This window comes from Lentzea californiensis (assembly GCF_024648825.1).
In the GTDB taxonomy this organism is placed as follows: domain Bacteria; phylum Actinomycetota; class Actinomycetes; order Mycobacteriales; family Pseudonocardiaceae; genus Lentzea; species Lentzea californiensis.
In genome coordinates, this window is the sequence record NZ_JANBBE010000018.1 from 1 (window position 1) to 113,525 (window position 113,525).

Here is a 113,525-nt window from a genome sequence, read left to right on the forward strand (position 1 = left end):
ACTACGGCAAGGCCTTCGAACGCGACCTGGCCGAGGCAGGGATCGAGTTGCTGCGACCGGCTCGCAAGGGCGAGCCCGAGCGGCCTGGCGCACGGTTGTTCAAGCCACTGCGCCAGACCATCGAGTCGATCAACCAGACCTTCAAAGGACAGCTCGACCTGGAGCAGCACGGCGGACGCACTCCAGCCGGAGTCATAGTCCGTGTCCTGCAACGGGTTCTGGCGCTGACCACCGCGATCTGGCACAACGACAAGACCGGGCAGCCAGTCATGCGGTCATTGACCGCCTACGACCACTGACCCCTTGGAATCAGTCATCTAGAGGCACCGGACCACCTCTGACACGGGTGACACCCCGGCGAAGAGCATGCCGGGTGTCACCCGTGTCATCGAGCTTCGCCAGCACGTCGGCCGGTCTGGCGTGCTCTCCCTGCGTCTACACGTACTTCTTGAGTTCCCTCTTGGCCAGCGACATGCGGTGGACCTCGTCGGGGCCGTCGGCCAGGCGCAGGGTGCGGGTGGCGGCCCACAGTTCCGCGAGCGGGAAGTCCTGGCTGACGCCGGCGCCGCCGTGGGCCTGGATGGCCTTGTCGAGGACCCATTCGGTCATCGACGGGGTGCCGATCTTGATGGCCTGGATCTCGGTGTGGGCGCCCTTGTTGCCGACGGTGTCCATCAGCCACGCGGTCTTGAGCACGAGCAGGCGGGCCTGTTCGATGCGGACGCGGGACTCGGCGATCCACTCGTGCACGACGCCCTGGGCGGCGATGGGCTTGCCGAACGCGACACGCGACGAGGCGCGGCGGCACATCAGTTCGAGGGCGCGTTCGGCCATGCCGATCAGGCGCATGCAGTGGTGGATGCGGCCGGGGCCCAGGCGGGCCTGGGCGATGGCGAAGCCCTCGCCCTCACCGGCGATGAGGTGGGAGGCGGGGACGCGGACGTCGGTGAACTCGATCTCGGCGTGGCCGCCGTGGGCGTGGTCGCCGTAGCCGAAGACGTGCATCGCGCGCTTGACGGTGACGCCGGGGGTGTCGCGCGGGACGAGGATCATGGCCTGCTGGCGGTGGCGTTCGGCGTCGGGGTCGGTCTTGCCCATGACGATGAAGATGGCGCAGTTGGGGTTCATCGCGCCGGAGGACCACCACTTGCGGCCGTTGATGACGTAGTCGTCGCCGTCGCGTTCGATGCGGGTGGCGATGTTGGTGGCGTCGGAGGAGGCGACCTCGGGTTCGGTCATGCAGAACGCGGAGCGGATCTCGCCGTCGAGCAGGGGCTGCAGCCACTGCTTCTTCTGCTCGTCGGTGCCGAACATGGTGAGCACTTCCATGTTCCCGGTGTCGGGGGCGGCGCAGTTGAGGGCCTCGGGGGCGAGGTGCGGGCTGCGGCCGGTGATCTCGGCCAGCGGCGCGTACTGCAGGTTCGTCAGGCCCGCGCCGTGTTCGGCATCCGGGAGGAAGAGGTTCCACAGGCCCTGGCGGCGTGCCTCGGCCTTGAGCTCTTCGAGGATCGGCTGGCGTTCCCACGGGTCGGAGGCGTCGTGCAGCTGCTGTTCGAGGACCGCTTCGGCCGGGTAGACGTGGGAGTCCATGAACGCGAGGAGCTTGGTGCGCAGTTCCTCGGTCTTGGCGTCGTAGGCGAAGTCCATTAGAGCTCCTTGTGGGCGGCGGCGAGTCCCTGCCGCACGAGGGGAACGGTGAACGCGCCGAGCTTTTCGAAGCCGGCGCCGACGGTCTTGCCACTGGCGAAGCGGAAGTGGATGCCTTCGACGATGACGGCGAGCTTGAAGTAGCCGAAGGCGATGTACCAGCCCAGGCCGGAGGTGTCGGTGCCGGTGCGGGCGGTGTAGCGGGCGACGAGCTCGTCGGCGCTGAGGAACCCGGGCAGGGACGGGACGCTGCCGGTGATGGGGTCGTTGTCGACGCCCAGGCCGGCCCAGTAGACGTAGAGCAGGCCGAGGTCGGCCAGCGGGTCGCCCAGGGTGGCCATCTCCCAGTCCAGGACGGCGCTGATGGCGAGCGGGTCCTGGGTGACCAGGGCGTTGTCGAGGCGGTAGTCGCCGTGGATGATCGCGGCGCGCGGGGAGTCCGGGACGGTGGCGGCGAGCGTGTCGCGCAGTTCGTCGATGCCGGGCAGCTCACGGCTGCGGGAGGCGTCGAGCTGTTTGCCCCACCGCTTGACCTGCCGTGCCATGAACCCCTCCGGGCGGCCGAAGTCCTGCAGGCCGACGGAGGCGGGGTCCACGGAGTGCAGGTCGGCGAGCACGTCGACGAGGCGTTCGGACAGGGTGCGGGCGTCCTCAGGGGTGAGCCACGGGCACTGGCCGCGTTCGCGCAGGGCGGCGCCGGGCATCTCCTGCATGAGGTAGAAGGGCGCGCCGATGACGGAGGTGTCCTCGACGAGCTGGTGGGCGGCGGGCACGGGCACGGTGGTGTCGGCGAGCGCGGAGATGACGCGGAACTCGCGGGCCATGTCGTGGGCGGTGGCCAGGACGTGGCCCAGGGGCGGGCGGCGCAGCACCCAGGTCCGGGTGCCGTCGCTGACGCGGTAGGTGAGGTTGGAGCGGCCTCCGCGGAACAGCTCGCCGGTGAGCGGGCCCGTGCCCAGGTGTGCGGCCAGTGCCTGCAGGTCGAGGCCGGGAAGGTCGGTCACAGGTTCACTCCGAGGGTGGCGAGGTGGGCGCGGGTGCTCTCCGCACTGGTGTGGCGGAAGGCGTGCATGCCGACGGACTGGGCGGCTTCGACGTTGACGGGTGCGTCGTCGAAGAACACCGAGCGCGCGGCGGGGACGCCGACCTGCTCGAGGGTGTGCAGGTAGATGCGCTCGTCGGGTTTGCGCAAGCCCACCCGGCCGCTGATCACGACGGTGTCGAACAGCTCGAGCAGCAGGTCCTTCGGGTAGCCCTCGCCCCAGCTGTTGGACAGCAGCGCGGTGTGCAGGCCGGCGGCGCGGGCCTTGCGGACGAGCTCGACCATCGCCGGGTCCGGGGTGGCGCCGCCGAACATGCGCCCCAGCAGCCCGTTCTCGTCGATGCCCGCGCCGCTGGTGGTGATCAGCTCGGCGGCGAGCAGCCGTTCGAACTCCGGCACGGTCAGCTCGCCGGTCTCCAAGCGGAACACGGGGTTGTCCGGGAGCGCGTCGCGGCCCAGCCAGTCGCGCATGATGCGGCCGTAGACCTCGCGGTCGATGGTCTCGGCGTGCAGCCAGGCGCCGACGAACTCGGGCACGGAGACGGTCAGGACGCCGCCCCAGTCGAAGATCAGCGCGTCGACGAGGGGCTGCGGCCCGGGAAGCGTTGTGTCACCCACGACACGGAGGGTACCGACCGGTCGGTATGTGGGCAACCGGTGACGCCCTGTCCCTCCTTCAACGTATCCGGGAACTGGTCTTTGCGGGGGTGTCCGGGCACTTCGGACCTCGATACGTTCGAGTTCGAAGGGGGAAACTCATGCCGAAGATCGCAACGGTGGCACTGGCCGCCGCGATGACGCTCGCCGTCATCACAACGCCCTCGGCCGCGGCCGGGGGCGACGCCCAGGTGGTGCGCACGGACAAAGGCGCCGTGCGCGGAACGGTGACCGAGCAGGTGCGGACGTTCGGGAACATCCCGTTCGCCGCCGCCCCGGTCGGTGAGAACCGGTGGCGCGACCCGCGGCCGGTGACGCCGTGGCAGGGCGTGCGGGACGCCACGGCACCCGCGCCGATGTGCGCGCAGGCAGCGGGGCTGGGCGCCCCGCCGTCGCTCACCGAGGACTGCCTCTACCTCAACGTCACCACCCCGGCCGGCCGCGCGCACCGGTCGCGGCCGGTGATGGTGTGGATCCACGGCGGGTCGTTCACCAGCGGTGGCGCGTCCATGTACGACGCGCGGTGGCTGGCGTCGCGCAACGACGCCGTGGTCGTCACGGTCAACTACCGGCTGGGCGTGTTCGGGTTCTTCGGCCATCCCGGCCTGCCCGGTTCGGGCACGTTCGGGCTCGCCGACCAGCAGGCGGCGCTGCAGTGGGTGCGGCGCAACGCGCGGGCGTTCGGCGGCGACGCCCGCAACGTCACGGTGTTCGGCGAGTCTGCGGGCGGGTTGAGCATCTGCGCCCAGCTCGCCTCACCGCGGGCGGCGGGGTTGTTCGCCAAGGCGATCATCCAGTCCGGGCCGTGCGGGGTCGACTCGCCCTCCTCCACCCGGCCGGGCACGTTCGAGCACTTGTGGAAGCCGCGTGCCGAGGTGGAACGGCTCGGGGTGGGCACCGCCGGCTGCGCCGACCTCGCGTGCCTGCGGGCCCAGCCGGTGGAGAAGCTGCTGCCGGTGCACGACACGTTCTCCTCCCCCGCCTACGGCACGGCACTGCTGCCCGTGGACCCGGTCGTCGCGCAGCGCACCGGCCGCATGCACCGGGTGCCGGCGATGGTGGGCACGACGCACGACGAGATGACGTTGTTCGCACCGCTGGCCTTCCCGCAGCCCATCCCCGAGCAGGCCTACGGCACGACGCTGACCTCCCTGTTCGCCGCGAACGCGGAGAAGGTCGCGGCCCGGTACCCGGTCAACGGCAACGGCGACGCCCGCGACGAGATCGCCCGGCTGCTCACCGACAAGTCGTGGTCGTGCACCGCCCAGGTCACCCGCAGGGAACTGGACAGGCACACGCACGTGTCCGGGTACGAGTTCGCCGACCGCGACGTACCGATGTTCCTGCCCGGCATGCCGCCGTTCCCCGGCGGCTACGGCGCGTTCCACGCCTCGGAGCTGCCGCTGCTGTTCGACTTCGGCGTACCGCTGACAGCCGCCCAGCGGGAGCTGTCGGACTACATGGTCACGGCGTGGGGGCGTTTCGCCCGCACCGGTGATCCGGGATGGCACGCCGAGGTGCAGTCGCTGGCCGCCGGGAAGATCGGCCCCGCCGATTTCGCCCGTGACCACCAGTGCGGGTTCTGGTCGTCCATCCTGTAGCGCATGCCCGGCTACCGCGACCTCGCCCGCGACCGCGAGTTCCGCGCCCTGGTGGTGGCGCACGTGGTGTCGGTGGCCGGAGACCAGTTCGCCAGGGTCGCGCTGACGGTGCACGTCTACGACCGCACCGCCAGCGCGAGCCTCACCGCCCTGACCTACGCGCTGACGTTCCTGCCCGACCTGATCGGCGGGCCCCTGCTCTCCGGGCTCGCCGACCGGTTCGCCCGCAAAGAGGTCATGGTCGCCGCCGACCTCGTGCGCACGGCACTGCTGCTGCTCATGGCCATACCCGGACTGCCGCTGTGGGTACTCGCCGCCCTGCTGGTGCTCGTCCAGCTCGCGGGCGCACCCCACGGCGCGGCACGCGCGGCGCTGCTGCCGCAGATCCTGCCCGACCAGCGCTACCCGATGGGCCAGGCCGTGCTCGGCACCCTCACCCAGGCCGCCCAGGTCGCCGGGTTCGTCGGAGGCGGCGCACTGGTCACGCTGCTCGGACCGGCACTGGTCCTCGTCGCCGACGCCACGACCTTCCTGCTCGCGGCCCTGCTCACCGGGGTGTTCCTGCTCGACCGACCCGCACCGAAAAGCCCGCACACGCGGGCCTGGCCCGCGGACCTCGTCGGCGGGGCACGACTGGTGTGGGGCGACCGGCGGCTGCGCGCGCTCGTCGCACTCGCCTGCGTCTCCGGCTTCTACATCACCGGCGAAGCACTCGCCGCGCCCTACTCGGCACAGATCGGCGCCGGACCCACCGGGGTCGGAGCGATCTTCGGCGCCTACGCCGCCGGCGCGACGGCCGGCATGCTGCTCGTCGCACGGCTCGACGAACGCCGCCAGCTGCGGCTCATGCCGTGGCTCGCGATCGCCGCCTGCGCGGTGCTCATCCCGGCCGCGCTGCGGCCGGGCCTGCTCGTCAGTGTCGGGTTGTTCGCGCTGTCCGGAGCGGCCAGTGCCTACCACCTGGTCGCGAACACGAGTTTCGTGCGCTCGGTTCCGGACTCCTCGCGCGGGCAGGCGTTCGGTCTCGCCGTCACGGCACTGCGGGTGTCCCAAGGCCTAGGGGTGGCCTTGGCGGGCGTGGCGGCGGAACGGATCGCGGTGCACCTGGTCATCGCCGCCGCCGGAGCACTGGGTGTGCTCGCGGCAGGCGGTGCGGCGGTCGTCTGGTGGGTCAGCGGGTCTCGCTCGAACGCCAGTCGTTAGGGCGCTGCCAGTCGTTGGGACGCTGCCAGTCGTTCGGGCGGACGGGACGCGGGGAGCCGGAACGAACGATCATGACGATCTCCTTCGAACAAAAGGGGTGCGGAAAATCGTGAGTACTACTCAGGGTGAGGTCCCCCACATGGAGCCACGACTTTGAGTTACCCGGTAGCTACAGTTGTTTCTTCCTGACGGTGGTGTGGGGGTGGCAGCGTGCCTTGGCTCGACCCGCGCCGATGGAGGTTATGGTCGCTTCCTCCGGTGGTGCTGGCCTACGTCGTGACGGTGGTCGTTCTGGCGTCCCTCGTCACGCTCGCCACCGCATGGCGTACCCCGGCCGAGGCCTTGACCTGGACCCCGTTCCTGCTGCTCGCCGGCGGTGCCGTGCTGCACCTGGAAGCGGCCCAGGGAATCGAGCGGATCCGCGAGATCTCCCGCGAGGGCTCGCCGCACGCCCACATGCAGTCCGTGTGGCTGTTCGCGGGCGTGCTCGTACTACCGACGCCGCTGCTGGTCGCGCTGATCTGCATCAGCTACCTGCACGCGTGGCTTCGGGTCTACAAACGGCGGGCGGTCCTGTTCCGCAAGGTGTTCTCCGCGGCCACTGTCGTACTCGCATGCGCCGCGGCGCAACTCGTTCTCCGATTCTTCTCGAACCGGCCCCTTGACGTTGACGGTCCACTCGGGCTGCTCGCGCTCACCAGCGCCGGCCTCGTCTACTGGCTCGTCAACTACGCCCTCGTCGTCGGCGCCATCATCATGACCAACCGCGACCAGCCCGCCCGCGCCGCCCTGGGCAACGCCTCCGACCAGCTGATCATCCTCGCCTCCATCGGACTGGGCTCCGTGCTCGCGATCATGATGACCAGCCGCCCCTGGCTCACCCCGCTGCTGCTGCTCACCGTCCTGGCCCTGCACATGGGCCTGCTGCTGCCCCAGTTCCGCGTCGCCGCCCGCACCGACTCCAAGACCGGCCTCGTCGACGCCACCTTCTGGCACGACGTCGCCGGCCGCGAGATCGAACGCGCCCGCCGCCTGCAGTCCACAGTGGGCGTGCTGATCCTCGACCTCGACCACTTCAAACAGATCAACGACACCTACGGCCACCTCGCCGGCGACAGAGTCCTGCGCGCCGTCGCCGACGCCCTCAAACACTCCGTGCGCTCCTACGACCTCGTCGGCAGGTTCGGCGGCGAGGAGTTCGCGGTCCTGCTGCCCGGCGTGAGCACCGAAGAAGTCCGCGCCACCGCAGAACGCATCCGCTTCGAGATCGCGAGCCTGCACATCGTCGCGCTCGACCGCCTCGGCGAAAGCCAGGTCGTCGCCGGACTCACCGCCTCCGTGGGCGCCGCCGTGTTCCCCGACAGCGCCACCGACCTGTCCCCGCTGCTCCTCGCCGCGGACGAAGCCCTCTACCAGGCCAAGAACAACGGCCGCGACCGCGTCGCCACCGCAGCCTCCGCCCGCTGACCCCCCGTCACGCCCCCAGGAACGCCGCGACCTGCGCCGACACCCGCAGCGGGTCCTCCACCCACGGGTAGTGCCCCACACCCTCGTGCACGTACACCGTCACGTCCGAGAACAGCTCCGCCAGCTGCACACACCGCCGCACCGGCGAGATCGGGTCCTCAGAACACGCGTACACCAGCACCGGATTACCGAAGTCCGCCAGCGCCCGCCGCAACACCCCCGGCACGAACGCCCCCTCGGCGTTGTAACCCAGCGCCACCTCGTACTTCCACTGACCCAGCTCCGCGTCCGCGTGCTGCTGCGCCCGCTCATCCCACCGCGCGTACAGCAACGGCGACGCCGCCACCCGGTTCTGCACCGAATCGTCCCCCGCCGCGTTGCGCGCCAGCGCCGCCGTCGCCCCCTCGAACCACGGCCGATCCGCCCGCGCCGCCAGGAACACGTCCCAGTCGCTCTGCTCCGGCGACAACCCCACACTGCGCAACGCCGGCGTCAGCAACACCAGCTTCCCCACCCGGCCGGGGAAGTCCGCGGCATACCCCATCGCGATCCCCGCACCGGCGGAATGCCCCAGCACGTCCACCACGTCCAGCCCCAGATGCCGGCGCAACATCTCCACGTCCCGCACCAGCATGTCCCGCCGGTACGTGAACGGATCCACCGGCTCGTCCGAGGACCCCGTCCCCCGGTTGTCCAGCACGACCAGCCGCCGCGACGCGTCCAGACCGCCCAGCGTCTCCAAGTACTCCGAAGCCCTCCCGGGACCACCCGCGAGAACCACCAGCGCAGCCCCCTCACCCATCTCCCGATAAGCGAGTTCCGTGCCGTCGAACGAGGTGAAGCGTGCCATGCTGCACATCATGCCGAAGATCGCCACGGCCGACCTCGTCGACCGGCCGCAGCTGCTCGAGTTCCTCACCACCCGACACCACGGCGTCCTCATCACCCACCGCTCCACCACCGACGGCGTGCAGGTCTCCCCCGTCGCCTGCGGCGTCGACACCCAAGGCCGCATCGTCATCGCGACCTACCCCCAGCGCGCCAAAGTCCGCAACGCCCGCCGCAACCCCCACGTCACCCTGTGCGTGCTCTCCGACGACTGGAACGACGCCTACGTCCAGATCGACGGCACCGCCGAAGTCCTCGACCTCCCCGAGGCACTCGACGACTTCGTCGAGTACTACCGCTGCATCGCAGGCGAACACCCCGACTGGGACGAGTACCGCGCCGCCATGCTCCGCCAGGGCAAATCACTCATCCGCGTCACCATCGACAGCTGGGGCCCCATCGCCACCGGCGGCTTCCCACCCGAACTGGACGCATGACCCGCTAGCCGGACCACGTCCCGCCCCAGCCCGCCGGCGCCTCCAGCAACACACACGAGCCGCCGCGCGGGCCCTCGACCGACGCGACCAACCCCGTCGGCACGGACATGGGCTCCACCAGCACACGACCGTCCAACCCGGACACCCGCGCACACGCCGCCACCACGTCGTCCACAGCGAAATACGGCTGCCAGCCCCGCGCACGCGACGTCGCCAAACGCCCCGCCACCGCACGCGGCTCCCCATGCCGCGCGGACGTGAACAGAACGAAGTCCTCCACCGCGGGCTTGACCTCCCAGCCGAGCTCACCGGTCCAGAACCCGTCCTCCGGCGCCTCGACCATCAACTCGACCCAGCACGGCTCACCATGCCTCGGCGGCGGCGCCCACGGACCATGCAACACCCGGCCGCCGTCCACAGAGGAGTCCTCCGTCAACCCACGCGGCCCGTCACCACCGAAGAACACGTGCCAACCACGGTCCCCCGCAACGACCTGAGCCGCCAGCCGATCACCCACCCAGCCCGAGAACGACCCACCCGGCTCCGCGATCACCGTCCACCCCAGCACACCGGCGAAGAAATCCACCGACGACTCAGGCTCGGCAACACTCAACTCGAGACGACGAAGACCACAAGACGACACAGGCATCCCATCAGGCGGAAATCAGGAGCGCGCCCCATCCTCTGCTCCGACCACCTGAGACGACAATGCGCCATTCGGCGGCATGCGCTCCGCACTCACCACATCACGCAACGGCACCGGCCTGCCCAGGTGGAAACCCTGCCCCACCCGCACCCCGAGCTTGCGCAAAGCGTCCACCTGAGACGGACGCTCCACCCACTCCGCCACCGACGACAACCCCAAACCGTTCGCGATCTGCACGATCCCCGACACCAGCACCGCGTCCGCCGCGTTGGTCTCGATGCCCTTCACGAACTCACCATCGATCTTGATCCCCGTGATCGGCAAGTGCTTCAGGTGCACGAACGACCCGAACCCCGAACCGAAGTCGTCCAACGTGATCCGGCACCCGAAACTACGCAGCTGCGTCGCCAGCGTCACCGCCGCGTCCAAGTTCGTCACCGCCGCCGTCTCCGTGATCTCCAACCCCAACCGGCCAGGAGCAACCCCCGCCGAACCGAGCTTGTCCAGCACGAAATCCCCGAAATCAGGATCCTCCAGCGTCCGGCCCGACACGTTCACGTTGAACCGCAACAACGGATCCGGCTGCGCCACCAACGCGTCGATCGCCGTCGTCAGCACCCACCGGTCCACCTCCAGGATCAAGTTCGACCGCTCCGCCACCGGCAAGAAGTCCGCCGGACCCAGATACGGCTCCTGCCCGTCCTCCAGCCGCAACAACAACTCGTGCCCGAGCACCCGCCCCGTCGCCAGCTCCACCATCGGCATGCCGTACAACGCCAGACCGCCACCCGCCAGCGCCGACCGCAACCGGTCCAGCACACTGACCCGCTTCACCGTGTCCGCGTAGTGGTTCGGCTCGTACACCGTCACCCGGTCCCGGCCCGCCGCCTTCGACGCGTACAACGCCAAATCAGCGTTCGCCAGCACCAGCTCCCACGAGTCACCCGGCCCGAACTCCGCCAGCCCCGTGCTCACCGTGATCCGCGCCGGCGTACCAATCCCCGCCAGAGGAAAACCCGCCACCGCGTCCCGCAACCCGTCGGCCACCTCCGACGCGTCCTTCGGCGACGCCCCCGGCAACACCACCGCGAACTCATCACCACCCAGACGAGCGATCAACCTGTCACCCAAACGGGACTGCAACGCACTCGCCAGCATCCGCATCACCCGGTCACCCACCGCATGACCACGCAGATCGTTGACGTCCTTGAAGTTGTCCAGGTCCAGCACCAGCAACGCACCCGAACCGTTGTTCGCCAGCTCCTGCTCCAGCGCACGCGTCAACGCCCTGCGGTTCGGCAGACCCGTCAACGGATCCTGCTCCGCCATCCGCACCAGCTCGTCATGCACCCGCGACGACTGCGTCACGTCATGCGCCGTACCCAACGCCCGCAACGGAGTGCCGTCGTCCCCCACGACGACCTCACCGAAGCACTCGAACACCCGCTCCTTGCCGTCCGGCCGCAACATCCGATGCGTGTACGTGAACACCGAACCCGTCTTCAACGCCGTGTCCAGCGTCTCCTCGATCATCGGCAGGTCGTCCGGGTGCACCAGCCGCGAGTACATCTCGAAGTCGAACGCCGTCCCCGCCGCGAACCCGAACATCTCCAGCAACGTGTCCGACCACGTCACCCGGTCCTCACGGATCGACCACTCCCACGTACCCATCCGCCCCAGCGCCTGAGCCCGGCGCAACGCGTCCGCCTCCTGCGTCACCGTCAACTCACGATCACGCCACGCCGACACGTCCACGACCTCGTACATCAGGTCGTCACCCAGCTTCGAGCACCGCACCTCGAGCCACTTCGGACCCGGCACCAGCACTTCCCGCACCGGAGCGGGCACCTCCGGCACCCCCGGGAGCAGCGCGGGCAACGACCGCCCGTACGCCTGCTCGACCGGAACTCCCAGCACAACACCCAACGCGCGGTTGCACCACAACAGGTTCCCGCGCGAATCCGTCACGGCATAGCCGACACCCGCTCGGTCCAGCACCGTGCGGCAGTAGGAGGTCACGCGCGTCATGATCGTCCGATCACCGGACGTAAGCAACCCGCTACGCCGGTCAGTTCGCTGATGTGCGAACGGCTATCTCAGCCGCTCCAGACCTTTCGCCGACTCCACCAGCTCCGCGGCCAGCTTCCTCAGCTCCTCGTTCTCGGCCCCGTCCTGCGCCGCCGTGACCACATCCTCCGCGGCACACCGCAGCTGGAACAACCTGTCCTGCAGATCCGCCAGCTCGGCGGTGCTCAGCACCACCGCGTCCTCCGGCAGACCACCACGCTGCAACGCCGCCCTGCGCTCGTACGCGCGCTGACGACACGGCTGTGCGCAGTACCTCCGCGGCCGGCCGATCCGCCCGCTCCCGGGCAACCGCCTCCCGCACCACGCACAGTGCCTGGGCTCATCCGCCTCCATGGAGCGCTCCATGGCGCGCGACGGTAGCGAATGGTGGTGGGTGGTCTCCAGCGACGCGCCAGAAAGCCAGACCTTCGTAGGGAACCGGACAGTACCCGCACGGCCGTTCGTGTCGCTTTCGGGTGGGGTTTGATCAACTTCCGTTGTTTTCGCCTGTTCCTTTGCAGATTTGGTCGGTGGTCGTCCGAGGGATGCTGAGACTGATGGGCTTGACTTCAGGCAACACTGAAGTAATAGAGATCAACAAGAAAGTGTGTCGCCACCCACCGTCCACCCCAGAGCCACCACCGGAAGGCACACTCCAGCACGTGACACATCCCTACCTCACAGGCCCGCGCCCCCGCGCCTTCGCCCACCGCGGCTGGCACGTCGACGACCTCACCGGCATGGAGAACTCGCTGAGCTCCTTCCGCCGGGCCGTGCAGGAGGGCTACCGCTACATCGAGACCGACGTCCACGCCACCAGCGACGGCCACGTCGTCGTCCACCACGACCAGACCCTCGACCGCACCACCGACGCCCAAGGCGTCGTCTCCGCACTCCCCTGGGCCGAGGTCCAGCACGCCCGCGTCGGCGGCCGCGAACCCATCGCCCGCCTCGCCGACGTCCTCGAGGAACTCCCCGACACGTTCTTCAACATCGACGTCAAGTCCGAGCACGCCGTCGAACCCATCATCACCCTGCTGCGCAAGGCCGGGTCGCTGCACCGCGTCTGCCTCGCCAGCTTCTCCGACAACCGCCTCGCCCGCCTGCGCAAGCTCGCCGGCCCCGGCCTGCTCACCTCCATGGGCCCCCGCTCCGCCGGCGCGCTCTGGGCCGCAGGACGCGTCCCCCTCGCCGGACTCGCCGTCCGCGGCCAGGTCGCCCAGGTCCCCGTCAGCCAGGGCCGCCTGCAGATCGTCGACCGCCGCTTCGTCCAGGCGGCCCACCGCAGATCCCTCGAAGTGCACGTCTGGACCATCGACGACGAAGCCGACATGCGCGCCCTGCTCGACCTCGGCGTCGACGGCCTCGTCACCGACCGGCCCGACGTCCTGCGCGAAGTTCTCCAGTCGCGCAACAGCTGGTAACAGCTTGGACAGTCGATCATTGGACGTGTCGGCGGACAAGTACAGTCCGCCGACATGAAGGTCAAGGGCGACGACGCCGCCGACGCCAACAACGCCGGGCGCCGCAAGAAAGAACAACGCGGCTGGGTCTGGTACGACGTGGCGAACTCCGTGTTCCCCACGTCCGTGATCACCGTCTTCCTCTCGCTGTACCTCACGAGCATCGCGACCAACGCGGCCAAGGCGGACAACGCGCTCAACGGGGCCAACCCGTGCGCCAACGACAACGCCTTCGACCACTGCGACGTCACGATCCTCGGCCTGCAGTTCCCCTCCGGCTCGCTCTGGGGCTACCTGCTCTCCATCGCCACCGTGGTCCAGGTGCTCGTGCTGCCCGTCATGGGCGCCATCGCCGACCGCACCCAGAACAAGAAGAAGATGCTCGGCTTCTTCGCCTTCACCGGCTCCGCGGCCACCATCGCGCTCGCGACCGTCGAAGGCACCAACTGGAAGCTCGGCGTCCTCCTCTTCATCATCGCGAACATCTGCTACGGCTCCAGCGTCGTCGTCTACTACGCCTTCCTGCCCGAGATCGCGACCCCCGACGAACGCGACGCCGTCTCCAGCCGAGGCTGGGCCTTCGGCTACCTCGGCGGCGGTGTCGCCCTCGCCGTCCAGCTCGGCATCACGCTCTCGGCCGACTCCCTCGGCATCAGCTCGGGCGACGCCGCGCGCATCGCGTTCGTCATCTCCGGCATCTGGTGGGCGGCCTTCACGATCATCCCGCTGCGCGCCCTCACCGAGCACCAGCGCCCGCACGGCGGCGAGCAGGGCGCCTCGGTGATCTCCGGCGGCTTCAAGGAACTCGGCACGACCCTGAGGCAGGCCAAGGCCTTCCCGCTCACCCTCGCGTTCCTCGGCACCTACCTGATCTACACCGACGGCATCGCCACCGTCGCCAACGTCTCCGCCCAGTACGGCAGCATCGAGCTCAAGTTCGACCAGCAGACCCTGATCACGGTGATCCTCATCGTGCAGTTCGTGGCGTTCATCGGCGGCGTGCTGCACGGCTTCATCGCCAAGCGCGTCGGCGCCAAGAAGACCATCCTCGGCTCGCTCGTCGTGTGGATCGTCGTGATCACCGCAGCGTTCTTCGTCGAGGCGGGCGACGAGACGTCGTTCTACCTCGTCGCCGCGGGCATCGGCATCGTGCTCGGCGGCACCAACGCCCTGTCCCGCAGCCTGTTCAGCCAGATGGTCCCGCCCGGCCGCGAAGCCCAGTACTTCTCGCTCTACGAGGTCGGCGAGCGCTCCACCAGCTGGCTCGGCCCACTGGTCTTCGCCGGCGTCGGCCAGGCCACCGGCAGCCTGCGGCCCGCCATCCTCGCCCTGATCATCTTCTTCGTCGCGGGCTTCGTCCTGCTGATCTTCGTGCCCGTCCGCCGCGCCATCAAGGCCGTGGGCAACAAGGAACCCGTACTCGTCTAGGTGACCTGCGGCGCCGCTTTCGAGCGGCGCCGCACCGGCAACACCACCACCAGCACGAGCAGTACGGCCAGCACGGTCCGCGACATCACGGCCTCGTCCCACGCGACAGCCAGCAGCACCAGCGGAACCAGCTGCAGCAACGCGAACAACGACAACGCCCGCCCGAACACCGCGTCACCCCGCACGAACGCGAAGACGCGCGCTCCCACCGTGATCAGGCCGAGCAACAACAACCCGGCCCCGGCCGCAACACCGCCGACCACCCCGAGCACCACCGCTCCCCCACCCCACCACAGCAACCTGCGTGCGGGCAGGACCGGCGCGTCCCGGTGGAAACCCAGGCACAGACACGCGAACGTCACCAACGAAGGCAGCTGGAACACCGTCCACATCAGCGCGGCGGGCCCGGGCTGACCCAGCGCCACCACCGACAACAACGCCGGCGCCCCCGCCGCCACTTTCGCGAGCGTCCGCCGCCCGCTCAGCAACGCCGGAAAAGCCACGAACGGCGCCAGCTCCACCACCCGCCACCAAGCCACCGCATCCAGCCCGCCGAACAGCGTGAAGACCTGCACGACCGCCGCCGTCGCGTAGTACAGCCCCAGCAACAACCCGAGCATCCCCAGCGCCCGCACGACCTCGCCGCGCCACACCACCTTGGCCGGGACACTCGTGAGAGCCGCCCCCGCCGCCAGATGCGTGCGCACCGCGAGCCCGAGCACCGCCCACGTCTCCCCCCACCCAGGCCAGCTGTGCTCCAGGTCGAGGTCGTCCTCCCGCTCGGCCAGGAAGATCCCGACCATCTCCTCCTCGCGGTCCCGCCGGTACCACCGCGGCAACACCTTCAGCAGCGTCCGGTACCGCCGCTCCAAATTCCTCAAGCCCGACCCGCCCACGCCTGGACACCCCTCCCCCGCAGCACCGCGCTGGCAGCCCGCACGTTGGCGCTCAGCCGCGCGACCTCCGCCTGCAACGCCCGCACCCCGGAGTCGGTGAGCTTGTAGTAGCGCCGCAGCCGCCCCTGGCGCACCTCTTCCCGGTCGCGCTCGGCGAGACCGTCCGCCACCAGCCGGTCCAGCACCCCGTACAGCGTGCCGACCCGCAACACCATCCGCCCCTCGGACAGCTGTTCCACCGCTTGCACGATCGCGTAACCGTGCAACGGCTCCTCCGCCAGCACGGTGAGCACTAGGAACGCCTGCTCGGACATGACCCGACCACTCATGTCGCTGAATATATCGCGGCGCGAGCTATATTGGGAAGCGTAACAACCGGATGAGCTTTATTTTAATCAACACTGAAGTTATCGAGTTACTCGAAGGATGGTCTGCCCACAGGGCTGCCGGCCCGGCCGCGCGCGCCGACCGCACGCTTTCCTCTCTGGGACCGGCATCCAGTCAGCACTCTTCTCGGCCGACGCACTGCCCTCGGCGGGGCGTCTTGCGCTACGCGACGCCCCGCCGAGCCACACCGTTTCCCACTTCGCCGTCCACCCCGACTTCCCCACACCGGCGCGACACGACCCCTCCCCGCTCTCCCGCCGATGCGTTCTTGTCCCCCAGCGCCTCTGCGCTACTCCACGACAACTCGATTCTCAGTCAACACTGAAACTATCGAGTGTTCCGAGTCGAAATGAGGTTTGAGGTATCCCCTCAGCGGCTATGTCGTCCCGAAACAGCAGGTCGCACGGAAACGACCGGGGACAGGAGGGAGGCAGACCGTGGGGATTCCTCATGATCGTGATCCAGGCACTAGGGTGACCCGCCGTGGACGCCCTTCCCGATCCGACAGACGCCCTCTCCGCTGTCCCTGTCGCTGGTTCCCGGCGCTCGACGCCGGTGGTCGGGCACCTCAAGTTCTTCTTCGGTCCCATGGACTGCGGCAAGTCGACGCTCGCGCTCCAGATCGACCACAACAACTCGCGCCAGGGTCGGCGCGGGCTGCTGCTGGTGCGGCACGACCGTTCGGGCAAACCGCAGATCTCCAGCCGGATCGGCATCACCCGCGAGGCCGCGGAGATCAGCGACGACGATCTCCGCCAGATGGTGCGGTCGGAGTGGGCCGAGGGCCGGCGAGTGGACTACCTGATCGTCGACGAGGCCCAGTTCCTGTCACCCGAACAGGTGGAGCAGCTGGCGGAGCTCGCGGACGACGTCCAGGTCGACGTGTACTGCTTCGGGCTCGCCACGGACTTCCGCGGCGAGATGTTCCCCGGGTCGCAGCGGTTGTTCGAACTCGCCGACGAGCTGAAGGCGATTCAGGTCGAGGTGCTGTGCTGGTGCGGGGTGCCTGGACGGTTCAACGCGCGGGTGCGGGCCGGACGGGTGATCCGGGCCGGGGACACAGTTCTGGTCGCCGACACGGCATCGGACACGGAACAGCACCGATCGGGTACAGAGAGCGACAATGTAACGGACAACACGGAAACTACTGTCCGCTACCAAGTGCTCTGCAGGCGTCACTTTAGGTTGGGTGACCTGGGCCCTGACGTCGCACAAAGTGGCCAGCTTCGGTTGGCATAGCGACTACCCACAGGGCCCATTGGGCCATTAGAGTGATGCATGAGCGCAGGAGCTTGATAACGCGTCACGATCCTGTGGCGATCGCATCCATTAGTAGGAAGCCTTCGTTGACGAGTGAACGACGTCACTGTGGGCGACCATGAGAGCGAACCGGAAACAAACGGAGCAATCCGGGCGTTGCACACGGTGAGCAAGCAGCCTGGGCCCCGGCCCTGAGCCGAGCGAAAGGACACCGCCATGGCCGACCGCGTTTTGCGTGGAAGCCGGCTCGGAGCAGTCAGCTACGAGACCGACCGCAACCACGATCTCGCTCCGCGCCGGGCAGCGCGGTACGCCTGCCCGAAGGGACACGACTTCGAGGTCCCGTTCTCCGACGACGCCGAGTTGCCGCCGACCTGGGAATGCCGTCTCCACGGCACCGAGTCGAAGATCATCGACGGGGTCGAGCCGGAGATCAAGAAGGTCAAGCCGCCGCGCACGCACTGGGACATGCTCCTGGAGCGCCGGTCGATCCCCGAGCTCGAAGAGCTGCTCGATGAGCGCCTCGAAGAGCTTCGCGGACGCCGTACCCGCACGGCCTGATCCACACCAGACGCAAAAAGCCGCCCCGGTCTCCCGCCGGGGCGGCTTTTTGCGCACGTCGTAAGGGCGTCTAGGAGGCCCGCAGGGCTCCTGTGATCAAGTTCCGGCCCCACCACACGCCCACGGCCGCCAGCACGGCCCAGATCGACAACGCGACGATCGAGCGCGGTGAGCCGAGATCGCTCAGGGCGTCGCCCAGCACCGCGGCGAGGATCGTCGATGGCACCAGCCCGAGCGCCGTGCCGAGCGCGAAGTCCCTGCCTCGCACCGACGTCACTCCCGCGCCGTAGTTCGCCAGGGCGAACGGCAGGATCGGCAACAATCTGATCACGAGCGTCGCCTCGACTCCCCGGCGCTCGAAGACCCGTTCGAGCACGGCCAGCCGTTCCCCGAGCCGGCGTTCGACCGCGTCGCGGCCGAGCCCGCGGGAGACCGTGAACGCGATCATCGCGCCGGCCGTGAACCCCGCGATGGCGAGCGCGCTCCCCCACCCCACGCCGAACAGCAGCCCGGCCGCCGTGGCCAGGACCGGTTTCGGGAAGAACACCGCTGTGCCGAGCGCGCACACCGCCACGAACGCGAACGGTGCCGCGGTGCCGGCACGGCCGACCAGGGCGCGGAGCTCCGCGCCGTCGGGCAGGTCCACGAGCTGGGCCGTGACCGCCAGCGCGACGACGAGCAGCACCAACACCACCAGGCCCGCACGTCGCATCAGACCAACGTACCCGGCAAGCTGGAGCGCATGACCGTGCTGCTCCCCTCCGGCGAGACCGTCCCCGCGCTCGGCATGGGCACCTGGATGATGGCCGAGGACCCCGGCCGGCGCTCCGCTGAGATCGCCGCGCTGCGCACTGGCCTCGACCTCGGCCTGACCTTGATCGACACGGCCGAGATGTACGGCTCCGGCGCGTCCGAGACGCTCGTGGGCGAGGCCGTCGCGGGCCGCCGTGACGAAGTGTTCCTGGTGTCGAAGGTGCTGCCGTCCAACGCGTCCGCCGCCGCGACCGTGCGCGCGTGCGAGGCGTCGCTGCGCCGGCTGGGCACCGACCGGCTCGACCTGTACCTGCTGCACTGGCGTGGCGGCGTGCCGCTCGCCGAGACCCTGGACGGGTTCGCGGCGCTGCAGGCCGCGGGCAAGATCCGGCACTGGGGCGTCAGCAACCTCGATCTGGACGACATGCGCGAGCTCACGGCGCTGCCGGGTCACTGCCAGACCAACCAGATCCTCTACAACCTCACCCGCCGCGGCCCCGAGCACGACCTGCTGCCGTGGCACGCCTCCACCGGCATACCGGTCATGGCCTACTCCCCCGTCGAGCAGGGCAGGCTGCTGAACTCCCCCGCGCTGGCCTCGGTCGCGGCACGGCACGACGCCACCCCCGCCCAGGTCGCGCTCGCCTGGGTGCTGCGGCTGCCGCACGTCAACGCGATCCCCAAGGCGGGCTCGCCGGACCACGTCCGGGAGAACGCTCGGGCGCTGGAACTCCGTCTGTCCCCTGAGGACCTCGCCGACCTCGACAGCGCCTTCCCTGCCCCGGAAGGTCCTTCACCGCTCGCGATGCTGTGAGAGTGGAGAGCAACACGTGGAGGTCGAGGACATCTGGGCTCGATTGGTGGAGCGGCTCGCACGGACGCCCCTGTGCTGCACGCCGCGTTGCTGCCACCGTCCAGCACGCGGGTACCTGGGCTGCCACCGGACCTGGCTGCCTGGTGGCAGGTGTTCGGCGGGGTCGACCGCGCGGCTCTCGGCGACGACAGCCCGCTCCTTCCCCTGTACTGGCATCCGCTGGACGTCGAGACCGCACTGCGCAGCCACGACACGGGAAGGGTTCCGATCGCGGCGGACTGCTACGAAGAGGACGAGCTGCTGTTCGTGGACCTGCACGACGGGCACGTCTTCAGCGACGACGCAGCTGAGTGGCCGAGCGTCACGGCGATGCTCGACCACGTCCTGCGGATCTTCGAGCACGGCAACGATCCCGCGTACCGGCTGCTGCGCTACACCGACGGCCACATCAACTGGGAATGAGACGCGCGTCCCACTCTCACCCCGGGCTCACGGCCCGCTCGGTAGCGTGACTCCCCGGTCTCATCAACCGGACACGAGGAAGCGAGGTGAGCGACACATGCCAGGCGACAGCAGCCCGCGTGGGTCATCTCACCTCGCACGCTCCAGTTCTGGCGTGTGACGCACACCCCTGCTCACAAGGGGAGTCACACGATGCACGTCTTCGACATGACACTGCGCATCGCCGAGAGCATGGGCCTCGGCGCGCTGATCGGTTTCGAGCGGCAGTACCGCTCTCGCATGGCAGGCCTGCGGACCAACGCCCTCGTGGCCGTGGGCGCCGCGCTGTTCGTCCTGCTGTCCGCACAGGGCTTCGACGGCCAGGGCGACCCCACGCGCGTCGCCGCACAGGTGGTGTCCGGCATCGGGTTCCTCGGCGCGGGGGTGATCCTGCGCGACGGGCTGTCGGTGCGCGGCCTGAACACCGCGGCCACGCTGTGGTGCGCGGCCGCGGTGGGCTCACTCGCCGGAGCCGGCCTGCACGTCGTGGCGGCGGCCGGCACGGTGGCGATCATCGCGGTCAACGTCGGCCTGCGGGAACTGGGCCGGGCCGTAGACCGCAAGGACGACGACGTCTAACGCGGCTGGTACGTCAGGCAGTTCGCGTGGTGGTCGCCTTCGCCCTGGCCGACTCGCACGCTCTGCGCCGTGCATTCCAGCGAGGCGTTGTGCACGCAGTCGGCGCGGGAACAGGCGCCTACCTGCGCGACGACCTTGTCCAGGCCGCCCTTCGTGCCCAACGGGATGAAGGTGCCGCAGTCGGCAGCCCCGTTGTCACCGCGCACGGTGATCGCGAACGCGTGGCATCCGTCGTGGTTGTAAGAGCAGTCGTGCACGGTGCAATCGTGGACTGCGGGCATCGCCGGGTTCTCGAGGGTGGTCATGTCCGCTCCTGCCGTGGTGGGAAAGGTTCGGTAATCGCGACGATGCCACCACCGCAGGAGCCCCGCAATTCGAGAGGAATTAGGCGAGCCTATCCTCAAGAATCATTTCAGCCGTGGTCGAGAACGCGCCGCAGGAACCGCCGGGTGCGTTCTTCCCGCGGGTCGGCGATGACCTGACCAGGCGGTCCGTGCTCGACGATCACCCCGCCGTCCAGGAACAGCACCTGGTCGGCGACCCGCTCGGCGAACCGGATCTCATGCGTGACGATGACCGTGGTCCACCCTTCCGTGGCGAGATCTTTGATCACCGCGAGCACCTCGCCCACCAGTTCCGGATCGAGTGCCGAAGTGGGTTCGTCGAACAGCACGACACGAGGTTTCAAAGCCAGCGCACGGGCAATGCCCACACGTTGTTGCTGGCCGCCGGAAAGCTGGTACGGGTACGAATCAGCTTTGTCCGCGAGGCCCACCTGGTCCAGCAACCCCCGAGCCTCCCCCACCACCTCCTCCAGCGGCCGCTTCTGGGCGACGACCGGCCCCTCGGTCAGGTTCTGCAGGACCGTGCGGTGCGGGAAGAGGTTGTGCGACTGGAAGACCATGCCGCTGCGCGACCGCAGGCGTGCGGCCGCCGCCCGGCCCGCCTTGCCCGGTGGCAGGGCGGAGAAGTCGACCGACACGTCGTCGATGCGGACCACACCGCGATCGGGCGTGTCCAGGGCGTTGAGCGAGCGCAGCAGGGTGGTCTTGCCGGAGCCGGACGGGCCCAGCAGGACGGTCGAGGTGCCGCGCGAAGTGGTGAAGCCGATGCCGCGCAGGACGTCCAGGTCGCCGAAGGACTTGTGCAGCCCGGAGACCTCGATGCGGATGTCGTTCATGCGATCACGTACCTGTTCAGCCTGGTCTCCAGTCGTTTCTGCGCGGCGGACAAGGCCACGCAGATCACCCAGTAGTAGAGCCCCGCGAACGAGTACAGGGCGAGGAACTCGTTGCTCTCGGCCGCGGCCAGCTGCGACTCGCGGAAGAGTTCGGTCAGCAGCACGACCGAGCCCAGTGACGTGTCCTTCAGCAGCGACAGCAGCGTGTTGGACAGCGGCGGCACGGCGGTGCGGGCGGCCTGGGGCAGCACGATGCGGCGCAACGTCTGGGCGTAGCCGAAGCCGATGGTGGACGCCGCCTCGAACTGGCCGCGCGGCACGGACAGGATCGCCGAGCGGATCACCTCGGCCGCGTAACCGGCGACGTTCAGCGAGAACGCGATGACGGCGGCGGTGAAGGGCGGGAACTTCAGGCCTATCTGCGGAAGGCCGTAGAAGACGATGAACAGCTGCAGCAGCAGCGGGGTGCCGCGGATGACCGAGATGAACGCCCGTGCGAGGCCCGACAGCACCCGGTACGGCGAGATCCGGGCCAGCGCCACCAGCAACGCGAGCGCGAGTCCGATGGCGAACGACAGCGCGGTGAGCGGGACGGTGACCTTGACCAGGCCCACGAACATGGGCCACGCCGTCGAGCGCAGGACGTCCCACGTGCTGCGCGGGCCACGTCCCTCGGACAGGTCCGCCGAGCCGCCGTCCTGCACGGACACGTCGGCCTTGAAGTACTTCTGGGAGATGCCGCGCAACGTGCCGTCTGCCTTCAGCGCGTCGATCGCCTGGTTCGCCTGCGACAGCAACGCGGCGTCGGCCTGGCGCAGCGCCAGCACCTGTTCGCTGCCCGCCTGGCCGGCGTCACCCGCGATCTCGACGTCCTTCGAGCCGGTGGTGGCGAGGTAGTCCAGGACGGCGATGTTGTCGTTGACGATGGCGTCGACACGGCCCTGCTGCAGCAGGGCGGCGGCCTGGGCGAACCCTTCGACGGCCTCGACCTTCGCGCCGGCCTCACGGGCGACCTTCGCCCAGTTGCTGGTGCTGGACTGGGCGGTGGTCTTGCCGCTGAGGTCCGCGACGGACTTGATCCGGTCGTCGCCGGTGCGCCGGACGATCACGCCGCGCGAGTAGGTGTAGGTGCTCGACAGGCCGTACTTCGCGGCGCGTTCGGGGTTGCGCGACACCTGGTTCGCGACGAGGTCGACCCGCTGGGCGTCGAGGGCGGGGAAGATCGCGTCCCACTGCGTCTCGACGAACTCCAGCCGCCAGCCCGCTTTCGCGCCGATCGCCTTGACGACCTCGATGTCGTAGCCGGTGAGTTCCTGGGTCCGGGGGTCGTGGAACGAGAACGGCGGGTAGGTGCCCTCCGTGCCGACGCGGACCAGCGGTGGCTGCTCTTGTTGCGCGTACGCCGGTGCGGGGACGACGATCACCAGCAGCAGGAGCAGCACCGCGCTCCTGAACACTTGTCGCATCCGGGCAGGGTAGAGCGAACCGGGCGGGCGATGCTGAAGATCCACTATGCGGGACGGGGTGTGCGGCATGACCACGGTGATCACTGCGGACGGGCAGCCGGTGTCCTACGTGGACCACGGCGGCCACGGCCCGGTGGTCGTGCTGCTGCACAGCTTCCTGATGGACGCGTCGATGTGGGCGCCGCAGGTCGAGGAGCTCGGTGACCGGTACCGGCTGGTCGCGATCGACGAGCGCGGCCACGGCGCCACGCCCGCGACCGCGCCGTTCGACCACTGGGACGTCGCCCGCGACGCGCTCGCCGTGCTCGACTCGCTGGAGATCGGCGGTGCTGCTGTCGCCGGCACCAGCCAGGGCGGGTTCGTGGCGTTGCGGATGGCGTTGCTGGCACCGGAACGGGTGACGGCGCTCGTGCTGCTCGGCACGTCCGGCGAGACCGAGGACCAGCAGATCTCCGACGCCTACCAGCAGCTCGCCGAGGTCTGGATCGCGCAGGGCCCGGAGACGGTGACCGAGGCCGTCGCGAAGATCTGCCTGGGCGACTTCGACCCGTCCGAGTGGACGCCGAAGTGGAGCGAGGTCGAGCCCGGGCGGCTGCGGCTGATCATGAACGCCCTGGTCGGCCGCGAAGGCGTGCTGGACCGGATCACCGAGGTCGACGTGCCCGCGCTGGTGCTGCACGGCACCGCCGACCTCGCCTACCCCGTGGCGAAGGCCGAGGCGCTCGTCGCGGCGCTGCCCAAGGCCGAGCCGCTCGTGCTCGTCGAAGGTGGCGCGCACTTCCTGAGCCTCACGCACGCCGCGGACGTCAACCCGCACGTGGAACGGTTCCTCAGCGCGAACCTCTGACGGCCCAGACCTTCGCGGTCAGCTCGATCGGACCCTGCGCCGGTAGGCGGGAGCGGAGCAGTTCGCGGATGGCGTCGCGCTGCTCCGGTCGCAGCTTCGCGAGGTAGGCGGGCGCGGCGCCCGTGCCACCCAGGAACGGTTCCCAGAAGTCGGCGAAGTCGCGGAAGACCGTGGGCACGACGATGCCCGTCACCTCGACGTCGCGCAGGCCGGCGCCGGTCCACAAGTCGCGCAAGGGCTCGGCGCCGCTCACGTCGCTCGAGCGCAGTCCCTCGTCGAGCGCGGCCGCGGCGGGGTCGACGTCCATCGCGGCGTCCCAGAACAGCCGCATCATCTGCATGCCGCTCGCGTAGTCCCACAGGTACGAACCGACGCACGGGGCCACACGGGCGAACTCTCCCACCGCCTGGGCGGCGTCGGGCACGAACGTGAGCACGAGCCCGCTGACCACGACGTCGGCGGTGCGTTCGCCCAGATCACTGGCATCGCCGACGGCGAACCCGGCATCGGGGACGCGGTCCCGGGCGCGTTCCAGAAAGCCCTCCGACGGGTCGACGCCGGTGACCGCGGCCGGACGGGCGTGCGCCAGCACGGCCTCGGTCAGCACGCCCGTGCCGCAGCCGACGTCGAGCCACGTCCGGCCGGGTGGCACGTCCAGCCAGCGCAGGAACTCCACCGCGACCAACTGGCTCCACCGGCCGATGTACCGCTCGTACGCGTCACCCAGATCCCACACGCGTCGAACGTAGCCCAGCCGGAAGCCCCGCGGAATAAACGGGGGCTGGTCCGGTTAAGCTAGGTGATACATCAACTAGCGAGGTCGGGTGTGCTGTGAAGATCGCTGTTCTCGGTGCGGGCCACGTCGGTCCCGTCCTCGCGCGGCTGGCCCTGGCGGCGGGCTACGAGGTGGGCATCGCGGGGTCGGGTGACCCGGCGCGAATCGAGATGATCACCGAGTTCCTCGCCCCCGGCGCCGTCGCGCTGCCGGCCGCCGACGCGGTCGCGAACGCGGACCTCGTCGTGCTGGCCATCCCGTGGCACCGGTTTCCCGCGCTCGAACCGGGGATGTTCGCGGGCAAGGTCGTCGTCGACTCGATGAACCACTGGCCGCCCGCCGAGGCTCCCCTGGGCACGAGCGAGGAGGTCGCGCGCCGGCTGGCGGGCGCCGACGTCGTGAAAACCCTCAACCACGTCGCCTACCAGGACATGGAACCCGCCGGTGGCCGTGCCGTCGGCGTCGCCGGTGACTCGCCGGACGCCGTGCGAGCCGTCGCGGAGTTCTTGGAGCGCATCGGGTTCGACCCGGTGCCGGTGGGGTCCCTGGCCGCGGGACGGCTGCTGGAGCCCGGCAGCCCGCTGTTCGGCGTCGCGGCCCGCAGGCAGGAATTCGAGAACCTCGTCAAGGAGCAGTCATGACCACCACGTTCGGACTCGACACGTTCGGCGACGTCACCCAGGACGCCTCCGGCACCCCGCTCACGCACGCCCAGACCATCCGCAACGTGGTCGAGCAGGGCGTGCTCGCCGACCAGGTCGGCCTCGGCTTCTTCGGCATCGGCGAGCACCACACCCCGGACATGCCGCTGTCGGCGGCCGACGTGGTGCTGGCCGCGATCGCCGCCCGCACGTCGTCGATCCACCTCGGTTCGGCGGTGACGGTGCTCAGCTCGGACGACCCGGTGCGCGTGTACCAGCGCTTCTCGACGCTGAACGCCGTGTCCGGCGGCCGCGCGGAGGTCATCCTGGGCCGCGGGTCCAGTGTGGACTCGTTCCCGTTGTTCGGGTACGACCTCGCCGACTACGAGGACCTGTTCGAGGAGAAGACGCACCTGTTCGCGGAGCTGCTCAAGGGCGGCCCGATCACCTGGCAGGGCAAGACCCGCGCGGCGCTGCACGAACAGGACGTCGTGCCGTACACCGAGCCGTTCCCGACGTGGATCGGTGTGGGCGGCAGCCCGCAGTCCGTGGTGCGCGCGGCCTCGTACGGCTTCTCGCTGATGCTCGCGATCATCGGCGGCCACCCAGGCCGCTTCGCCCCGTTCTCGGAGCTCTACCAGCACGCGCTGGAGAAGTTCGGCCGCGACCCGCTGCCGATCGGCATCCACTCCCCCGGTCACGTGGCGCCGACCGACGAGGAGGCGCGGGAGGAGTTCTGGCCGCACTACCTCGACATGATCGGCCGGCTCGGCAAGACCCGCGGGTTCGCCACCCCGACGCCGGAGTCGTACGCGCACGAGGTGGGGCCGCACGGCGCGCTGTTCGTCGGGTCGCCGGAGACGGTCGCGGAGAAGATGGCGCGCACCATGAAGAAGCTCGACGCGAGCCGGTTCGACCTGAAGTACGGGATCGGCGGGCTGTCGCACGAGTCGCTGATGCGGACGATCGAGCTGTACGGGACGAAGGTCGTGCCTTTGGTGCAGGACATGCTGGCCTGAGGTGAGCGGGGGCCGTCGCGGCCCCCGCTCCACGCGTCACTCCGCCGAGCGCGGAACGGTCGATGTGACCAGCGCGACAGGCACCGGAACCACGTTCCGCGTCCGATTGCCGGAACTCAGCTGATACACCCAGCGTTAGCTCGCTGGAGAGGAAACCGGTGATTGTTCCCATGCCCACGAGCGCGCCCCGTCGCACGGGCTCGTTCGTACTGACCGAAGACGTGACCGTCCGGGTGACCGGGCAGGCGCGCACCGCGGCGGCGATGCTGCGCGAGCACGTCTTCCGGGAGACCGGCTACCTGCTCGCGGAGTCACCCGACGGCATGCTGATGGTGTCGCACGACCCGGCCATGCGCGGGCTCGGCCCCGAGGGGTACGCGCTGCTGGTCAGCAACGACGCCATCATGCTGCGCGCGGGCACCCAGGCCGGGCTGCGGCACGGCGTGCAGACGTTCCGGCAGCTGATGACCCGCGACGCCACGGTCCGCGCGGCCGACGTGCGCGACTCCCCCGCGTTCGCGTGGCGAGGGGTGTCGAGCGCGCTGCTCCCGCCCGCCGAGATGCGCAGGGCGATCGACCGGATGGCCGCCTACAAGCTCAACGTGCTGCACGTCTTCCCGGACGGTGATCCCGACGCGCTGCGCGACCTCGTCGAGTACGGCCGCGACCACGGCATCACCGTGGTGCCCGAGCTCGGTCCGGCGACGGTGGAACTGCTGGAGCTGTTCCCGAGCCGCTGGGTGCACATCGGCACCGCCAAGCTGACGACGAAGTTCGCCGGTCTGCTCGAACGCCACGGCAAGCTGCCGGTGCGCTGGCACGACGGGGACGCGGCCGTTCTGGGCCCGCACGGCAAGCTCGCGGAGGGCGACGACGTCCTGCGCGCCATCGCGACCGCGGGCTGGGTGGGCGAACTGCGCACCGCCTCGGCCGTGGCACCCGCCTGGTAGGTCGTTCACAGTCGTCGCGTGATCGCAGGTCACGCGACGACCGCGGTTCACATGTTTATCTTTGACCGGCGGGCGTCCAGGAGCCGCCGAAGCCGTCCGACCGGGGAAGTTGCGTCACACCAAGCCTTCCCGGCGCGTTCGCGAACCTGTCCGTTGCCTGTTGGCTCCTGAATCGAAGCTGATCACGTGCGATCGTGGCTTTCGTGCGGGCCTCAACGAAGTCGCGGGCAGTCCACCGGTTCCGGCTGTTGCTCGTGGACGACGACCGGGAGCTGGTGGAGTTGCTCGCCGCGGTGCTGCGCGGTGAGGGGTACGACGTCGACATCGCCTTCGACGGGCAACGCGGACTGCACCTCGCGCTCACCCGGCCGTACGACGTGGTGGTGATCGACCGCGTCCTGCCGGTCGTCGACGGGCTGGACCTGTTGTCCCGGTTGCGTTCCCGGTCCGTGCGGACGCAGGCGCTGATGCTCACCGCGATGGGGTCGGTGCACGACCGGATCGACGGCCTCGACGCCGGCGCCGACGACTACCTCGCCAAGCCGTTCGACCTGGGCGAGCTGACCGCGCGGCTGCGGGCGCTGTGCCGCCGGGCGGCGGAGCTGGCCGCGGTGCTGCGCATCGGCGCCGGCCGCCTGGAGCTCGAACAACACCAGGTCGTGCTGCCCGACGGCGAGAAGGTGCCGCTCACCACCAGGGAGTTCGCACTGCTGCGGGTGCTCGCCACACATCCCGAGACGGTGCACACGCGGGCGGCGTTGCGGCGCACGGTGTTCTGCGACGCGCCGTCCCAGTCCATTGTGGACACGTACGTGCACTACCTGCGTTCGAAGGTGGGACGTTCGGTCGTGCAGACGGTTCAGGGCATCGGCTACCGGTTGGGGGCGCTGTGAGGTCGTGGGCCGAGGCGGAGCGGGCGGAGGTCAGCCGGGCGCGGCTGCGGGTCAGCGTGCTGGTGGGCCTGGCGATCACGCTGATGATCGCGTTCGTCGGCGCGATCGCGTACGTCGTCATCGCGCACGCGCAGGAAACCCAGGTGTCGCGCGAACTCCGCTACAACGCCCTGTACGGGGTGCCGGGCATCGCGCCCCGGTGCGCGTGGGTGTTCGTGCTGGAGGACGGCGTCCTGCACGAGGGTGATCTGCAGGTGCCCGGCGGGTTCCCCCTGCGTGACGACATCGACGCGGTGCACAGGTCGGGCGCCGCCCTGCCCCGTGACGTCACCGCGAACGGCACGGAGTACCGGGTGCTCACGGCACCGGGCGCGGACGGCACGACGGTGCAGGCGGTGTTCGACATGCGCTACCAGCTCGCCGACCGCGCGCACCTGCTGCAAGCTCTGATGATCGCGCTGGTCTGCGGCCTGCTCGTGGCGGCGCTGATCGGCCTGGGCATCAGCCGCCGCACGGTGGGCCCCTTGGCGGAGGCGCTGGCGAGACAACGCCGGTTCGTCACCGACGCCAGCCACGAACTGCGCACCCCGATCGCCCGCGCCTACCTGCGCGCCCAGCTGCTCGCCTCCCACCTGCCCGCCGACCAGCGCACCGACCTCGACGCGCTGGCCAGGTCGATCCGCGGCCTCGCCGACGTGGTGGACGACCTGCTGGCGTCCGCGCAGCTCCCACAGCGCCTCGACGGTCACCCCGTGGACCTGGCCGACGTGGCCGAGGCCGCGGTGGTGGGCGAGACCGAACGCGCCGCCGAGCGGCGGATCACCTTGGCCCTGGACCACCCCGGACACCCGGTGGTGGTCCACGGGATCGAGACCGGGCTGCGGCGGGCCGTCGACGAGCTGCTGGCCAACGCCGTCCGGCACACCCCGGAAGGTGGGCGGATCTCGGTGGCCGTGCGCGTCGGCGGTGGGATGGCCGAGCTCGTGGTGGCCGACGACGGCGAGGGGTTCGAGGCCGGGGAGGCGGAGCGGTTGTTCGACCGGTTCCACCGGGGTGCCGGCGAGGGGCGGTTCGGACTGGGGCTCGCACTGGTGCGGGAGATCGTGACCGGGCACGGCGGGACGGTCGAGGCCGTGGGGCGGCCTGGGCTGGGGGCTCGGTTCACGCTGCGGATTCCGGTGGCCGGGGAGGGGGCGTTGGTGGCGCGGGAGGAGATCGCCAGCGCCTGTCCGTGAGGCAGGTGGCGCGGTGCGGCGGGTGGCGGTGGCCGGGTGGGTGCCTGGCGGCGCGGTGGCGGCCGGCCGGGTAGCGCGGCCGTGGCGCAGCGGGCGATGCGGTGAGTTGGCGTGGTTCGTGCGTGCAGTGGCGGGTGATGGAGGGTGGCATCAGGCGTCGGTGCGGTGAGACGTGACGCTGAGCGAGGTGGCACGGCAGGGCGGGCACAGCTGCGGTGCGGCGGAGCGGCGGCGCTAGGTCCTGCCCTCAAAGCCAGAGGGTGAGGGTGACCAAGTCGATCATGCTGCGTCAGACCAACCAGCTTTGAGGACAGGCCCCAGGCCGGTGGTCACGGACGTTCACCCTGGCCCTCGAGGACGCGTCGCCCAGGCCGAGCGGCGGTCCTCGTCACCACCGCCCGACTGAGCTCAGCCCTACCAGAGGGTGGCCGGCCCCGCGACGACCCAGCCGACGTCGGTGGGTTTGACCCAGAAGCTCAACGCCACCTCGATCACCTCCGCGCGGTACGTGATCTCGACGTGGACCCGGTCGCCTCCGTGGTCCCCGGTGAAGTCTCCGAGATCGAGTTCGCGGAGCCAGGACAGGTCCTGCTCGTCCTCGGCGGCAAAGCTGGGAGGCGTGTCGTCCGCACCGGCGTTCCGTCCGACCGAGCCCTTCCACAGCGCCTTGAGCACGTGCCGACTCGACGAGCCGACGACGAGCTGTTCGGCCTCGGCCACCTCCCCGGCCTGGAGCAGGTCGAAGTAACGGCGGACGACCGCATCGACGTCGGTCTTGGCGGGGTGCTCCGTCCAGATCTGCACCGCGAGACGCTACAACACCGAGGGTGGCCGCTCGTGAAGTCGGCTCACACCCGGAGCAGGGTGTGCAACTCGCCGAGCGGGTCGGTGGCGACGAGCACGCGGGCGCCATCGGGGAGCAGCAGCAGAGGGCCGTGCGAGGAACGCGCCGTGAGCAGCGCCTGCTCCCAGATCAGGACGATCTGGACGATGACCGCTTGGTAGGTGTAGTGGCGTCGCTGTTGCGGGGCTTGCCGAACCGGCGGTAGATCTCCTTGTCGAGCACGTTCCGCCCTCGCTCGCGCCCCAGCCCTGCACCCATGAACGTCGCCACGAACGTGCTGGCGGCGAGCGGGCGGATCGCCGCGCTGAGCAACGCTTCGACACCGCCGGCTGAAGTCTCGGTCATGAACGGCACGGTACCGACAACGTGGGGAACGTGGCGGCTGCCTGCGCAGACTGACGTAGGCGAGATCAGAGTTCGTTCTGCAGGCTGCACGGTGGCGGCGGCTGGGTGACGGCTTCGCGATGGCGAGCGTCAGTGTGGTGAGGCATCAGGCCAGGTGAGCACAGCGCGGCGCGGAGACGCGGTGGCAGTGACTGGCGGCGTTGTCGTAAGGCGGCTCGGCGGCGGCAGGGTGGCGTCCTGGAGGCGGCGCGGTGGCGGCTGAGCAGCGGCGCGGTGTGGGCCTTCGGCCACCGCCCGAGCCGCCCCCTCACCGTCGCCGTGCGACCACCGCTCCCCCTCAAGCACCACTCGCCACCGCTCCCCTCACCACTGCCGGCTGACCACCACCTCTGCCGCCACCCGGACGTCCTCGTCGAGCGGGCGGTCCGGGTCCACCGGCTCGATGGCCGAGGCCAGCGCGTCCAGCAACGCCGCGCACCGGGGTGCGGTCGGGCGGCGGCCGCCCACGTGCACGGCTTGGCGCAGGCCCAGGGCGAGTGAGCCGCACAGCAGGCGGAGCAGCTCGGCGAGGTCGTAGGCGCGCAGCGCGGCCTGCGTGCCGAACGGGACCACGTCCTGGTTGTGCAGGTTGGTCGGGAGGCTCTGCGTGCTGGCCGGCAGGACGCCGCGGCGGATCTCGGCGACGAACGCCGTCGTGGCCAGTTGGACGCCCTGCAGTCCGTGTTGCTGGCCCGGTCCGGCGGCGAGCATGGGTGGGAGGCCGGTGTTGCGGGCCGGGTCGACGAGCAGGTCCAGCTGGCGTTCGGCCAGGTTGCCGAGTGAGGCCGTGACCATGGCGACGACGTCGGCGGCGTAGGCCGCGGGCTGGCCGAAGAAGTTGCCGCCGTGGGCGATCAGGTCGTCTTCGGGGAAGAACAGCGGGTTGTCGCTGACGCCGCCCAGGTCCGCGGCGACGATGCTGTCGGCGTAGCGCAGGGCGTCCTCGGCGGCGCCCAGGAGCTGGGGTGCGCAGCGGATGCTGTACGGCTCCTGCAGTGCGCGCAGACCGCTGGGCGTGGTGCCGTCAAGCATGGAGCGCATCCACCCCGCCACCGTCACGGCGCCGGGGTGGCCGAAAGCGGAGATCAGGCGTGGGTCGGTGAAGCCGGGATCGGCGCCGACGACGTCCACCAGCAGGCACGTCAGGTCGGCCAGGGCCCGGTGCGAGGAACGCACGGACGACAGGGCTAGGGCCAGTGCCGCCGTCGTGACGGAGGTACCGTTGACCAGGGCCAGGGCGTCACGGCCGTCCAGTTGCAATGGGGTGAGTCCGGCGGAGGAAAGGGCATCGGCGGCGGGGCGGCGGACTCCGTCGAGGTAGGCGTGGCCGCGGCCGCGCAACGCCTGGGCGGCGTACGCGAGCGGGATGAGGTCTCCGCTGGCGCCGACGGAGCCGTAGCGCGGGATGGCCGGGACGAACGTCGTCGCGAACATCGCGGACAGGCCTTCGACGACGTGCGCGGACACGCCGGACAGGCCCTGCGCCAGGGACCAGGTGCGCACGAGCAGTGCGGCTCGGGCGATGTCCAGGGGCAGGTCGGGGCCTTGGCCCGCGCCGAGGTGTGCGAGGGTGTTGTCGCATTGGTCGGCTTCGGAGGACCTGCCCGCGAAGCCCACCAGGGCGCCGAACCCGGTCTTGGCGCCGTACACCGGGCGCTCGTCGTCGGCCAGGACCGTGCGCAGGTAGGCGCGGCCCCGTTCGACTCGGTCGAGCACGCCGGCGCCGACGAGCACGGGTAGCGGCCCGCAAGCGCGCTGAAGGTGCGGAACGGTCAGGGGCGAACCCAGGTCCACGGACGTGTCTGAGGCGGTCGTGGTCACCGCACGGACGGTAGGCAGCCGATCTCAGAAAGTTCTGAGATCGCGTGGGTAGCTTCCCCGTTCATGGCTCACGACTACCTGATCATCGGCGCGGGACCGGCCGGTTTGCAGCTCGCCGCACTGCTCGAGCGGGACGGTCGCGACTACGCCGTCCTGGAGCGCGGCAGCGGTGCCGGCACGTTCTTCACCCGCTACCCGCGGCACCGCAAGCTCATCTCGATCAACAAGGTGCACACCGGGTCCACCGATCCCGAGCAGCGGATGCGGATGGACTGGAACTCCCTGCTGCTCGACGACCCCGAGCTCCTCTTCACCCGCTACACGCCCCGGTACTTCCCGGACGCCGACGACATCGTCCGCTACTTCCAGGACTGCGCGGCGGGCCTGAAGGTCCACTACGACATCGATGTCACGGGCATCTCGCGCGACGGCGACGGGTTCGCGGTCACCGACCACAGTGGACTGACCTGGCACGCGAAGAACCTCGTGATGGCCACCGGGGTCTCCCAGCTCCACGTGCCGCCGATCCCCGGCATCGAGCACGCCGAGCGCTACGACACCTTCGACACGGACCCGGAGTCGTTCACCGATCAGCGGGTGCTCGTGATCGGCAAGGGCAACTCGGGCTTCGAGACCGCCGACGCGCTGGTCGAGCACGCCGCCGTCATCCACGTCGCCGGGCCGCACTCGGTGAAGCTCGCCTGGCAGACGCACTACGTCGGGCACCTGCGGGCGGTGAACAACAACTTCCTCGACACCTACCAGCTCAAGTCCGAGAACGCGGTCATCGACGGCAGCGTCGAACGCGTCGAGCGACGGCCCGAGGGCGGGTTCCGGATCCAGTTCCGCTACGCGCGGTCGGTCGAGACGGTCCGCGAGCTGGAGTACGACCGCGTCATCGCGTGCACCGGGTTCCGGTTCGACTCCTCGATCTTCGCGGAGGACTGCCGCCCGGCGCTGGTCATCAAGGACCGCTTCCCGCAGCTGACCTCGGCGTTCGAGTCGACGACCGTCCCCGGCCTGTACTTCGCCGGCACGATCACCCAGTCGCGGGACTTCAAGAAGTCGACCAGCGGGTTCATCCACGGCTTCCGCTACGGCGCCCGCGCACTGCACCGCGTGCTGAGCGCCCGCGACCACGGCACCCCGTGGCAGGGCACCGATCTGGAGCTCTCACCCGAAGCGATCAGCGAGGCCGTCATCGCCAGGGTGAACAGGTCTTCGTGCCTGTGGCAGCAGTTCGCGGTCATGGGCGACGTCGTGAGCGTCGACGGCGACACCGCGCGGTACTCCGAGGAGGTGCCGGTCGCGTTCGTGGCGGACGGCGGTCTCGGCCCGGCCGAGCACCGGTTCGTGGCGACGCTGGAGTACGGGCCGGAGCACGACACCGTCGACCCGTTCGACATCAGCATCCCCCGTGTCGCCGAGAACGACCCCGTGCACGCGGCCGGCGCGAGCTACCTGCACCCGGTCGTCCGCTACTACCGGCACGGCGTGCTCGCGGCGACGCACCACCTCGCGGAGAACCTGGAGAACCACTGGGACCTGCCGGAGGTGCACCAGCAGCCGCTCGGCGTGTTCGTGAAGGAATGCCTTGCCGGCGCGTGACACCGGGCCGTTCCCGCGGGCGGTGCTCGACGTGCTCGGTGCCGCCGCGGAACGGCCGGTGTTCGAGCACGGCACCCGCGTGGTGACCGGCGCGGAGTTGCTCGACATGGTCGTACGCATCGCGAACGGGTTGCGCGGCAAGGGACTTGGCCCCGGTGACGGCGTCGCCCTGCTGCTCGGCGTGACCGCGGAGGCGTTCGCGACGATCCTGGCGGCCCACGCGGTGGGCGCGCGGGTGGCCGGGGTGCGGCCGGGACTGACGGACGCGCAGGTCGAGCACCTGCTGAGCCTGGACATCAAGCTCGTGCTCCGGGACGCCGACCTCGCGGACCTGCTCGCCTCCTCTCCCGGCCCCCTGCGGTGCGACGGCCGTCCCGGCGACGTCGCCCGGCTCATCCACACCAGCGGCAGCACGGGCGCTCCGAAGGCCTGCGCCCAGAGCTACGCGTCCATGACCGACGCCTGGACCGCTCGTCCCGCTGCCTGGCCTCCCGCGATCCGGGAGCTGGCGACGCGGCTCGACCGGTACCTCGTGTTCGGATCCCTGTCGAGCCAGGTGATGTTCGAGTACGCGGTCCTCACCCTCACGGCCGGTGGCACGGTCGTCGTCGCGGACAACCCTGCCGGCGCGATCACCCGCCTCAAAGCCACCGCACGCGTGATCACCGTGCCCGGCCTGGCGAAACTCGTCGCCGCCCAGAAACGCGACCCGGCCGACCTGTCGACCCTGCGTGCCCTGCTGGTGTCCGGTTCTCCCCTGACCCCGGATCGGCACCGCGAGGCCCTGGACACCCTGGGACCGGTGCTGTTCCACGGCTACGGGCAGACCGAGACCGGCATGATCTCGATGGCCACACCGGACGATCCCCCTGGCACGGTGGGAAGACCGCCGGTGGACGTGGAACTGCGCGACGGCGAGCTCTTCGTCCGCACACCGGGCCAGGCCTGCGGCTACTGGGGCAACCCGGAGGAGTCCGCCGAGGTCTTCGTGGACGGCTGGGTGCGCACGCGCGACCTCGGCCGGTTCGACGCCTTCGGCTACCTGCGGCTGACCGGCCGGGCCCGCGACGTCGTGATCGTCAACGCGAACCTGCACTACATCGGCCCGATCGAGCAGGCGATCGCCGAGCACCCGGACGTCGCCGAGGCCTACGTCGTCGCCGTTCCGGACGACGAGACCGGCGAGGCCGTGCACGCCTTCGTGGTCCCCCAAGCCGATCGCGTTCCCGGGCTCGGCGAGCTCCAGGAGCTCGTGACCGGACGGCTGGGCGCGGCCTGTGCTCCCGTGCGGGTCACCGCGATCTCCGAACCACCCGTCGCTCCCAGCGGCAAACCCGACAAGCGTCAGCTGACTGCGTGAAGGAGAACGTCGTGTCCAGCGAGGTAACGACCGAGTGTCTCGTGATCGGCGCCGGCCCGGCAGGTCTGCAGGCGTCCTACCTGCTCAAACAGGCGGGACGTGACCACCTGGTGCTGGAGTCCGGCCAGGCCGCGGGGACGTTCTTCACCCGCTTCCCCCGGCACCGGCAGCTGATCTCCATCAACAAGATCCACACCGGCTGGGACGACCCCGAGCTGAACCTGCGCGTCGACTGGAACTCGTTGCTCTCCGACGATCCCGCGCTGCTGTTCACCGGCTACACCCCGCGCTACTTCCCGAACGCCGACGACATGGTCCGCTACCTGGGCGACTTCGCCGTCAAGAACGACCTGCCGGTCCGCTACGACACCAAGGTCGTCACGGTGACGCGGCCGGACGACTTCGTGGTGCGCGACCAGCACGGCGGCACCTACCGCGCGAAGCGGATCATCGTGGCGACGGGCGTCTCGCAGCCGTACACGCCGGACATCGAGGGCGTCGAGCACGCCGAGCACTACTACGACGTCTCCGTCGACCCGCAGGACTTCACGAACAAGAAGGTGCTGATCATCGGGCGCGGCAACTCGGCGTTCGAGACCGCCGACGCCCTCGTCGAGACCGCCTCGGTCATCCACGTCGCCGGGCCCGGTTCGCTGAAACTGGCGTGGCAGACGCACTTCGTCGGCCACCTGCGGGCCGTGAACAACAACTTCCTCGACACCTACCAGCTCAAGTCGCAGAACGCCGTGCTGGACGGGCACATCAGGGGCATCCGCCGCGACGGCGACGACTACCTGGTGAAGGTCAGCTTCCAGCGGGTCGACGAGGTGGTCAAGGAAATCCGCTACGACCGGGTCATTCTCGCGACCGGGTTCCGGTTCGACGCCTCGATCTTCGCCCCGGAGTGCCGGCCCCAGCTCACCATCAACTCGCGCTTCCCGGACCAGACCGCGGCGTGGGAGTCGGTGAACGTCCCGGACCTGTTCTTCGCGGGCACGATCACGCAGATGCGCGACTTCAAGAAGTCGACCAGCGGGTTCATCCACGGCTTCCGCTACGGCGTGCGCGCACTGCACCGGATCGCGGAACAGCGCTACCACGGCGTCGACTGGCCCAGCCGCTCCGTCGACCCCACGCCCGAGGCCGTCACCGAGGCGGTCATCGAGCGGGTCAACCGGACCTCCGCGCTGTGGCAGCTGTTCTCGTTCCTCGCCGACGCCGTGCTGACCGGCGAGGACGGCTCCGTGCGCTACGTCGAGGAGGTGCCGGTCGCGCACCTGCACGAGGCCGTGGAACGCGGCGAGTTCGGCGCCGTCGCCACGTACCTGACGGTGACGCTGGAGTACGGCGAGGACCACGACAAGGTCAACCCGTTCGACATCACCGCCGGCCGCACCTCGCAGGACGACACCAGCGGGCTCGACGGCCGCTACCTGCACCCGGTGGTGCGGCGGTTCCGCGCCGGCGTGCTCGTCGACGAGCACCACATCACCGAGAACCTCGAGAACGAGTGGAACAGCGAGGCCGTGCACAAGGCGCCGCTGCGGGAGTACCTCCGGTGAACCCGGTGCTCGCGGAACTGCACGACAAGGCACGCGCGGTGCTCGACCCCGTCCACTACGACTTCTTCGCGGGCGGGGTCGGGGACGAGGTCGTGCTCGCGGACAACGAGGCCGCGTTCCGGCGTCTCGCCCTGCTGCCCAGGGTGTTGCGGGGCAACGAGACCAGCGACGAGTTCCCCGTGCTGATCTCGCCGACCGCGTTCCACCGGCTCGCCCACCCCGACGGTGAGCTGGCCACGGCGCGGGCGGCGGGCGCGACGACGCTGGTGTCGAGCATGGCCTCGACCGTGCCCGTCGCCGGCGTCGTGGCGGCCGCGACCGGGCCGGTGTGGTTCCAGCTCTACGTCCAGCCCGACATGGACGTCACGGAGGCCCTGGTGCGGCGGGCGGAACGGTCGGGCTGCGCGGCGTTGGTCGTGACGGTCGACTCCCCTGTCTTCGGCCGTCACCGGCGGGACATCGCACACGGTTTCCACGACCTGCCCGCCGGGCTGGCGGCGGAGAACATGCGAGACCTGGCCGGGGCGGCCCTGCGGAACATCGAGATGTCGCCGGCGGTGTCGTGGGAGCACCTCGACCGGATCCGGGACATGACGACACTTCCGTTGTGGGTCAAGGGGATCCTGCACCCGCAGGACGCGGTGCTCGCGGTAGGGCACGGCGTGGCGGGCATCGTCGTGTCCAACCACGGAGGACGCCAGCTCGACCTCGTACCGGCGTCGCTCGACGCGTTGCCCGCCGTGGTCGACGCGGTGGCCGGACGGGTGCCGGTCGTGCTCGACGGCGGTGTCCGCAGTGGAGGGGACATCGCGCTGGCGCTGGCGCTGGGAGCGTCGGCCGTCGGCATCGGCAGGCCCGTGCTGTGGGGCCTGGCGGCGGACGGCGAGCAGGGTGTGCGCCGGGTGCTCGACGTGCTGCGCGACGAGTTCCAGCACGTCCTGGCGATGTGCGGCGGCGAACTGTCCAGGGACATGGTGGTACCCCGGTGCTGAACTGGTTGCCCGCACGGGTGGTCGCGTTGCGCGCCAGGGTGTTCGAGAAGGTCAACGGCGACAACGCCATCACGTTCCCGAACGAGCAGGTCGGGCCCGAGCGCTTCCAGGAGCTCTACAGCCACCCCGCCGCGAACGGCCGCAGCAGGGGCGCCGGGCTCTCGGACCTGTTCTGGTACTGGCTCTCCCCCGGTTCCGAGGTGCACCAGGAGCATCTGGAGGCCGGGCCGCGCTACGACGACGTGGCCCGCGCGACCCGCACGTTCCTCGCGGGGTCGAGCGAGGCGCTGGCGGCGGCCGCGACGCGGTGCACCGCGAAGGTGCTGGACGAGGTGATCACCGGCCGCGTCACCGCCGTGCGGTTGCGCGAGCTGATGATGCCGGTGTGGGCCGAGTACTTCTACGAGCTGGTGTTCGGCGAACCGTGCCCACGCCACGCGCGTGACCTGATCGTCGCGCACGCCACCGACGTCGTGACCTCGTTGAAGTGCACGGGTTTGCGCCATCCCGCCCGCCGTGCCCGCCTCACGCGCTACCTGCGGGTCCGGCTCGCGGACGTCGTGCACCCGCTGCCGCAGATGTTGTCGGAGACCGAGCAGGTGCACTACCTGCAGGGCACCTACTTCAACACCGCCGTCGTGCAGATGGCCGAGGCGATGGCGCACCTGCTGCTCGCACTGGCCCAGCACCCCGAAGCGATCCGGCGCGTCGACGACGACCGGTACTTCGCCCACGTCCTCGACGAGACCTTCCGGCTCTACCCGTTGTTCGGCATCGCCCACCGCATCACGACCGCCGACATCGAACTGGACGACCGCACGTTCTTCCCCGCCGGTTCGGTGCTGTGCTTCAACTACCCCGCCTACCACGCCACCGGGTACGACGACCCCGACGCGTTCGACCCCGGCCGCTGGGAGGCGACGGCGGCGCGCAACGAGCACCACATCCCGTTCGGCGTCGCCGCGAACCGCCCCTGCCCGGCGTGGCGCCTGTCCCCGATCGTGATGCGCGCGTCCGCCCGGGAGGTGCTGCGCCGCGTCACACCGCACTCCTCCGTCACGCACACCCGCTCGTTGCCCAGCCGCGGACCGTGCCTGCTCGTCCGCGACGGCCCGGTACCGCGGTCCAGGCTGGCGCTGATGCGCGTGCGCGACCGCTGGGAGGACGTCTGGCGCAGCGTCGTCCAGCTCGTGCTCGGCACCGCCATGGTGCTGCACGCCCACCGGCTCCGGCCGGCCGGGCGCTACTTCGACACGCACGACACGCAGGGTTGCCCGGTCCGGCACTGACCCCAGGAGATCCACGGTGAACCAGATCCACTTCGCGTTGCAGGTCTTCGCCGCGCTGGCGGTCGTGCTCGCCGCGACCACCGTCTGCGGACGGCTCGCCATGCTGGTCAAACAACCCAGGGTGGTCGGCGAGATGGTCGCCGGCGTCCTGCTCGGCCCCGCGCTGCTCGGCGCCGTCGCCCCCGGCGTGCAGGCCCAGCTCTTCCCCGCCGACGTCAAGAGCACCCTGTACGTCCTGAGCACGATCGGCCTGACGTTCTACATGTTCCTCGTCGGGTCCTCTTTGGACCACGGCCTCACCACGGGAGCCAACGCGCGCAAGGCGTCCGTGCTCGCCGTCTCCGGCATCGTGCCGACGTTCCTGCTCGGCGCGGGCGCGGCACTGCTCTTCTTCGACTCGCTGAGCCCCGAGGGGTCCAGCCTGTGGGTGTTCATGCTGTTCGTCGGCGGCGCCCTGTCGATCACCGCGTTCCCGATGCTCGCCCGGATCCTGCAGGAACGCGGCATCGCCAACACCCCCATCGGCGGCCTCACCCTGGTCGCCGCCGCCATCGACGACGCGGTGGCGTGGGCGTTCCTCGCGCTGATCATCGCCGTGGGCGCGTCCGGCAGTCCGTCCGGCGCACTGCGCACCATCCTCGGCGCGGCGCTCTTCGCCGTGCTGATGCTCACGGTGGGCCGCAAGCTGCTGGCCAAGCTCGGGGAACGCGCCGAACGCGACGGCAAGCTCAGCCGCGACATGGTCGCCGTGATCCTGCTGCTCGTCCTGCTCGCGGGCTGGTACACCGACCTCATCGGCGTGTTCTCGGTCTTCGGCGGCTTCATCACCGGCCTCGCGATGCCCAAGTCACCGGTCGTGCGCCACGAGCTGGAGACCAAGCTCTCCGACCTGAACTCCATCCTGCTGCTGCCGGTGTTCTTCGCGTTCAGCGGCCTCAACACGCGGCTGGACGGCTTCGGCTCGGGCGGAGCGCTGTGGTTCCCGCTCGCGGTGATCATGCTGGCCGCGTTCGCCGGCAAGTACCTCGGCTGCGGACTCGTGGTCCGCGCGCAGGGTTACTCGTGGCGCTACGCCTCCGCGGTCGGCGGCCTGATGAACGCCCGCGGCCTGATGATCCTCATCTTCATCAACATCGGCCTCGCCTACGACCTGGTGACACCGGAGATGTTCGCGATCCTCGTCGCCGTCGCGATCGTCACCACGGCCGCGGCGATGCCGATCTACCGGGCGTCGCTGCCCGACCACCTGGAGGCCGGGGCCGACGTCAGGACCCCGTCACCAGTGCGCTGAGCCGCTCGACGACGGCGGCCGGGGCCGGCATGCCCGCGATCTCGGCCGCCACCCCCACGGCGACCTCCCGTGCCGACGGGTCGTCGAGCAGACGGCCCGCCGCGTCCGTGACGGCGTCCGCGGTGATCTCCTGGCCGACGAGCTTCGCACCCGCGCCGGTCTCGGCGAGCACGTCGGCGTTGACGAACTGGTCGGCGCCCTGCGGCAGCACCAGTTGCGGCAGACCGGCAGCGAGCGCGCCGAGCACCGTGCCCGTTCCGCCGTGGTGCACCACGAGATCGGCCCGCCGGAGCACCTCCGCCTGTGGCACGAACCCGGCGACGTGCACGTTCGCCGGCACGTCACCGAGCGACGCGGGATCACCCGGTCCGACGGCCACCAGGACGTTCACCGGCAGCCGGGCGAGACCGCCGACCGCCCTGCGGAGCACGTCCGTCGTACCGAACGACACCGTGCCGAGTGTCAGGTACACCAACGGTTTCGTGGTACCGAGCCCGGGCATCGGCACGTCCAGGTCGAACGCCGCCGGCCGTTGCCGCAGCACGGTGGGCAGCGCCGCGACGACCGGATCGCGCACGGTGTCCGGCCACAGGTCGATCGCGACGTCGCCCAGCATCAGGTCGGCGGGTGCGGTGCCCTCCCACATCCACGCCATCTCCGCCGCGGCCATCCGCTGGATCGCGGGAGGCATCGAGCGGCCGATCACGTGCGCGACGAACGGGATCCCGGCGTCGCGCGCCGCCTTGGCGGCACCGGTGTCGCTCTGTTCGTAGACGACCAGGTCGGGCCGGATCCGCGGCAGGAGTGCGCCGAGGTCCCTGACCGTCGCCCGCGGCACCAGGTCCGCGAACATCGTGATCAGCAACCGCGGGACCTCCGCGTCGCCGTGCCGCCGGCGGGCCTCCGCCTCGGCGTCGGCGATCGAGATTCCCGACGGGTGGGCCTCGAAGCCCAGCGCACGCGCCTTTTCGACGAAGCCCGGGCCGGTCGCGAACACGACCTCGTGCCCGGCCCGCTGTGCCGCCCGCGCCAGCGGGATCAGCGGGAACAGGTGGCCGTAGGCGGGACGGCACGAGAAGAGGATGCGCACCTCGTCGAGGCTAACGATCTTCTGGTGCTCTACGCTGCGGAAGTTTGGTTTTGGTCAACACTGAAGTAATAGAACTAAACGACACCGACGGTGAACGCAGCCCGGTGCAGCTTGCCGCCGTGGACGAACTCCAGGAACAGCCGGTACTCGCCCCGATCGGCGAACACCGCCTGGAAGCTCAGCTCACCGTTGTCCAACGGGATCCCCGCCAGCTCGACCGGATGCAGGTGCGTGGCCGACAGCAACATGGTGTGGAAGCCGGTCATGTGCCCGTTGGCGCCGAGGTGCGGTTCCAACGAGCTCACCGGCTTGCCGTCCGGCGCGCGGATCGACAGCCGGAGCGCGTGCGTGCTCATCGGCTTGGGCTGACCCTCGTCCACGCGCACCACGGTGTAGCCGTCGGTGGTGGTCGCGCCGGCCTCGGGTGCGGGAACCGGCACCACCGTCGTGTCGCCGGGGACGCTGAACGGCACGCCCAGCACCACCGGGTGGCGCGGGTCCTGCGTGTCGAGCGGCACGAACTCGGCGAACATCCGGTAGACGCCCCCGTCGGGCAGCGAGAGCTCGGTGCGCCAGGTGTCGCCGTCCAGGACGGGGTGCAGGTGCTCGAAGACGAACATGTCCTCGCGAACCGAGAAGAAGTGCATCTGCTTCGTCTGGTTGTCGAGGAACCTGGTGACGGGCTTGTTCGTGCCGTCGAGGATGCGGAACGCCACCGGCACGGCCGTGCCTCGCGTGCCGGGCGTGGTGACCGGCTCGAAGCGGTAGCCGCTCTCCACATCGGACAGACCGTCGCTGTGCGCGGCGGGGACCACGGCGCCCATGTTCTGGTGCTGCATCGGCGGTGCGGACCGGGCGAACACCATGATGCCGCCGCCCGCCACCACGGCGACCGCGAGCAGGGCGAACATCCAGTCGACGAGGCTGAGCTTGCGCATGACGACTCCTCGATGCGCGGGTGGGCGGCGACGGCCGCCCACCCGCGTCAGGTCAGAACTGAAGGCTCCACGCGTCGATGTAGCCGACGTCGGAGCTGGCCACGTCCTGCACCTTGAGCTGCCAGGAGCCGGCGGCGTCCTCGGCGCCGGCGTTCACCTCGTAGGTGGTCAGCACGTTGTCACCGGAGTCGTTGCCGGAACCCTTGAGGCGGAACGAGGTCCCGTCCGGCGCGACGAGGTCGACCACCAGGTCCCCGCGGTACGGGTGCTTGATGTCGACGTTGACCTTCAGGGCCGCCGGGGCCTTGCCGGGCACGCCGGAGACCGAGACGGACGACGTGACCGCCGCTCCCCTGTCCGGGATCTGCACGTCCGCGGTGTTCTCGAACTTGCCGCCCACAGGCGGCGGCTCGACGGCGCCGAGGTTGGGCTTGACCACGACCAGGCCCTGCTCGATGCCGTTCACCAGGACGATGCCGCTGGCGAAGTACGGGTAGTTGCTCCACGCCCCGTTGAACTTCGCCTCGTTCGCGGCCGGGTAGATGTCGAAGAACCCGGCCTCGGTCAGCTGCGCCGAAGCGACGCCGCTGACGTCGAGGATGCGCAACCCGGCCTGGTAGTTGGCCTGGTAGGAGTACTTGCCCTTGATGTACTGGTTGTGGTCGATCGCCGTGGCCGGCGAGTTGTACACGCCGGTGTGGACCGGGTTCGCGAGGCTCGCCAGGTCCCAGATGTAGGTCTTGGTGCGCTTGTCGGTGCCGCGCGACTCGTCCAGCTCGTCGTCGAGCAGGAAGTACCGCTGGTCCTCGGTCAGCCAGCCCTGGTGCGAGTACTGCGCGCCGGAGTAGGCCTTGCGCGAGATCTGGACCGGCCTGGCCTTGTCGGTCACGTCGACGATCGTCAGCGTGTCCTCGTTGGAGTTGAAGCAGATCTCCCGGCCGCGGTAGGTCGCGTCCGGCCCGCGGTAGACGACGCACTGGTTGTCGTGCGTGTAGCCGTCCTGGGAGACGCAGCCCGCGTTCTTCGGCGACTTCGGCGTGCGGATGTCGACCATGTGCGGGCCGCCGCTGCACGTGTTGGAGCCGATCGCGTACGCGTACCCGGTCTCCTCGTTGATGGCGATGTTGTGCGCCGGGCCGAACTCCTTGTACAGGGCGTCGGCGGTGAACGTCTGCGGCGTGGTGATCGTCCGCAGGCGGGTCAGGTCGAACACCTGCATGCCGTGGCCGGTGATGAAGTCGGCGACGATGAAGGCGTGGTCCTTGTAGACCTTCATGTCGCGCCACGAGCTGCTGCCGCCGTTGGACGGCAGGTTGCCCAGGAACTTCGGCGCGGTCGGCGTGCTGACGTCGACGAACGCGGTGCCGTTGGTGCGGCCGACGACCGCGTACTCCTTGCCGGAGGACGGGTCGGTCCAGCCCCAGATATCGTTGCCGTTGCCACCGCCCATCGCGGACAGGGGCAGCACGCTGAGCAGGTCGACGTTCTTGCAGGGGTAGATGTCGGCCTTGCCGTTGACGCACGGGACGCCGGCGGCCTGGCCGGAGACGGCGTGCCGGTCGGCGGGCAGGTGGTCGGCCAGGAAGGTCCTGGCGGCGGCCTGGCCCTCCGCGGTGGTGGGGTCGTGGGCTGAGGCGCCCGTCATCGAGAGGGCGACCGCTGAGACCGTCAAGACGGCCAGCGCCCCCATGCGCAGGGATTTCATGTAGTTGGACTCCTTCGCACCGGGAAGCAGGGGGTTCCCGGTCACCAACAGACGGTAGAAGCGGCAGGTACTCCCCGTGAAGCGTCGTTCGTCTGGTTCGGGGTGGAATGTCGATCAGCTCGATACGCTCGGGCCATGGACAGCAGCCGCCAGAACCGCGTGCGCCAGGCGTTCGACGACTTCTTCGCGCCGGGTGAGCCGAAGTCGGGGAGCTGGGTGCTGGACCTGTTCCAGCGCACGGCGGAGACGGTGCCCGCCTACCGGAAGCTCTTGCGCGACAACGGGATCGAGCCGGCCACGATCCGGACGTTCGAGGACTTCCAGCGGTTGCCGTTGCTCGACAAGGCGAACTACCACGAGCGGTACCCGCTGCCGGAGCTCTGCCGCGACGGGAAGCTGGAGAACTGCGACATGATCGCCGTGTCGTCGGGGTCGAGTGGCAGGCCGACGATCTGGCCGCGCGGCGTGGAGGACGAGCTGCACGTGGCGCGCCGGTTCGAGCAGGTGCTGGTGGACGGGTTCCGAGCGGACGAGCGCAGGACGCTGGCCGTGGTGTGCTTCCCACTCGGCACGTGGGTGGGCGGCCTGTTCACGCAGGCGTGCGTCCGGCACCTCGCCGCCAAGGGCTGCCCGATCACGGTGGTGGCGCCGGGCAACAACAAGGCCGAGATCCTGCGGGTGCTGCCGGAACTGGCGCCGCACTTCGAGCAGGTCGTGCTGCTGGGCTACCCGCCGTTCGTGAAGGACGTCGTCGACACGGGGCTCGCGCAGGGCGTCGACTGGCCCGCGTACCGGATCAAGCTGGTGCTGGCCGGTGAGGTGTTCAGCGAGCAGTGGCGCGACCTGGTGTCGCGGCGGGCAGGCATCGCGGACCCCGTCACCGACGTCGCGTCTCTCTACGGCACAGCGAATTCCGGCGTGCTGGGCAACGAGACCGCGCTGTCGGCGAGCATCCGCGGGTTCTTCGCCGCCCACCCGGAGAAGGCCCGGGAGGTCTTCGGCGACTCGCGGCTGCCGACGCTCGTGCAGTACGACCCGGCGAGCCGGTTCTTCGAGGTGCACGACGGCACACTGGTGTTCACCGCGGACGGCGGGATTCCGCTGATCCGCTACCGGATCGCCGACGAGGGCGGGGTCCTCGGGCACGCGGAACTGCTGCAGTACTGCGCCCGCAACGGTTTCACTCCCCCTGCCGGGCCGGAGCTGCCGTTCGTGTTCCTGTTCGGGCGGTCGCTGTTCACGGTGTCGTTCTTCGGCGCGAACGTCTACCCGGAGAACGTGACGGTCGGCCTGGAGCAGCCCGGCATCAGCGACGTGGTGACGGGGAAGTTCGTGATCGAGTCGGTCGAGGACGACGATCGCGACCGGTTGTTGCGGATCACCGTCGAGACCGCGCCGGGCGCCACGGCGGACGCGGCGGTGATCGCCGAGGCGGTCCGGACCCAGCTGCTGCGGCTCAACAGCGAGTACGCGCACTACGTCCCGGCCGAACGGCAGTCGCCCGAAGTCGTGTTGCGTCCGCACGGCGATCCGGAGTACTTCCCGGCCGGAGAGAAACACAGGTACACCCGACGACCCTGAAAAGCGCTATTGCACCACGGAGCAATAGCTTTTCTCCGCTTCCCCTCCCTGCTTAAAGTGGCGTCGGCCGAATTCTTTTTGGTTTAGGGAGGAATCCTTTGAGGTTCGTTCGGCGTATTTTGCTGGCGTTGATGCCACTCGCCATGCTCTTCACCGTCGCGGTCGCTGCCCCGAGCGCGCAGGCGGAGGCTCCGGTCGCGCAGGCCGCCGTGGTGGGCGCCGCCTACGACAGCGAGACCGGCCAGGCTCTCGCCGCCTGGGACTGCGACACCGCACACGTCTGCTTCTGGAACGGCTTCGGCGGCACCGGCGGCCGGTGCATGTGGGACGTGGCGGACACCGACTGGACCGCGGCGCCCTACACGTGCTCATGGGCTACGACCAAGGAGGTCAAGTCCGTCTACAACCGGGGGACGTCCGCCGCCACGGGCGTCGCGTTCTACCGCAACACCGGGCACAACAACCGGATCGGTTGCACGAAGCAGGGCAAGAAGGGTGATCTCGCCGGCACCTACCAGGTCCGTTCGCACAAGTGGATCAGCACCAGCTGCGGCTGATCGGGCTCAATAGCACAGAACCGGGCGCGGGACACTGGTCCCGCGTCCGGTTTTCGTTGCGCGATTCGGCGGAGTGACACGCCCAGTATCGTTGTGCGCGGTGACCTGGACTGGGGAGGTTGCTGTGTTGCGCATCCATTTTTCCACTGGTGATCTGGAGCGTACGCAGGTAGCGGAAAGGGTGGATCCACTCTGGGAAATGGTGTTCAGCCGGCTTCGGCTGACCGAACTGGACAACGGGTTGTTGCTGCAGCCGTGGCTTCGTCACGTCCGCCGCAACGGGGACCGGCAGGTGATCACGTCCGGCGTTCGCATGCTGTCCGTGCTCGCACCGCTCGGTCCGTACTTCCCGGACTTCCTCACACCGCCCGAGGGTGCGCAAGGACTGGGGAGCGCGCTCGCCGCGATCCGGTCCACACCCCGGCACCGGCTGCGAGAGGAGTTCCGGCGGCTGGAGGAGGTGCGGCCGGTTCCGGAGTGGACGCGTCCGCTGGCGGCGGGCGACGGCGAGTCCCTGATGGGCCTCACCGAGGCGCTCATCCGGTACCACCGCGAGGTGATCGAGCCGTACGGCGATCTGATCGACGAGGCGGTCGAGACCGATCGGGTGCACCGCAACGGTCTCGCGTGTGACGTCGAGGGGTTGCTGCGGGGCATGTGGCCGTTGATGAACTGGCGGGCGCCGGTGCTGGAGGTCCAGTACGCGCACGACCGGGACCTGTACCTCAACGGGCGCGGGCTGCGGCTGGTGCCGTCGTACTTCTGCCGCCGCACACCGGTCGCGTTCGCTGATCCGGGGCTGCCGCCGACCGTGGTGTACCCGTTGCACCACGACTGGACGTGGCAGCGTCAGCTCGCGAGCGGACGGCGTGAGCAGGGCGCGCTCGCGGCGTTGCTCGGCACGACCCGGTCGGCGGTGCTGGCGGCCGTCGGTGCCGGGGCCACGACGACCGAGCTGGCGGAACGCCTCGGCGCGTCACCGTCGTCGGTCAGCCGGCACACGACGGTGCTGCGGGAGGCGGGGTTGCTGACGACGGAAAGGCAGGGGTTGTCCGTGCTGCACCAGCGAACGCTGCTGGGGTCGGCCCTGCTCGGCAAGAACTGAGTTCGCGTCGCGCGAGACCGGAGCGCCGGAGAGGTGGTTGCGGTCGCGGGTGTGGGTTCCAGGTTCCCGCGGGAGCCTGGAACCCACACCCGTCGCTCAGTCCTGGCTTGCCGGGGAGCCTGTCGACCTTCGCGCCCGCCGTGACCACAACCCGGCCACGCACGCGGCCAGCGCCAAGCCCGTGAGCAGGACGTGGATCGCGGCGCCGAACCGCGTCGCGAACGTCACGTCCGTGCGCAACGGCACGGTGTCCACCATCAGGTCGTCGGTGAACATCCCGGTCGACCGCACGACGCTGCCGTCCGGCCGCACCACCGCGCTCACGCCGCTGATCGCCGCGACCACGACCGCACGGCCGTGTTCGATCGCGCGCAGGCGGGCCATCCCGAGCTGCTGGTAGGTCATCTCGCCGCGGCCGTACCAGGCGTTGTTCGTCGGCACGACCAGGAGCTGGGCGCCGCCGGCGGCGCTTTCCCGCAGCACGTAGTCGTAGGCGACCTCGTAACAGATGCCGACGCCCACGCGCGTGCCCGCGATGTCCAGCACACCCGGTTCGGTGCCCGCGTCGAGATCGGGCTGGTCCGCGAACGGCGTGAAGATCCGGGCGAGCGGGCGCAGCGGGATGTGCTCGGCGAACGGGACGAGCTCCTGCTTCGCGTACGACTCCCCCGCGCCGGCCTTCGGATCCCACGTGATGACGGAGTTCTGCCCGTCGCGCAGTGCGCTCACCAGGGTCGGCACGCCGAGGTCGGCGATGGCCGCGTCGAGCACCGGGTCTCGGTCACGGGTCCTGGTCGCGCTCTCCGGCCACACCACGAGGTCCGGCTTCGGCAGTGCGCCGCCGCGGACCAGCGCGGCCAGTTCCGCGGTCTTGCGCAGGTGGTTGTCGCGCAGGGTGGCGCCCTCGGTGAGCAGGCCGAGGCCGAGGTCGGGGGCGTTGCCCTGCACGACCGCCACGGTCCGCTCGCCGGTCTGCGCCTCGATCGAGATCAACGGGCTCACGGCGAGCGAGGCGACGACCGGCACCAGCGCCCAGGCGCGGGTCCACCGCGGGAACCAGGCGGCCAGGCCGAACCCGGTGAACACCACGGCGAACGTGACGAGCGGCGCGCCACCGAGCACGGCGAGCCGCGCGAACGGCCCGTCGACCTGGCCGAACGCGACACGGCCCCACGGGAAGCCGTTGAACGGGATCAGCCCGCGCAGGGTCTCCTGCAGCACGAACAGCAGCGCCGCCCACACCGGAGCCGCCGGCAGCCGCGTGACCAGCGGGAACAGCGCGCAGACACCGCAGATGAACAACGCCATCAACGCGCTGAGCACCAGCCACGGCCAAGGCCCGAAGTCGTTGCCCAGGAAGTGCTGGATCCACCACAGGTGCGGCAGGAAGAACGCGAGTCCGAACGCGAACCCGAGACCGGCGCTGCGACGGGCGCCCGCGCCCTTCAGCACCAGCCAGAACACCACGAACGCCGGAACGGCGAGCCACCAGAGCGTGCGCGGCGGGAAGCTCAGGGCCAGCGCGCCGCCGGCCACCGCCGCCGCGCCGTAGCGGGCGAGATCAGGCTTGCGCAACGGACACCCTCGCCCGGCGCAGGACGAGGTACGCGCCGCCGACGAGTGCGATCCCGACGACGTAGGCACCGACCAGCTCGGGCACGCGGCCCGCGAAGTTGCCCGCGAGCGGCGGCACCAGCAGTGCGAACACCCCGGCGAGCACGGCGACCCGCGTCCGCCACGGCCCCACCGGCAGGCACGCCGCCAGCGGCAGCACGGCCCACAGCAGGTACCACGGCTGGATCACCGGCCCCAGCACCACGATCACGCTCATCATCATTCCCAGCGACGTCACCTCGGAGATCCGTCCGCGCAGCTGGCGGCCCAACAGCACCGCCACTCCACACAGGATCAGCACGAGCCCCGCGATCCGTGCCGAGGAGATCATCGCCTGCCCGGCCTGCGGGCCGGACACCGCACCCGCCAGATAGCCGGGCCAGTTCGTCGGCGCCATCCAGCTGTTGACCTTCGACGGCGTGCCGAGCGCCTGCACCCAGCCGAACCCGGACCCGCCGGCCAGCGACGTCACGACCGACACCACCCCGGCGGCCACGACCATGGCGAAGCCCGCCGTGACGAACCTGATCCAGCCACCGCCCAGCCTGCGCGCCAGAGCGGTACCGACGACCGCGAACGCCACCAGCGCGGGCAGCTTGACCTGCGCCCCCAGTCCGATGAGGACGACACCGGCCGTGTACTGCCACCACTTCAGTTCGGGCAGCGCCTGCAACGCGACCACGGTGCCGGACAGCATGAGACCGAGCATCAGCGCGTCGTTGTGGACACCGCCGATGAGATGCCACAGCACCAACGGGTTCATCACGCCCAGCCACAACGCCGTGCGCTCCTGCACACCGGTCATGGCGGCGAGCCTGGGCACCGCCCACACGACGAGCAGCAGTCCGAGCGCGGCGACCAGCCGGTACAGCACGACGCCCAGGACGGGGTCGCCGCCGGTGACCTCGGTGATCGCCCGCTCGACCGTGGTGAACAACGGCCCGTACGGCGACGGCGTCTCACGCCAGTAGACGCCGACGCGTGCCACGGCCTCCGCGCTCGCGCCGGCCGCCGGGCTGACCACGTTGGGGTCGAGCCCCTTCGCGGCCACCTCGCCCTGGGCCAGGTAGCTGAAGACGTCCGCGCTGAACAGCGGCGGCGCCACCAGCAGCGGCGCGCACCACCAGGCCAGCGTCCGGCGCAGCCACCCCGGGTCCGGCCTGGTGCGGCCGAGCAGCGCCCAGGTCAGCACGACCAGACCGGCACCCGCGATCGCGACGCCCAGCGCCACCGCGCCACCGGTTCTGGCGCTCACGGCCCAGGCACCGGCGGTGAGCAGGAGCGCACCGCCGAAACCCGTCCAGCGCAACAGTTCCGGGGTGTCGGTGACGACCGCGGTCGGCCAGCGGTAGGTGACGGTCTGCACGGGAGACACAGTGCTGCTTGGGCGGATCGTCACGCGTCCGACCGTGGTCGCGTTCCCACGTACGACCTAAGGATGATCTTTTCTAATTGTGTGGAGCGGCTCAACTTCCGGCGAAGTCGTGCGTCATCCACACGGTTCCCTTGGCGTCACGGACCACGACGATGCCGATGCGGGTGGAGGACTTGCTCAGGATGTTCTTGCGATGGCCGTCGTTCGGCGGCTTCTCGTCGATCATGCCCTGGGTCAGGCCGAGCGCCATCTTGGAGATCGCCTCGACGTTGTCCTTGACCGGGCCGCCCATGCCGACGTTCTCCGCGACCGAGCTCCACTTCACGCCCGCCGCGGTGCTGCGCTCGCCGAGGCCGCTCTCGCCGGCGCACTGGTGCGACAGGCCGCAGCCGTTGCTCATCATGGCCCTGGTGTGCCGGTCGGCCGCGGTGACCAGCGCCGGGTCGACCGTCAGCGGTGCCAGGCCGGCCTTCGCCCTGGTCTCGTTGATCAGCGCCAGGACGCGTTCCTCCGGCGTGGCGGCGCGGACGGGTTCGGGCGGTGCCGTCGTTGTCGTGGTGGTGGTCGTCGTGGTCGGTGCGCTCGACGCCGCGGACGTGGTCTCCGCCGGCTGGGACGAGGACGTGCTGAGCGCCAGTCCCTGCGTGGTGTTCGGCCCGGCCACGGCCGCCGGTGGGTCGGAGGGCAGCAGCACCATCGTGCCGACCACGCCGACGAGCGCGCACACGGCCGCGGCGCCCGCCACTACGAGCACCGGCTTGCCGCCGGCGATGCCCGCGAGCTTGCCGAACACGCCGGCCGGTTCGGCGAGGTGCGTGGGCACCGTGCCGAGGTCGGACTCGAACGCGACGGAGTCCGGGGTGACGTCCATGAGGGTCTCGAGCAGCCGGGGCAGGTAGGCGGCCGGCACCACGAGCAGCGCGGCGCCGGTCAGGATGCGCTCGACGGGCATCGCGTCGTCCACGCCTCGTCCACAGCGTCCGCAGTCGTCGACGTGCCGCAGGAGCCGCTTGCGCCACAACGGGTTGGGCTCGCCGTTCCAGCCCTGCGCCGCCCGGTCGAGCCCGGCGCACCGCGGCTCCATCGACAACGCGCGGACGAGGTGCCTGATCGTCTCCAGGCGGCCCTTCAGCCTGCTCACGCGCACCGTGACCGCGTGCGCGCCGAGGTCGAGCGCGTCGGTGACCTCGGCCCTGGTCAGCTGCCCGACGCGTTCGAGCGTCCACAGCGCCAGCAGCTCGCGGTCGGCCGGGTCCAGCCAGCGCGCGGCCTCATCGACCTCGCGGCGCTGCTGGGCGAAGTGCAGCCGGGACAACGCGACCTCGACGAACTCGGCGCCCGGATCGGCCCGGTCGTACTCCTCCAGCGGGGCCGGGGCCAGGTCGCGGCGGCGGTAGTGGTCGCGGACCTGGTTGATGGTGACGGCGACCAGCCACGACCGGAACCGGTCCGGCTCCCGCAGCGCGTCGATGCCGCGGATCACGCGGACCATCGTCTCCTGCACCACGTCGTCGACGTCGGAATCGGCGTGCAGCGCCCGACCGGCGACGTTGTAGACCAGCGGCAGGCAACCCGCGACCACGGCGTCGAGGGCCGTCCGATCACCGGCCCGCGCGGCCTGCACCTGCTCCGCGTCCACCTGCCCCAGCCACTCCCGACCCGTCACTTCCGCACCCTTCGCCGACTGTCCTGTACGCCATGGGAGACCGGCGAGTCTCACCTCAGGTCACAGAAACCGGACCGGAAGGTGACCGGGGTCACACGGCGACGACCGCCACCCCGGTGCGGCCGCCGTCGACGTCCAGCACGATGCCGTGCACGAACTCGGCTTCGTCCGAGGCCAGGTACACCGCCGCGGCGGCGATCGCGTCCGGGTGCCCGGACCGTCCGGCGGGCGTGCCGCGCATCATCCCGTCGGCCATGCCGCGGGTCGTGTCGTCCCAGCCCGCCGAGGCGATGACGCCGGGCGAGATGGCGTTGACCCGGATGCCCTGCGGCCCGAACTCCGCCGCCCACGCCCGCGTGAGCGTCTCCACCGCGCCCTTGCTCGTGCTGTAGATCGCCCCGCTGGGGACGCCGAGCCTGGTGATCCACGAACCCAGGTTGAGGACCACACCGCCGCCGGCGCCGATCATCGCGGGAACTAGGGCCTGCGTGAGGAAGAACGGCGCCTTCACGTTGACCCCGAAGACCCGGTCGAAGGTCTCCTCGTCCGTCGTCGGGGTGGTGGAGGGCGGGTAGATGCCCGCGTTGTTCACGAGGACGTCGACGTGACCTCCCAGCAGCGCGGAGGCGTCGGCGGCGAGCGCGCGGCTCGCGTCCGGCGAACCGTCGAGATCGGCGCGGGCGAAGTCGGCCTTCCCGCCGTCCGCGCGGATCTGCGCGACCACCTCCGCTCCCCTGGCCTCGTCGCGCCCGGAAACGACGACGTGCGCTCCCTCGCGGGCGAAGGCGACCACGATCGAGCGGCCGATGTTGCTGGTGGAACCGGTGACGAGGGCGGTCCTGCCCTCCAGTCGCTGTGTCATGTCCTCGAAGCTACGAGCATTTTTTTGGACCAGCAAGTCCAGAAAATCAGCCGCGCAGGTGGTCGAGCAACGTGTCGAGCACCGCTTCGAGGTGCCCGACGTGACCGGTCGACATGAGCACCTGGACCCCGCCCTGGATGCCCGCGATGAAGGCGGCGGCGACCCGGTCGGCGTCGAGGGCCTCCCGGACCAGCCCGGCCGCCTGCATGGCGCCGATCCCCTTGCACACGTGAGCCTGCCACTGGCTCAGCAGTGTGCTGACCACCTCGTGCGCGCCCGGCGTGCTCCCGACCTGCCCCATCAGCGTGCCCAGCGGGCAGTGCCGTCCCTGCGCGCGGTACCGGGCGATCACCGAGTCGCGCCACCGCTCCCAGGCCGCCCACGACGTGAGCGCGCCCAGGTGCGGCTGCTGGTCGTCGAGCACGCGATCCGCCTCGTGGCGGGCCACGGCGAGGAAGAGCTGCTCCTTGCCGTCCGGGAAGTAGTGGAAGATCTGGCTCTTGCTCGTCCCGGTGATCGCGCGGATGTCGTCCAGCGTCACGCCCGCCGGCTCGTCGCTGCGCAGGTAGGCCGCGGCGCCCTCGATGATGCGCTGCCTGGTCGCGCGCCCCTTCGTCGTCAGTGCCATGACCCGAGCCTAAGTTTTCTGGACCGGCGAGTCCACTGTGGTTGACTGGGAGCATGCTGCCTTGGGAGGGACCGCTCGCCGGTCGGCTGGACCGGCACACCGTCGACTCGGTGCTGCTGCGCGACAACCCGCTCGGTGATCCGCACGAGCGGCCGCTGTGGGTGTACGTGCCGCCGGGCTACGACTCCGGGACCGAGCACTACCCCACCGTGTACGTGATCCAGGGCTACACCGGGCACGTGGCGATGTGGGCGAACCGGATGCCGTTCCGGCAGCCGTTCATCGAGACGGCCGACGCGGTGTTCGCGCAAGGAGCCCCTGGTTGCATAGTCGTCTACGTCGACGCGTGGACGTCGTACGGCGGGTCGCAGTTCGTCGACTCCCCCGGTACCGGCCGCTACCACTCGTACTTGTGCGACGAGGTCGTGCCGTGGGTGGACGCGCACTACCGCACGATCCCGGACCGCGAGTCACGGGCGATCGCGGGCAAGTCCTCCGGCGGGTTCGGCGCGATGATCACGCCGATGCTGCGGCCCGACCTGTTCGGTGCGTTGGCCACGCACGCGGGTGACGCGCTCTACGAGCTCTGCTACCTCGCGGACTTCGGCAAGGCCGCACGGGCGTTGCGCGGCTACGACCACGACGTCCAGAAGTGGTGGACGGACTTCACCAGCCGGACCGCGTTCACGAAGCCCGAGGACATGGACCTGCTCGGGATACTCGGTGTCGCCGCGTGCTTCTCGGCGCGCGAGGACGGGACGCCGGAACTGCCGTTCGACCCGGTCACCGGAGCGCCGGTCCCGCAGGTGTGGCAGCGCTGGCTCGACTGGGACCCGGTGCGGATGGTCGCCGGTCGTGCCGACGCGATCCGTTCGCTGAGGGCCGTGTGGATCGACGCGGGCAAGCGGGACGAGTACTTCCTCGACCTGGGCGCGGAGGCGTTCCGCAAGGAGATCGCCGCGGCCGGGATTCCGGACGAGCGCGTGCACTTCGAGCTCTTCGACGCGGGACACGGGGCGATCGATTATCGCTATCCACTGTCTTTGTCGTGGCTCGCGACTAGGCTCGCTCGATGATCAGCGAAGTGGCCCTGAGAGGCCTCGAGGACGCGGACTTGGACATATTGTTCGATTTCATGCGTGATCCCGAATCGGTGCGGATGGCGGCGTTCACCGCGGAGGACCCCGACGACCGTGAGGCGTTCGACGCGCACATGCGCGAGATCCGGGGCAATCCCGAGACCCTGAACCAAGTCATCCTCGGTGACGGAGCGGTGGTGGGCAGCATCGCCAGCTTCGTGATGGAGGGCGACACCGAGATCACCTACTGGGTCGACCGCGCGGTCTGGGGCCAGGGCGTCGCCGGGCGGGCGGTGGCGTTGCTGCTGGAACAGGTGACGGTCCGGCCGCTGCACGCCCGTGTGGCCAGCGACAACCCGGCGTCGATGCGCGTGCTCACGAGGGCGGGGTTCAAGCCGGTCGGGACCGACGTCGGCTACGCGGCGGCCCGGAAGGCCGAGATCGAGGAGACGATCCTCGTCCTCAGCTGACGAACTTCTCCGTGCCCAGCACGCCGAGCAGCTGCAGCTTGTCGAACGCCTCGGTGCGCGGCGGCGCGGTCAGCACGAGCAGCGCCTGCGACTGGTCCTCGGTGAACAACGCCTGGCAGTCCACCTCGATCTCCCCGAGCTGGGGGTGGATCAGCACCTTGTGGTCCTCGAACCGCTTCGCGACCTCGTGCCGTTCCCACAACTCGGCGAACTCCGCACTTTCCTTCTGCAGTGCGCGAACGAGCTCACCGGCCCGTGAGCGCGGGCCCATCGAGGCGTAGGCGGCGCGCAGGTTCGCCACCTGGGTGCGGCCCTGCCTGTCGCGGTCGTGCTCGGGGTAGACGAGGCGCTCGTCCGGGTCGGTGAACCAGCGGTAGATCCCGCTGCGGGCATACCCGGTGAAGCGCGAGGAGTCGCCGTACAGCGCCTCGGCGAACCGGTTCTGCATCAGGACCTCGCCGAGGTTCGACAGGATCAGCGCGGGGGTGTCGTCGAGCCGGTCCAGCACCCGTTGCAGCGCGGGCGCCACGTGGGTGGCGCCCGTCCGGGGCGACGGGGCGTTGCGACCGGCGACGCGGAACAGGTAGTCGCGTTCGTCATCGGTCAGCCGCAGAGCGCGGGCCAGCGCGGTCAGCATCTGCTCGCTCGGCTGCGGGCCGCGTTGCTGTTCCAGGCGCGTGTAGTAGTCGGTGGACATGGCGGCCAGCGCCGCGACCTCCTCACGCCGCAGCCCCGGCGCCCGCCTGCGCGCGCCCACCGGCAGGCCGACGTCCTCCGGCCTGAGCTCCTCCCGGCGGCGCCTGAGGAATCCCGCGAGTTCCACCCGATCCATGAACCCCAGTATCCGGGCCCGCGCGCCGCGAACCAGGGATCGCCGATCCCCCGATAACGGCTCTCTGCCGCAGTGGCGGACACCGGCAGAAGCTCAGTGCCATGGACATCACCGGAAACACCGTCTTCATCCCCGGAGCCACCAGCGGCATCGGCCTGGCGCTCGCCCTCGCCCTGCGGGAGCGCGGCAACACCGTGGTCGTCGGCGGCCGGCGCACCGAACTGCTCGACCGGATCGCGGCCGAGCACCCCGGTGTCGAGACCGTCCGGATCGACACCGCCGACGCCGCGAGCGTCCAGGCCGCGGCCAAGGACGTCATCGCCCGCTTCCCGTCGGTCAACGTGCTGATCACCATGGCGGGTGTCATGCGCGTCGAGGACTGGCACCGCCCCGAGTCGTTCCTGGAGTCCGCCGAGGGCATCGTCACGACCAACGTCCTCGGCCCGATCCGCCTGATCGCCGCGTTCGTCGAGCACTTCCAGACGCTGCCGGACGCCACGATCATGACCGTCTCGTCCGGACTCGCCTTCGCGCCGCTGAAGATCACGCCGAGCTACAACGCGTCCAAGGCCGCGATCCACATGCTCAGCGAGACGCTGCGGCTCCAGCTCGCCGACACGTCGGTGAAGGTCGTGGAGCTGGAGCCGCCGGCCGTGCAGACGGACCTGCTGCCGGGCCACGCCGAGAACGAGCACGCCATGCCGCTCGGCGAGTACGTCGCCGAGGTCATGAGCATCGTCGAGACCCAGCCCGACGCCCGTGAGATCCAGGTCGAGCGCGTGAAGTTCCTGCGCTACGGCGAGGCGCGCGGCGACTACGACCAGGTGGTCGCCGCGATCAACGTCGAGGACCCGCACGGGAAGTGATCAGCTGGATCCCACGGCAGGCGTCGTTCGAGCACGGCGCCGGTAGCGTGGGCCCATGCCACAGATCACCGTCGAGCACTCCGCCGAGCTGGGCGAGGCCTTCGACCGCCGCGCCTTCGCCCTCGCGCTGCACCGGACCGTGGGGCCGCTGGTCAGCGCGGAGGTGCCGGCGTTCAAGACGCGGTTCCGCACGATCGAGGAGTCCGTGATCGGCGACGGCTCGCCCGCGGCGATGCTCCACATCAGGGTGGGGCTGCTGACGGGCCGGTCGGTCGAGCTCAAGCAGGAGGTCGGGCGGGTGGCCATCGGGATCGCGCGCGATCACCTCAAGCCGGTGGAGGGGCTGCCGACCCAGGTGACGCTCGAGGTGTACGACCTGGACCGCGAGCAGTACCAGAAGTTCGTCCTATAGCATGAATGCCGCACTGACCTGCGGAAATGCGACTCTCGCAGGTCAATACGGCTACGTTTGACGTTAGTCAAGACGAAGGAGGCAGCGCCTCCTTCGTTGGCTCCTTCATCGGCCTTTGATCATGAAAACGATGATCAAGCGGAGATCGTTTCCAGCGCACGAAAAGCCATCCGAACTGGGCTTCATCCAGAATAGGCGGGCTGATTCAGCCCATGGGAGGACCGGCTTTAAACCTGCGGCCCCTTGACTCCTAGATACGAGTTCACGGCCTTCCGACCTGCATAAACACGGTTCCCCGCCACTTGGTGCAGGTGGCGCTTGTTCCATCACGTTGATCGCAGCTGGTCACTGCCCCGAAGATCCACTCCTGCTCGGAACAGTTAAGCGCCTGCGTCCATGACCCTCATACTGCCGGATTGGTATAGCAAGCCTCTGACCTTCGAAAATAAAGAATTCATGGTCAGACAGTGTCGTTGACTGCCGTTGAGCACCATTGCGTGACGTTCCACGCCAGGAGCCGCTCCAGGATCCGCTCTCGCCCATCTCATACATACCCGCGTCGACAGCACCTGGCGATCATCATCCCGGCAATTCACGTCGACCGCCTGACCATCGCTCTCCCTCGCCACCCGCCAGAGCTGACCGACACGACCTGTGCCCACACCCCCAGCGCGGGCACCCGTCGAACAGACTGCCGTCCCGCGCTACGCGGATAGAACTCGTCAGCTACCCGGTCTCCTGACCTGCCACTTCGACGCGGCGATCACGCAGTTCGGAGATCTTCGCGTTGACTCCGACGGAGACGCTGGTCGTCCGGTAGCCGAGCAGGTGGTTGATCCTGATCATGTGCTCGTTGTCGCTGCCGGTCCCGGTGTGCACGCGGTCGATTTCCGGCCGTTGTTCCCGCAACCACCGCAGCATCCGGGCCTTGACGCACAACCCGAGCCCACGGCCGCGCTCGGCGGGGACCACCACGGTGTCCCGCTGAACGCCCCAGGTGGGCAGCGTCGGGTAGAAGTCCAACAGGGTCAGCGCGGCGACCTCGCCCGTGGCCTCGTTCACCGCGAGGACACCGCGCCGGCCGATGCCGCTCGTGCGCAGTTCCGCCTCCGACTTCCGGACCAGGTCGACCGTCCACACCGGAAACACCACACCGGACTCGCCGATCGGTGCGTCGCGCATGGCAGTGAGAGCGCGAGCAAATGAGTCCACCGATTCGTCCGGCACCTCGCCGGACCAGTCCACCACTCGGTACCCATCGGGGACGGACACCTCCCACGCCACCGGATCCACGTCCGCTGTGTCCAGCCACTGGACCACCATCGACTTGGCGGTGCGCAGGCCGACGGCGTTCGCCCAGCGGCGCCCGGGACCGTCCTCTGGCAGGTCCCAGCCCTCGACGACCGTCCTGCCGCGCGCCTCCAGCAGCGGTAGCAGCAGGTGCAGGACAGCAGTGCCGACGCCCGCGCGCCGCCGGTCGGGGACGACCGTGATGCTCGTCAGCGCGACCTGGTCGCTCTCGCCCTCCAACAGGTACGCGCTGGCCGTCGCCACCAACTCGCCGTCCCGGCGCGCGCCCCAGAACTCACGCGGGCCGTAACCCGCGTCGGGCAGGCGGAGGTCGGCGATCCACCTGTCGAACGGTTGCGCCTCCCGATCAGGCTTCTCCTGTTTCCGGACAGCCATCGCGAACGCATACCAAGCCAGCAGATCAATCTGCTCCGCCTGATCCGGATCGAACGCTTCGAGCTCGATTTCCCGGTCATCATCGGTCCCTTCGTTGCGCACGACCTGACGCCACGGCGCACACATCACGGCGAGCACGCTGATCATCACCAGGCCGAAGACGGGCAGGTTTCGACTACGTCCACCCGTCGGTCGACGACCACAGCAGACTGGCCTACTGCGAGATCCTGCCCGACGAGAAAGGCCCGACCTGCGCGGGTTTCCTCACCCGCCGCGCCATCACCTACTTCGCCCGCCACGGCATCCGGCAGAAGTTCATCAAACCCCACTGCCCCTGGCAGAACGGCAAAGTCGAACGACTCAACCGCACCCTGCAAACCGACCTGATGGCCAGATATACCTAGAGGGCGAGGTCGTCAAGGATGTAGTTCAGCACCTCCGGCGCGCAACCACGTGATCCGCTCATCGAGCCATCTCGACCAGGCCCTCCTCGGTCGAGTCCAGCGTGACCACACCGTCGAAGTTGTACCCGTCGTCGCCGAAGATCACGTCGATGTCCTCCGGCACGAGTTTCCGGTACCAAATGGCGAACTTCACCACCAGGTCGAGGCCGTCCTTCAGAAGGTATGAGCCACCGAGCTGCGCAACGACGAGGCAGAGCAGTCTCAGGGCCCACGGCCATGACGTCAGACGACGCATCCCGATCACTGCAGCTCAGCGGGCAAGCGCAGAGTTCTGGCACCCCACAGGACTCCGATACGTCATGATCTGCGGCAGGCAAGGCGAAGTCAGGGGAGGTGTCGCCGTGTCGGTTGTGCCGGTCGAACACGGGTCGGTCGATGTCAGCACTGGGGCGGGTGCCTGATGGCGGGCGAGAACCCACTGGTCGCCGCGCCGCCCTCCCAGCCGGGCGGGTTCGTGAACGCGGGCACTGGCGACAACGGGTGGGCGACCGGCATCTCCATCGCCGAGTCCGCGATGGACACGTACAACGGCATCAAAGACGGCAACTGGATCGAGGGCGGCCTCGGCCTGGTCGGGCTCGCCGCAGACGCCGCCGCGATGGCCATCGACCCGTTCGGCACCCTGCTGTCCTCCGCCGCGTCGTTCCTGATGGAACACGTGCAACCGTTGAAGGACATGCTCGACTGGCTGGCCGGCAACCCGCCCGTGATCGAGTCGTACTCCACGACGTGGAACAACGTGGCCACCGAGCTGGGGAAGATCGCCGAGGACTACAACGCGGCGGTCAAGTCCGGCATCGAGACGTGGACCGGCGCGGCGGCCGACGCGTACCGCACCGACTCGAAGGCGCAGGGTGACGCCCTGAGCGGCGCCGCGTCCGCCGCCGGGACCGTCGGCACCGTCGTCGGCTTGATGGGCATGGTCGTCGCGTTCGTGCGCGAGATGGTGCGCGACCTGATCGCAGACCTGGTCGGCAAGCTCATCGCCTGGGTGCTGGAGGCCGCGTTCACGCTGGGCTTCGGGACGCCGGTGATCGTCGCGCAGGCCGTGACGGCGATCTCCAAGTGGGCCGCGAAGATCGCGAAGATCATCCAGGACCTGCTGAACACCATCAAGAGGGTCTCGCCGATGCTGAAGCGTCTGGTCGAGGTCTTCGAGAAGATCATGAAGGTCGTCGGGAAGCTCGCGGGCAAGGTCACAGGCCTCGACGTCCTGGACCCGAAGAACATCAAGGCGGGCGGCTTCCTCCAGACGGGCGACCCCGACGTCGGCCTGCCGTCCGGCTCGACGCGCGGCGGCGACTCGTCCTCGAGTTCGCCTTCCGGCTCTGATCCGGGCCCCGGCTCTGATTCCCGGTCTGGTTCGGGCGCCGGCTCCGAGACACCGCCCTCGACCCGGCCGGCCGACACGACGAACACGACGAGTAGCACCACCGCGCCGACCGCGGACTCGCCGAGGAGCGACGCCCCGACCGGTTCGTCGAGGCCGGGGCGCGACCCGAGCGGCGGGCCGGACCTCGACTCGCCGCGCGGGGGACCTGCTCCCGGCGGTAACGGCCCGATGGGCGAGCCCCGCAGCGGGCCGAGCGGCAGCAGTCCGGTCGGCGACCACCGAGGCGGTCCGGGACAGCCCGCGCCTGGTGGCAACCACCCCGGCATTGGCGACCGCGGCCCCTACGGACAGCCCTCACCCGGCGGGAACCTCCCCAACTCCTCCGCCAGTGGCGGTGGCACGGCTGACGGTGGGCCGAACGGCGGCGGTTCGCCCAGCGGCGGCGCAGGCGGCGCCAGCCCCGGTGGCGCGAACTCCGCACCACCTCCGGCGCGGTTCGACCAGACCTCCGCCTCGACCACGGCCGACGCTCCCGCTCGCCCCGACCAGCCCCCTACCGGCGGCCCCAGCACCGGCCCTCAGAGCGGTCAGCCCAACCCAGGCGGCACGCCTCCGCCCGGCATCCCCGCCGGTGGCGCGCCCGGAGGTGCTCCTGGTGGTACGCCGGGTGGTAGTGCTCCCGGTGGTGGCGGCGCACGTCCCGGCTCCGGCGGTGGCTGGACCGGAACGCCCGGAAGCCGGGGCGACGTCGGCTCCGGCATCCCGGCGGCGCGAGGTGCGGAAGGCCCCCGGCCTTCCCCGTACGGCCCGACGCACGGCGGGCCCGGCCCGTCGCACACCGTGCCGAGCGCTCACGGCCCTTCCCACGGTGGCTCGTCACCGAACGGCGCCCCTCACGGCAGCCCGCCGCACGCGGGTCCGGGGCCGTCGCACACGAACCCCGGCAACGGCCCGGTCCAATCCGGACCGCCCCACGGCGGCTTGCCGCACACCAACCCCACGCACAACGGGCCACCCAGCACCGGTCCCGCCAACACGCGCCCGCACAGCGGTCCCGGCCCCTCGCAGAGCGGCCCGCCGCACTCCGGGCCGACCCACTCCGGGCCGACCCACTCCGGGCCGACCCACAGCGGTCCCCTGCACAACTCGCCTGGGACCACCAGCCCTTCGTACAACGGCCCAGGCAACACCGGACCGTCCAACACCAGCCCCGGTCACAACGGGCCGCCGCACAGCGGGCATGCCTACACGAGTCCGTCGCAGGCAGGTCCGCCTCACGCGAACCCGCCCCACCAAGGCGCCGGCAACACGGGCCCGTCCCACGCCAACCCGCCCCACGGCAACCCGGCCCCCGGCGGCGCGCCCCACACCAACCAGCCCCACACCAACCAGCCCCACACCAACCAGCCCAACACCGGACCGCAGAGCCGGGGCCCGGCGCCGACGTCCCACCCCAACGTGCCGCACCAGCCGTCGTCCCCGCACGTCCCGAACCGGCCCTTCGACGGCCCGCCACTCCAGCGTCACCCGGACGCACAGACGCCGTCCCCGCGCAACGCGCCGGACGGCGTGTCTCCTCGGCACACCCCAGAGCCGACCCCGCGCCAGGAAGCGGCCCCGCACCAGCGGCCCGACCAGGACCCCTGGTCACCGCCGCCGCGCGATCCGGACGGTCTCGGCACGGCGGACCGGCCGGACATCGACGACGCCCACGCCCGGTACGGCGAGACGACCCCCGCCGGTATCTCGCACCACCGGGGCGACTCGGGGATGGGCGACCTGCCGCAGCGCGTCCCGCACGATCCGCGCTACTTCACCGCCGACGTCCACATCACCCCGGACGGCCGGGCCCGCATCGGCAACCACGGCTACAGCCCGGAAGAGTACGGGGACCTGTTGCGGCGCAACGGGTGGGACGGCAAGACGCCGATCCGGCTGATCGGGTGCGACGCGGGTTCGAACGACTTCGCCAACCGGCTTTCCCGGCACACCGGCGCGGACGTCCTCGCGCCGACCAAGCCCGCCTGGACCGACAGCAACGGCCGCGTCTACACCAGTGACGCCGAGGTCGATCCCGACGGCAACCGCCGGCCGCGTATTCCGCCGAATGGTGAGTGGGAGACGCACAGTCCGGACGACACCCGAACCAGGGCCGGCGACGACGGTTTCGTGCCGGGCACGAACGACGCCGACAAGCACGACCTGGACCCGGACGACGCACGGGACCGCGCCGCACGGGACAACACGGTCACCGACCCGCCGGAGGGCCGCGACCCGACGCCGCAGCGGACCGTGCCGTGGGATCCGCCCCAGGACCTGCCGCGCGTGGACGTGGAGGTCGACCCGAACCAGCGCGTCCTCGACTTCAACGGCGGTCCGCCACTGGAGCCGAACTCCCGCGTCGTCGTCCACAACCCGGACGGCTCGGTGCGCGGCACGTACTACACGGACGCGAACCGCAACGTCACGCACGTCGACACGAACGTGCCGAACACCCGCAACAGCGCGGGCGTCCCGGTCAACCCGGACACCGCCCGGCCCCAGCCGGGTGTCGTGTACCAGGTGGACACCGGGGTCGGCACGCAGACGTTCCGCGGCCAGGAGACGCCCGACGGCGGAACGCCCCGCCCTGACACCACCGCGGGCACGACGGACACCGACCGGACCGGCGGCACGAACAGCACAAACGGCACGAACGACACCGGCACGCCCGACGCGTCGCCGGCCCACCGCCCTGCCGAACGCTTCGACGACTTCGACCAGTCGCGTACGCCCCCCGCCGTGGAGTGGAACCCGCCCGGCGGCCCCGACGGGACCTACCGGTCGATGCCGCCGCACGAGAACTACAACCCGACTCCCCCGCCGGACGGAGACGGCCCGTTCTCCCTGCGCGGCAACGACCCGGACAACCCGCTCCAGCCTCATGCCCGCTACGACGTCTACAACGACAACGGCGACTGGCACGGCACCTTCTACACCGACGCCGACGGCCGGGTGTCGCACGTGCACACCTGGTCGGGCAACAGCACCCAGGGCTTCAACCCCGAACTGGGCACCGCGGAGACGTGGGACGCGGGCCTGCCGGTCCCGGCGCCGAACACGACGTTCGCGGTCGGACCGCGGCACATGGACGGCATGGACCCCCAAGTGCCCCAACAGATGTACCGCACCGACGTGCACGGCGACACCGTCGCCGCGAGCGGCCGCCCGGTGTACCCGCCGAGCGGCACCAGAGCCGAGGACTTCTGGGGCCCGCGGCGCGGTGTCGAGCCGGGCTCGCCCGGCGAGGGCGTCCAGCCCGACACCGGCCGGATCGCGAGCGGTGGACCGGAGGGCTACAAGAGCCCGACCGCGGGCGAGTACGCGCCGTTCAACTACTACGGCAACCGGCACGACCTGTTCAAGTTCGACGGCGGCCACATCGTGCCGTTCGAGGGCGGCGGTCCGGGTGAGCGGATCAACCACGTTCCGCAGTGGGCCTACGAGAACCGCCCGATGAGGATCGACGGCGGGTCGACGGACGACACCTGGCGGCGGATGGAGGAGGACATCGCACGGCGCTCGGCGGTCGACGGCACGACCGTCGACCGGGTGGACTTCTTCGCCGAGCGCACCACGCCGGACATCCACACACCGGACAAGCTGCACGTGCGCTACCACCTCACGGTGTCCGACCCGCCGCCGCCCAAGACCGATCTCGTGATCAGGAGCTTCCACAATGTCCCCGAACCCGCGAGGAACAACCGGGTCGTCCTCCCCCCGCCCACCCCGTGAGCGACAGCAGGAGCTGCTGCAGGAGATCGGCCGTGACCTGCTCGGTGGGTGCCCGGAGGGCTGGTCCCGGATCGACCTGCGCGCGTCGGTGGCCCTCACTCAGGACCTGATGTCCCTCGTCGTGCTCATGCCGGACCACTCCAGCCCGTCCGCTGACCTGCCGCTGTCGGTGGGTCAGGCGTTGCGGGAGTTGCGCGAGCTGATGTACACGGAGGAGCGCGGTACGTGGTTCTCGCTGCGGTACACGATGGACCCGCCGGCCGCGTTCCACGTCACCTACAACTACGACTTCGACCCGAAGTGGTCCCCGGACCTGAGCCCGCATGAGTGGGCACTCGACCTGGAACACTTCCCGCGCGCGCCGGAGCACGTCCCCGGCTGGCTGCGCGCCAAGCTGCCCGACGACAACGACGACCAGCCGACTGCGGGATACTGAGATCATGACGGAACCACTCAACCCGGTTCAGCAGGACGAGCTGCTCCAACGGATCACCGGACGGCTGGTGCTGGACCTGCCGGCGGGGTGGAACCACCTCCAGGTCGACTACAAGGCCCTCGGCGACCACGTCGAGGCGAGTGGCCTGCTGCGCATGACGAACGGCGCCCTGTACGGCTGGGACCTGCCCGACGAGGTGCCCGGCCTGTTCGCCCGGCTGCGCGCCGGGATGACCCGCCCGGAGCGCGGCACGTGGCTGCACGCCACCTACTGGCTCGACTACCCGGACAACTACGCGATCGAGTACAACCGCCACGACGAGCCGCGTTTCCGCACCCCGCCGCCCCCGCCGGCCCACGCCCGGGAACTGGAGCTCTTCCCGCGCGCCGACGAGCACGTGCCGGACTGGCTGCGGGCCGCCGTCACGCCGTGATCCGGCATCCTGTGCCGAGCACGGACACGCTGCGTATCAAGTTCGGACGTAGTGGAAGTTCCCGAAGCGCCGAACACGGCGAATGACCAAGCGCATCAGCTCGCGCTACGGCTTCCGGGTGTGCGTGTCCGACGGCACCGGTTCCTCCGGTCGGTGCCGTTGAGGTTCGTCATCTGAGGTCCGCCGCGGCGGCGCAGTACCGCCAGAACGCGGCCACGTCCTCCTCCGCGGTGCCCGGCAGCAGGTGCGTAGGACGTTCACGGCGGTCGTGCCAGAACCGTCCGGCGCGGGGAGCGGGTTCCGTCGCGGCGAGCCAGACGACCGTGTCCGCGCCTTCCTCGGCGGTGCGCAGGAACGCGCCTGTCAGCCGGTGGAACCCCGGCAGCGAACCGGCGACACCTGGTGTGTCGGCCCAGCCGGGATGCATGCCGTGCACGGCGATGCCGTCGGCTGCGTAGCGCTCCGTCAGCAACGGGACGAGCGTGACCTGCATGCGTTTCGTGCGGGCGTAGGCGGTCGCGCCCTTGTACGTGCCCTCGCGGTACTCGGGGTCGTCGGCGCGGAGGCGTTGGGTGTACATGCCGCCGGAGGAGACGAGCACGACCCGTGGGTCCGCGGAGGCCGCGAGCAGCGGGCGCAGCAGGTCGGTCATCAGCAGCGGGCCCAGCACGTGCGTGGCGAACGTCAGCTCGTGTCCCTCCGCGGTGACCGTGCGCTCCTGCGGCAGGACCCCGGCGTTGTGCACCAGCACGTCCACGCGGTCGATCTCCGCGGCGAACCGGCGCACGGACTCCAGGCTCGACACGTCGCAGTGCCGGACCAGGACGGTGGCGCCGGGGACCGCGGCGACGATCCCGGCCCGGGCCGCCTCGCCCTTGCGTTCGTCGCGCACCGCCAGCACCACGTCCGCGCCGAGGCGGGCCAGCCCCAGTGCCGTCGCCTCGCCGATGCCCGAACCGGCTCCGGTCACGACGGCCCTGGTGCCGTGCAGCGCGCCGGGTTCCAGGTCGGACCAGCTCCTCCTGCGGAGCCGGTAGCCCCACTTCGAGTAGCCGGGGACCACGAGCCGGTCGGCCACGGTGTCGAGCACGCTGATCAGTTCGCTCACCTCTGGTGTTCGTCAGCCGAAGCGCAGCGGTTTCCTCGCGGGCTCGTCCAGCACACGTGACGCCAGCCACGCGAGACCGTCGGCGGTACCGGCCGGCGTGCCCGTCGGCTGGACGACGTGGCTGAGCACCGTCCTCGTCATGAGGTCGACCAGCACCTCGACCTGCTCGCCCGTCAGGCCGGTCCGGTAGGACTCGACCCGTGCCGCGAGCATCGCCTTGACGTCGGTGAGCAGGGTTTCCGCCTGGGTGGTCAGCAGCGGCACCAGTTCGGTGTCGGCGCCGTGCGTCGCCGAGGCGATGGCGCGGACCAGCAGGTTGCCGCGGGCGAGTTCGAGGACGTCCCGGACGGCGTCGTGGACGGCCTCGACGAGGTTGTCGGCGTGGCGGTCGAAGGCGGCGCTGATCGCGCTGAGGAACCGGTCGAGCTCGTGCGCGAGCATCGCGTCGGCGAGGGAGTTCTTGGAGCCGATCTCGTTGTAGACGGTCTGGCGGCTGACGCCGACCTGCCCGGCGAGCCGCGTCATGGTGACCGCGGCCCAGCCGTCGCGGGCCGTCATCTCGATCGCCGCCTCGACGATCGGCTGCCGGCGACCCGAGGCCGCCGCTGGGGAACCCATGACCAGATCCTAGGCCGATGTCACGCGTCCCGGCGCGACGAAGTCGATCTTCTCGCGCACTCCGCAGTCCGGGCAGCACCAGGTGTCCGGGATGTCCGCCCACGGCGTTCCGGCGGGGAAGCCCTCGCGCGGGTCGCCGGTCTTCTCGTCGTAGACGTAGCCGCAGCCGGGGCACATGCCACCCGCGGTCGCGTCGCCAGGGCTGTCCGCGACGACGTCTGGACCCGAGCCCGTGCCGCCGTAGCGGGCGAGCACCTTCACGCGCTTGCCGGGCTGGATGTTGGCGCGGCCGATGTCCCCGCCGAAGTGGTCGCGCACCCGCGGGTCCATCATGCGCCGCCACAGCGGTGGCACCAGGGCCAGCAGGATCATGCCCGCGTAGCCGGTCGGCAGTACCGGGGACTCGGCGAAGTCGCGCAGGGTCTGGTAGCGCCGGGTCGGGTTGGCGTGGTGGTCACTGTGCCGCTGAAGGTGGTAGAGCAGGACGTTCGTGGCGATGTTGTTGGAGTTCCAGCTGTGGCTCGGGTCGACCCGCTCGTAACGCCTGCGGCCCGGCGCGCCGGCCATCTGCCGCAGCATCCCGTAGTGCTCCATGTAGTTCACGACCTCCAGCAGCGAGAAGCCGATCACCGCCTGGATCAGCAGGTACGGCACGATGCCGGCGCCGAGCCACACGATCATGGCCGCCCACAGCACCGCCGACATCAGCCACGCGTTGAGCACGTCGTTGCCCAGGCGGTACGGGTGCCGGTCGCGCCGCGCGTACCTCTTGCGTTCGAGCCGCCAGGCCGAGGCGATCGAGCCGAGGACGGTGCGCGGCCAGAACCGGTAGAAGCTCTCCCCCACCCTGCTGCTCGCCGGGTCCTCCGGTGTCGCGACCCGCACGTGGTGGCCGCGGTTGTGCTCGATGTAGAAGTGGCCGTAGAAGCTCTGCGCCAGCGCGATCTTCGACAGCCAGCGTTCGTGGCTCTCCTTCTTGTGCCCCAGTTCGTGCGCGGTGTTGATGCCGATGCCGCCGATGCACCCGATCGACACCGCGAGGCCGATCTTGTCCACGACGGACAGATCACCGCGGGCGATCAGCCAGAACGCCGCCACGAAACCGGCGTACTGGATCGGCAGGAACAGGTACGTGATCCAGCGGTAGTAGCGGTCGTTCTCCAGCCGCTCGATCACGTCGTCGGGCGGGTTGGCGCGGTCGAGCCCGGCGACGAGGTCGATCGCCGGGACGACGAGCAGCACCACGATCGGGCCGATCCAGAACCACACGCCCCAGCCCGTCGCCGCGTGCATCCCGATGGCAAGGAACGCCAGGGACGGCACGACCAGCCCCAGCAGCCACAGGTACCGCTTGCCGTCCGTCCACTGCTCGGTTGAGCCGACGGGCACCGTTGCCTTCTTGTCGCTCATGCCACGCTCCTCCGGGAGGTTGACAGAACGGTAGGGCACGTAAAGTCAGTTTGACAAGGAAGCGCTATTTGTAAACCGCGAGCAGGGTCGTCGCGCGCCTCCGGTAGGCGACGGCCGACACCGACACGCACACGGTCACGCCGGGGAGCACGGCGTCGAGTGCTGCGGCGATGTCGTGCACGGCCCGCTGAGGCGAGCTTCCGCGCCACACCACGACTTCCAGGTAGATCTCGGCGTCCGACGACAGCTCGACGCTGTGCACCGCCGGGTGGCACAGGGTGGTCTGCTCCACGAGCGACAGCCTCTGGTCTTCGGTCAGGGGCGTGCGCAACTGGACGACTCGGTGGCTGGGGCTGGACAACGGGCACTCCTCGGGCGACTCGTGCGGGGTGACAGTCAGGACCACGGAGGTTCCCGGTTCGTCACGCGCGTTCACCGAATCGAGGTACCCCCAGCAGCCGCAGGTAGGCCAGCAAGGGCTGCGAGTGGCTGTGCAGGTTCGCGACCGGGTAGGCCTGCATCGCGGTGCCGAAGTCCGGCAGCGCCCACGTTTCGCCGGGACGGTCGCTGTCCGGCGCGAGGTAGCAGTCAGGGCCGGACAAGGTCCCCGTCCACACCTCCGGATAGGCGGCGGTGTGCGCGTGGAGGGTCATGCGCCGCCACTCGTCCCACGCCAGTTCCGGGTCGTAACGGGAAGCCGCCCAGATCAGCGTCATGTTGACCGAGGCCCAAACCTGGCCTTGCGCGCCTTCGGGAACGGGCCAGCGATGGCGGGCGCCCAGCGGCGAACCGGCCCGGCAGGTCTCGTCGATCGTCTTGAGCAACGCGCGTGCCTGCTCCGGGGTGGCGGCGCCGCATAGGATCGCCCACGGCTGCACCTCGAGCCACAGGTCGTGGTCGCCGACGACCTTGCCGCCGGGGCCGTGCGCGCGCCGGAACCACCGGCCGTTCCACTCCTGCGCCACCAACTCGCGGAACCTCGCCGCGCGTTGCCGTGCCTCGGAAGCCGTTGCGGTGTCGCCCCAGCGTTCGGCGAGGCTCGCGTAGACCGGGAGCACCCAGGCGGCCATGGCGGAGTTCAGGACCGACTCGCCGCGCTCGACCATCACCTCACGGTCCACTCCGGACTCCGTGACGGCGAGGTCGTTCCAGTCGGCGTTGAGGATCCGCACGTGCCCGTGCTCGCCGACGCCGACCTCGTCCGCGAAGAACCTGAACTGGCGCCGCAGGTTCTCGGCGAGCGGAACGGAATCGGCGGCGTGGCAGGGGTGGTACGGCACAGGCTCGCCGAACGCGGCGAGGTCACCGGTCACGACCGCGTACTCGGCGGCGAGCCAGAGGGCCCACAGGTTCTGGTCGGACGGGCGGAACAGCTGCGTCCAGGGCTGCTTGCGGCCGTCGAGCGCGTACGGCAGATCGCCGTCGGGACTGCCCCACGCACAGGTGTTGCGCAGCACCGACAGCGCGAGATCGGGTTCGAAGTGGACCAGCGGGAGCGCGTGCTGCAGCGGATCCCTTGCGGCGCCGTTGAAACCGTGGCGGAACGAGTACGCGGACCCCTGGTTCAGGGTGTGTCCACCGAGTACGCCGTCCTCGCAGGCTCCACCGGTCAGGAGTGCCAGGTGCCACGCGATCTCGGCGGCCGCCTCCGCTGCGTGCGGAACGGTGATGGACGGAAGGCGCGCACGCAGGCCCGCCAGGCTCGTCGAGTAGACGGCCTCGGGATCGGCGGGCCCGTCGAGCAGCCCGAAGCGGAACCACGCGGTCGTCCGCTCCCCCGGCGCCAGCTCCAGCCCGGCCTCGACGGTCAGGAGCCCGGCGGTGGTCTCCGCCCGTCCGCCACCGAAGTTCTCCAGCGCGACCACAGGTGCGTCCGGCGGAGGGTCACCCCGCGCGGGCCCGAATTCGAGGTCCACGAGGCGTGGCCGCACGTCCCACTCCTCGGTCAACGCCCCGCGCACGACCTCCGCACCCCGGTTGAGCACGTCGACCTTGATCAAGACCCATGGCGCCGCGCCTTCCGGGCACAGCACGGTCCGCTCGATGCCGACGGAATCCGACGCCACCGCCGTCCGGCAAAAGGTCGGCCCGAACAGCTTCACCGCCGCGGAGTCCGTGGCCAGTGCGCCGAAGCGGGCGACGCCGGTGCGTTCGGCGAGCCACCGGCAGCCGAGGTGTTCGTCCCACACGCCGGTCAGCCCGTCGCTGTCGGCCACCAGGGTGACCCGGCGGTTGCCCAGGTGCACCCGGTGCCTCGACGTCGGCGGGTCGATGATCGGATCCCACGGCCGGGGGCCTGCCCGGTACTCGAACGCGGGCAGGCCCTCGACCGTCGTCCACTCGCCGAACGCGCTCACAGTGGAAGCGTTGCGGCAGAACCCTCACACGGGCAATCGTCCGATCAGCGCCAGAACCTCCTGCGCCGCTCCGGCTCGGCCGGCGTCCCGTCCGCGACGAACTCCCGCAGCACCTCCAGCGTCCGCGCCCACAGCTTCTCGACGTCACCGCCGGCCGTGATCTCCGCGAACAGGCCGCGCATCGGCTCGTAGGCCGGGCCGGTGCGGCCGGCGAGGAGGATGCCGAGCCTGCTGGCCAGGTCGGCGAGCAGGTCGCGGCGTTCCCACGACGGCAGGGACGCGTCCGCCTCCAGGCGCTGGATCTCCAGCGTCACGACCTCGCGCAGGTCCGCCGGGTCGACGGCCGGAGGTACCGGCATCGATCCGGGCGGCGGAACCGGCATCGATCCGGGCGGGGAAACCGGCGCCCCCTCGGGCGTGACCGACCGGCCGCGCGAACGAGAGCGCACCGCCCGCGGCGCGGAGGGAGGCGGTGGTACCGCGCCCCCGAAGGCGGCGGGCGCGGCGGCGAACGGCGCCGGAGCAGCGGCGAACGCGGGCGCACCGCCGGCGAACATCGGCATCGGGCTCCCCGGAGCCTGCATCTCCCAGCCCGCGGGCTGTTCGACCGGCTGCACCACCCGGTGCACCGTCCCGTCGGACACGACCCGCTCGTCCACCGCCACGAACGCGGTGAAGCGGCACAGCACGCCGAACCGCAGCGAGGTCTCCACGATCGACGACTCCAGCGTCCGGTCGCCGGCCGCGTAGCGGTCCTCCAGGTCACGCAGCGCGGCGCGGGCCCACTGCGACCGGACGGCCGGCGAGGTGTGCTGCCGCACCGCCACCGTCTCCTGCCAGTCGCCGCCGTCCCGGGTCCGGCCGCGCACCGCGTAGGAGTCGGGCGCGGCGCCGCGGTACCGGCCGAAGGCGACCAGCGGCACGCCCGGATAGATCGCGGTGGGCGGCCGCGGCAGGTCCGATCCCGGCGACACCACGACGTCGGTGACGACCGGCGCGCCGATCCGCCGCTGGATGTGCGTCATCGCCTCGTCGAGCCGGTCCTCGCTCTCGACGAGTTCGCACCGGCCCGCCCCGGCGGTGGCCAGCCTTCCGAGGAAGCCCGCGTTGACGGCGGTGTCGATGCCGACGGCGTGGATCCGCGTCCGGTTGATCATCGGAGCGATGTCGCGCAACATCTGGTCCTCGTTGCCGACCTGGCCGTCCGTCACCAGCACGAGGACCGGGGCGCGCTCCGGGCCCGCGCCGGCGAGCAGGGTCAGGCCCTGGCGCAGCGGCTCGTACATCTCGGTGCCGCCGCGCGCCTGCATGGCCGCCAGGTGTTCGACGGCGCGGAAGCGGTGGCGGTCGGTGGCCGTGACGAGTCCGGAGCCGAGCGTGTCCGGCCGTTCCACCTGGTGGTCGAAGGTGATCACGGAGAACGTGTCGTCCGCGGTCAGCGTGTCGACGATGCGGGCCGCCGCACGGCGGGCCGCGACCATCTTCCAGCCCGACATGCTGCCGGACCGGTCGAGCAGCAGCACCACGTCACGAGGACGGACCGGGGCCTCGGACTCGGGCGGCAGCACCGTCAGCTGGTAGGTGCCCTCGCCGCTGTCGTCCTCGTCGGGCACGCACACGACCGCGGAGCTGTTCCCGCTGTACGCCAGGCGGAGCACGAAGTCGCGGTCGACCCGTTCGCCCGGCGAGACCGACACGGTGTTCCCCTCGGCGACCACGGTGTGCAGGCTCGACCGCACCTCGCCGAGCTCCAGCCCGGCGGGGTCGATCTCGACGTCGATGCCGAGCCGCACGGGGTTCGGGAAGCCCGGCAGCAGCACAGGCGGCGAGATCCGCGAGGCGTCCGGCACCACGTCCGTGTCCTGGGCGTGCCCGTCACCGACGGACGGCCCGGGCAGCGGCGAGCCCGGCACGTAGCGAGGCGCCACGACGAGCGGGAACCGGAACGTGGCCGCGCCGTCCTCGAACACCAGCGGCCCCACCAGGGTCAGCTCGACGGTCACCCGTTCACCGGCGGGGATGTTGCCCACGCGCATGGTGAAGACGTCCGGGCGTTCTTCCTCCACGATGGACGCTCTCTTGCCCGCCGCGATCGCGTCGTCGTACGTCTGACGGGCCTGCGCGCGTTCCTGCAGGTCGGCCTCCACCGTGCGGTCGCCGGCGGTCATCTTCATGCCGGTGACGGCGGCGCGGTCCGGCAGCGGGAACACGTAGGTCGCTTCGAGAGCGGTGTCGTGGGTGTTCACGAACCCGGTCGTCAAGACCACGCGGCCGACGAGACCGGTGATGCAGGCCCGCACGCCGAGCCGCTCCAGCGGCAGGTTGCCGCGTTCGGTGCGCAGCGCGCCCAGGCCCGCGTCCTCGGTCGTCCGGCCGATGCGGTCGGCTTCGGCGGCCTTCATCGGGGCGACGGAGATGGTCATGACGGTTCCCTTTCGTTGAGCAGGCCGCGGGCGGCGAGCAGGTCGAGCAGTGGCCGGGCGGCGGCGGCGATGTCCGCGCGGTCGGCGGCGGTCGGCGTCCCCGGCACCAGGACGACGGCACCTCCCCCGAGCGCGACGCCGTTCAGCGCGAACGCCTTGGCGGGTGCGGGTGGCGCGGCAGCGGGTTCGGCTGCGGGTTCGGCCCAGAACCTCGGGCGAACGGCCTCCGGAGGTGGTGCCTCAGCGGTGGAGAGCAGCTGTTCCGGCACGCGGGCGATGGCCGTCAGCGTCGTGTCGGTGGCACCCGCGAGCTCGGCCTGGATGTCGGCCAGCGTCCTCCCCTGTGACTGCAGTCTTTTCACCGCCACCAGCTGGAGCAGGTGGCGCCTCTCGTACAACGCCGTGCGGCCGCGCATCGCGGACGGTCTGTCGACCAGCCCCGTCGTCGCGTACCAGCGGACGGCCCGCTTGTCGGGCACGTCGCGGACGCGGCCGTTGGGCGCGCCCGAGTACTCCGCCGTCAACGCGGCGGAGACGCGGTCCAGCAACTCGTCGAGCGTCCACACCCCCTGATACTGACACTGCAACCGTGACAGTGTCAACGTCTTAATGCTGATGATGTTCACGCCGGGTAGCCGGGTAGGGTCCGGCGCGTCCGCGTGCCCCTGCAAGCCACCCCACATGAGGACGGAGAGCACGAGTGACCACGGACGAGGTCGGCACCCTGACCGACCACAGCGCCGAGTTGGCCCGGTTGAAGACGCACAAGGCCAGGATCGAGCACGCGCTGGAGCACTTGCCGCGCGGCCGCACGGTCGAGGACGTCCGCCGCTGGCTGCACAAGCAGGGCCAGCCGGTGCCCACGCCTTCCCACGCCAGGGTGATCGTGAACGAATGGCGCGCCCGCAACGACATGACCGACACGAGCGGTCATGTGCTGCTCACGCCGGAACTGATCGCCGAGCTCGACAAGGCGGAAGTCCCCTCCCCCGCTCCTGAACCACCTGTGGAGCCTGCGGAGCCCTCGAAGCCCGCCGGGGCCAAGGGCTTCTACGCCGTCGCGCTGATGAGCATCGGTGTCAGCGTCGACACCTCGTGGCGGTTCTTCGAGCAGCGCCTGGGCATCACCGACGTCGTGGAGCGGGTCGTCCTGTTCTCCGTGATGGAGGCGGCGCTCGTCGCGTGCGGCTGGGCGATGCGCGGTGGCGTGCGCCAGAACGGCCGTCCCGGTCCCGCCCGCCTCGTGGCGTGGGCACTGACGGCGTTCGCCGCGTTCGCGGCCTTCAGCCTGTCCGGCCCAGTCGCCGGCACCGCCCGCGTCCTGCTCGGACCGGTCCTCGGCCTGGTGATGCTGCACCTCGCGCTCGGCATCGAGATCCGTGCCTCACGCCGGCGCACGACCACCTGGGCACGTGTCGGACGGGAGCTGCGCGAACGCGTGTTGTCGTTGCTGGGCCTGGGTGACGACGGCCGCGACGCCCTCGCGCGCACCCGGGACAAGGCGGCGCTGCGCGCCGCGAAGCTCGCCATCGCCGGCCCGTGGACGCCGCGCCGGAAAGCCAGGCTGCGCAAGGCACTGCACGCTTCGCACGTCGCGCACGACCCGGTGCAGCGCGACCGGATGCTGCGCGAGCTCGGGGTGCTCCAGCACGCCGACGAGCTCGCCAAGACCACCCAGCCGTCGCCGTGGTGACTCCGGTCCTCATCTCCGACACCGGGCTCGCCGCCGAGGTCGCCGCCCTGATCAACCGCGTGTACTCCGACGCCGAGAAGGGGATCTGGCTCGAGGGCCAGTCCCGGACGAGCGAGGCCGAGGTGGCGGAGCTCATCGCCGCCGGGCAGGTCGCGGTGGCCCGGTCGGGCGATCGCGTCGTGGGTTCCGTGCGCGTGCACGAGATCGAGGACGGCGTGGGCGAGTTCGGGATGCTGGTCGCCGCGCCGGAGGAGCGCGGCACCGGCATCGGCACCGGCCTCGTGTCGTTCGCCGAGAACTGGGGCCGTGAGCGGGGCTTCGCGCAGATGCAGCTGGAGCTGCTCGTCCCGCAGACGTGGGAGCACCCGGTGAAGGAGTTCCTCCGGGGCTGGTACACGCGCATCGGCTACCGGCTCGTGCGCAAGGACGAGCTGGAATCCGCCTACCCGTTCCTGGTGCCCCATCTCGCCTGCCCGTGCGACTTCCTGGTCTTTCGTAAAATCCTCGATCCCAGTAAGTGAACTCTCAACCGGTTTGGCCGGGGCGCGAGGTAGCGTCCGCCTCTCAAAGCCGAGTTAGAGGAGACGAACCGTGCGTCGTCGTATGCGTGGCACCGCCGTGGCCGCGATCGCGCTGACCAGCCTCATGGCGGTGAGCGCCTGTGCGAAGGACTCCGGTGGTGGCACCACGCCCGCCGCGTCGGGCAGTGGCTGCGAGTTCTCGGCGCCGCCCACCGCGCCCGCCACGTCGAGCACCAGCGCCGCCGGCGACAAGAAGGTCGACGGCAGCGCGTTGAAGATCGGCCTGGCCTACGACATCGGCGGCCGCGGCGACGCGTCGTTCAACGACCTGGCCGCCGCCGGGTTCGACAAGGCCATCGCGGACATGGGCGTGAAGAAGGAGAACACCCGCGAGCTGTCCGCGGCGCCGAACGAGGACGAGTCCGCGAAGCAGACCCGCCTGCGCCAGCTCGCGTCCGAGGGCTTCAACCCGATCGTCGGCGTCGGCTTCGCCTACACCGAGTCGCTCAAGGTGGTCGCGCCGGAGTTCCCGAACGTCAAGTTCGGCCTGGTCGACTCCGCTGTGGACGGTGTGGCGAACGTGACGCCGCTCGTCTTCGCCGAGCAGGAGGGCGCGTTCCTCGCGGGCGTCGTCGCCGCGTACCAGAGCAAGAAGTGCCACGTGGGCTTCGTCGGCGGCGTGGACATCCCGCTGATCCAGAAGTTCGAGGCGGGCTTCAACCAGGGCGCGAAGACCGCCGCGCCGAAGGTCTCGATCGACAAGAAGTACATCACCCCGGCCGGCGACTTCACCGGTTTCCAGGACCCGCCCAAGGGCCAGGAGGCGGCGAAGGGCCTGATCGACAAGGGCGCCGACGTCGTCTACCCGGCGGCGGGCGCGTCCGGCATCGGCGTGTTCGCGGCGGTGAAGGAGGCGGGCGTGCTGGCGATCGGCTGCGACGCCGACCAGTACAACCAGCCCGCGCTCGCGGCCAACCGCGACGTCATCGTGGCCTCCAGCCTCAAGCGCGTGAACGTCGCCGTCTACGACTTCTTCCACGCCGCCGCGGCGAACGACCTCGCGTCACTGCCGAAGATCTTCGACCTGAAGTCGGACGGCATGGGCTACGCGACGTCGGGCGGCAAGATCGATGCGAAGCTGCAGGGCATCCTCGAGGGCTACAAGGCCCAGATCGTCGAGGGCAAGATCAAGGTCGCGGACGCGGTGTAGCGGCCGAACGGGCGAACCGCCGGGCACGAAGATCAGCTCTATAGGTTGATCTTCGTGCTTTCCCGTGGCGGGCTGCGCGTCGTGGTCGACGCCCCGTGGTTCAACAAGGTGATCACCGCGGTGATCCTGGTCAACGCCGTCACGCTCGGTGCGGAGACCTCGCCGGAGCTGCTCGCGTCCTACGGCGACGCCCTGCACGTGGTCGACCGGCTGGCGCTGGCGGCGTTCGTGGTCGAGCTGCTGCTGCGGTTCGGCGCGTACGGCAAGAGCTTCTTCCGCGATCCGTGGAACTGGTTCGACACCGTGGTCGTCGCCATCACCTTGCTGCCGGCGGCGACGGGTGCTTTCTCGGTGCTGCGGGCCCTGCGGGTCTTGCGGGTGCTGCGGCTCGTGTCCGTCGTGCCGAGCATGCGGCGGGTCGTGTCCGCGTTGCTGACCGCGTTGCCGGGCATGGCGTCCATCACCGCGTTGCTGGCGTTGGTGCTCTACGTGTCGGCCGTCATCGCGACGAAGCTGTTCGGAACCGTCGCGCCGGAGTACTTCGGGGACCTCGGCGACTCGCTGTTCACCCTGTTCCAGGTGATGACCGGCGAGGCGTGGTCGGAGGTCGCGCGGCAGGTCATGGAGGAGAAGCCGTTCGCGTGGATCTTCTTCGTCGGCTACCTCGTCGTCACCTCGTTCACGGTGCTCAACCTGTTCATCGCGGTCGCGGTGACCGCGATGCAGAGCCAGATGACCGAGGAGCACGCCGAACACGACCGCGAGGAGATGGCGGCGACGATGGAGGTCCTGGCCGAGGTCCGCCGCCTCCGGGCCGACGTCGAGGCGCTGCGCGGCAAGGCGCAGGTCTGAGCCGGGAAAGATCACCCGACCAGACCAGCGGTGGTACTCACCGTGTCCTTTCAGGACAGTCCCGCACCACAACAGGTGGTTTACGACCCCTGCGCCACTTCCCCGCACCGGAACGGGTACCTCGCTCACAGGACTTCCGAGCGAGGAGGGGCGATGCTTGAGAAAACAGGCAGGCTGCCGAAGGTTCTGCTGGCGTTCCTCCTCATCGGACTCGCCGCGCCCGTGGCCGAGGCGGGTGAAGGAGCCCCTGTCGGCCGCACCCAGTCCTTCTGGCTGCACCTCAACAGCACCCCGGTGTCCGACGCCACGATCGAGATCGAGGCCAAACGCCGTGCGCACATCGTGCTCAACGCCTGGGAAGGCGACCTGCTGAAGAAGCTCAAGGCGGTGAACCCCAAGGTCAAGGTGTACGTCTACAAGGACCTCTCCTCCACCCGCTCCTACGCGTGCAAGCGGGGCAAGGACGACGAGCACCTGCCCGCCGGACTGGGGTACTGCGATGTCCGGAAGAACCACCCGGAGTGGTTCCTGGAGGATTCCCGCGGCAACGAACTCTCCTACTCCGGCTACGAAGGCCATTGGCAGATGGACATCGGGAATCCCGAGTACCGCAAGGCCTGGGTGAACAACGTCGTCGCCACTTCCAAGTCCACCGGGTTCGACGGCGTGTTCGTCGACAACGCCCTCTACACCTGCGACGCCTACCACCCCGGCGTGTGCCCGGCGAAGTACCCGGACAACGCGTCGTTCCAGGCGGCCTACAAGGGCATGCTCGCCGAGATGAGGTGCGGCTTCGCGGCCGCGGGCCTGCTCTCGGTCGGGAACCTGACCAACGCACGGCTGCAGGCGGGTGGGTGGGACGCGTACGGCGCCTATCTCGACGGCGCGTTCGACGAGTGGTGGCTGGCGTTCTCCAGCGCCCGGCTCCTCGAGGACTACCCGGAGGGGTGGCGCCGGCAGGTCGCCGAGATCGCCGTCAACGAGGCGAACAACAAGATGACCTGGGTGCAGCCGCACTTCGACGCGGGCGACTCCAAGGCCTTCCGGTACGCGCTGGCCAGCCTGTTCATGACCACCAGCGGGCACGCCGCGATCGCCGAGATCGCGAAGACCGACGGCTACGGGGACCCGACGCCGTGGCACCCCGAGTACGACTGGCACCTCGGGCACCCCGTCGGCGCCTACCGCGCGGTCGCGAGCAAGGTGTTCCGGCGGGACTTCACCTGCGGGTTGGCGCTGGTCAACGCCAACCCGACCGGAAGCCCGGCGGTCAAGGTGCCGCTGCACCGCGCCTACCAGGACCACGAGGGCAAGACGGTCACCTCGGTGAGCCTGCCGGGCACCACCGGTGTGCTGCTGCGGGCGAACTGCCCCGCCACGCCATCAGGGTCGCTGCTCCCGCCAGAACTGCTCCCACCAGATCTGCTTCCACCAGACCTGCTCCCACCACAATTTCCGCGGCCGTAGATCAGGCGGGGTTGATCGCCGCGAGCAGCAGGTGCAGTTCGGCCTCGGCGGCGTCGTGGGCGCCGGTCTCGACGAAGACCGACCGGGCCAGGGCGGTGCCGATCAGCACCAGCGTCAGCACGTCGACCTGCGCGCTGCCGACGGCGTTCGCGATCTCTCCGCGGCCGGTGGCCCGGCCGACGAGGGCGCCGAGTTCGCCGCGGACCGCCAGGTAGACGTCGTCGTGCAGGATCTGACGCAGTTCCGGGTCGTGCGCCGCCTGGCCCATCAGCGAGAGCAACGCCGGGCCGGTGGCGGCTTCCAGGATCTTCCGCTTGCGCGCCAGGAGTTCCCGGAGATCGCTCTCGAGGGCGCCGGTGTCGATCCCGGTCAGCTCGGCCTGGGCGATGTGCCGGGCCACGGCTCCGGCGAGGGCCTGCTTGGAGGGCCAGCGGCGGTAGAGGGACGCGGTGGAGGCGCCCGCGCGCTTGGCGACGGCGGTCGTGGTGAAGGAGGCCCATCCCGACTCGGTGAGGACCTCGATCGCCGCGGTGATCAGGGCCGCGTCCACCCGTGGGTCTTTGGGGCGCCCCTGTGCCGCGTCGGCTTTCGTCATCCCGTCCAGCATACCCAGGCGAAGAAACGAAAAGAATCTGTTTCGTAATTGGGGTACGGTGGGGTGCATGCCCACGACGACAGCTGACATCGCCGCGACCGTCTCCGGCGCCCGCGGGGTGTTCGACTCCGGCGCCACCCGTCCCCTGGCCGCCCGCACCGCCGGCCTCCGGGCGTTGCACGCGATGCTCACCGAGAACGAGGCCGCGTTCGAGGCCGCCCTGTGGGGCGACCTGCACAAGGGCTCGGGCGAGGCGCAGCTGACCGAGATCGGCGTGGTGCTCGCCGAGATCAGCCACACGCTGCGGCACCTGCGGCGCTGGTCACGATCCCGGCGCGCCCCGGTGCCGCTGGGCCTGTGGCCGGCGCGGGCACGGCTGGTGCCCGAGCCGCTCGGCGTGGTGCTGGTGATCGCACCGTGGAACTACCCGATGCAGCTGCTGTTCGGCCCGCTGGCCGGTGTGCTCGCGGCGGGCAACACGGCCGTCCTCAAGCCGAGCGAACTGGCGCCGGAGACGTCGGCGCTGATCGCGAGGCTCGTGCCCGCCTACTTCCCCGACGGCACCGTGCGCGTGGTCGAGGGCGGCGTCCCGGAGACGACCGAGCTGCTGGCGCAGCGGTTCGACCACATCGTCTTCACGGGCAGCGGCACGGTCGGCCGGATCGTGATGCGGGCCGCGGCCGAGCACCTGACGCCGGTGACGCTGGAGCTGGGCGGCAAGTCGCCCGTCTGGTTCGACGACGACGCCCACCTGGACCAGGCGGCCCGGCGGCTGGCGTGGGCGAAGTTCACCAACGCGGGCCAGACGTGCGTCGCTCCCGACTACGTGATGACCACCCCCGACCGGGTCCCCGCACTGGTGGAGGCGCTCGGCAGGGCGATCGCGGACCTATGGGGTTCGGACCCGCGGGCGAGCGAGGACTACGGCCGGATCGTGGACGAACGGCAGTTCGACCGGCTCGTGTCCCTGCTGGACGGGACGAACGTGGCGATCGGCGGCGAGCACGACCGGACGGAGCGGTACCTCGCGCCCACCGTGGTGACGCTGAGCGGCGACCGCCTGTCCGTCGGCCCGGACGCGGCCCACCCGGTGCTGCGCGACGAGATCTTCGGCCCCGTCCTGCCGGTTGTCGCGGTCGACTCGGCCGAGCACGCGATCGACGTCGTCAACGCCTGGGACAAACCCCTCGCGCTGTACGTGTTCACATCGTCCGCCCGCACCCGCCGCCTGTTCGAGCAGCGCACGTCGTCCGGTGCCGTGGTCCACGACGCGGGCCTGATCCACGTGGCGGCGAGCGGGCTGCCGTTCGGCGGTGTCGGCGCCAGCGGGATGGGCGCCTACCACGGCCAGTACTCGTGGAAGGCCTTCTCCCACCTCAAGCCCGTGCTGCGCAAGCCGCTCGCGTTCGACACGCTCCGCCTCGCCCAGCCCCCGTTCGGCGGCTTCGGGTCGCGCCTCGCCCAGCGCGTGATGCGCCGCGGGTGATGTGATCATCACCGTTCCGGCCCGCTGAATCCTGTTGTTCTGCTTGGATTGCGCGGTGTTCTGGGACTGGGTCGAACGGGTGTCGTGGGTAGCGGGGATCATCAGCGCCGTCATCGCGCTCATCGCGTCGCTGATGGCGTCCCGCTCCGCCGCGCTCGCCACCCGCCAGATGACGATGCTCGTGGCGGCGGCCACGGACAAGCCGGAGCTGCTGCAGAAGCTCGAACTGGAGGCGCGCGAGCGTTCGGAGGCCGTGCAGCGCCGGGTGCGCACCGTGGTGGTGTCGACGGTGACGATGATCGCGTCGCTGGGTGCCATCGCCTTCGCCGCCGCCATGCTGGCGAACCTGCCGGACCACGTGAACACCAAGGTCGTGGGCGGTGACGCTCCCCGCACCGTGCAGGAGTGCAACGGTGGCGGGGAAGCCACGGTCTGCGCTCCCGTGCACGTGTACGAACTGGCCGCCGGGGCGAAGGTGGAGACGCGGTTCGGCGGTGTCGGCCGCACCCCGGCGCGCACGGGACACGGCGGGCTCTCGGTCGAGCTGCCCGGCTGCGAGTCCGAGGTGAGGTGGCACGTCGTGCTCGACGGCAGGACCGTGGCCGAGGGCGTGTCGCACGATGTCCTGGTGCGCACCGAGTTCCCGATGACGAGCGACCGCGAGTACACCTTCGTCGCCGAACGTGCGGGTGGGGACTGCGCCACCACGGAACTGCGCGTGCGCACCGGGTTCACGTTCGGCGGCTAGCCCCGTCTTCCGCACATGGCACGGGTGACTTGATCGGATAGCCCGGTGTCCACCTGGTCAGAGCCTCTGCCAGGGTGTTCAGTCGAGGATCAACGTGAACGGCAGCAAGCCCGACACGTCGCGGCGAGCAGGCCGGTGTCGGGTGCATCGCCCCGCGTCCGCTCTATCCGCACGCCGCCAAGACGAGGCAGAGCAGTGCGCCCTCGTCGTCGACGATCTCGTAGCCGGTGACGTACTCCGAGTCGTGCACGGGGAAGACGAGGGCGTTGGCACCGGTCTCCCGGTCCACCACGACGTTCGTCCAGTTGTCCTTGCGGTGGCGTGGCCCTCTGGCCAGGATGCCGTCCCGTGCGTCACGGACGAACGAGGACGCGTCGTCCACGTGCGGGAGCGAGCGGCGCATGGCCTCTTCACCCCACAAGACGGCGAAGTCCTCGATCAGGTGGACGTCGTGGTAACCCGCGACGTCCCAGTTCGCCCTCTCGATCCGACAGGGCTCGGTCAGTGGGATCACGACCATGGTGACGGTGTGCCAGAACGCCTCGGGGTCCTCGTCTTGCGGGGGAAAGGCGCAGGTCCCCGCGTACACCGGGTGAGCGCCCGCCGGGAGCTGATGACTGAACCCTCCTTCAGTGAGCCACGGGGTCTCCCAGGTGATCGGACCGTCCACCACGACGAGATCACCGGCGTGGTCGAACCACGTGGGCCTGACCAGCAGGGAGTACGCCGGCGGAGCCGGCGCGTACTTGTCGGCAAGGCGCCACAACAGTTCTTCCACCTTCACGTGCCGTGTCCTCCTGGTTGATCGCCATCCCGTCGCATCCGGCTCCCCGCGCAGCAAGCGGTCATCGTCCTCACCTCTGCGTCGCACGCCGCGCGCGGTTCGTTCGAACAGCTCAGCTGGGTGCCCCCGGAAGTGCCGGTGTTCCGCCACCGCCAAGACGTAACGCGGTTCCACACCCGCCAGCCAACCACGTCCGATGCCCGTCGGGCATCAGTCGATCGTCCTGCCGTCCGCGCGCCGTTCGCGGAACGCGATCATGTTCATCCGGTTGCCGCACCGCACGCTGCAGAACCGCTTCAACCCGTTGCGGGACAGGTCGAGCAGGAGCCCTTCGCAATCGTCGGCCGCGCAGACCCGCAGGCGGTGCACCTCGTTCATCCGGATCACGTCGATGAGGGCGAGCGCCGCCTCGACCCGCATGCGTTCGGCGAGCGGTGAGGTGGGCTCGGTGGCGTGCATGTGCCAGTCGAGGTCGTCGTGCCGGACGAGGTGCGGCAGCGCCTTCGCGTCGCGCAGCATCTTGTTGACGGCCTCGACGGCGTCATCGCGCTCCAGCGACCACACGGTCCTGAGCAGCGCACGTGTCTGGTGGACGTCCCGCAGTTCCGCCTCGTCGCCGTCGATGCGCCCCGTGTAGTGGAAGCGGCCGAGCAGGGCCAGCAACTGGCCGACGGTGGCCAGCTCGTCGTCACCACCGCGCGACGCGGACGGGTCCGTGTTGCACAGCGCCACGACGAAGGCGAGCGACTCCTCCGTGTCAGGGGCAAAACGCAAATTGACTCCTTACCGAGACCGGCCTAGCGTCAGGGGCATGAGCCAGGTTAGGCCATGACACCGTCTGGAACCGGGAGGCACGCGACCATGGGGATTCCGTCGAAGTCCACGGGCCTGATCGCAGCCGCGGTCTCGTTCATCTCGTTCGGCACCTCCGGCGCGTTCGTCAAACCGCTGCTGGAGGCCGGCTGGTCCCCCGCCGCCGCCGTCACGGCCCGCGCGCTCACCGCCGGTCTGGTGCTGCTGCCGTTCGTCGTCGTCCTGATGCGCGGCCGCTGGACGTTGCTGTGGCAGGCCCGCTGGCCCGTGCTGGGCATGGGTCTGGTGGGCGTGGCGGTCACGCAGGTGCTCTACTTCGCCGCCATCCAGCGGATCCCGGTGGCGACCGCGCTGCTCATCGAGTTCCTCGCGCCGCTCATCCTCGTCGGCTTCACCTGGGCGGTCAGCAGGCGCACACCCGCACCCGTCGTCCTGATCGGCTCGGTGCTCGCGGTCGGCGGCCTGGTGCTGGTCATCGGCCCCGGCGCGATCCAGGCCGTCGACCCGATCGGCCTGGCCGCCGCTTTCGGTGCCGCCATCGGATGTTCCGTGTACTTCGTGATCGCCGCCCGTCCCAACAACGGCCTGCCGCCGGTGGCACTCGCCGGCGCCGGGCTGCTGCTCGCCGTGCCGGTGCTGGCCCTGGTGGGAGCCACCGGTCTGCTGCCGTTCACCGCCACGTTCGGCGACGTGCCGCTGTTCGGCACGCCCACGGCCTGGTGGGTGCCCCTGCTCGTCGTCGCGGTCATCGGCACCGCGCTGGCCTACGCGAGCGGCATCACCGCCTCGGGCATCCTCGGCTCACGGCTGGCGTCGTTCATCGCACTGCTGGAGGTCGTCTCCGCCTCGCTGTTCGCCTGGCTCCTGCTGGGCGAGGGGCTCTCGCCGCTGCAGCTGCTCGGCGGCCTGCTGATCCTGGGCGGCATCGCCTCGGTCCGCGCCGAACGCCAGAAGGTGGAGCCCGTCCCCGTGCACGCCTAGGGCAGGCGACGCCCCGCAGACCAGAAGGTGGCAGCGCCGCCCCCTGCGGCGCCGCCACCTTCTCCCCCTGTCGTGGAACCCCCCGATCCACGATGTGCAGCCTGCCAGGGTGAACCTGAAGGGAAGCTGAAGGATCCTGAACCGGATTTCAGGACGCGATCATGATCGATGCGGCAGGCTGCTGCCATGCGCGTGCTCGTGGTGGAAGACGACCCCCGCCTCGCCGGCCTGCTCACCCGCGGCCTGACCGCGGAGGGGTTCGCGGTCGACGTGGAACGCACCGGCACGGACGGGTTGTGGCGGGCGCGCGAACACCCGTACGACGTGATCGTCCTGGACATCATGCTGCCCGGTCTCAACGGGTACCGGGTCTGCCAGGCGTTGCGCGACGCGGGCGTGTGGACGCCGATCCTGATGCTCACCGCGAAGGACGGCGAGTTCGACGAGGCGGAGGGCCTCGACACCGGCGCGGACGACTACCTGACCAAGCCGTTCTCCTACGTGGTGCTGGTGGCCCGGCTCCGGGCGCTGGCCCGGCGGTCCCGCACCGCCCAGCCGGTGCTGCTGCGGGCCGGTGACCTGGTGCTCGACCCGGTCAGCCGGGAGTGCCACCGGGGCACCGCGCGGATCGACCTGAAGGCGAAGGAGTTCTCGGTGCTGAACTTCCTGCTCAGGCACGCGGGCGAGGTCGTCACCAAGTCGGAGATCATCGACGGCGTGTGGGACGCGGCGCAGGACCCCGACCCCAACCTGGTCGAGGTCTACATCAGCGCGCTGCGCCGCAAGATCGACACACCGTTCGACCGGCGGAGCATCACCACCGTGCGCGGTGTCGGCTACCGGTTGGTGGACCGGTGAAGTCCTTGCAGGCCAGGGTCACCGTGCTGGCCACGGTGGCCACCGCGCTGCTGGTCGGCCTCGCCGGGATGCTGATGCTGGTGTCGCAACGCGCGGAGATCGCGATGCAGACCGCGGACAGTTCGCGCGTGCACTACATGTGCTCCAGCACTCGGTGCGTACCGCTGCAGCCGTACGCGACCGCCGCCACGCCGGGAGTGCTCGTCCGGTACGCGAGCACGGAGGTGCGGCCGGCCCTGTCGTTGTGGCCGTTCGGCGACAGCGGTGCGACCCGGTCCCAGCAGGCCGGGGAAGGACCACGCCGCGACGAGGAGGAGGCCCGGTCGATCGCCTCGCAGGCGCAGCAGCAACTCAACAGCGCCACGCTGTCCCTGTTCGCGGTGCTCGCGTCCATCACCACGCTGGTGTCGGTCACGGTGCTGGCCGCGACCAACCGGGTGCTGCGGCCGGTGGAGACGATGCGCGCCGAGGTGGCCGAGATCAACGAGCACAACCTCACCCGGCGCGTCCCGGTGCCGTCCTCCGACAACGAGATCGCCCGGCTGGCCGCCACGCTGAACGAGACGCTCGACCGGATGCACCGCACCGTCGAGGACACCCGCAGGTTCGTCGCGGACGCCTCGCACGAGCTGCGCAGCCCGCTGGCCGCACTGCGCGCCGAGCTGGAGATCGCGCTGTCGCACCCGTACCTCGCGGACTGGCCGACCGTCGTGAAGTCGGCGCTGGAGGACGCGGAACGGCTGCAGGAGCTGACCACGGACCTGCTGCTGCTGGCCAGGCTGGACGCCGACGCGCTGGACAAGCAGGACACCGTCGACCTCACCGCCGTCGTGCGGCGCGAGGTCTCCCGCCGGGCCGCGGTCACCCTGGAGGCCGACGACCAGGTGCTCGTCCCCGGCCGGCACGCCCAGCTGTCCCGGCTGCTCGGCAACCTGCTGGACAACGCCGAACGCCACGCGGGCACCGAGGTCGTCGTGCGCCTGCGCGGCGGGGAGGCCGCCACGCTCGAGGTCATCGACGACGGCCCCGGCATCCCCGAGGCGGACCGCGAACGCGTCTTCGACCGGTTCACCAGGCTCGACGAGGCCCGCACCCGTGCCGCGGGCGGTGCCGGCCTCGGCCTCGCGATCGCCCGCCGCATCGCCACCCGGCACCACGGCACGCTCGACGCCACCGACACCGAGGGGTTCCGCGGAATCCGTTTCGTGGCAACGATTCCCACCGGCATCCCGCAACCGAGGAAGGCCACCGCCCTGGGGCAGCAGCGCGTGGGCGACGAGGTGTGGCAGTTCCTCAACGGTTCGATCGTGCCGGCCCACGGCCACATCCCCGAACCACGCCCGGTCCCCGAACCGGAGCTGGACTGGCCGCTCATCTTCGGCGAACACCAGCCGGTGCACGCGTGAGCCGGGGCGCCTGACACCATCACGGGCATGGAACGCGTCGTCATCCTCGGCCGTGGCGGCGCGGGGAAGTCCACCCTCGCGGCGGCCCTCGGCACCGCGACCGGACTCCCCGTCATCGAACTCGACAAGCACTTCTGGGGACCGGACCTGGAACCGACCCCGCACGACCTCTGGGCCATCGTCCAGGGCGAGCTCGCCGCCGAGGACCGGTGGATCATGGACGGCGACCTCGGCCCCCATGACGTCCTAGAGGTCCGCCTGCGCAGGACGGACACCGTGCTGCTGCTCGACTACTCCTTCCCGCGCTGTGCCTGGCGCGCGCTGCTGAGGTCCCGCGAGAGCGCCGAGTTCTGGCGCTGGGTGTGGTCGTGGCGCCGCAAGTACCGGCCGCTCCTGCGGAACGCGATCGCGGCACATGCCGGAGAAGCACAGCTGCACGTGTTCCGGAGCCCGCGCGCGACAGCTCGTTTCCTCGCACAGCACTCCTGACACGGCCGTGCCCGGCGTCCACAGTGGAGCGCCGGGCACGGGACAGAGGCGTCAAGGGGTGACAGGAGCGTTGGTCAGGCCCTTCACCGCCCCGGTCACGGTGTTGGAGGCGTGCACGACGTTGGGCAGCGCCGCGCACTTCGACACCGACGTGATGTTGATGGCGTACTGGCCCACGCCGCCGAGGTCCGAACGGTTGTCGCGCCAGGTGTTGCCGCAGCCGTTGGGCAGGGCCGGGATGGTGCTGGTGTTGTGCGTCTCGTAGCCGTTGGCGAAGGTGCCGGGGCTGCGGAACGTGCCGGTGTTGCCCTCGACCAGGTAGCCGATGCCCTTGACGTCGACCCAGGAGTCGGCCGAGTTCTGGCCGCTGATGCCCTGGCCGTCGAACGTGTTGCCGCGGATGACGCCGTCGTAGGTGCCTTCCTTGACGTCAATGGCCTCGGCCGCGACGTTCGGGCCGATCCTGTTGTTCAGCACCTGGACGCGGTCGCTGCGGTCGATGCCGCCGTCGTTGCCGTGGCAGGCCCAGTTCGAGTGGGCGGAACCGAGGTACACGCCTTCGCCGTAGCCGGGCTGGACGAGGCCGGTGTCGGTGATCTTGGAGTTGCGGATGACGCCGTCGGCCGAGGAGCGGCGGAAGTGGACCGCTTCCTCGTCGAGGTGGTGCACCGAGACCGCGTCGATCGTGACGTGGTGCGAGTCGTCGAGGACGATGCCCTTCTTCGACTTCTGCACGGTGAACCCGGTGATGTTCCAGTACGGGGAACCGAAGAGCCACAGGCCGTAGCCGGAGTCCCAGCCCGCGGTGGGCGCGGGACAGGACGGGGCGACGCCGGTCGGGCCGTCGTTGACGAGGACGGCGTCGCGCGGGCCGCTCAGGGTGATGCGCTGGGACGCGGTGCCCGCCCGGCCGTTGGCGACGAACGAACCGCGGTAGGTGCCCGGTGCCATCCTGATCGTCTGGCCAGGGCCGGCCGCCGCCAGGGCCGCCTGCAGCTGTGCCGCGGTGGACACGTCGACGGTGCCGCCACCGCCGCTGTCAGGGCTGGTGGTGGCGCTCACGGCGGTGCTCGCCGCCGACCTGTTGCCCGCCGCGTCCCTGGCGCGCACCGAGAACGAGTACGCGGTGGCCGGGGACAGGCCGCTGACGGTCGCCGACGTGCCGGTGACGGTCGTGCTGACCACGTTGCCGAGCAGCACCTCGTACCCGGTGACGCCGACGTCGTCGGCCGACGCCGTCCACGCGAGCGACACCGAACCGGACGTCACCCCGGTGGACCGCAGGCCTGGCGGCACAGTGGGCGCCTGCGTGTCCACGGGCGGGGTCGTGCCGCCGCCGCACGGCACACCGTTGATCGTGCAGTTGATCGGCAAGCTGCCGCCGGACGCGTTGAAGCCGAACTTCGTGCTGGCACCGGGTTTGACGGCACCGTTGAAGCCCGCGTTGGTGAACTTGTGGTGCTGGCCGGTGGAGGTGCGGACCGAGCTCCACGAACTGGTGACCGTGGTGCCGGACGGCAGGTCGAACTCGACCGTCCACGACGTACTCGCGGCGTCACCGGAGTTGGTGATCGTCACGTCCGCGCCGTAGCCGCCGTTCCACACCGACGTCTGGGTGACCGCCGCCTTCAGCACGGGTGCCGCGGCCTGTGCGGACGGGCCGCTGAGCAGTGCCGCGACGGTCGCGGCCACCCCGGCCAGTGCCAGTGCCCTGGTGCCCATCAGTTGCCTCCGCAGGGGTTGCCGTTCACGGTGCAGCCGGTGGGAAGCCCGGTGCCCGAGGCGTTGAAGCCGAACTTCGTGCTGGCACCGGGTTTGACGGCACCGTTGAAGCTCACGTTGGTGAACTTGTGGTGCTGACCGGTGGAGGTGCGGACCGAGCTCCACGAACTGCCGACCGTGGTGCCGGACGGCAGGTCGAACTCGACCGTCCACGACGACGTCGCGGTGGCGCAGCCGTTGGTCAACGTCACGTCGGCGCCGTAACCGTTGCTCCACACCGAGGTCTGGGTGATCTTGGCGGTGAGGCACGAGCCCGGCGACGGGGTGGTCGTGGTCGTCGTTGTAGGGGTAGTCGTCGTGGTCGACGTGGTGGTGCTGGTCGGCGGGGTGCCGTTGATCGAGCTGAGGAACAGCGACGCCGCCGAGTCGGTCTTCGTGGCGTCGACGCCGTGGCCGCCGGTGTAGTCGCGCTGCTCGTTGGAGGCCCAGTCGGTGATCGGCGTGCCGCCGACGTCGAGGTGCTGGTAGGCCGAGCCGTTCCAGCCGAACTGGTAGATCCGCGCGCGGTCGGCGTAGAAGCCGGTGAACGGGCCGCCGGTCGCGGTCTGCTTCGTCATGGTGTTGTTGAAGAAGACGTTGCGGGGACCTGAAGCGCCCGACCACTTGACGGCCTTCTTGCCCGCGCCCCACCAGATCGGGAACCAGTTCGAGCTGTCGGGACCGCCGCCGCCCTCCTCACCGCAGTTGGCGCGGCAGTTGGCCGACCGGTGGGCGTAGGGCACCCGGACGGTGTTCAGCTCGAAGAGGTTGTTGCGCTCCCAGCCGCCGTGCAGGTTCAGGTCGGAGTCGAAGTCGTTGCCGATCACGACGTTGCCCGCGGCGGACCACTGGAACGTGAAGTGCCGCAGGTTGCGGGAGGTGTTGCCGGCGTAGAGCGAGTCCCAGACGCGTGAGCCGCGGAAGTAGCCGTTCCCGCCCTTGCCCTTGTTCCACGAACCGTCGAGCTCGTTGTTCACGATCTGGAGGTTCTTGGCCTCTTCGGTGACGATCGGGTGCGACCCGGTCATCTCCGCGCGGACGCCCTTGACCCACGAGTTCGCCGCCCACTTGAAGACGATGCCGTGCATCTCGGCGGCGGGGGCCATGTTGCCGTAGTTGTTGACCGAGTCGGCCTGGTTCAGGCCGGGCATCGCCTGGGTGAAGCCGAAGTCCTCGAAGCCGACGCCCTCGACCGGGTCGACGAGCGGTGACACCTTGGAGTCGTACGGCGTGCCGCCGATCGGCGCGGACCCGTCCGAGGTGGAGTTGACCGGGACGTCGAACTCCAGCGGCTTGTCGAGCGTCACCGTCGTGCCGGAGACCGCCGTGACGGTGAAGATCTGCTGCCGCATGTGCATGTTCAGCATCGGGTAGGGCGTGCCCGTCGCCTGCTGCTGCTCGTAGAACTTCACCGAGTTCGCCGCGCGCACGTTCACGAACGTGCCGGGCTTGATCCTCGTGACCGACTGCACGCTGATCGTGCGGTCACCCGCTTTCGCGGCCGCCGCCACCTTCGCGCCGACCTTCCAGTGCACGTTGACCGTGCCCTCGAACAGGTCCTTGCGGTTCTCCGGCGCCGCCGCGTAGTCGCTCGCGTAGCTCTGGTCGACGCCGCGCGACTGCACCCGGAACAGGCCGCGGCCCGGCCACAGCCAGCCGCCCTTGCCCTGCCCGGACGTCATGCCGTCCTCGTCCCAGTCCGAGCCGTCCGGGGTCAGGGAGTCGTACAGGGTGTTCGCGTCCGGCCGGAAGGTGATCTTCGTGGCGTCCCGGCCGGCGCCGCGGATGATCAGGTAGTCCGCGTCGGCGTGCAGTTCGCGCGAGACCGCCAGCTCACCGGCGGGCAGCGTGATCAGGCTGAGCTTGGAATAGCTCGCCGACGGCGAGCAGGTCGTCCTGATCGAGTCGATGGCCGCCTGCAGACCCGCCGAGTCATCTAGTCCGTCATCGGGCTTCACGGCGAACTGGCTCGCCAGTTCGGCGGCGGTGATCTGACACGCCGCGCTGGGGTTGGTCTCGCTCGGGCCCGGGAGGTTCTGGCCTCCGCGATACCCCGCCCTGCTCCAGTCGTACAACCCGCCCACGGGTGCCCGGCGGTTGCCCGCCGAGGTGTCCAGGCCGGTGAGCGCGCCCGCGCCGGGGGCCGCGCCGGCCGTGTTCACCAGCACGGCGATGCCCGCCGCGGCGACTGTGCCCACGATGCCGAGCACAGCCGCTCGGCGTAGGCGTTGACTTCGGGACACGCATGCCTCCAGGGACTGTTCGGACCGCGGTTGTGGGGCGGCTCACACCGCGGAGTCGAATTGTGAATAGTCCGCGAAGTCCCCGTCAACAATTCTCGCTTGATTCGCGTAAATGTTCGAGCATGTGAACTTCAGGTATGTGAAATAGGAAATCTGCAACGTTTGCAAAAGACTGTTCGACCGCATTCGCGAACCCCGGAATGCGAATTTGGGATCCCGCTCTGGCGAGCGCCTGCAACTGCTTGTGCAGGTGCGCCTGCGGCAGGTCGTAGCTCGCGGCGAGCGCGGCGGTGCTGACCGGGCGGCCGTCGTCGACCCAGGCGAGCGAGAGCAGCACGTGCACGGTCCACTCGACACCCTGGTTCATCCGCACCGGCCGATGCCAGGAACCTGGACATCGACGTCAAGTTCCGCCGCCCCGGGCGACGCTCCACTGTGGAGGCTCAGCTCCCCAGAGCGGCGATCACCTCGTCGGCGGCGCGGTCGCCCGAGGTGAGGGCGCCGTCGACGTGGCCGTTCCAGACCGACGCGGTCTCGGTCCCCGCCCAGTGCACCGTGCCGGTCGGGGCGCGCCAGCCGTGCTCGCCGAACTGCGTCCAGCCGCCGGGATACACGAAGCACGCGTAACCGCCGATGGTCCAGCCGTCCTCGGACCAGGCCATCTCGGCGTAGTCGACGGGCATGCGCGCACGGGCGCCGGCGACCTCCGCCAGCGCAGCGAGGACGTCGGCCCGGCGGACGTCGTCGGGCGCCGCGGCCCAGCGGTCGACGCGGTCCCCGTGGACGAACGCGACGAGTACGCCTCGTGACGCGTCCTGCGGCGAGTTGTCGAACACCGCTCCCACCGGGTTGCGGCCGTAGAGGGTGGCGATGCCGGAGCGGTCCTTCTTGCGCCAGAACGGTTCCTCGTAGACCGCGTGCACCTTCGCGACGCGTCCCATCGGCGTGTGGCCCGTCCAGCCCCGGCGTGCGGGCGGCAGGGCGGGCTCGAAGCCGATGCGTCCCAGCGCCGCCGGCGGCACGGTGACGATCGCCCGCCGTGCCCGCACCACCGCCTTGCCGGTGACCACCTCGACGCCGTCGGCCGTGTGCCGGATCGTGAGCACCGGCTCGTCCAGCCGGACGGTCAGCGACGCCGCCATCGCCAGGGCGAGAGCGTCCGCGCCGCCGGAGAGACGGGAGTCCCGCGCGCTTCCGGAGGTGCCTGCCAGCTGCCCGCAGCCACCGGCCGAGGCGACGTAGAACAACACGTGGAAGAACGAGACCTCGCGCGGTTCGCAGCACCACACGCTCTGCACGACGAGCGCCAGCCTGCGCAGCGCGTCCTCGTCTTCGGTCTGCGACTGGAAGAACTCCTCGGCGGACATCGAGTCGAGGACGTCGAAGTTGGGCGTGAGCCAGGGCTGGTCCAGGTCGACGGTCAGCGCGAGCTCGTCTAGCAGCGCGGTGACGCGCTCGTGCCCGGCGACGCCGGGACCGGACTTCGGCAACGTCCCGGAGTAGTCGGCGCGGGTGCCGTCGTGCCAGACCTCGACGTGCCGGCCGGTCTCCCAGGCCGGGAACGTCGTGCACTCGAACTGCGCCGCGAGCTCGTGAAACCGCTTCTGGGAGGGGCCGATCCATTGTGCACCGTGGTCGACGCGCACACCGGACGGCAGCATCTCGCTGACGGCCCGGCCGCCCACGCGGTCCGCGGCCTCCAGCACGACCACACCGAGTCCGGCGGCCGAGAGGCGGGACGCGGCCGCCAGGCCCGCGTAGCCGGCGCCGACGACCACGACGTCGGCCGATTGCTGCTCCAGTTCGGTCACGACGCACACGATGGGCAGAACCGGCCTGCCAGTCAAGGCAGGAGCCGGTGGATCACCGGCAGCAGCACCGATCTCGGCGGGTCCCAGACGTGCCGGTCCTCGAACGGCCACGCGTAGGTCAGGGCGCCGTCGCGGACGCAGTCGAGCAGTCCCGGCGCCGAGAGCTCGGCCGCCGACCACTCGTAGAGCCGCCGCAGCCGCGGCACGATCATCCCGAAGTCGACGAGACGGGCGAACCCGTGCTCCTCGCCGAGGTAGTACCGGACGCCGGCGCGCAGCGGGTACTCGTCCGGCAGCACGCGCGAGAGCTGCAGGAAGATGCCGGTCATGCCGCGCCTGGGGTCGCCGAGCAGCGGCGCGAGCGGGCGCAGCCGGCCGAGCGAGAGCGCGGGCGCGGCGACCAGGGCGTGCGTGTAGAGCACCCGGCACAGGATGAAGTTCTTGACTACTCCCCGCCCTGAAGGACGGGGATTCTCCCGGTCGCCCGGGAGGGTTCCTGCTTCAGCGACAGTCGCCTTCTCGTGCTTGCGCACGAACTGGTCTGACACCATCTCCACAGGCGAGCACGGCCAGCCCGGCCGCTCGTATGTTGATCGCCGCGTTGACATCCCGGTCGTGAACGGTTCCGCAACGGCACGTCCACTCCCGGACCCGAGCGGCATTGTGCCCTGGAGCGCTCCGCACGCGGAGCACACCTTCGAACTCGGGTACCAGCGATCGATCACGACCGACTCGCGGCCGTACCACTGGCATTTGCAGGTCAGCATGGTCCGCAGTTCCGACCAGGCGGCATCGCTGATCGCACGGACAAGGCTGTGGTTGCGAACCATGTTGCACACGCCGAGGTCCTCGATCACGACCGTCTGGTTCTCATGCTAGCGGCCCACCGTGTGACGTCCCGTCTACCCCTACGGACAGAGCGGCTCCTCCACGGCGTGAACGCCGGGGTATCCGCCGGTTTGGAAATCAGATGAAGAACCGCTCGGGCTCGCGTTCCGCCGCCGCGAGGTCGCGGTGCTCCAGGTAGGCGGCGACCACGCTGCCGTTGTGCGCGCGGTACCACGCCGATGCCGTCGGATTGCGCGCGAAGGCCAGCCACTGGGCGGCCGAGTGCGACGACGGCGAACCACCGAGGCCGCCGCTCAGGGCCACCGCCTCACACCCGTCGCGCAGGATGCGCTCGTTCACCGCACGCCACCACGGGCTGCCGGGCCGCGGGTGCGACGCCGGCCGCAGCACACCGCGGCGCAGCTGCCAGCGCATGAACGACCTCGCCTCCCGGCGGAACGGCAGATGCCGCGGCGCCTGGCCGAACGGGCCGTGATAGCAGCGCTCCATCAGCGCGAGGCGGCCGGCGGGGTCGTCGCGGACCGCCGCCACCTGCTGCCCGGCCCAGTCCGCGGCGTCCACCCTAAAAAGGCGGCGTGCTGAGCCACAGCATCAGAAGTCGTCACCGCTCGTCAGCAAGTGCTCGATGGCGTCCGCGCGGCCGACCAGCAACGTGAGCGGGCGCTCGAACTCCTCCCGCACGCTCAGGTCCTCCAGCGGCACCACGTGCTTGAGCAACGCGAGGCCGTCCACCACGGCCGCCCCGCCCACCTGCGACTCGCCCGCGAGCTCGAGGAAACGGCTCAGGTCGACGTCCGCGGCGCGGCCGACCGGCGAGGAGATCTCCACCCACGCCGCTCCGCCGAGGTCCGGCAGGTGGTGCACGGAGACCTGCTGGGTCCGCGCGCCGCCGGTGTCGAGGCGGAAGCGCAGCCAGGCGTCCGTCTCCTCCAGCACCTCGTACCGCAGCCGGACATAGTTGATCACATCGACCCAGGACGTCACGCCCGGTTCCGCCTCTCTCACGCCTGTTCCCCGACACCACCGTAATGCGGGAACAGGGCGTTCGTGTTGCTTTGGCCGATCGTGTCGCAACCGCGTCCCGGGACCGCCGGTCACCCGAACTGGACGAGCAGCGAGCCCGCCACGAGCAGCGCGAGGCCGGTGACCCGCGCGGTGGTGAGCGGCCTGCGCGGCATCTGGAAGAGTCCACAGTGGTCGATCACCGCCGACGCGATCTGCTGCCCGGTGACGGTGAGCGCGACCGTGGTCGCCGCACCGATCTCCGGGATCAGCAGGAACGTCGCGGTCACGTAGGCCGCGGCACACCCGGCACCGAGCCAGCCCCACCACGGCATGGCCCCCAGCGGTGCCGGCTTCGGCGCCGGGGTGCGGTCGAACAGCAGCACCACCACGATGGCCAGGGTCGCGACGGCGAAGCTGACCAGGGCGACGGCGATCGGCGCGTGCAGGTCGGCGCGCAGCCTGGCGTTGACCGCGCCCTGCACGGGCAGCACCGCGCCCGCCGCGAGGCCGAGCCCGATCCAGCCGGCCGGCGTGGCCCGCACCGGCCGGGAGAGCACGGTGATGCCCGCGAGCACCGCCACGGCACCGGCCACGACGCCCGCGGACAGCGGCTGCCGCGGCACGCCGAGCAGGCCGAACAGGTCCAGCGCGACGGACGCGAACACCTGGCCGGTCACGAAGAGCCCCACGGCGGCGAGCGCGCCGAGTCTGGGGAACAGCAGGATGCCGCTGGTGATGTAGAGCGGGCTGGCCAGTCCGCCGGCCAGGTGCCACGGCTCGACGCCGGGCACCAGCGCCACCGCCCCGATCGTGCCGGTCGCCGCGGCGAGCACCGCGAGCAGCACCGCGGCGAGTCCGAGTTGCAGCGCCGACGCTCCGTACGGCGTGCCGGCCGCCTTGGTCAGCTGCAGGTTCGCCGACGCCTGGACGGCGAGCAGGCATCCGACGAGCAGCGCGGAGCCCAGAAGCACCAAGTACACGACAACCCCCAAGTAAGTGGACACTGTGTCCGCTAATCAAGGGTAGGCATGAAGTGGACACACTGTCCAGTTAGTCGATGATCGAGTACGATCCGCCCATGGCCAAGGAACGCTCCGACGCCGCGCGCAACCGGGCGCGAGTCCTGGCCGCCGCCGAGGACCTGTTCGCGGCCAAGGACGCCCGCCAGGTCACGATGGACGAGATCGCCCGCGCCGCCGGCGTCGGCCGCGCCACCCTCTACCGCCGCTACCCCGACCCGTCCTCCGTCGCGGCCGCACTGCTGGACGAGCACGAGCGCGTCCTGCAGGAACAGCTGATGGGCGGCCCGCCGCCTCTCGGACCAGGGGCTCCGCCCTCCGAACGCCTCGCGGCGTTCTACACGGCCATGACGGGCCTGCTGGAGCGGCACCTGCACCTGGTGCTCGGAGCGGAGACCGGTGACGCCCGGTTCCGCACGGGGGCCTACGGTTTCTGGCGGCTGCACGTGCTGACGCTGCTGCGCGACGCGGCCGTGCCCGGCCCGGAAGGGCTGGTCGAGGTCCTGCTCGCACCGCTGGCCCCCGAGATCTACCAGGAACAACGGCGCCGCGGCCTCTCCCCGCACCAGATCACCGCCTCGCTGACGTGGCTCAGCCGGCTGCTGGACACCTGAAAGGCGAACGACCGTGGCCACTGCCAATGAGAGCGCCGTCAAACTCGCGGTGCTGATCGACGCGGACAACGCCCAGCCCTCGATCACCGAGGCGCTGCTGGCCGAGATCGCCAAGTACGGCACCGCGCACGTCAAGCGCGCGTACGGGGACTGGACCGGCACCAACCTGAAGGGCTGGAAGGACCACCTGCTGGCCCAGTCGATCCAGCCGATCCAGCAGTTCGCCTACACGACGGGCAAGAACGCGACCGACGCGGCGATGGTCATCGACGCGATGGACCTGCTGTACTCCGACCGCTTCGACGGCTTCTGCATCGTCTCGAGCGACTCCGACTTCACCCGCCTCGCCGCACGCCTGCGCGAGTCCGGGCTCACCGTCTACGGGTTCGGCGAACGCAAGACGCCCAAGCCGTTCGTCGCGGCCTGCGACAAGTTCATCTACGTCGAGAACCTCGCCTACCCCGAGGCCGAGGTCCCCGCCGAGACGCCGATGGCGCGGAAGTCGACGGTGTCCGTCGCCCAGCTCAAGGGCGACACCACGCTGGTCAAGCTGCTGCGCAACGCCGTCGAGGCGGCGTCCGACGAGGACGGGTGGGCCTCGCTCGCCGCGGTCGGCAGCATCATCACCAAGCAGCGCCCCGAGTTCGACTCCCGCACCTACGGCTACTCGAAGCTCAGCGACCTGATCACCGCGACGACGCTGTTCGAGGTCGACCGCCGTGTTCAGGGCAAGAAGTCGGCGGTCTACGTGCGGGACCGCCGTCGGTGACTTCTTTCGGTCAACACTGAAGCAATAGAGATCGCTGGCCCGTTCGCGGAACGAACGGGTCAGGTCTCGTCAGCGCCAGCCCAGCGCCGGTGCCACGTGCGTCAGGATGTTGTCCAGGACGTGCACGTTGAACTCGACACCGAGCTGGTTCGGCACGGTCAGCAGCAGCGTGTCCGCCTCGGCGATCGCCTCGTCCTCCGCCAGCTGCTCGACCAGCACGTCGGGCTCGGCCGCGTACGAGCGGCCGAAGATCGCCTTCTGCGGCCCGTCGATGAACCCGAGCGAGTCCTTGCTCTTGCCGTCGCCGCCGAAGTACATGCGGTCGAGGTCCGTGGTGAGCGCGAAGATGCTGCGCGACACCGAGACGCGCGGCTCGTGCTCCCAGCCGGCCTCGGTCCAGGCCTTGCGGAACGCCCTGATCTGGTCGGCCTGCTGCACGTGGAACGGCGCGCCGCCCTCGTCGAACTTCAGCGTCGAGCTCATCAGGTTCATGCCCTGCTGCGCCGCCCAGGCCGCCGTGCCGTTGGAAGCCGCGCCCCACCAGATGCGGTCGCGCAGGCCCGGTGCGTGCGGTTCGAGGCGCAGCAGGCCGGGCGGGTTCGGGAACATCGGGCGCGGGTGGGGCTCGGCGAAGCCGCCGCCTTCCAGCACCTTCAGGAACAGCTCGGAGTGCATGCGGGCCATGTCGGCGTCGGTCTGGCCCTCACCGGGGCCGTAGCCGAAGTGCCGCCAGCCGTCGATGACCTGCTCGGGCGATCCCCGGGAGATGCCGAGCTGCAGCCTCCCACCGGAGATGAGGTCGGCCGCGCCCGCGTCCTCGGCCATGTACATCGGGTTCTCGTAGCGCATGTCGATCACGCCGGTGCCGATCTCGATGCGGTCGGTCTTCGCGCCGATCGCGGCGAGCAGCGGGAACGGTGAGGCGAGCTGCCGCGCGAAGTGGTGCACGCGGAAGTAGGCACCGTCCGCGCCCAGCTCCTCGGCGGCCACGGCCAGGTCGATCGACTGCAGCAACGTGTCGGCCGCCGACCTCGTCTGCGAGTGCGGGCTGTCCGTCCAGTGCCCGAACGACAGAAAACCGATCTTCTTCATGCCGTCCAAGATAGTTCAACGTTCAAGTAAATGCTCGTGACTCGTGCGTCACGTGCTGATCAGCGCTTCGGCCTGCGGTCCACGATCCGCTTCATCTTGCCGACGGACCGCTCGATCCCACCCGGCGCGACGACGTCCACCGCGACGGTGACGCCGATCGAGTTCTTCACCAGCCGCCGCAGCTCCTCCCCCGCGTCGCCGGCCGCGGCGTCCTCGCGGTGCTCCACGAGCACGGTCAGGTCGTCGAGGTTGCCCGTGCGGCTCAGGACGCACTGGAAGTGCGGCGACAGCGCCGGAACGCGCAGGATCAGCTCCTCGATCTGGGTCGGGAACAGGTTCACGCCGCGCAGGATGATCATGTCGTCGGTGCGGCCGGTGATCTTCTCGATCCGGCGCATGCTCCGCGCGGTGCCCGGCAGCAGGCGGGTCAGGTCGCGGGTGCGGTAGCGGATGATCGGCATCGCCTGCTTGGTCAGCGAGGTGAAGACGAGCTCGCCCTCCTCGCCGTCGGGCAGCACCTCGCCGGTGACCGGGTCGATGACCTCCGGGTAGAAGTGGTCCTCCCAGACGTGCAGGCCGTCCTTGGTCTCGACGCACTCGCTCGCCACACCCGGCCCGATCACCTCGGAGAGGCCGTAGATGTCCACCGCGTGCATGTCGAGGCGGCGTTCCATCTCGTGGCGCATGTCGTTCGTCCACGGCTCCGCGCCGAAGACGCCGACCTTCAACGAGGTGGAGCGCGGGTCGACGCCCTGCCGCTCCATCTCGTCGATGATCGAGAGCATGTACGACGGCGTCACCATGATGACGTCCGGCTCGAAGTCGCGGATCAGCTGGACCTGGCGCTCGGTCATGCCGCCGGACACCGGGACGACCGTGCAGCCCAGCAGTTCCGCGCCCGCGTGCGCGCCCAGCCCACCGGTGAACAGCCCGTAGCCGTAGGCGTTGTGCAGGACGTGCCCGGCCCGGCCGCCCGCGGCGCGGATGCTGCGCGCCACGACGTGCGCCCACGTGTCCAGGTCGGCCTTGGTGTAGCCGACGACGGTCGGCTTGCCGGTCGTCCCCGACGAGGCGTGCACGCGGGCGACCTCGGTGCGCGGAACGGCGAACATGCCGAACGGGTAGTTGTCCCGCAGGTCGGCCTTGGTCGTGAAGGGCAGCTTCGCGAGGTCCGAAAGCGACTTCACGTCGCCGGGGTGCACGCCGCTCGCGTCGAGGGAGGCGCGGTAGTGCGGCACGTTCTCGTAGGCGTGGCGGACCGACCACTGCAGCCGTTCGAGCTGCAACGCCCGCAGCTCGTCGATCGAGGCGGTCTCGACGGCCTCCAGGTCGCCCGGCCGCGGGCTCAGGTCCAGCATGCCGCCACCGTAGACGACCGCCCGGCTCAGGCGGCCCGGCTCAGGCGGCCCGGCTCAGGCGGCCCGGCTCAGGCGGCCCGGCGGAGCAGCCGGTGGGTGCGCCGGACCGCGGCGAGGCGTTCGTCGCCGTTCATGGCGAGAGCGCGGACCACCGGGTCGTCCGGTCCCCTGCGCTGCCGGATCTCGGCGAGCCTGCCCTGCACCGTCGTCGGGCTGCCGTCGGGGCCGGTGCTCATGTCGCAGTACCAGAGCGCGTCCCGCAGGCGGCCGCGGTGGTCCGGGAACTCCCCCAGGTCGCCCGCCAGCCCGACGAGCTCGGCGACGGCCGACGCGCCGGAGTGGTGCGCGACCAGGCCGCAGATCCGTTCCGACACGCCCGCCCGGCGCAGGTACCGCGCCCCGTCGAGCGAGTGCAGGCCGGTGTCGTGCACCTCGGCGGCGTAGCCGATGTCGTGCACCCAGGCCGCGGCGACGAGCAGCTCGCGTTCCTGTTCCGGCAGGACGCGCGCCACGTGTTCGGCCCGGCGCGCCACACCGGCCGTGTGCGCCCAGCGCCGTGGCAGTTCGGCGGCGAGCAGGCGGCGGGCGGTGTTGCGCGCCCAGGTCGACAGGTACGTCCCCGCCGTCGCCTCGACCGGGAACGCCCGCGCCGACGCCCGCACCTCACGGGCCACGAACAACGGCACGTAGTCCTGCAGCCGCGCGCCGCCGAACCGCGCTCGCGCCCGTTCGATCCACTCGTGCACGAGGCTCGGTGGCACGTCGCCGAACTCGCGAACCAGCTGGGACTCCAGACGCCGGATCTTCTCGTCCGCCTGGCTCACAACCTCCGCCGTGGTCGTCACCCGTCCACCGTAAGCTCTGGCGAACCGCCTCGGCCACCGTCGTCCTACGGGGTGTGGATCACATGGGGACCTGGCCGCCGCCGCGCAGGCGAAGCAGTTCGGCGCGCGCATGGGCGACCTCACTCGTCTCGGCCCCGCGCGACCGGGCGAGTTCGCGGGCGAGGTCGGACGCCCCTTCCAGCAGGTGCCGTGCCCTGCGCCGGCCGTGCACCAGCTTGCGGAACGCCTTGCGGTCCCTGCGCAGGCCGCTGACCGCCCCGAGCAACGCGGGGTCGAGGACGCCGGCGTCCGCCTCCGGTCGCAGCAGCTGACGGATCCAGGTCCGCTCCTGCCGGGCCGCGTGCCGCAGGACGTAGAACAGGGTGATCAGCTCGACGGCCGCGATCACGAACGGCAGCACGACCGCCACGGTACCGATGCCACCGCTCAGCCCCGCCATGTCGTCCCACGCGAAGTGGAACACCAGGGCGGCGAGCATGGTGAGGACGCCGCGGGGCACGTTGCGCTCGCCTGGGGTGCGGCCGAGGACCCACATGAGCCCGGCGCAGAAGATGGCGCTGAACAGCGCGTGCGACACGATTCCGGCCACGCCGCGGAGCACGAAGATCTGGAACGACGAGCCGAGCTGGTCGGTGCCGAAGGTCTGCGCCGCTCCGTTGTAGACGTACAGCACGTCCTCGAAGACCTGGAAGCCCAGGCCGATGAACGCGCCGATGATGAAGCCGTCGTAGGCGCCGCGCACCAGCCTCGGAGCGAGGCCGATCAGCAACACCAGGCCGAGTGCCTTGCCGAACTCCTCGTTGATCGGCGCGGTGAGTCCGGCGGCCCAGTCGGAGGCGAAGGCCGTGCCGCCCAGCTTCGTCCAGATCTCCAGCAGCGCGGTGTTGGCGGGCAGGGCGATCCAGAACGTCGCGGCCAGGCCACCCCAGGCGAACGCGGCCGCGAGGAGGGTGGCCGGTTGCGCGGTGTAGCGGTTCTGGTGGCGCAGGAGCAGCAGCCACGGCACGAGGTAGAGGCCGAACAGCAGCACGCCGCCGGTCAGCGCCGGACGGTAGAAGTGCGCGCCGGGACCGAAGTAGCGCACCACCGCCAGTGCGCCGCCGCCGACGCCCAGCAGGTAGACCCAGAACGCCAGGTTGCGCGGCTGGACCAGCCGGAACGGCTGGCCCCAGCCCGACTCCTCGATCGCGGCGAGCTGCGCGGTCCGCGCCTCGAACGTCGTCATCGGACCGCTCCCGGGGTGACGCTGCGCAGGAAGGTCCCCACGACCTCTTGCCGGCGTTCGAACTGTCCCGGTGTGGTGCGCACCCTGACCAGCAACGCGGGTGCGCCCTCGGCCTCTCCGGCCGCGCTCGCCATCTTGAACGCGACGTCGAGCCCGTCCCCCGTCGGCCCGGTGCTGGCCAGGGCGACACCGACCAGGCCGGACGCGGTCGTCACCGTGCCGCGCGAGCCGTCGACGCCCGTCGCACCGCCCTCCGACCGCAGGACCTGGTCGAGGAAGGCGTCCGCGGTGCCGTCGAACGACGCGCCGACCACCGCGATCGTCGCGCCGCCGGTCGTGAGCCGGACCTGCAGGCTCGCCGGCGCCACCGATCCGGTGCCGGTCAGGGTGCCGGCTTCGAGCTGCCAGCCCACCGGCGGCACGGCGGTCGCGCCGTCACCGAGGTCGAGGACGTCGCCCGCACGGATCTCGCTGCGCCACGGGATCGCGGCGTTCAGGGCGGGCAGCCCGTAGAGGAGCAGCAGCGCCACGGCCAGGACGCCGAGGGCGGGCGCGAACGTCCGCCGGTCCAGTCCGAGGAACCGGTGCTCGACCGGCACCCACCCCGGCGGTGCTGTGTCCGTCATCCGGTGCCCCTTCCACGGTCGCGACCGTGAACACTCGACCACAGACGACCGCACCCGGCACGACGAGCTAACTGCTGCTGAAGCCCGCGAACAACACGCTCGCCAGCCCCAGGCCCACCAGCAGGTTGAACACCGTGGCGCTGGCGAACACCCCGATCGGCCTCCACCCCGCCTCCCGCAGCGGCGCGACCCGGAACTCCAGTCCGATGGAGACGAACGCCAGGATCAGGAACAGCGTGCGCAGGTCGTTGACCGTCGTGATGAGGGTCTTGTCGCCACCGGACTCCAGGAACACCGTCGCCACGACCGACGCCGCCAGGAAGCCGAGCACGAACTTGGGGAACCGCTCCCACAGCGCGCGGCCGCTGACCTTCGCCTCGCCGGTGCGCTCGACCTTCAGCGCGAAGTAGGCCGTCAGCGCGACCGCGACGACGCCGAGCAACGCGTTCTGCGTCGTCTTGACGATCGTCGCGATCTGCAACGCCTCCTCGCCGACGATCGCGCCCGCCGCGCTGACGGCGGCGGTGGTGTCGATGTTGCCGCCGATCCACGCGCCCGCCACCGCGGTGGGCAGGTTCAGCGCGTCCACGGCCAGTGGCAGCAGGAAGATGGAGGGCAGCGCGAAGATGATGACCATGCTCGCCGTGTACGCGAGCTGTTCGCGGCGGGCCTGCACCGCGCCGGCCGCCGCGATGGCCGCGCTCACGCCGCAGATCGACACCGCCGAGGCCAGCAGGGCCCGCAGCTTCGCGTCGATGCCGAGCTTGCCGCCCAGCCACCACGTGAAGCCGAACACCAGCGTGATCAGCAGGAACGCCTGGGCGATGGCCGGTCCGGCCGCCTTGACGATCACCGCGAAGTTGATCGACGCGCCCAGCAGCACCAGACCGGTCTTGATGAAGAACTCGGTGCGGAACCCGGCGGCGAGCCGGTCGCGGAACCCGAGCCCGGTCAGCACCGCGTTTCCCAGCAGTCCCAGCAGGATCGCGTAGACCGGGTACTCGACGCTCTTCGCGACGCCGCCGAGCCAGGTTCCCTTGGCGAACACCGGCACCTGCTGTTCCAGGTACCGGGTCAGCGCGGCCAGCACCACGACGACCGCGACACCTCCGGCCGCCCACAGCACCTGGGACCGTTGCCGCGTCTGGACTTCCGTCATCACGGCACCAGCCAGCCGGGCACGATCCGCGCCAGCACCAGTGCCAGCAGCACCAGACCGGCGATCGTCGCCGCCCAGTCCTCGTTCAACGCGAGCCCGCGTTCGCGGTCGACGCCTTCCTCCGCGCTCATGCCGCCCCTCCATCCGCTCGGTGGTGGCGGCAATGGTCGGAGCAGAACACCAGCAGCGGCAAGGGCTCCCGCGATGTGGAACGGTCAGCCGCCGCGCACCGGGTCTGCGCCGACAGCGAACTGCCGGAGATGCGCGGGGTTCGGCAGGGTGCGCCACGCGAACCGTTCGGCCGTCAGGTGAGCGGGCCGGAGAGGTTGCGGGACAACGACGTCCGCGGCTGTGAAGCGGTCAGGCCGGGTAGACGTGGGTCTCGGTCGCCTTCACCGCCGCCCACAACGCGTCTCCTGGGCGCAGCCGCAGGTCGGCGAGCGTGGCGGTGGTGATGTCCGCGAGCACGTTCGGCGCGCCGTCCAGGCGGACGCGGGTGGTGTGCGCGTGCTGTTCGATCGCGTCGACCGTGACCGGCCAGACGTTGCGCGGGCTTCCCCCCGGCCGTTCGGCGTGCAGGCTCACGGCGTTCGGCGGGAACACGACGTGCACCGGACCGTCGACCGGCCGCGGGATCGTGAGCGTGCCGCCACCGTCCAGGCCGACCTCGGTGCCCGACGCGGTGCCGCGGTAGAAGTTCAGGCCGACGAGGTTGGCGACGTAGTCGGTGCGCGGCTGGCGGGCGACCTCCGCCGGCGGCCCCGTCTGCACCGCGCGGCCGTCTTCCAGGATCACCAGCCGGTCGGCCAGCACCATGGCGTCCAACGGGTCGTGCGTGACCAGCAGCGTGTGACCGCCGAAGTCCGCGAGGTGCCGGCCCAGTTCCGAGCGGACCTGCAGGCGGGTGCTCGCGTCCAGGGCGGCGAGCGGTTCGTCGAGCAGCAGCAGGCTCGGGCCGGTGGCCAGGGCACGGGCCAGCGCGACGCGTTGCGCCTGCCCGCCCGACAACGAGCGCGGCCTGGTCTGCGCGTAGCCGTCCAGCCCGACCCGTCCGAGCCAGCGCGCCGCCTCGGCCCGTGCCTCGTGCCGGCGCGTGCCACGGGCTCTGAGGCCGAACGCGACGTTCTCCAGCGCGGACATGTGCGCGAAGAGCAGGTAGTCCTGGAACACCACGCCGATCGGCCGTTTCTCGGCGGGCAGGAACTCGTCCGCACCGTCCCAGGTGGACTCGCCGACGGTGATGTGCCCGGACGTCAACGGCAGCAGGCCCGCAAGTGCACGGAGCGCGGTGGACTTGCCGGCGCCGTTCGGGCCGAGCAGTGCGACGACCTCGCCCGGTGCGATCGTCAGGCCGAGGTCGAGGCTGAAGGTGCCGCGCGTGACGCGCAGGTCCGCGTGCAGGGTCACGTCGGCCCGCTGATCCACCGGTCGCGCAGACCGGCCAGCACACCGACGGACACCAGCAGCAGCACCACGCTCAGCACGATCGCCGCGTCCGGATCCGTTTCCAGGGCGAGGTAGACCGCGAGCGGCATGGTCGTCGTCTCACCAGGGAAGTTGCCCGCGAACGTGATCGTCGCCCCGAACTCCCCCAGCGCCCGCGCCCAGCACAGCACCGCCCCCGCCACCACACCCGGCAGCACCGACGGCAGCGTCACCCGCCGGAACGTCAGCCACCGGGAGGCACCCAGCGTGGCCGCCGCCTCCTCGTAGCGCGGATCGGCGGCCCGCAGCGCGCCCTCCACCGAGATCACCAGGAACGGCATGGCCACGAACGCCTCCGCGACGACGACCCCGGCCGTGGTGAACGGCAGCGAGATGCCGAACCAGGCGTCGAGGTGCTCGCCGATCAGCCCGCGCCGGCCCAGCACCAGCAACAGCGCGACACCACCGACGACCGGTGGCAGCACGAGCGGCACGGTGACGAGCGCACGCAGGAATCCCCGTCCCGGCAACCCGGACCGCGCCAGCAGCCAGGCCAGCGGGATGCCGAGGAACAGGCACAGCACCGTCGCCAGCGAGGCGCAGATCAGCGACAACCGCAGCGCCTCACCGACTTCGGCACTGAGCGAAGTGGACAGTGACGTCCACGGCGTCTTGACGAGCAGACCGACGAGCGGCACCAGCAGGAACGCCAGGCCGATCACGGCGGGAAGGACCAGGACGACCGGCAGCCGTCCGCGCACCCGGTTGCGCGTCACGGGTTGTCGAACCCGGCCGCGCTCAGCACCGCCCGGCCCTTGTCGGACAGCACGAAGTCCACGAAGGCCTGGGCGGTCACGGCGTTGGGTGCCTTGGCCAGCGCGGCGATCGGGTAGTCGTTGACCGCCTGCGCGGACTCGGCGAACTCGACGCCCTCGACCTCGTCGCCCGCGGCCTTCACATCGGTCTGGTAGACCAGCGCACCGTCGACCTCACCGAGCGAGACCTTGGTGAGCACAGCCTTGACGTCCTGCTCCAGCGTGTCCGGCGCGGGCGTGACCTCGGCGAGCTCGAAGACCTTCTTCGACGCGGCACCGCACGGCACCTGCTCCGCGCACAGCGCGATCTTCTTGCCGGCGTCGGCGAAGTCCGCGAGTCGCGAGATGCCGCCGGGGTTGCCCTTCGGCACCACGATGGCGAGCCTGTTCCTCGCGAACGTCCTCGGGGTGTCCGTGATCGTCTTCGTGTCGGTCACCTGCTTCATGTTCGCAGGAGCGGCGCTCGCGAACACGTCGGCGGGCGCGCCCTGGCCGAGCTGCTGCGCGAGCGCCGAGCTGCCGCCGAAGTTGAACCTGACCTTCGTGCCGGGGTTGGCCTCCTCGAAGTCCTCGCCCAGCCGGGTGAACGTCTCGGTCAGCGACGCCGCCGCGAACACGGTGACGTTCCCCGTGACCGTCTCCGAGCCCGACGAGGTGGCCGTCCGGCCGCCGGAGCCGCACCCCGCGAGCACCAGCGCGGCCGAGACGGCCACGAGCACGCTGATCCTGGACATGGTCCGAGCCTCCCGGCGGTCGACGCCGTGCCAACCCGCAGATTCGGCACACCGCCATCTTAGGTTCCGCTTCTGCGGATGCAATGGTCACCCCGGAGGAGCTTCTGCGGATCGCAGATGCGACCTCCCGTGACGAGCGAGCCGTCCGGCGCACCCTAGGGTGGGGCCATGGCGGAGCTGCTGACCATCGACGACGTCCGGGCCGCGGCCGAGGTGCTCGACGGACGGGTGCTGCGCACGCCCACACTCCCCTCGCCGGGTCTGTCCGCGCTCCTGGGCGTCCCGACGACGGTGAAGCTGGAACTGTTGCAGCGCAGCGGTTCGTTCAAGACACGCGGCGCGTTCGCGAAGATCCTCTCGCTGTCCGCCGAGGCGCGGGCGGCCGGCGTGGTCGGGGTCAGCGGCGGCAACCACGGGATCGCGCTGGCCGCCGCCGCGAACGAACTCGGCGTGGCCGCCACCATCGTGATGCCCTCCACGGCGCCGGCGCGCTCGGTCGAGCTCGCTCGGGCGTCCGGTGCGGACGTGCGGCTCACCGACGGCCTGGCGGCGGCGTTCGCGCTGCTCAACGACCTGGTCGAGGCGGGCGCGACGCTCGTGCACCCCTACGACGACCCGATCGTGGCCGCCGCGCAGGGCACCGCGGGCCTGGAGTTCGCGACCGACGCGCCGGACGTCACCGACGTGCTGGTGAGCGTCGGCGGCGGCGGGTTCATCGCGGGCGTCGCGACGGCGTTCCACGCGCTCGTGCCCGGCGTGCGCGTGTGGGGTGTCGAGGTCGAGGGCGCGGACGCGATGCACCGCGCGCTCGCCGCTGGCGGTCCGGTGGAGATCGCGCCCACGTCGATCGTCTCGACCCTCTCGGCACCGCACGTGTCGCAGCTGACGTACGACCACGCCGTCGCGCTGGTCGAGGACGTTCTGGTGGTGTCCGACGCGGACGCCGTGCGGGGGTCGGTCACGCTGGCCGAGACGCAGAAGGTGTGGGCCGAGCCCGCCGCCGGGTGCCTGGTGGCGGCCGCGCCCGCCGTGCTCGAACGGGTCGGTCCCGGCGCGCGGCTGGGCGTCGTGGTGTGCGGCGGGAACGTGACCTTGGCGGACATGGTCCGCTGGACGAACTCCTAAGGGTTGCGCGGCGGTCCGAAGAGGCCGAGGGTCACGCTGCGTCCGGATCGGTGCCGACGGCGCCGGCCGAACGAAGCGAACGCCCGAGGTCTCCGGTGAGGACGCGGGGGTGACGCCGCCACCACCACAGGTCCGGGCCTGGCAGCTCGTGAAACCGACCGAGAGCCTGGCCGTCATCGTCGGTTGTCGCGGCTTCGTACCGGTCGTCCAGAGCTTTGATCTGCGGGGTCCACAGCTGGACGACGTGGTCGTCCAGCAAGAGCCAGGCCTCGTGCAGCCAGTTCCGGCAGTAGAGGTCGTTGGTGTACTCGTGGACGTCGTCACGGTAGCCGCGCTCGATGACGCCTACCAGGGCCGCCCACGCACGCACCCTTTCTTCCACCGTGAACGCGGTGCGCCAGCCGCGCTGGTGCAACAGTTCTCCTACATCGGTTTCAGCAGCCACGGACGTGAGCCTTTCACGCCTTGTCCGTCCAGACCGCGGAGGACGACAGTGCGACACGACGACCCGCTGGCCCTGACCGTCACCACCGCTGTCCGCGACGGCGACCTCCACGCGTTGCAGCAGCTGCTGGCGGACAACGACGGCCTGGCGTCCGCGCGGATCGTCGACGAGCAACGAAACGCACGGACGCTGCTGCACGTGCTGACGGACTGGCCCGCGAACTGCCCACGCGGTGCACAGACCGTGGCGGTGCTGGTCGCGGCAGGAGCCGATGTCAACGCACGGTTCCAGGGCTCGCACAGCGAGACGCCGCTCCACTGGGCCGCCAGCGCCGATGACGTGAAGGTGCTCGACGCGCTCCTCGACGCGGGCGCGGACATCGACGCCGACGGAGCGGTGATCGGCGGCGGTACCCCGCTGGCCGACGCGCGGGCCTTCGCCCAGTGGCGTGCGGCGCGCCGGCTCGTCGAGCGGGGTGCGGCGGTCACGCTCACCGACGCGGCGACGCTCGGGCTGTCCGACCGGCTCGACGCCCTTCTCGCCGGCGCCACTCCGGATGACGTGGACGTCGCGTTCTGGGGCGCGTGTCACGGCGGTCAGCGGGCGTGCGCGGAGCGTCTGCTGGCGCTGGGCGCGGACGTGCACCGGGTGCCGCCGTGGGAACACGTCACGCCGCTGGATGCCGCTGTGCGCAACGGTTTCGACGACCTCGCGGCGTGGCTGCGCGATCGCTGAGCTGGTTTTCGCACTTCAGTGCTGGGTACTCGGCTGACATGAAGACAGCGGAGGACGACAAGGAGACCGAGTTGCGCCAGGTGCTGGACGAACTGTCCTATCCGGCCGACAAGGTGCGCATCGTCATCTGCGCGGAAGTGCACGACCTCGGCACCGACGTCCGCCGCCGGCTGCACCACCTCCCCCACCGCCGCTATTCCTCCCCGTCCGAGGTGCTGGACGCGCTGCCGTCCGGCACGACCCGGTCGTGACCCCTTGACGGACGACGAACGGCGCCGTTTCCCGGCACGCCTCCCCTTCGCCGCGCTCGCCGCACTTCCGGGGAGCTACCTCGGCGCGGCGGAGTACCTGGGGTGGCCGCATCCCGACGTCGCTCCCCCGCTGGCGGCCCTGGTGTTCGGCATCGCCATCGTGGGTGCGGCGTTCGTGCTCGCCTGGGCCGCCGAGGCCGCTCAGGTGGACGTCAGCGCCGGACTGGCCATCGCCCTGCTCGCACTCGTGGCGGTGCTGCCCGAGTACGCGGTGGACCTGGTGTTCACCTTCGAGGCGGGGCAGGAGTTCGCCCGTGAGGGCACCTGCGTGCCGCCTCCCGGCGAGGCGGACCCGTGTTCGCTCGCGCTCGCGAACATGACCGGTGCCAACCGGGTGCTCGTCGGGTTCGGCTGGCCCCTGGTCGTGCTCGTCGGTGCGCTCGCCGTCCGGCGGGCGCACCGGGAGAGCGCGTCGACCCACGAGGGACGGATCGCGCTCGCACCGGTCATGTCGGTGGAGGTCGTGTTCCTCGCCCTGGCCACCCTGTACTCGCTGACCCTGCCGCTGCGCACGTCGCTCACCATGGTCGACGCCGCGGTCTTCCTCGCCATCTTCGCCGGTTACGCCTGGCGGCTGTCCAAGGCACCCGTGGAGGAACCGACCCTGCTCGGCGTGTCCGAGTGGGTGGGCCGGCAGGACCGGCGGCCGCGCCGCTGGTGGGTGGTCGGCATGTTCACCTTCGCCGGCGTCGTCATCCTCGCGACGGCCGAGCACTTCGCCGAGAACCTCGTGGACTCCGGGAAGAGTCTCGGCGTGGACGAGTTCCTGCTGGTGCAGTGGGTGGCGCCGCTCGCGAGCGAGTCGCCGGAGCTGATCGTCGCCTGCCTCTACGCCGCCCGGCTGATGGCCTCGCACTCGCTCGGCACGCTGCTGTCCAGCAAGGTCAACCAGTGGACGCTGCTGGTGGGCACCATCCCGATCGTGTTCGCGATCTCCAGCGGCAGCACCCACGGCCTGCCGCTGGACGGGCACCAGCGCCTTGAGCTGCTGATCACCGCCACCCAGTCGTTGTTCGCGGTGAGCATCCTCGCGAACCTCGGTCTCACCACGATCGGCGCCACGACCCTGTTCGTCCTGTTCGCCGCCCAGTTCACCGCCAGCGTCACGCTGTCCGACGCAGCCAACCGCGTGGTGATCCTCGTGCTGTCCGGGCTCTACGTCGTGCTGGCGGTCGGGCAACTGGTGCGTCGCAGGCACATCGGCGCCCGCACCGCGCGCGACGGAGTGGTGACCCCGTTGCCCGAACTCGCGAACCGGTCCTCGTGACGGCGCGGGGCCTGTCGCAGGACAGGCCCCGCGCCGGACGTCACTTCGTCGCGATCTTGTCGCCCGGCCTGATGAGGTCCGGGTTCGTCAGGAACCGGGCGTTCTTGGCCACCAGCGCCTGCCAGCCCCCGTCGACGCGCAGCTCCTCGGCGATGCTGCTCAGCGTGTCACCGGACTTGACCGTGTAGTCACCGTCGGGGTTGCTCGTGGACGGCGCGGCCAGCGGCACCACGCGCGACGCGGCCTTGCGACCGGCCGGGACCGGGAGCTGCCTCTGGCGCACTGGTTGCGCGGTGCCGGCGGCACGTCGTCCGCACGTGCCCCACGCTCCGATCCCCTGGGTCCGCAGAACGTTCTCCGCGACGCGGATCTGCTCCTCGCGGGAAGCCTGGTGGGCGTGGCCGGAGCCGCCGTTGGCCTGCCAGGTCGACTGGCTGAACTGGAGTCCGCCGTAGTAGCCGTTTCCGGTGTTGGTCGACCAGTTGTTGCCGCTCTCGCACTGCGCGATGCGGTCCCAGTCGACCGGGGCGGAGGCTGAGGCGATCGAGCCGCCTGTTGTGACGAGGGCCGCCGCGGAGAAGGCGATGAGCACGGCGCGACCGGTGAAGTTGCCACGAAGATGACGCATGTCCCTTTTGCACCCCGTCCCGCTCTCGCCCGCGAGGGCGCCCGTCCGACGAGGAATTCGTCCATGGCATGGACAGGGCGTGCCGCTGGACAGGTGAGCGAACGGCGAACCCTGGTGGTGCGGCGGTCTCACGACCGCTGGCAGGAACGTAGGAACGTCGCGCCGGTTCCGCACGCCCGGAGGCGGGCAAGATCACCCGATAGGTCGAGATCCCGGAATCGGTGTGTAAACGGCCGAAAACACGTCTCGGCTCACCGGTCGGTCCTTCCGCGGTTCTCGGAGTACGCGGCGGCGCTGAGCCGCTGGCGCTCGCGCTTGAGCTGCTTCTCGAAGCCGTGCCGCTCGCCGTCGGCCAGGTCGTTCCGCACGGCGCGCTCGACATCGCGGAACACGTCGTGGTACATGTCGTCGTACTCCTCGACGATCTGGAAGGTCCACCGTCCAGGAAGGACGTTGCGGCCCAGCAGCTCCCGTTGCACGCGGTCCGCGTGCTCCGCGTGCCCCGCCTCGCGCAGCGCCGCGACCGCGTCACCGAGCTCGAAGTCGGCGGTGCCGGTGAGCTGGTGGAACGAGTACAGGTGACCTCGGGCCCGTTCGGTGGTCTCCAGGGCCTTGCGGAGCTTGCCGAGCGCCTCGATCGTCTTGTCGTCCATACCGGGCCGTGTACCCCGTTGTGGTTCACCCCTATCCCGCGCGGGTACTCCGGCGGCGTCGTCCGAGAGAGCGGAGATGGGCAGTTGCCGGATGCGTGCGCCGACACGGTCGGGGTGGAAGAGGAGTTCCTGCTCGTCGACGCTGCTTCCCAGCGGACGGTGATGCGCGCTCACGCCGTGCTGGCGCGGGTGCGGGACACCGAGCTGACGAAGTTCCACGCGGAGCTGGCCGGAACCCAGGTGGAGGCGGCGACCGGGCCGTGCACCGGCGTGGCCGCGCTGGGAGAGGCGCTCGCGGAGGCTCGCTCGATGCTCACCGACGCCGCACGCGCGGAGGGGCTGGAGCTGATCTCCCGTGGCACGCCGGTCAAGGCCGCGACGCATTCGGTCATCGCGAACGGCGCACGGTTCCACCGCGTCCTCGACACGTACGCGGGGGTCGTCGAGGACTACGAGGCGTGCGGCTGCCACGTGCACGTCGGTGTGCCGGACCGCGAGACCGCGGTGGCCGTGCTGAACCACGTGCGGCCGTGGCTGCCGATCCTGCTGGCCCTGTCCGCCAACTCCCCCGATCACGGCTACGCGAGCTGGCGGATGGTGCTGCAGTCGAGGTTTCCCGGTTCGGGTGTGCCCCCGCTGTTCCGCGACGCGCGGGACTACGACGACCACGTCGCCCGAATGGTGACCTGCGGCACGCTCGTGGACGCGGCGCAGTCGTTCTGGCTCGTGCGGCTGGCGTCCCGGCTGCCGACCGTGGAGTTCCGCGCCGCGGACACCACCGCGGACGTCGACGGCGCGATGCTGCAGGCCGCGCTGTCGCGAGCTCTCGTGCACGCCGCCCATGAGGACGTCCAGAAAGGCGTGAAACCTCCCGCGGTGCGCGACGACGTGCTCGCCGCCGCCGTGTGGACGGCCTCCAGGTACGGCATCGACGGCGCCGGGGTCGACCCGTGGCGCGAGTGCCGGGTGCCCGCCACCGTGCTGCTGGACACCATGGTCGAGCACGTGACGCCCGCACTGGAGGAGCGCGGTGAACTGGCACTCGTGCGTGAGCTGGTCGCCGCGCGGGTATGACTCCTGAGTGCAACTACCATCGCCACGCGGCCCTCTGTCCGAGCAGGTCGTCGCCACTCTGAAGGGCGACCCGGACGGACGCGCCATCGACTTCTCCGACGCCGACCCGTACGGCGAGGACCTGACCATCGCCCTGCACACGTTGTACGAACTGCATTACGGCGGCTTCGACGGCGTGCACCCGGCCTGGGAGTGGGATCCCGAACTGCTGCGGCTGAGGGCGCGGATCGAGAACGTCTTCCTCGAGCAGCTCCGGTCCGACGTGGACGGTGGCGAGGACGTCGACGCCACCCTGGGAGACCTGCTGGTCGAGCACGTTCCCGGCAGCGGGGTGTCACACCACCTGCGCGACAACGGGACCTGGGACCAGATGTGCGAGTACTTCGCGCACCGTTCGGTGTACCACCACAAGGAAGCCGACCCGCACGCGTGGGTCATCCCCCGGTTGCGGGGCAGGGCGAAGGCCGCGCTGGTGGCCGTGGAGTTCGACGAGTTCGGCGGCGGACGGGCCGACCGCATGCACTCCCGGCTCTACGCCGACCTGCTCGAGGGCGCGGGGATGTCCTCCGGCTACCTGCACTACCTCGACGACGTGCCGGCGCCCTCCATCGCGATCGTCAACATGATGTCGCTGTTCGGCCTGCACCGGTCGTTGCGCGGCGCCCTGGTCGGCCACTTCGCCGCGGCCGAGATCACGACGGCGCCGAGCGCGCGGCGCATGGCACAAGCATTGGAGCGTCTGGGCGCCGACCCGCGAT

Annotated in this window: 112 protein-coding genes and 3 pseudogenes (1 of these 115 running past the window's edge); 54 read left to right on the plus strand and 61 right to left on the minus strand. The window is 70.4% G+C overall.

Going from position 1 to position 113,525, the window contains the following annotated elements:
* Window positions 1-299: pseudogene (locus LX88_RS39745) on the plus strand (IS982 family transposase); the annotation flags it as partial.
* 136 nt (window positions 300-435) lie between these two features.
* Here the strand turns inward: LX88_RS39745 and LX88_RS39750 are convergent.
* From LX88_RS39750 to LX88_RS39760, 3 genes are read right to left on the minus strand one after another with little or no spacing between them, the layout of a single operon-like run.
* Window positions 436-1,647 (minus strand): acyl-CoA dehydrogenase family protein, encoded by a 1,212-nt coding sequence (locus LX88_RS39750; RefSeq protein ID WP_258952915.1) that lies wholly within the window; start codon window positions 1,645-1,647, stop codon window positions 436-438.
* Window positions 1,647-2,651: a phosphotransferase family protein gene (locus tag LX88_RS39755; RefSeq protein WP_258952916.1), complete on the minus strand. Its 1,005-nt coding sequence runs from the start codon at window positions 2,649-2,651 to the stop codon at window positions 1,647-1,649. Before LX88_RS39755 ends, LX88_RS39750 begins: the two co-directional genes overlap by 1 nt.
* Window positions 2,648-3,307: an HAD family hydrolase gene (locus tag LX88_RS39760; RefSeq protein ID WP_258952917.1), complete on the minus strand. Its 660-nt coding sequence runs from the start codon at window positions 3,305-3,307 to the stop codon at window positions 2,648-2,650. The genes LX88_RS39755 and LX88_RS39760 overlap by 4 nt, the downstream gene beginning before the upstream one ends.
* Window positions 3,308-3,447: 140 nt before the next feature.
* Here LX88_RS39760 and LX88_RS39765 point away from each other — a divergent pair, with 140 nt between their 5' ends.
* From LX88_RS39765 to LX88_RS39775, 3 genes are all read left to right on the plus strand, one after another.
* Complete coding sequence (locus tag LX88_RS39765; RefSeq protein ID WP_258952918.1) at window positions 3,448-4,947, plus strand: carboxylesterase/lipase family protein; 1,500 nt, start codon at window positions 3,448-3,450, stop codon at window positions 4,945-4,947.
* 3 nt (window positions 4,948-4,950) lie between these two features.
* Window positions 4,951-6,150 carry an MFS transporter gene (locus LX88_RS39770; RefSeq protein WP_258952919.1) on the plus strand — a complete coding sequence of 400 codons (1,200 nt, stop codon included), beginning with the start codon at window positions 4,951-4,953 and terminating at the stop codon, window positions 6,148-6,150.
* Between the two features lie 258 nt (window positions 6,151-6,408).
* Complete coding sequence (locus LX88_RS39775; RefSeq protein ID WP_258952920.1) at window positions 6,409-7,617, plus strand: GGDEF domain-containing protein; 1,209 nt, start codon at window positions 6,409-6,411, stop codon at window positions 7,615-7,617.
* 7 nt (window positions 7,618-7,624) lie between these two features.
* Here the strand turns inward: LX88_RS39775 and LX88_RS39780 are convergent, their stop codons facing one another.
* Complete coding sequence (locus tag LX88_RS39780; protein WP_258952921.1) at window positions 7,625-8,467, minus strand: alpha/beta fold hydrolase; 843 nt, start codon at window positions 8,465-8,467, stop codon at window positions 7,625-7,627.
* Between the two features lie 10 nt (window positions 8,468-8,477).
* Between LX88_RS39780 and LX88_RS39785 the strand changes: the two genes are divergently transcribed.
* On the plus strand, window positions 8,478-8,942 hold the full coding sequence (locus LX88_RS39785) for a PPOX class F420-dependent oxidoreductase (RefSeq protein WP_258953038.1): 465 nt from the start codon (window positions 8,478-8,480) through the stop codon (window positions 8,940-8,942).
* A gap of 4 nt (window positions 8,943-8,946) precedes the next feature.
* Here LX88_RS39785 and LX88_RS39790 read toward each other — a convergent pair whose 3' ends face one another.
* The 3 genes from LX88_RS39790 to LX88_RS39800 all read right to left on the minus strand — a co-directional run bounded on the left by LX88_RS39790 (window position 8,947) and on the right by LX88_RS39800 (window position 12,021).
* The gene (locus tag LX88_RS39790) at window positions 8,947-9,591 is read right to left on the minus strand and encodes a VOC family protein (RefSeq protein ID WP_258952922.1); all 645 of its coding nucleotides are present in this window, start codon (window positions 9,589-9,591) and stop codon (window positions 8,947-8,949) included.
* Window positions 9,592-9,606: 15 nt separating this feature from the next.
* A complete protein-coding gene (locus tag LX88_RS39795; RefSeq protein WP_258952923.1) occupies window positions 9,607-11,607 on the minus strand; it encodes a putative bifunctional diguanylate cyclase/phosphodiesterase in 2,001 nt (666 codons plus the stop codon).
* A gap of 72 nt (window positions 11,608-11,679) precedes the next feature.
* Entirely contained in the window at window positions 11,680-12,021 is a 342-nt protein-coding gene (locus LX88_RS39800) for a hypothetical protein (RefSeq protein ID WP_030475304.1), read from the minus strand.
* A 296-nt stretch (window positions 12,022-12,317) separates the two neighbouring features.
* Between LX88_RS39800 and LX88_RS39805 the strand changes: the two genes are divergently transcribed.
* Both LX88_RS39805 and LX88_RS39810 read left to right on the plus strand, forming a co-directional pair.
* Window positions 12,318-13,079 carry a glycerophosphodiester phosphodiesterase family protein gene (locus LX88_RS39805; protein WP_258952924.1) on the plus strand — a complete coding sequence of 254 codons (762 nt, stop codon included), beginning with the start codon at window positions 12,318-12,320 and terminating at the stop codon, window positions 13,077-13,079.
* A 54-nt stretch (window positions 13,080-13,133) separates the two neighbouring features.
* A complete protein-coding gene (locus LX88_RS39810) occupies window positions 13,134-14,546 on the plus strand; it encodes an MFS transporter (protein ID WP_258952925.1) in 1,413 nt (470 codons plus the stop codon).
* Here the strand turns inward: LX88_RS39810 and LX88_RS39815 are convergent.
* A complete protein-coding gene (locus tag LX88_RS39815) occupies window positions 14,543-15,388 on the minus strand; it encodes a hypothetical protein (RefSeq protein WP_258952926.1) in 846 nt (281 codons plus the stop codon). The two genes, LX88_RS39810 and LX88_RS39815, sit on opposite strands and share 4 nt — an antisense overlap.
* Before the next feature lie 35 nt (window positions 15,389-15,423).
* Complete coding sequence (locus LX88_RS39820) at window positions 15,424-15,771, minus strand: PadR family transcriptional regulator (protein WP_258952927.1); 348 nt, start codon at window positions 15,769-15,771, stop codon at window positions 15,424-15,426.
* Window positions 15,772-16,312: 541 nt separating this feature from the next.
* Between LX88_RS39820 and LX88_RS39825 the strand changes: the two genes are divergently transcribed.
* On the plus strand, window positions 16,313-17,068 hold the full coding sequence (locus LX88_RS39825; protein WP_090062426.1) for a thymidine kinase: 756 nt from the start codon (window positions 16,313-16,315) through the stop codon (window positions 17,066-17,068).
* Between the two features lie 237 nt (window positions 17,069-17,305).
* Complete coding sequence (locus tag LX88_RS39830; protein ID WP_030475310.1) at window positions 17,306-17,650, plus strand: RNA polymerase-binding protein RbpA; 345 nt, start codon at window positions 17,306-17,308, stop codon at window positions 17,648-17,650.
* Between the two features lie 70 nt (window positions 17,651-17,720).
* On the opposite strand, the gene LX88_RS39835 is transcribed toward LX88_RS39830, so the two are convergent.
* The gene (locus LX88_RS39835) at window positions 17,721-18,362 is read right to left on the minus strand and encodes a TVP38/TMEM64 family protein (protein WP_258952928.1); all 642 of its coding nucleotides are present in this window, start codon (window positions 18,360-18,362) and stop codon (window positions 17,721-17,723) included.
* Window positions 18,363-18,392: 30 nt separating this feature from the next.
* On the opposite strand from LX88_RS39835, the gene LX88_RS39840 reads away from it, so the two are divergent.
* From LX88_RS39840 to LX88_RS39850, 3 genes are all read left to right on the plus strand, one after another.
* Entirely contained in the window at window positions 18,393-19,217 is an 825-nt protein-coding gene (locus tag LX88_RS39840; RefSeq protein WP_258952929.1) for an aldo/keto reductase, read from the plus strand.
* Window positions 19,218-19,289: 72 nt separating this feature from the next.
* Entirely contained in the window at window positions 19,290-19,679 is a 390-nt protein-coding gene (locus LX88_RS39845) for a hypothetical protein (protein WP_258952930.1), read from the plus strand.
* Window positions 19,680-19,871: 192 nt separating this feature from the next.
* Window positions 19,872-20,297, plus strand: coding sequence for an MgtC/SapB family protein (locus LX88_RS39850; protein WP_258952931.1), 426 nt, complete (start codon window positions 19,872-19,874; stop codon window positions 20,295-20,297).
* On the opposite strand, the gene LX88_RS39855 is transcribed toward LX88_RS39850, so the two are convergent.
* The 3 genes from LX88_RS39855 to LX88_RS39865 form a co-directional block, all read right to left on the minus strand.
* Complete coding sequence (locus LX88_RS39855) at window positions 20,294-20,602, minus strand: DUF1540 domain-containing protein (RefSeq protein ID WP_258952932.1); 309 nt, start codon at window positions 20,600-20,602, stop codon at window positions 20,294-20,296. The genes LX88_RS39850 and LX88_RS39855 overlap by 4 nt on opposite strands.
* Before the next feature lie 107 nt (window positions 20,603-20,709).
* Complete coding sequence (locus LX88_RS39860) at window positions 20,710-21,477, minus strand: amino acid ABC transporter ATP-binding protein (protein WP_258952933.1); 768 nt, start codon at window positions 21,475-21,477, stop codon at window positions 20,710-20,712.
* On the minus strand, window positions 21,474-22,943 hold the full coding sequence (locus tag LX88_RS39865; RefSeq protein WP_258952934.1) for an ABC transporter substrate-binding protein/permease: 1,470 nt from the start codon (window positions 22,941-22,943) through the stop codon (window positions 21,474-21,476). The genes LX88_RS39860 and LX88_RS39865 overlap by 4 nt, the downstream gene beginning before the upstream one ends.
* Window positions 22,944-23,010: 67 nt before the next feature.
* On the opposite strand from LX88_RS39865, the gene LX88_RS39870 reads away from it, so the two are divergent.
* Complete coding sequence (locus LX88_RS39870; protein ID WP_258952935.1) at window positions 23,011-23,790, plus strand: alpha/beta fold hydrolase; 780 nt, start codon at window positions 23,011-23,013, stop codon at window positions 23,788-23,790.
* On the opposite strand, the gene LX88_RS39875 is transcribed toward LX88_RS39870, so the two are convergent.
* Complete coding sequence (locus LX88_RS39875) at window positions 23,774-24,526, minus strand: class I SAM-dependent methyltransferase (protein ID WP_258952936.1); 753 nt, start codon at window positions 24,524-24,526, stop codon at window positions 23,774-23,776. The genes LX88_RS39870 and LX88_RS39875 overlap by 17 nt on opposite strands.
* Before the next feature lie 95 nt (window positions 24,527-24,621).
* Here LX88_RS39875 and LX88_RS39880 point away from each other — a divergent pair, with 95 nt between their 5' ends.
* The 5 genes from LX88_RS39880 to LX88_RS39900 all read left to right on the plus strand — a co-directional run bounded on the left by LX88_RS39880 (window position 24,622) and on the right by LX88_RS39900 (window position 29,303).
* Window positions 24,622-25,206, plus strand: a complete 585-nt coding sequence (locus tag LX88_RS39880; RefSeq protein ID WP_258952937.1) for an NADPH-dependent F420 reductase — start codon at window positions 24,622-24,624, stop codon at window positions 25,204-25,206.
* The gene (locus LX88_RS39885; protein WP_258952938.1) at window positions 25,203-26,225 is read left to right on the plus strand and encodes an LLM class flavin-dependent oxidoreductase; all 1,023 of its coding nucleotides are present in this window, start codon (window positions 25,203-25,205) and stop codon (window positions 26,223-26,225) included. Before LX88_RS39880 ends, LX88_RS39885 begins: the two co-directional genes overlap by 4 nt.
* Before the next feature lie 158 nt (window positions 26,226-26,383).
* Window positions 26,384-27,175 carry a glycoside hydrolase family 20 zincin-like fold domain-containing protein gene (locus tag LX88_RS39890; RefSeq protein WP_258952939.1) on the plus strand — a complete coding sequence of 264 codons (792 nt, stop codon included), beginning with the start codon at window positions 26,384-26,386 and terminating at the stop codon, window positions 27,173-27,175.
* A 203-nt stretch (window positions 27,176-27,378) separates the two neighbouring features.
* Window positions 27,379-28,068 (plus strand): response regulator transcription factor, encoded by a 690-nt coding sequence (locus LX88_RS39895; protein ID WP_258952940.1) that lies wholly within the window; start codon window positions 27,379-27,381, stop codon window positions 28,066-28,068.
* On the plus strand, window positions 28,065-29,303 hold the full coding sequence (locus LX88_RS39900; RefSeq protein WP_258952941.1) for a sensor histidine kinase: 1,239 nt from the start codon (window positions 28,065-28,067) through the stop codon (window positions 29,301-29,303). The genes LX88_RS39895 and LX88_RS39900 overlap by 4 nt, the downstream gene beginning before the upstream one ends.
* Before the next feature lie 414 nt (window positions 29,304-29,717).
* Here LX88_RS39900 and LX88_RS39905 read toward each other — a convergent pair whose 3' ends face one another.
* From LX88_RS39905 to LX88_RS39915, 3 genes are all read right to left on the minus strand, one after another.
* Window positions 29,718-30,107 carry a hypothetical protein gene (locus tag LX88_RS39905; protein WP_258952942.1) on the minus strand — a complete coding sequence of 130 codons (390 nt, stop codon included), beginning with the start codon at window positions 30,105-30,107 and terminating at the stop codon, window positions 29,718-29,720.
* A 169-nt stretch (window positions 30,108-30,276) separates the two neighbouring features.
* A complete protein-coding gene (locus tag LX88_RS39910) occupies window positions 30,277-30,492 on the minus strand; it encodes a hypothetical protein (RefSeq protein ID WP_258952943.1) in 216 nt (71 codons plus the stop codon).
* A 363-nt stretch (window positions 30,493-30,855) separates the two neighbouring features.
* Window positions 30,856-32,352 (minus strand): aromatic amino acid ammonia-lyase, encoded by a 1,497-nt coding sequence (locus LX88_RS39915; RefSeq protein ID WP_258952944.1) that lies wholly within the window; start codon window positions 32,350-32,352, stop codon window positions 30,856-30,858.
* A 63-nt stretch (window positions 32,353-32,415) separates the two neighbouring features.
* On the opposite strand from LX88_RS39915, the gene LX88_RS39920 reads away from it, so the two are divergent.
* Genes LX88_RS39920 through LX88_RS39945 form a run of 6 tightly spaced genes read left to right on the plus strand, consistent with a single transcriptional unit; the run spans window position 32,416 to window position 40,454 of the window.
* The gene (locus LX88_RS39920) at window positions 32,416-33,960 is read left to right on the plus strand and encodes an NAD(P)-binding domain-containing protein (protein ID WP_258952945.1); all 1,545 of its coding nucleotides are present in this window, start codon (window positions 32,416-32,418) and stop codon (window positions 33,958-33,960) included.
* Window positions 33,947-35,320 (plus strand): class I adenylate-forming enzyme family protein, encoded by a 1,374-nt coding sequence (locus LX88_RS39925; RefSeq protein ID WP_258952946.1) that lies wholly within the window; start codon window positions 33,947-33,949, stop codon window positions 35,318-35,320. Before LX88_RS39920 ends, LX88_RS39925 begins: the two co-directional genes overlap by 14 nt.
* 11 nt (window positions 35,321-35,331) lie before the next feature.
* Window positions 35,332-36,882 carry an NAD(P)-binding domain-containing protein gene (locus LX88_RS39930; RefSeq protein ID WP_258952947.1) on the plus strand — a complete coding sequence of 517 codons (1,551 nt, stop codon included), beginning with the start codon at window positions 35,332-35,334 and terminating at the stop codon, window positions 36,880-36,882.
* Window positions 36,879-37,874, plus strand: a complete 996-nt coding sequence (locus LX88_RS39935) for an alpha-hydroxy acid oxidase (RefSeq protein ID WP_258952948.1) — start codon at window positions 36,879-36,881, stop codon at window positions 37,872-37,874. Before LX88_RS39930 ends, LX88_RS39935 begins: the two co-directional genes overlap by 4 nt.
* Complete coding sequence (locus LX88_RS39940; RefSeq protein ID WP_258952949.1) at window positions 37,868-39,163, plus strand: cytochrome P450; 1,296 nt, start codon at window positions 37,868-37,870, stop codon at window positions 39,161-39,163. Before LX88_RS39935 ends, LX88_RS39940 begins: the two co-directional genes overlap by 7 nt.
* 16 nt (window positions 39,164-39,179) lie before the next feature.
* Window positions 39,180-40,454 (plus strand): cation:proton antiporter, encoded by a 1,275-nt coding sequence (locus LX88_RS39945; protein WP_258952950.1) that lies wholly within the window; start codon window positions 39,180-39,182, stop codon window positions 40,452-40,454.
* Here LX88_RS39945 and LX88_RS39950 read toward each other — a convergent pair.
* The 3 genes from LX88_RS39950 to LX88_RS39960 form a co-directional block, all read right to left on the minus strand.
* A complete protein-coding gene (locus tag LX88_RS39950) occupies window positions 40,429-41,544 on the minus strand; it encodes a glycosyltransferase (RefSeq protein WP_258952951.1) in 1,116 nt (371 codons plus the stop codon). The genes LX88_RS39945 and LX88_RS39950 overlap by 26 nt on opposite strands.
* Before the next feature lie 74 nt (window positions 41,545-41,618).
* Complete coding sequence (locus tag LX88_RS39955) at window positions 41,619-42,482, minus strand: DUF8832 domain-containing protein (RefSeq protein ID WP_258952952.1); 864 nt, start codon at window positions 42,480-42,482, stop codon at window positions 41,619-41,621.
* 52 nt (window positions 42,483-42,534) lie between these two features.
* Window positions 42,535-44,232, minus strand: coding sequence for a choice-of-anchor B family protein (locus tag LX88_RS39960; RefSeq protein WP_258952953.1), 1,698 nt, complete (start codon window positions 44,230-44,232; stop codon window positions 42,535-42,537).
* A 90-nt stretch (window positions 44,233-44,322) separates the two neighbouring features.
* On the opposite strand from LX88_RS39960, the gene LX88_RS39965 reads away from it, so the two are divergent.
* The 3 genes from LX88_RS39965 (at window position 44,323) to LX88_RS39975 (ending at window position 47,430) form a co-directional block, all read left to right on the plus strand.
* Window positions 44,323-45,768: a phenylacetate--CoA ligase family protein gene (locus tag LX88_RS39965; RefSeq protein ID WP_258952954.1), complete on the plus strand. Its 1,446-nt coding sequence runs from the start codon at window positions 44,323-44,325 to the stop codon at window positions 45,766-45,768.
* A 131-nt stretch (window positions 45,769-45,899) separates the two neighbouring features.
* Window positions 45,900-46,325, plus strand: a complete 426-nt coding sequence (locus LX88_RS39970; protein ID WP_258952955.1) for a peptidase inhibitor family I36 protein — start codon at window positions 45,900-45,902, stop codon at window positions 46,323-46,325.
* 199 nt (window positions 46,326-46,524) lie between these two features.
* Entirely contained in the window at window positions 46,525-47,430 is a 906-nt protein-coding gene (locus LX88_RS39975) for an ArsR/SmtB family transcription factor (RefSeq protein WP_258952956.1), read from the plus strand.
* A 96-nt stretch (window positions 47,431-47,526) separates the two neighbouring features.
* On the opposite strand, the gene lnt is transcribed toward LX88_RS39975, so the two are convergent.
* The 5 genes from lnt to LX88_RS40000 all read right to left on the minus strand — a co-directional run bounded on the left by lnt (window position 47,527) and on the right by LX88_RS40000 (window position 53,575).
* Entirely contained in the window at window positions 47,527-49,005 is a 1,479-nt protein-coding gene (gene lnt / locus LX88_RS39980) for an apolipoprotein N-acyltransferase (protein WP_258952957.1), read from the minus strand.
* On the minus strand, window positions 48,992-50,443 hold the full coding sequence (gene mptB, locus LX88_RS39985) for a polyprenol phosphomannose-dependent alpha 1,6 mannosyltransferase MptB (protein WP_258952958.1): 1,452 nt from the start codon (window positions 50,441-50,443) through the stop codon (window positions 48,992-48,994). Before mptB ends, lnt begins: the two co-directional genes overlap by 14 nt.
* A gap of 67 nt (window positions 50,444-50,510) precedes the next feature.
* Window positions 50,511-52,085, minus strand: coding sequence for a sigma-70 family RNA polymerase sigma factor (locus LX88_RS39990; RefSeq protein WP_258952959.1), 1,575 nt, complete (start codon window positions 52,083-52,085; stop codon window positions 50,511-50,513).
* Window positions 52,086-52,176: 91 nt separating this feature from the next.
* Window positions 52,177-52,947: an SDR family NAD(P)-dependent oxidoreductase gene (locus LX88_RS39995; RefSeq protein WP_258952960.1), complete on the minus strand. Its 771-nt coding sequence runs from the start codon at window positions 52,945-52,947 to the stop codon at window positions 52,177-52,179.
* Between the two features lie 46 nt (window positions 52,948-52,993).
* A complete protein-coding gene (locus tag LX88_RS40000) occupies window positions 52,994-53,575 on the minus strand; it encodes a TetR/AcrR family transcriptional regulator (RefSeq protein ID WP_258952961.1) in 582 nt (193 codons plus the stop codon).
* A 53-nt stretch (window positions 53,576-53,628) separates the two neighbouring features.
* Here LX88_RS40000 and LX88_RS40005 point away from each other — a divergent pair, with 53 nt between their 5' ends.
* Together LX88_RS40005 and LX88_RS40010 are read left to right on the plus strand one after the other, a co-directional pair.
* The gene (locus LX88_RS40005) at window positions 53,629-54,651 is read left to right on the plus strand and encodes an alpha/beta hydrolase-fold protein (RefSeq protein WP_258952962.1); all 1,023 of its coding nucleotides are present in this window, start codon (window positions 53,629-53,631) and stop codon (window positions 54,649-54,651) included.
* The gene (locus tag LX88_RS40010; RefSeq protein ID WP_258952963.1) at window positions 54,648-55,124 is read left to right on the plus strand and encodes a GNAT family N-acetyltransferase; all 477 of its coding nucleotides are present in this window, start codon (window positions 54,648-54,650) and stop codon (window positions 55,122-55,124) included. Before LX88_RS40005 ends, LX88_RS40010 begins: the two co-directional genes overlap by 4 nt.
* Here LX88_RS40010 and LX88_RS40015 read toward each other — a convergent pair.
* On the minus strand, window positions 55,117-55,956 hold the full coding sequence (locus LX88_RS40015; protein ID WP_258952964.1) for a helix-turn-helix transcriptional regulator: 840 nt from the start codon (window positions 55,954-55,956) through the stop codon (window positions 55,117-55,119). The two genes, LX88_RS40010 and LX88_RS40015, sit on opposite strands and share 8 nt — an antisense overlap.
* Before the next feature lie 101 nt (window positions 55,957-56,057).
* On the opposite strand from LX88_RS40015, the gene LX88_RS40020 reads away from it, so the two are divergent.
* Entirely contained in the window at window positions 56,058-56,822 is a 765-nt protein-coding gene (locus tag LX88_RS40020) for an SDR family oxidoreductase (RefSeq protein WP_258952965.1), read from the plus strand.
* Window positions 56,823-56,877: 55 nt separating this feature from the next.
* The gene (locus LX88_RS40025) at window positions 56,878-57,234 is read left to right on the plus strand and encodes a 5-carboxymethyl-2-hydroxymuconate Delta-isomerase (RefSeq protein WP_258952966.1); all 357 of its coding nucleotides are present in this window, start codon (window positions 56,878-56,880) and stop codon (window positions 57,232-57,234) included.
* Window positions 57,235-57,960: 726 nt separating this feature from the next.
* On the opposite strand, the gene LX88_RS40030 is transcribed toward LX88_RS40025, so the two are convergent.
* Window positions 57,961-58,920: a GNAT family N-acetyltransferase gene (locus LX88_RS40030; protein ID WP_258952967.1), complete on the minus strand. Its 960-nt coding sequence runs from the start codon at window positions 58,918-58,920 to the stop codon at window positions 57,961-57,963.
* A gap of 155 nt (window positions 58,921-59,075) precedes the next feature.
* Here LX88_RS40030 and LX88_RS40035 point away from each other — a divergent pair.
* A pseudogene (locus LX88_RS40035) lies at window positions 59,076-59,303 on the plus strand (integrase core domain-containing protein); the annotation flags it as partial.
* A gap of 79 nt (window positions 59,304-59,382) precedes the next feature.
* Here LX88_RS40035 and LX88_RS40040 read toward each other — a convergent pair.
* A complete protein-coding gene (locus LX88_RS40040) occupies window positions 59,383-59,619 on the minus strand; it encodes a hypothetical protein (RefSeq protein ID WP_258952968.1) in 237 nt (78 codons plus the stop codon).
* A 165-nt stretch (window positions 59,620-59,784) separates the two neighbouring features.
* On the opposite strand from LX88_RS40040, the gene LX88_RS40045 reads away from it, so the two are divergent.
* Genes LX88_RS40045 through LX88_RS40055 form a run of 3 tightly spaced genes read left to right on the plus strand, consistent with a single transcriptional unit; the run spans window position 59,785 to window position 65,360 of the window.
* Complete coding sequence (locus LX88_RS40045) at window positions 59,785-64,491, plus strand: DUF8616 domain-containing protein (protein ID WP_258952969.1); 4,707 nt, start codon at window positions 59,785-59,787, stop codon at window positions 64,489-64,491.
* On the plus strand, window positions 64,436-64,927 hold the full coding sequence (locus LX88_RS40050) for an antitoxin YezG family protein (RefSeq protein WP_258952970.1): 492 nt from the start codon (window positions 64,436-64,438) through the stop codon (window positions 64,925-64,927). The genes LX88_RS40045 and LX88_RS40050 overlap by 56 nt, the downstream gene beginning before the upstream one ends.
* A 4-nt stretch (window positions 64,928-64,931) precedes the next feature.
* Window positions 64,932-65,360, plus strand: coding sequence for a hypothetical protein (locus LX88_RS40055; RefSeq protein ID WP_258952971.1), 429 nt, complete (start codon window positions 64,932-64,934; stop codon window positions 65,358-65,360).
* Window positions 65,361-65,529: 169 nt separating this feature from the next.
* Here LX88_RS40055 and LX88_RS40060 read toward each other — a convergent pair whose 3' ends face one another.
* From LX88_RS40060 to LX88_RS40095, 7 genes are all read right to left on the minus strand, one after another.
* A complete protein-coding gene (locus LX88_RS40060) occupies window positions 65,530-66,468 on the minus strand; it encodes an SDR family NAD(P)-dependent oxidoreductase (protein WP_258952972.1) in 939 nt (312 codons plus the stop codon).
* A 12-nt stretch (window positions 66,469-66,480) separates the two neighbouring features.
* Window positions 66,481-67,086, minus strand: a complete 606-nt coding sequence (locus LX88_RS40065; RefSeq protein WP_258952973.1) for a TetR/AcrR family transcriptional regulator — start codon at window positions 67,084-67,086, stop codon at window positions 66,481-66,483.
* Window positions 67,087-67,095: 9 nt separating this feature from the next.
* Complete coding sequence (locus LX88_RS44085) at window positions 67,096-68,496, minus strand: fatty acid desaturase (protein ID WP_307791975.1); 1,401 nt, start codon at window positions 68,494-68,496, stop codon at window positions 67,096-67,098.
* A 64-nt stretch (window positions 68,497-68,560) separates the two neighbouring features.
* Window positions 68,561-68,902, minus strand: coding sequence for a hypothetical protein (locus tag LX88_RS40080; RefSeq protein ID WP_258952974.1), 342 nt, complete (start codon window positions 68,900-68,902; stop codon window positions 68,561-68,563).
* A gap of 16 nt (window positions 68,903-68,918) precedes the next feature.
* Window positions 68,919-70,853 carry a GH36-type glycosyl hydrolase domain-containing protein gene (locus LX88_RS40085; RefSeq protein ID WP_258952975.1) on the minus strand — a complete coding sequence of 645 codons (1,935 nt, stop codon included), beginning with the start codon at window positions 70,851-70,853 and terminating at the stop codon, window positions 68,919-68,921.
* 44 nt (window positions 70,854-70,897) lie between these two features.
* Window positions 70,898-73,276, minus strand: a complete 2,379-nt coding sequence (locus LX88_RS40090; protein WP_258952976.1) for a VIT domain-containing protein — start codon at window positions 73,274-73,276, stop codon at window positions 70,898-70,900.
* Complete coding sequence (locus LX88_RS40095) at window positions 73,273-73,842, minus strand: MerR family transcriptional regulator (RefSeq protein WP_258952977.1); 570 nt, start codon at window positions 73,840-73,842, stop codon at window positions 73,273-73,275. Before LX88_RS40095 ends, LX88_RS40090 begins: the two co-directional genes overlap by 4 nt.
* Window positions 73,843-73,976: 134 nt before the next feature.
* Between LX88_RS40095 and LX88_RS40100 the strand changes: the two genes are divergently transcribed.
* From LX88_RS40100 to LX88_RS40120, 5 genes are all read left to right on the plus strand, one after another.
* Window positions 73,977-74,969, plus strand: coding sequence for a hypothetical protein (locus LX88_RS40100; RefSeq protein ID WP_258952978.1), 993 nt, complete (start codon window positions 73,977-73,979; stop codon window positions 74,967-74,969).
* A complete protein-coding gene (locus tag LX88_RS40105) occupies window positions 74,966-75,490 on the plus strand; it encodes a GNAT family N-acetyltransferase (RefSeq protein WP_258952979.1) in 525 nt (174 codons plus the stop codon). The genes LX88_RS40100 and LX88_RS40105 overlap by 4 nt, the downstream gene beginning before the upstream one ends.
* Window positions 75,491-75,572: 82 nt before the next feature.
* The gene (locus tag LX88_RS40110; protein ID WP_258953040.1) at window positions 75,573-76,700 is read left to right on the plus strand and encodes a BMP family lipoprotein; all 1,128 of its coding nucleotides are present in this window, start codon (window positions 75,573-75,575) and stop codon (window positions 76,698-76,700) included.
* A gap of 54 nt (window positions 76,701-76,754) precedes the next feature.
* On the plus strand, window positions 76,755-77,552 hold the full coding sequence (locus LX88_RS40115) for an ion transporter (protein ID WP_258952980.1): 798 nt from the start codon (window positions 76,755-76,757) through the stop codon (window positions 77,550-77,552).
* Window positions 77,553-77,705: 153 nt separating this feature from the next.
* Window positions 77,706-79,019 carry a putative glycoside hydrolase gene (locus LX88_RS40120; RefSeq protein WP_258952981.1) on the plus strand — a complete coding sequence of 438 codons (1,314 nt, stop codon included), beginning with the start codon at window positions 77,706-77,708 and terminating at the stop codon, window positions 79,017-79,019.
* A 1-nt stretch (window position 79,020) separates the two neighbouring features.
* On the opposite strand, the gene LX88_RS40125 is transcribed toward LX88_RS40120, so the two are convergent.
* Complete coding sequence (locus LX88_RS40125) at window positions 79,021-79,614, minus strand: TetR/AcrR family transcriptional regulator (RefSeq protein WP_258952982.1); 594 nt, start codon at window positions 79,612-79,614, stop codon at window positions 79,021-79,023.
* 67 nt (window positions 79,615-79,681) lie between these two features.
* On the opposite strand from LX88_RS40125, the gene LX88_RS40130 reads away from it, so the two are divergent.
* Together LX88_RS40130 and LX88_RS40135 are read left to right on the plus strand one after the other, a co-directional pair.
* Entirely contained in the window at window positions 79,682-81,100 is a 1,419-nt protein-coding gene (locus LX88_RS40130; protein ID WP_258952983.1) for an aldehyde dehydrogenase family protein, read from the plus strand.
* Between the two features lie 55 nt (window positions 81,101-81,155).
* Window positions 81,156-81,848, plus strand: coding sequence for a hypothetical protein (locus tag LX88_RS40135; RefSeq protein WP_258952984.1), 693 nt, complete (start codon window positions 81,156-81,158; stop codon window positions 81,846-81,848).
* 163 nt (window positions 81,849-82,011) lie between these two features.
* On the opposite strand, the gene LX88_RS40140 is transcribed toward LX88_RS40135, so the two are convergent.
* The gene (locus tag LX88_RS40140; protein WP_258952985.1) at window positions 82,012-82,632 is read right to left on the minus strand and encodes a hypothetical protein; all 621 of its coding nucleotides are present in this window, start codon (window positions 82,630-82,632) and stop codon (window positions 82,012-82,014) included.
* Window positions 82,633-82,842: 210 nt separating this feature from the next.
* Window positions 82,843-83,406: a CGNR zinc finger domain-containing protein gene (locus LX88_RS40145; protein ID WP_258952986.1), complete on the minus strand. Its 564-nt coding sequence runs from the start codon at window positions 83,404-83,406 to the stop codon at window positions 82,843-82,845.
* Between the two features lie 87 nt (window positions 83,407-83,493).
* On the opposite strand from LX88_RS40145, the gene LX88_RS40150 reads away from it, so the two are divergent.
* The 4 genes from LX88_RS40150 to LX88_RS40165 all read left to right on the plus strand — a co-directional run bounded on the left by LX88_RS40150 (window position 83,494) and on the right by LX88_RS40165 (window position 87,179).
* The gene (locus tag LX88_RS40150; RefSeq protein ID WP_258952987.1) at window positions 83,494-84,426 is read left to right on the plus strand and encodes an EamA family transporter; all 933 of its coding nucleotides are present in this window, start codon (window positions 83,494-83,496) and stop codon (window positions 84,424-84,426) included.
* 186 nt (window positions 84,427-84,612) lie between these two features.
* A complete protein-coding gene (locus LX88_RS40155) occupies window positions 84,613-85,284 on the plus strand; it encodes a response regulator (protein WP_090062338.1) in 672 nt (223 codons plus the stop codon).
* Window positions 85,281-86,690 carry a sensor histidine kinase gene (locus LX88_RS40160; protein WP_258952988.1) on the plus strand — a complete coding sequence of 470 codons (1,410 nt, stop codon included), beginning with the start codon at window positions 85,281-85,283 and terminating at the stop codon, window positions 86,688-86,690. The genes LX88_RS40155 and LX88_RS40160 overlap by 4 nt, the downstream gene beginning before the upstream one ends.
* A 27-nt stretch (window positions 86,691-86,717) precedes the next feature.
* Complete coding sequence (locus LX88_RS40165; protein ID WP_258952989.1) at window positions 86,718-87,179, plus strand: P-loop NTPase family protein; 462 nt, start codon at window positions 86,718-86,720, stop codon at window positions 87,177-87,179.
* Window positions 87,180-87,230: 51 nt separating this feature from the next.
* Here the strand turns inward: LX88_RS40165 and LX88_RS40170 are convergent, their stop codons facing one another.
* The 10 genes and pseudogenes from LX88_RS40170 to LX88_RS40205 all read right to left on the minus strand — a co-directional run bounded on the left by LX88_RS40170 (window position 87,231) and on the right by LX88_RS40205 (window position 95,828).
* Window positions 87,231-88,901, minus strand: coding sequence for a cellulose binding domain-containing protein (locus tag LX88_RS40170; protein WP_258952990.1), 1,671 nt, complete (start codon window positions 88,899-88,901; stop codon window positions 87,231-87,233).
* Window positions 88,901-91,138 (minus strand): cellulose binding domain-containing protein, encoded by a 2,238-nt coding sequence (locus LX88_RS40175; RefSeq protein ID WP_258952991.1) that lies wholly within the window; start codon window positions 91,136-91,138, stop codon window positions 88,901-88,903. The genes LX88_RS40170 and LX88_RS40175 overlap by 1 nt, the downstream gene beginning before the upstream one ends.
* A gap of 130 nt (window positions 91,139-91,268) precedes the next feature.
* A complete protein-coding gene (locus LX88_RS40180) occupies window positions 91,269-91,550 on the minus strand; it encodes an Rrf2 family transcriptional regulator (RefSeq protein ID WP_258953041.1) in 282 nt (93 codons plus the stop codon).
* Window positions 91,551-91,626: 76 nt separating this feature from the next.
* Window positions 91,627-92,994: a flavin monoamine oxidase family protein gene (locus tag LX88_RS40185; RefSeq protein ID WP_258952992.1), complete on the minus strand. Its 1,368-nt coding sequence runs from the start codon at window positions 92,992-92,994 to the stop codon at window positions 91,627-91,629.
* Between the two features lie 32 nt (window positions 92,995-93,026).
* Complete coding sequence (locus tag LX88_RS40190) at window positions 93,027-93,416, minus strand: hypothetical protein (RefSeq protein WP_258952993.1); 390 nt, start codon at window positions 93,414-93,416, stop codon at window positions 93,027-93,029.
* 79 nt (window positions 93,417-93,495) lie between these two features.
* The gene (locus LX88_RS44720) at window positions 93,496-93,747 is read right to left on the minus strand and encodes a zinc ribbon domain-containing protein (protein WP_372511524.1); all 252 of its coding nucleotides are present in this window, start codon (window positions 93,745-93,747) and stop codon (window positions 93,496-93,498) included.
* Window positions 93,717-93,824 (minus strand): annotated as a pseudogene (locus LX88_RS44790) (hypothetical protein); the annotation flags it as partial. The pseudogene LX88_RS44790 and the gene LX88_RS44720, both read right to left, overlap by 31 nt.
* Window positions 93,825-93,960: 136 nt before the next feature.
* On the minus strand, window positions 93,961-94,404 hold the full coding sequence (locus tag LX88_RS40195; RefSeq protein WP_258952994.1) for a hypothetical protein: 444 nt from the start codon (window positions 94,402-94,404) through the stop codon (window positions 93,961-93,963).
* Window positions 94,405-94,434: 30 nt separating this feature from the next.
* Window positions 94,435-94,827 carry a hypothetical protein gene (locus LX88_RS40200; protein ID WP_258953042.1) on the minus strand — a complete coding sequence of 131 codons (393 nt, stop codon included), beginning with the start codon at window positions 94,825-94,827 and terminating at the stop codon, window positions 94,435-94,437.
* Window positions 94,828-94,937: 110 nt separating this feature from the next.
* The gene (locus LX88_RS40205; protein WP_258952995.1) at window positions 94,938-95,828 is read right to left on the minus strand and encodes a DMT family transporter; all 891 of its coding nucleotides are present in this window, start codon (window positions 95,826-95,828) and stop codon (window positions 94,938-94,940) included.
* Window positions 95,829-95,926: 98 nt separating this feature from the next.
* Between LX88_RS40205 and LX88_RS40210 the strand changes: the two genes are divergently transcribed.
* Both LX88_RS40210 and LX88_RS40215 read left to right on the plus strand, forming a co-directional pair.
* A complete protein-coding gene (locus LX88_RS40210; RefSeq protein WP_258952996.1) occupies window positions 95,927-96,481 on the plus strand; it encodes a TetR/AcrR family transcriptional regulator in 555 nt (184 codons plus the stop codon).
* 13 nt (window positions 96,482-96,494) lie between these two features.
* Window positions 96,495-97,250 carry an NYN domain-containing protein gene (locus LX88_RS40215; protein WP_090062323.1) on the plus strand — a complete coding sequence of 252 codons (756 nt, stop codon included), beginning with the start codon at window positions 96,495-96,497 and terminating at the stop codon, window positions 97,248-97,250.
* 69 nt (window positions 97,251-97,319) lie between these two features.
* Here LX88_RS40215 and LX88_RS40220 read toward each other — a convergent pair whose 3' ends face one another.
* The 10 genes from LX88_RS40220 to modA form a co-directional block, all read right to left on the minus strand.
* Window positions 97,320-98,342, minus strand: a complete 1,023-nt coding sequence (locus tag LX88_RS40220) for an LLM class flavin-dependent oxidoreductase (protein ID WP_258952997.1) — start codon at window positions 98,340-98,342, stop codon at window positions 97,320-97,322.
* A gap of 59 nt (window positions 98,343-98,401) precedes the next feature.
* On the minus strand, window positions 98,402-99,700 hold the full coding sequence (gene paaK / locus LX88_RS40225; RefSeq protein WP_258952998.1) for a phenylacetate--CoA ligase PaaK: 1,299 nt from the start codon (window positions 99,698-99,700) through the stop codon (window positions 98,402-98,404).
* A 68-nt stretch (window positions 99,701-99,768) separates the two neighbouring features.
* Entirely contained in the window at window positions 99,769-100,545 is a 777-nt protein-coding gene (locus LX88_RS40230; RefSeq protein ID WP_258952999.1) for an HD domain-containing protein, read from the minus strand.
* A gap of 58 nt (window positions 100,546-100,603) precedes the next feature.
* On the minus strand, window positions 100,604-101,770 hold the full coding sequence (locus LX88_RS40235; protein WP_258953000.1) for a PrsW family intramembrane metalloprotease: 1,167 nt from the start codon (window positions 101,768-101,770) through the stop codon (window positions 100,604-100,606).
* Window positions 101,767-102,396 carry a hypothetical protein gene (locus LX88_RS40240; RefSeq protein ID WP_258953001.1) on the minus strand — a complete coding sequence of 210 codons (630 nt, stop codon included), beginning with the start codon at window positions 102,394-102,396 and terminating at the stop codon, window positions 101,767-101,769. The genes LX88_RS40235 and LX88_RS40240 overlap by 4 nt, the downstream gene beginning before the upstream one ends.
* Window positions 102,397-102,463: 67 nt before the next feature.
* Window positions 102,464-103,555: a YeiH family protein gene (locus LX88_RS40245; protein WP_258953002.1), complete on the minus strand. Its 1,092-nt coding sequence runs from the start codon at window positions 103,553-103,555 to the stop codon at window positions 102,464-102,466.
* Window positions 103,555-103,686, minus strand: a complete 132-nt coding sequence (locus LX88_RS40250; RefSeq protein ID WP_256237061.1) for a hypothetical protein — start codon at window positions 103,684-103,686, stop codon at window positions 103,555-103,557. The genes LX88_RS40245 and LX88_RS40250 overlap by 1 nt, the downstream gene beginning before the upstream one ends.
* Before the next feature lie 229 nt (window positions 103,687-103,915).
* On the minus strand, window positions 103,916-104,962 hold the full coding sequence (locus LX88_RS40255; protein WP_258953003.1) for an ABC transporter ATP-binding protein: 1,047 nt from the start codon (window positions 104,960-104,962) through the stop codon (window positions 103,916-103,918).
* The gene (modB, locus tag LX88_RS40260; protein WP_258953004.1) at window positions 104,959-105,756 is read right to left on the minus strand and encodes a molybdate ABC transporter permease subunit; all 798 of its coding nucleotides are present in this window, start codon (window positions 105,754-105,756) and stop codon (window positions 104,959-104,961) included. Before modB ends, LX88_RS40255 begins: the two co-directional genes overlap by 4 nt.
* Window positions 105,753-106,529 carry a molybdate ABC transporter substrate-binding protein gene (modA, locus tag LX88_RS40265; protein WP_258953005.1) on the minus strand — a complete coding sequence of 259 codons (777 nt, stop codon included), beginning with the start codon at window positions 106,527-106,529 and terminating at the stop codon, window positions 105,753-105,755. The genes modB and modA overlap by 4 nt, the downstream gene beginning before the upstream one ends.
* A gap of 168 nt (window positions 106,530-106,697) precedes the next feature.
* On the opposite strand from modA, the gene LX88_RS40270 reads away from it, so the two are divergent.
* A complete protein-coding gene (locus LX88_RS40270; protein WP_258953006.1) occupies window positions 106,698-107,654 on the plus strand; it encodes a threonine ammonia-lyase in 957 nt (318 codons plus the stop codon).
* A gap of 31 nt (window positions 107,655-107,685) precedes the next feature.
* Here the strand turns inward: LX88_RS40270 and LX88_RS40275 are convergent, their stop codons facing one another.
* Window positions 107,686-108,099: a hypothetical protein gene (locus LX88_RS40275; RefSeq protein WP_258953007.1), complete on the minus strand. Its 414-nt coding sequence runs from the start codon at window positions 108,097-108,099 to the stop codon at window positions 107,686-107,688.
* Window positions 108,100-108,147: 48 nt separating this feature from the next.
* On the opposite strand from LX88_RS40275, the gene LX88_RS40280 reads away from it, so the two are divergent.
* Genes LX88_RS40280 through LX88_RS40290 form a run of 3 tightly spaced genes read left to right on the plus strand, consistent with a single transcriptional unit; the run spans window position 108,148 to window position 110,412 of the window.
* Window positions 108,148-108,834, plus strand: a complete 687-nt coding sequence (locus LX88_RS40280) for an ankyrin repeat domain-containing protein (RefSeq protein ID WP_258953008.1) — start codon at window positions 108,148-108,150, stop codon at window positions 108,832-108,834.
* 38 nt (window positions 108,835-108,872) lie between these two features.
* Window positions 108,873-109,085 (plus strand): DUF2795 domain-containing protein, encoded by a 213-nt coding sequence (locus LX88_RS40285; protein ID WP_258953009.1) that lies wholly within the window; start codon window positions 108,873-108,875, stop codon window positions 109,083-109,085.
* 4 nt (window positions 109,086-109,089) lie between these two features.
* Entirely contained in the window at window positions 109,090-110,412 is a 1,323-nt protein-coding gene (locus LX88_RS40290) for a calcium:cation antiporter family protein (RefSeq protein WP_258953010.1), read from the plus strand.
* Between the two features lie 40 nt (window positions 110,413-110,452).
* Here LX88_RS40290 and LX88_RS44090 read toward each other — a convergent pair whose 3' ends face one another.
* On the minus strand, window positions 110,453-111,040 hold the full coding sequence (locus LX88_RS44090) for a transglycosylase family protein (protein ID WP_307791977.1): 588 nt from the start codon (window positions 111,038-111,040) through the stop codon (window positions 110,453-110,455).
* 251 nt (window positions 111,041-111,291) lie between these two features.
* Window positions 111,292-111,693, minus strand: coding sequence for a hypothetical protein (locus tag LX88_RS40305; protein WP_258953011.1), 402 nt, complete (start codon window positions 111,691-111,693; stop codon window positions 111,292-111,294).
* Window positions 111,694-111,777: 84 nt separating this feature from the next.
* Between LX88_RS40305 and LX88_RS40310 the strand changes: the two genes are divergently transcribed.
* Entirely contained in the window at window positions 111,778-112,767 is a 990-nt protein-coding gene (locus LX88_RS40310) for a carboxylate-amine ligase (protein ID WP_258953012.1), read from the plus strand.
* A gap of 7 nt (window positions 112,768-112,774) precedes the next feature.
* Window positions 112,775-113,525 carry the 5' portion of an iron-containing redox enzyme family protein gene (locus LX88_RS40315; protein WP_258953013.1) on the plus strand. Its footprint extends 239 nt past the window's final position, so 751 of the gene's 990 nt are visible here — the first part of the coding sequence; the start codon lies at window positions 112,775-112,777; its stop codon lies off the right edge, out of view.

Bases quoted from the DNA above. Each gene is read 5' to 3' on its own strand.
- LX88_RS40010 (WP_258952963.1), top strand. From the start codon at position 54,648: ATGATCAGCGAAGTGGCCCTGAGAGGCCTCGAGGACGCGGACTTGGAC.
- LX88_RS40090 (WP_258952976.1), bottom strand. From the start codon at position 73,276: ATGACCATCTCCGTCGCCCCGATGAAGGCCGCCGAAGCCGACCGCATC.
- modA (WP_258953005.1), bottom strand. From the start codon at position 106,529: ATGTCCAGGATCAGCGTGCTCGTGGCCGTCTCGGCCGCGCTGGTGCTC.
- LX88_RS40150 (WP_258952987.1), top strand. From the start codon at position 83,494: ATGGGGATTCCGTCGAAGTCCACGGGCCTGATCGCAGCCGCGGTCTCG.
- LX88_RS40000 (WP_258952961.1), bottom strand. From the start codon at position 53,575: ATGGCACTGACGACGAAGGGGCGCGCGACCAGGCAGCGCATCATCGAG.
- LX88_RS44090 (WP_307791977.1), bottom strand. From the start codon at position 111,040: ATGCGTCATCTTCGTGGCAACTTCACCGGTCGCGCCGTGCTCATCGCC.
- LX88_RS39780 (WP_258952921.1), bottom strand. From the start codon at position 8,467: ATGGCACGCTTCACCTCGTTCGACGGCACGGAACTCGCTTATCGGGAG.
- LX88_RS40165 (WP_258952989.1), top strand. From the start codon at position 86,718: ATGGAACGCGTCGTCATCCTCGGCCGTGGCGGCGCGGGGAAGTCCACC.
- LX88_RS39750 (WP_258952915.1), bottom strand. From the start codon at position 1,647: ATGGACTTCGCCTACGACGCCAAGACCGAGGAACTGCGCACCAAGCTC.
- LX88_RS40110 (WP_258953040.1), top strand. From the start codon at position 75,573: ATGCGTGGCACCGCCGTGGCCGCGATCGCGCTGACCAGCCTCATGGCG.
- paaK (WP_258952998.1), bottom strand. From the start codon at position 99,700: ATGCTGGACCTGAGCCCGCGGCCGGGCGACCTGGAGGCCGTCGAGACC.
- LX88_RS40305 (WP_258953011.1), bottom strand. From the start codon at position 111,693: ATGGACGACAAGACGATCGAGGCGCTCGGCAAGCTCCGCAAGGCCCTG.
- LX88_RS39800 (WP_030475304.1), bottom strand. From the start codon at position 12,021: ATGGAGCGCTCCATGGAGGCGGATGAGCCCAGGCACTGTGCGTGGTGC.
- LX88_RS40130 (WP_258952983.1), top strand. From the start codon at position 79,682: ATGCCCACGACGACAGCTGACATCGCCGCGACCGTCTCCGGCGCCCGC.
- LX88_RS40050 (WP_258952970.1), top strand. From the start codon at position 64,436: ATGTCCCCGAACCCGCGAGGAACAACCGGGTCGTCCTCCCCCCGCCCA.
- LX88_RS40210 (WP_258952996.1), top strand. From the start codon at position 95,927: ATGGCCAAGGAACGCTCCGACGCCGCGCGCAACCGGGCGCGAGTCCTG.
- LX88_RS40030 (WP_258952967.1), bottom strand. From the start codon at position 58,920: ATGGCTGTCCGGAAACAGGAGAAGCCTGATCGGGAGGCGCAACCGTTC.
- LX88_RS40250 (WP_256237061.1), bottom strand. From the start codon at position 103,686: ATGAGCGCGGAGGAAGGCGTCGACCGCGAACGCGGGCTCGCGTTGAAC.
- LX88_RS40235 (WP_258953000.1), bottom strand. From the start codon at position 101,770: ATGACGACGTTCGAGGCGCGGACCGCGCAGCTCGCCGCGATCGAGGAG.
- LX88_RS39955 (WP_258952952.1), bottom strand. From the start codon at position 42,482: ATGCGCAAGCTCAGCCTCGTCGACTGGATGTTCGCCCTGCTCGCGGTC.
- LX88_RS40045 (WP_258952969.1), top strand. From the start codon at position 59,785: ATGGCGGGCGAGAACCCACTGGTCGCCGCGCCGCCCTCCCAGCCGGGC.
- LX88_RS39920 (WP_258952945.1), top strand. From the start codon at position 32,416: ATGGCTCACGACTACCTGATCATCGGCGCGGGACCGGCCGGTTTGCAG.
- LX88_RS40125 (WP_258952982.1), bottom strand. From the start codon at position 79,614: ATGACGAAAGCCGACGCGGCACAGGGGCGCCCCAAAGACCCACGGGTG.
- LX88_RS39965 (WP_258952954.1), top strand. From the start codon at position 44,323: ATGGACAGCAGCCGCCAGAACCGCGTGCGCCAGGCGTTCGACGACTTC.
- LX88_RS40180 (WP_258953041.1), bottom strand. From the start codon at position 91,550: ATGAACCAGGGTGTCGAGTGGACCGTGCACGTGCTGCTCTCGCTCGCC.
- LX88_RS39830 (WP_030475310.1), top strand. From the start codon at position 17,306: ATGGCCGACCGCGTTTTGCGTGGAAGCCGGCTCGGAGCAGTCAGCTAC.
- LX88_RS44085 (WP_307791975.1), bottom strand. From the start codon at position 68,496: ATGAGCGACAAGAAGGCAACGGTGCCCGTCGGCTCAACCGAGCAGTGG.
- LX88_RS39860 (WP_258952933.1), bottom strand. From the start codon at position 21,477: ATGAACGACATCCGCATCGAGGTCTCCGGGCTGCACAAGTCCTTCGGC.
- LX88_RS40285 (WP_258953009.1), top strand. From the start codon at position 108,873: ATGAAGACAGCGGAGGACGACAAGGAGACCGAGTTGCGCCAGGTGCTG.
- LX88_RS40220 (WP_258952997.1), bottom strand. From the start codon at position 98,342: ATGAAGAAGATCGGTTTTCTGTCGTTCGGGCACTGGACGGACAGCCCG.
- LX88_RS39785 (WP_258953038.1), top strand. From the start codon at position 8,478: ATGCCGAAGATCGCCACGGCCGACCTCGTCGACCGGCCGCAGCTGCTC.
- LX88_RS39870 (WP_258952935.1), top strand. From the start codon at position 23,011: ATGACCACGGTGATCACTGCGGACGGGCAGCCGGTGTCCTACGTGGAC.
- LX88_RS39770 (WP_258952919.1), top strand. From the start codon at position 4,951: ATGCCCGGCTACCGCGACCTCGCCCGCGACCGCGAGTTCCGCGCCCTG.
- LX88_RS40040 (WP_258952968.1), bottom strand. From the start codon at position 59,619: ATGCGTCGTCTGACGTCATGGCCGTGGGCCCTGAGACTGCTCTGCCTC.
- LX88_RS39910 (WP_258952943.1), bottom strand. From the start codon at position 30,492: ATGACCGAGACTTCAGCCGGCGGTGTCGAAGCGTTGCTCAGCGCGGCG.
- LX88_RS40120 (WP_258952981.1), top strand. From the start codon at position 77,706: ATGCTTGAGAAAACAGGCAGGCTGCCGAAGGTTCTGCTGGCGTTCCTC.
- LX88_RS39820 (WP_258952927.1), bottom strand. From the start codon at position 15,771: ATGAGTGGTCGGGTCATGTCCGAGCAGGCGTTCCTAGTGCTCACCGTG.
- LX88_RS39975 (WP_258952956.1), top strand. From the start codon at position 46,525: ATGGTGTTCAGCCGGCTTCGGCTGACCGAACTGGACAACGGGTTGTTG.
- LX88_RS39850 (WP_258952931.1), top strand. From the start codon at position 19,872: ATGCACGTCTTCGACATGACACTGCGCATCGCCGAGAGCATGGGCCTC.
- LX88_RS39835 (WP_258952928.1), bottom strand. From the start codon at position 18,362: ATGCGACGTGCGGGCCTGGTGGTGTTGGTGCTGCTCGTCGTCGCGCTG.
- LX88_RS40020 (WP_258952965.1), top strand. From the start codon at position 56,058: ATGGACATCACCGGAAACACCGTCTTCATCCCCGGAGCCACCAGCGGC.
- LX88_RS39840 (WP_258952929.1), top strand. From the start codon at position 18,393: ATGACCGTGCTGCTCCCCTCCGGCGAGACCGTCCCCGCGCTCGGCATG.
- LX88_RS40015 (WP_258952964.1), bottom strand. From the start codon at position 55,956: ATGGATCGGGTGGAACTCGCGGGATTCCTCAGGCGCCGCCGGGAGGAG.
- LX88_RS39865 (WP_258952934.1), bottom strand. From the start codon at position 22,943: ATGCGACAAGTGTTCAGGAGCGCGGTGCTGCTCCTGCTGCTGGTGATC.
- LX88_RS40240 (WP_258953001.1), bottom strand. From the start codon at position 102,396: ATGACGGACACAGCACCGCCGGGGTGGGTGCCGGTCGAGCACCGGTTC.
- LX88_RS39790 (WP_258952922.1), bottom strand. From the start codon at position 9,591: ATGCCTGTGTCGTCTTGTGGTCTTCGTCGTCTCGAGTTGAGTGTTGCC.
- LX88_RS40005 (WP_258952962.1), top strand. From the start codon at position 53,629: ATGCTGCCTTGGGAGGGACCGCTCGCCGGTCGGCTGGACCGGCACACC.
- LX88_RS40170 (WP_258952990.1), bottom strand. From the start codon at position 88,901: ATGGGCACCAGGGCACTGGCACTGGCCGGGGTGGCCGCGACCGTCGCG.
- LX88_RS39885 (WP_258952938.1), top strand. From the start codon at position 25,203: ATGACCACCACGTTCGGACTCGACACGTTCGGCGACGTCACCCAGGAC.
- LX88_RS39970 (WP_258952955.1), top strand. From the start codon at position 45,900: ATGCCACTCGCCATGCTCTTCACCGTCGCGGTCGCTGCCCCGAGCGCG.
- LX88_RS39995 (WP_258952960.1), bottom strand. From the start codon at position 52,947: ATGACACAGCGACTGGAGGGCAGGACCGCCCTCGTCACCGGTTCCACC.
- LX88_RS40065 (WP_258952973.1), bottom strand. From the start codon at position 67,086: ATGGGTTCCCCAGCGGCGGCCTCGGGTCGCCGGCAGCCGATCGTCGAG.
- LX88_RS40055 (WP_258952971.1), top strand. From the start codon at position 64,932: ATGACGGAACCACTCAACCCGGTTCAGCAGGACGAGCTGCTCCAACGG.
- LX88_RS39810 (WP_258952925.1), top strand. From the start codon at position 13,134: ATGAAGGTCAAGGGCGACGACGCCGCCGACGCCAACAACGCCGGGCGC.
- LX88_RS40245 (WP_258953002.1), bottom strand. From the start codon at position 103,555: ATGACGGAAGTCCAGACGCGGCAACGGTCCCAGGTGCTGTGGGCGGCC.
- LX88_RS40155 (WP_090062338.1), top strand. From the start codon at position 84,613: ATGCGCGTGCTCGTGGTGGAAGACGACCCCCGCCTCGCCGGCCTGCTC.
- LX88_RS39765 (WP_258952918.1), top strand. From the start codon at position 3,448: ATGCCGAAGATCGCAACGGTGGCACTGGCCGCCGCGATGACGCTCGCC.
- LX88_RS40270 (WP_258953006.1), top strand. From the start codon at position 106,698: ATGGCGGAGCTGCTGACCATCGACGACGTCCGGGCCGCGGCCGAGGTG.
- LX88_RS44720 (WP_372511524.1), bottom strand. From the start codon at position 93,747: ATGCCAGTGGTACGGCCGCGAGTCGGTCGTGATCGATCGCTGGTACCC.
- LX88_RS39855 (WP_258952932.1), bottom strand. From the start codon at position 20,602: ATGACCACCCTCGAGAACCCGGCGATGCCCGCAGTCCACGATTGCACC.
- LX88_RS40025 (WP_258952966.1), top strand. From the start codon at position 56,878: ATGCCACAGATCACCGTCGAGCACTCCGCCGAGCTGGGCGAGGCCTTC.